The sequence below is a fragment of the Halospina sp. K52047b genome, assembly GCF_008709855.1.
Classification (GTDB): Bacteria; Pseudomonadota; Gammaproteobacteria; order Pseudomonadales; family Oleiphilaceae; genus Halospina; species Halospina utahensis_B.
Genome location: NZ_VYJH01000002.1, coordinates 171,323 through 283,171, shown reverse-complemented (window position 1 = coordinate 283,171; position 111,849 = coordinate 171,323). Strand labels below are relative to the sequence as shown.

The window sequence follows — 111,849 nt, the reverse complement described above, 5'->3', positions numbered from 1 at the left end:
GAGGTCATTCATCGGGGCTGGCCTCCTGCCAGGCGGGGGTATCCTTTTCCAGGAAGGCCCTCAGGCCCTCCTGACCCTCGGCGCTGGTGCGGACCCGGGCGATCATGGCGGCGGTGAACTCATCCACGCCCTCGCCAGCAGCCGGATCATCCAGCCCGCGCAGCAGGAGCTTGCACTCGGACTGGGCCTCAGGCCCGGCCTGCATCAATTGCCCGGCAAGCGCCTCGACCCGGTCATCAAGCTGTGCCGGATCCGCCAGTTCGTGGATCAATCCAAGCGACCGGGCCTGTTCCGCCTCGAGCAGCTCCGCGCTGAGCATGTAGCGCCGTGCCTGGCGCTGACCCAGGGTGCGCACCACGTAGGGGCCAATGGTTGCCGGTACCAGTCCAAGGCGCACCTCGCTCAGGCAGAAACGGGCATCGGTGGCGGCGATGGCAATGTCGGTACAGCAGATCAGCCCCAGCGCACCCCCGAAAGCGGCGCCCTGGACCCGGGCCAGCGTGGGCTTGGGGCATTCGTCCAGAAGGCGCATAAGGCGGGCCAGCGCCTGGGCGTCCTCCCGGTTCTCTTCCGCGCCCATGGCGGCGGTGGAGCGCATCCATTCCAGGTCGGCGCCGGCGGAGAAGTGCTTGCCCTCGGCCGCCAGCAGAACAGCGCGTATTTCATCGTCACGCGCTGCCGCTTCGATGGCGCTGCTCAACTCCGCGATGATACCGGCATTGAAGGCGTTGCGTTTGTCCGGGCGGTTGAGTCGGATGCGGCGCAGTCCTTGCCGGGGTGTGTCGACCAGCACGGCGTTATCGATATTATTCATCTGGGGCTCCTTACATCCGGAAGACGCCGTAGCGGGTGTCGGCCTCGGGGGCATTGAGCGCGGCGGAGAGGGCCAGGGCAATTACCTCACGGGTTCTGGCCGGGTCGATGATGCCGTCGTCCCAGAGCCGGGCGCTGGCGTAGTAGGGGTGCGACTGGCGCTCGAACTGTTCGACCACCGGCTGCTTGAAGGCGGCTTCGTCCTCATCGGACCAGGTCTCCCCCTGGCGTTCGATGGCGCCGCGTTTTACATCCGCCAGCACTCCGGCAGCCTGTTCGCCGCCCATGACAGCGATGCGCGCATTCGGCCACATGAACAGGAAGCGTGGTTCATAGGCGCGACCGCACATGCCGTAGTTGCCGGCGCCGAAGCTGCCGCCAATGATGACCGTCAACTTGGGCACGCTGGCGCAGGCAACGGCATTGACCAGCTTGGCGCCGTGGCGGGCGATGCCGCCCTGTTCCGCCTCGCGTCCAACCATGAAGCCAGTGATGTTCTGCAGGAACACCAGCGGGATGCCGCGCTGGCAGCACAGCTCCACAAAGTGCGCGCCCTTTTGGGAGGACTCCGAGAACAGGATGCCGTTGTTGGCGATGATGCCCACGGGCATGCCGGCCCAGTGCGCGAAACCACAGACCAGGGTAGTGCCGAAGCGGGCCTTGAACTCGTCAAACTCAGAGCCATCCACCAGCCGGGCAATGACCTCGCGGACGTCATAGGGCGTCTTGAGGTCCGTGGGCACCACGCCGTACAGCTCGTCGGCCGAGTAGAGCGGCTCGCGTGGCTCGCGGCGGCGCAACCAGTCCCCTTTGTGCCAGTTGAGGTTGGCGATGCAGGCGCGCGCACGTTCCAGGGCGTCTTCCTCACTGTGCGCCAGGTGATCCGCCAGGCCGGAGGTGCTTGTGTGCATCTCGGCGCCGCCCAGCTCCTCGGCGGAGACGCTCTCACCGGTAGCGGCTTTCACCAGGGGCGGCCCCGCCAGATAGACGGTGCTCTGGCCATCGACCATGATCGCCTCGTCCGCCATGGCGGGCACGTAGGCGCCGCCGGCGGTGCAGGGGCCCATGACCACGGCGATCTGGGGAATGCCGTTAGCGGAAAGGTTGGCCTGGCGGAAGAAGATGTGACCGAAGTGATCGTGGTCCGGGAAAACCTCGTCCTGCTGGGGCAGGTTGGCGCCGCCCGAATCCACCAGGTAGATGCACGGCAGGTGGTTTTCCGCGGCGATGGTCTGGGCGCGCAGGTGTTTCTTCACGGTCAGCGGGAAGTAGGTGCCGCCCTTGACCGTGGCGTCGTTGCCCAGGATGACGCACTCAACCCCGTTGACCCGGCCAATGCCGCCCACCGCACCGGCGGCGGGAACCTCACTGTCGTAGACCTGGTAGGCGGCCATGGGAGCCAGTTCCAGAAAGGGGGACCCCGGGTCCAGAAGCCGGTTGATGCGCTCGCGCACGGGCATCTTACCCTTGGTACGGTGGCGTTCCCGAGCCTTTTCACCACCGCCTTCGCTGATGGTGGCGAGCGTTTCAGTAAGGTCGTCCACCAGCGCCTGCATATGCTCCCGGCGTTCCCGGAAGAGGGCTCCGTCGGTGTCCACGGAGGATTCGAGGATCGCCATGGCTTACTCCGTTTCCTTGAACAGTTCCCGCCCGATCAGCATGCGCCGGATCTCCTGGGTGCCGGCCCCGATCTCGTAGAGCTTGGCATCACGGAGCAGCCGCCCGGCGGGGTATTCGTTGATATAGCCGTTGCCGCCCAGGATCTGGATAGCCTCAAGCGCCATTCTGGTGGCTTTCTCGGAGCAGTAGAGGATCGCCCCCGCAGCGTCCTTGCGGCTGGTTTCGCCCCGGTCGCACGCGGCGGCCACGGTATACAGGTAGGAGCGGCAGACGTTGAGCTCGGTGTACATGTCCGCCACTTTGGCCTGGATCAGCTGGAACTCGCCGATGGCCTGGCCGAACTGTTTGCGGTCGTGCACGTACGGCAGCACCAGGTCCAGGCACGCCTGCATGATCCCTACGGGGCCGCCGGCCAGAACCACGCGCTCGTAATCGAGACCGGACATGAGCACGCGGGCGCCGTTGTTCTCTGCGCCCAGAATGTTCTCTTCCGGGACCCAGGCGTCCTCGAAGATCAGCTCCGAGGTATTGGAACCACGCATGCCCAGCTTGTCCAGCTTGGGGCCCTGGCTGAAGCCGGGAGTGTCGTGTTCCACCAGGAAGGCGGTGATGCCACGGGCTTCTTTCTCGGGATCGGTCTTGGCGTAGATCACATAGACGTCCGCGTCCGGGCCGTTGGTGATCCACATCTTGCTGCCATTGAGGCGGAACCCGTTACCGTCGCGGGTGGCCCGCAGCTTCATGCTGACCACATCCGAGCCGGCATTGGGCTCGCTCATGGCCAGTGCGCCCACGTGCTCGCCGGTCATCAGTTTCGGAAGGTATTTCGACCTCTGTGCCGGATTGCCGTTGCGAGCGATCTGATTCACGCAGAGATTGGAATGGGCCCCGTAACTCAGGCCCACGGAGCCGGAGGCGCGGCTGATTTCCTCCATGGCGATGACGTGAGCCAGGTAGCCCATGCCAGTGCCGTTGTCGTCTTCCGGGACCGTCATGCCCAGCAGGCCCATATCGCCCATCTGGGGCCAGAGATCGCGAGGGAAGGTATTGTCACTGTCGATGGCCGCCGCGCGCGGTGCGATCTCGCCCTGAGCGAACTGGCGAACCTGGTCCTGGAGCATCGCCGTTGTGTCATCGAGGTTGAAATTGAGGCCGGGGTAGGTCATGGAGAGGCTCCGCTTTGTTGTTGTTCAGTGATTCATGGCATCGAGACAGCGCTGTTCCGCTTCATCAAGCTCCACCTGCATGAGCTGGAGCTCACGCATCTGGTCGTTCAACTGTTCACGTCGTTCCCGAATTTTGCTCAGTAACGCATTGAGTTGCCGCTCATTGCCGGAGGAGGGATCGTACATCTCGATGATGTCCCGGGATTCCGCCAGGCTGAAGCCAAGGCGTTTACCCCGCAGGATCAGTTTCAGCTTGACCCTGTCCGCGTCCGTGTAGATCCGTTGTTGACCCTCGCGCCTTGGCTCCAGAAGGCCGGCTTCTTCATAGAAACGGATGGTGCGGGTGGTGATGTCGAAATCCCGCGCCAGGTCGCTGATGGTATGGGTGGTCTGGGTTTCAGCGTTCATGCCGGCCTCCATTACGTCTTACGTTGACGTTAACGTAAAGCACGTGGAAGCCGCAATTGGATGACACGGAAAGGAGGGAATCAATTACCCGTGACGTTGAGCATACGGTTACGGAGATGACGCCACTGTTCGACTTCGTCGGCGCTGCCGACACGACGGTCCGAGCGTTCGTCCCGGCTGAGCCAGAGGTCTGTGCCGTTGAAACTGTAGACGGGCTTGAGGTCCTGGCGCCGCGATGCGGGCTGGATTTGATCCACCAGGTTATCGAGAATCATGGGCTCAGCGCCGGGTTCGGGGTACCAGGCCAACACCATGTGTGCCTGTTCCAGGTGGAGCGCGTCCACATAGGTGATACGGAGGTGTTCTTCGGGCACCCCCATGGCACGCAGGGTCATGTACTTGGCATTGGCGAATTCCTCGCAGTCACCGGCATTGGTGGCCAGGAACTCAACCGGCGTGGCCCAGTAGTCCTGGCGCCCCCAGTGCGACTGGTCGGTAACGAAATCACGCTGGTTGAAGAAGCGGTTCACCACCTGCATCTGGCGCGCTTCGCTGGCACCCTCGTGCTCGGCCACGAGCTGCTCCCAGGCCGTCAGCCGGGCGCGGGCGTCACCGCCGAACTGGCGCTCGACGTACGCAAGCAGGTCCTGTCCAAGGTCAATGCCATGGGCCAGGCCTGCGATCAGCAACACCGTTAATACAGCCAGGCGCATGGGCGGCCTTACCCGGTCAGTTGCTCAGGCGTTCGCGGAGTTCTTCCAGCCGGCTCCGGACATCCGAACTGGAGCGCTCACTGGGCGTCGAGGTGTCCGTGGCTGCATCGTCCGCCGCATCACTGCTGCTGTCGCCGGCCGATGACCGCTGATTGCCGTTAAGCGCCAGCTTTCCCCCCTGGCTCTCTGGGAAGGTCAGGGTTTCCAGGGCACCAGCACGCTCAATGACGATACGGCGCTGACGCACCTCGCGCAGGCTCGCATTGCCGGGCAGGGCGTCCCCGACGCGGTAGACCTCGGTCTTGCCGTCGGGCCCCTCCACCAGGGCGCTGTCGCGTTTTTCCGTGTCGCCGGCCATCACGCCCCGCAGCATAAGCTGTAGGTTGGTTTCGGGAAGGGTTTCCGCACGTTCAACCGACTCAGTGGCCTGTTCGCCCGGCGTTCCGAAAAAGGCCAGATCCGCAAGTTCTGGCGCTTCACCATCACCACTACTGCTGCTGTTGCCGGGGGTGTTCTCCCCGGTCGCGGTCTGCGGCATCTCGGAAACCCGGTCCTCCATGCGCAGTCCCTGCCAGCCGATTACGGCCGCGATTGACACAGCGAGCACTGCTGCTGTGATCAGGGGCATGGCATTGATGCGTTTTTCCATGGACAATCAGCCCTTTCCGGTGACCGGGAATGACGGTTGCCTTCATTATCCCGGGATACTAACGTAACCACAAACCAACAGCGCACGGTTTGCGACATGGGCGAAACCCTGAACGAGACCCGCACCACGGAGGCCAGACTGCCCTTCAGTTTTGCCCGACGCAATGGCGTTGTGCTGACACCGGACGAGCAGGGCGAACTGGAGCTTCTGGTGCGCCCTGGTGCCTCGGCGCGGGCCATTGCCGAGGCTACGCGCCTGAGCCGCGGCCGTGCCCGCATCCGTGAAATGGAAGCCGAGGCGTTTGATGAGGCGTTGACCCGCGCCTACCAGAACGATTCCGAGGAAGCCATGCAGATGGTTGAGGGCATCGGCGAGGACATGGACCTCGCCAGCCTGGCGGAATCGGTTCCCGAAACCGAGGATCTGATGGAGCAGGAGGATGATGCCCCGGTCATCCGCCTGATCAACGCCATTCTGACCGAGGCCATCAAGAGCGGCGCTTCGGACATCCACATCGAAACCTACGAGAAACGCCTGGTTGTCCGCTTCCGGGTGGACGGGGTCCTGAGAGAGGTGGTGCAGCCCAAGCGAGCCCTGGCGCCACTGCTGGTCTCGCGCATCAAGGTCATGGCGCGGCTGGACATCGCGGAGAAGCGGGTCCCCCAGGACGGACGCATCTCGCTGCGCGTGGCCGGGCGCGAAGTGGACATCCGTGTGTCCACCATGCCGTCATCCAACGGCGAGCGCGTAGTGCTGCGGCTTCTGGACAAGGAGGCGGGGCTTCTGGAGCTGGATTCCATTGGCATGGCGGAGCGCGACCTAAGCCTGCTCAAGGATCTGGTCAACCGCCCCTATGGCATTCTGCTGGTGACCGGGCCAACCGGCTCGGGTAAGACCACAACACTCTATGGTGCACTCACCGAGATCAACGACCGGTCGCGCAACATCCTGACCGTTGAGGATCCGATTGAGTACAACCTGCCCGGCATCGGCCAGACCCAGGTGAACCCGAAGATGGAGATGACTTTTGCCCGGGGGCTGCGGGCCATCCTGCGCCAGGACCCGGACGTGGTGATGATCGGGGAGATCCGGGACCTGGAGACTGCGGAGATTGCGGTCCAGGCCAGTCTGACCGGTCACCTGGTGCTCTCCACACTGCACACCAACACCGCCACCGGCGCCATCACACGCCTGATCGACATGGGTGTCGAGCCCTTCCTCATCTCTTCCAGTCTGGCCGGCATTGTCGCCCAGCGCCTGGTGCGGGTGCTGTGCCCGGAGTGCCGGGAACCCTATACGCCGGATGCCACCGAATGCCGCTTTTTGGGCGCCGATCCCGACAATCCGCCCACCATCTATCACCACGGCGGCTGTGACGCCTGCAACCAGCTGGGTTACCGGGGCCGTATGGGCATCTACGAGGTCATTGGCGTCGACGAGGGCCTGCGGACCCTGATCCATGACCGGGCCGCTGAGCAGGCGCTCGAGCAGGCGGCGCGCGAACGTGGCCCGAGCATCCACGCGGATGGTGTCTCCAAGATCCTGGACGGCACCACCACGGTGGAGGAAGTGCTGCGGGTGACGCACCGGGGATGATCCATGGCGGCATTTGAATTCAGGGCTCTCGACACGCGCGGCAAGCAGAAGAAGGGCGTTCTGGAAGCCGACAGTGCGCGCGCTGTTCGCCAGCAGCTGCGGGACCGTGGCTGGGCACCGCTGGAGGTATCACCGACCCGTGAACGCCAGCAGCGCTCTGGATTCACACTGGGCCGGGGGCTGTCCGCGGCGGATCTGGCGCTGGTGACACGCCAGCTCGCAACCCTGATCCAGTCCGGGATTCCGGTGGAGCAGGCCCTGTCAGCCATTGCCAACCAATCCGAAAGACCGCGCATCAAGAGCATGATGCTGGCCATCCGCGCCAAGGTTCTGGAAGGCCATACCCTGGCAGGCAGCCTGAGCGAGTTTCCTTCAGCCTTTCCCCATCTCTACCGCGCTACCGTCGCCGCAGGCGAGCACGCCGGGCACATGGACCTCGTACTGAACCGTCTGGCGGACTACACCGAAGCCCGCCAGGAGGCCCGCCAGAAGATCCAGCTCGCGGCCATCTACCCGGTGATTCTGACGTTCGTGGCCATCGCCATCGTGATCTTTCTGCTGACCTATGTCGTGCCGGACATCATCGAGGTCTTCGTGCGCAGTGGCCAGGAGCTGCCGGCGCTGACCGAAGGGCTGTTGGTCGTGAGCAGCTTCTTTGTGGACTGGGGCTGGCTGCTGTTGCTGTTGCTGGTTGCCGCGGGCATCGGGTTCCGGCTTGCACTGCGTCGCCCCTCCTTCCGGCTCAGAGTCCACCGGCAGCTTCTCCATATTCCCTTCATCTCCCGTCTCATCCGTGGCCTCAACACCGCGCGCTTCGCCAGTACTGTGAGCATCCTCACAGCCAGCGGCGTTCCGTTGGTGGAGGCAATGCGTATCGCCGGTGAAGTGTTGTCCAATGAGTACCTGAAGGAACGGATCCGGGAAGCGACCCAGTCCGTGAGCGAGGGTGGGTCGCTTAAAAATGCCCTGGAGAACACCGGGTATTTCCCCCCGATGATGATCCATATGATTGGCAGTGGCGAGGCCAGTGGCGAACTGGACCAAATGCTGGAACGCACGGCCACACACCAGGAGAATGACCTCCAGGGCAAGATCTCCGCACTGGTGGGGCTGTTCGAGCCGCTGATGCTGCTGGTAATGGGTGGGGTGGTACTGATCATCGTGCTGGCGATCATGCTGCCAATCATGAATATGAGCCAACTGATGGGTTGAGACGTTGATGACAATGAAACATGCAAATCGCAGTGGCGGTTTCACGCTGATTGAGATCATGGTTGTAATGGTGATCCTCGGGCTGCTGGTGGCGCTGGTGGCGCCGAATATCATGGGCCGGGGAGATGAGGCCCGCGTGACGGCCGCCGAGGCACAGCTGCGCAACATCAGCAGTGCCCTGGACCTGTACCGGCTGGACAACAGCCATTATCCCTCCACGGAACAGGGGCTCGAGGCACTGGTTGAGAAGCCCACTGGTTCCCCCGAGCCCTCGAACTGGAACCCGGAGGGCTACATGAACGCCATCCCTAAGGACCCTTGGGGCAATGAATACCAGTATGTCCAGCCGGGCTCCGAAGGGCCCTACGATCTGTATTCCTATGGTGCGGACGGCCGCGAGGGCGGCGAAGGCGTGAATGCGGACATCAGCGTCTGGGACGTGGAAGAGTAACCCCGGAATGGGGCGCTGGCGCTCAGCAGGGTTCACGCTCATCGAGCTGATGGTGGTGCTCGTTGTGGTTGGTCTTCTGATCAGCCTGGTCGGGCTCAGCATTGGCGGCGGCGGCGAACGGCGGGAACTCGAGGAGATGACGCGCAGCCTCTATCTCAGGATGCAGGCGGCTTCAGAGCAGGCTGTCATGACCAACCGGGAGATCGGTGTGCGATTCCGGGACGACGGCTATGGGTTTGTCCAGCTGGATCGCGACCAGGCCCAGTGGACCCCGCTTCCGCGTGGCGGTCTCACCGGAGCCAGCATGCCCGAGTGGGTTGAGCTGGAGCTGATCACCGATGGCGGTGAGGCGGATGCCCTGGAAACCCAGGAGGAAGACCAGCCGGAACCGGACCTGGTGTTTTTCTCCTCCGGCGAGTCCACCGCCTTTGACCTCTACCTCTGGTGGGAAGGCGCCGATGATGGAAGTGCCCAGCTTCTGACCAGTGACGGCGCCACCGGGGTGGAATGGCTCCAGCCTGGCGATCAGGACTACAGGGAGCGCCTGTAATGCCTGTCATGCCGGCCCGCGCGCGTGGCTTCACGCTCATGGAGGTGATGATCGCGCTGATGATCTTCGGCCTGCTGGCAGCCACACTGCAGCAGGTCGCCTCCGGCTACATGTCCAATTACCGGCGCATTGAAAGCCAGACCATGGCCTCCTGGATCGCCCAGAATCGCCTCACGGAGATGCGCCTCCAGGATCAGATACCCGCGACCGGTGAGTCCGATGATGAGGTGGCGTTCGGGGGCCACGAATGGGAAATCGAGACGGTGGTCAGCGCCACCGAGGATCCGGCAATACGGCGGGTTGAGATGACCCTTTACCGGGTCACCCCGAATGGTGATCCCGTGCAGCAGCTGGTTTTCACGGGCTTTCTGGGGCAGCGTAACCGATGAGCGGAACGGATACGGAAAAGGGCTTCACGCTGCTGGAGGTTCTTATTGCTGTGTTCATCACCAGCATGATCTCGCTGGGGGTATGGCAGGTCATGAACACCCTGATGAATTCCCGCGAAGGCATCGAAAGGGTCTCAGGGGCTTTCCGGGACGTACAGCAAACCGTCTCACTTCTGGAGCGGGATCTGCTGCAGGCGGTCAAACGCCCGGTGAAGGATGCCTACGGCGAACGGCTGCCTGCTCTTACCAGCCGAATCAACGACTCCGAACTTGAACTGACACGCCAGGGCTGGCGGAACCCGCTGGGAGACAAACGCAGTGAGCTCCAGCGCGTAGCCTGGGAATACGACGAACTGGAGGAGCGCCTGATCCGCCGCTACTGGCCGGTGCTGGACCGGGCCCAGGGCACGCGCAGCCGCGAGCAGGAGCTGCTCGGAAATGTGGAATCCGTGGAGGTGCAGTTCCGCGACAGTAATGGCCAGTGGCTCAGCCAGTGGCCGGGTGACAGCGGCGACAGCAGCGGATTTGCCGATGCCGAGGGCACAGAGGTACTGAGGATGCCCATGCCACGTGCCGTGGAAGTGGTCATCGAGCATGATCGCTTTGGCACCCTGCGGCGGGTCGTCGCGCTGGGTGAACCCATGGCGATGGGCGCACAGGTTCCGGACCGGCGCAGACAGGCTGACGGAGACAGCGGGAACAGTGGGAACGGAGGGGAGGGCGAATGAGATCCCGCCGTTTCACACGCCAGCAGGGGGTTGCGCTGATCATTGTCCTGATGGCCTTTGCGCTGGGCTCGATCCTCGCCTCCGGCATGCTGACGCGCCAGAGCGTGATGATTCGTGGCGCCACCACCTACCTGGCCCAGAATGATGCCCGCAGCCTGGCACTTGGGGCAGAGGCCTTTGCCCGCCAGTTCCTGGCAAGGGACCTGAAGGGGGGTGGCAATACCCCCGAGGAAAACCAGGAGGGTGACCAGGGCACTGACGGCGAACAGGAGGGAACGGCCACCCGCCGGGAAGTGGATCATCCCGGTGAGGACTGGGCACGGGCCGCACTGGCTCTACCGGTGGAAAAGGGCGTCATCGAGGCCCAGATCAACGACCTGCGGGGCCGGCTCAACCTCAATGCCCTGACGGAGGTGGACGGGACCGTGAATGAACGCCAGCGCAACCGGCTGGAACGGCTGCTGCGCGTTCTGGAGATCCGGAATGTCAGGCCGGCAACCTTTGTGGACTGGGTGGATGCGGACGACCAGCGCAGTGGTGCCGGCGGTGCGGAGGACAGCGATTACATGCTCCTCGATCCCCCCTACCGGGCCGGTGATCAGCCGTTCGTCAGCGTGACCGAAGTGCGGCTCCTGGATGGCATGAGCGAAGCAGCCTACCAGCGCCTGCGGCCGCACATCACGGCGCTGCCGAACCGGGATGGCACGCTCAACGTCAACTTTGCCTCCACGGCCGTGCTACGCTCGCTGCACGACCGCATCAGCCAGGGGCAGGCGGAGAGCATCCGGGAGACGCTGCGGGAATCTCCGGCTGAAAGCGTGGAGGAGTTCCTGGCGCTGCCGGAGTTCGCGGGTCTCGGGCTGGAACCGGATGGGCTCGGGGTGAGCACGGACTTCTTCGAGATCGCCGCAAGGGTCAGTGTCAGTGGTACAGTGTATCGGCTGGTTTCGATGGCCCAGCGCACACGCAATGGCACGATACGGATTCTGTCACGGGATACCGGCAGAACCCAGCTGATCACGAAGGAACAGGTTCAGGCGTCCGAGTAGGCGCCTGCGAACAGGGTCAGAGAAGACGGATAATATGGCCTATCAACTCTACATAAGGGCAGGTGCCGGAGCCGGTGAAGGTTCCGATGCCGATGTTTTTGACTGGGTGCTGCTGGATGCCTCCGGCCATTTCGGCGGCGAGGGGCAGGGCGACTCACGGGAGAACCTGGAAGCCCGGCTCGAAGCGATCGGAGTGGAAGCGGCAGAAGTCATCGGCATCATCCCGACACTGGATGTCACCCCCTGTGCCGCCCGTATTCCCGGCCGCCAGAAACGCATGATCCGCCAGGCACTGCCCTTCGCGGTGGAGGAGCAGCTGGCGCAGGACATTGATTCAGTCCATCTCGCCCTGGGTACCCAGAAGCGCAATGAGTGGCAGGTGGCCGCGATCGACCGTGGGCGGATGGATGCCTATGCGGCCTGGTTTGACACTTTCGGTTACCCGGTGCGCGCCATCCACGCGGACGCGATGCTCCTGCCGGCCGGCCAGCACCAGTGGACCATCCTCGTTGAAGGCAGCCAGGCGCTGATCCAGGAACACGACAGTGGCTGGTACGAGGTGCCTGTCGAGGGCCTGTCCGTATTCCTGGATTCGCTCATTGAGGCCAACGGCACCGAGGCACCACCGAGCGCACGCGTTCTGGTGACACCGCAGGCGGCGGAGCAACACCGGATGGCCCTGGCCTCACTGGAACAGCACCCGGACGCCCTGATCCACGTGGAAACCCTGGAACAGCTTCCATTGCACCTGATGGTGGAAAGCCTGGTAGCCGGACATGCGGAAGCGATCAACCTGTGCCAGGGGGATTACGCTCCCGAGTCCAGCGGGCATTCCCCCCTGAGACGCTGGCGGCCTGTGGCCATTGTGGCGGCAATTGGTATTGTCGCCCAGCTAGGCTTCATGCTCGCGGAGGGCATCTATTACCGGAACCAGGCGCAACGGTTTGATGAGCAGGCGGTCGCAATCTATCGCGAGTATTTTCCCGACGAAAGCGGCACCCATGCCGGCAACCTGAGACGCGTGGCCGAGGGCAAAATCCGCGCGGCCCGTGACGGAGGCTCCGGAGGCGATTTCCTGGCGATGCTGCGAGCCACTGGGCAACAGTACCAGGGCCTGGATGATCCGGAGAGTCTGCGCTTTGACACCATCCAGTTCAGCCGCAGCCGGGGCGAGCTCCGCATTGAGCTTCGAGGCGAGAGCTTTGCCCAGCTCGACGCCATGCGCAATGGACTCAGTGGCTCCGGATTCAGTGCCCGGATCGGCTCCGTGGTGAACAGTGACGACGGCACCGAAGCCCGGCTCACGGTCAGACAGGGAGGTTGAGCCAGATGCTTGAGACAATCCGGAAGATCCCGGCGGTGCGCGCCGCGATTGCCCAGTATGATCAACTGAGCCACCGTGACAGACGCGCCCTGCAGATCATGGTCACCGCGCTGGCTGCGGCCATCCTGTATCTCGGGGTCTGGCAGCCCATTGTTGAGTTCCGCAGCGAGGGCTACGAGCGCATGCAGCAGTCCCGCGAACGGGTCGCCTGGATCAGTTCCCGGGAGCAGGCCCTGGAGCGCATTTCGCAGGTGAATGAAACCGGGCAGGGCGGCTCACTCGGTGATGCGGACCTGCTCAAGACCGTTACGGATTCCGCGGACCGTTCCGGGCTCCCGCTGCAGCGCTTTGAACCCAGCGGTGATGATGCCATGCGGCTCTGGCTTGAGGCCGTACCGTTCACGGACCTGACCCAGTGGTTGGGCCACCTCCAGAGTGAGTATGGCCTGACCGTGGATCAGGCCTCTCTGGACAGAACCGACAAACCCGGTCTGGTGGATGCCCGCCTGACCCTTGAACCCTGACGTGGAGGTAGGAGTGTCGAAAACCCCTGATTACGATCTTGTTGTCATCGGAGCCGGATCCGGTGGTGTCCGGCTCGCGCGCATGGCGTCCCAGGCAGGAGCGCGCGTGGCCATTGTGGAGTCCGCAGACCTGGGAGGCACCTGCGTCAATGTGGGGTGCGTGCCGAAAAAGCTCTTCGTCTACGGCGCCCACGTGCGTGAGGACATCGAGGACGCCAGGGGGTATGGGTTCGATGTGGCGGATGAAGCGATCCGTTTCGACTGGGCCACACTGCGGGACAACAAGACGAATGAAATCCGGCGTCTCAACGATATCTACCGCCGCTTGATCGATAACGCGGGCGTTACCCTGATCGAGGGCACAGCGCATATTGAGGATGCCGGAACAGTCAGGGTCGACGGCACCGCCGTAACAACAGAACGGATCACCATCGCCACCGGCAGCGAGCCGGTTGTGCCGGAGATCCCCGGCAGCGAACACGCTCTGGTCTCCGACCACATGTTCTACCTGGACAGTCTTCCTGAGACCGCAACGGTCTGGGGGGGCGGCTACATTGCCGTGGAGTTTGCGGGCATCCTGGCAGGGCTGGGCGTACGGACCACGCTCATCTATCGCGGGGAACGCTTCCTGCGCGGCTTTGACGGTGACATCCGTGATCATGTCGCCCAGGAGATGGACCGCAAGGGGATCGACCTGCGTTTCAACACCAACATTGAATCCATCACGACGTCCGGCGGGGACTATGAACTGACCCTGACCGACGGCAGTACCCACCGGACAGGCCTGGTCCTGGCCGCAACCGGCCGTGTGCCGCGCACCCAGGGTCTCGGTCTGGCATCCGTTGGCGTGGAAACCGACGAGGGTGGGGCCATCATCACCGATGACCAGTTCCGCACCAGCGTGCCAGGCATCCACGCGCTGGGGGACGTGATCGGAACGCCACAGCTCACGCCTGTGGCCATCGAGCAGGCCATGGTCATGGTGGATCAGCTCTATGGCACCGGGCTCAAGCGCATGGATTACACCAATATTCCAACAGCGGTGTTCTGTCAGCCGCCGATCGGCACGGTGGGCCTGACCGAAGAGGAGGCCCGCGAGGCCGGCCATTCGGTCACGATCTACCGCACGTCCTTCCGCCCCATGAAGCACACCCTGTCCGGGCGCGAGGAAAAGGCGCTGATGAAGCTGGTGGTGGACCCGGATACGGATCGGGTTCTGGGCGCGCACATGGTCGGCCCCGAGGCGGGCGAAATGATGCAGGGCATTGCCGTGGCGCTGAAAGCCGGTGCCACCAAGGCGGTGTTCGATGCCACGGTTGGGATCCATCCAACCTCCGCCGAGGAATTCGTGACCATGCGCGAACCGGTCAGCGACTGACACCGTCCCTAGAGGGGGAGCAGCCCCCTCAGCGTGTCCCGCAGCCCGTGACGCCGAACCGGCTTGGGCAGGTAGGCGTCCATGCCGGCTTCAAGGCAGGACTGCTCGGTATCCTCGAAAACGTCCGCCGTCATGGCGATGATGGGGGTACGCCGGCCCTGGCCCTGGCGTTCACAGGCACGCAGGCGCCGCGTGGCCTCCCAGCCGTCCATCCCCGGCATCTGGCAGTCCATCAGGATGACATCGTACCGGTTGCCGTTGTCACAGATGTCGTCCACGGCGGCCGTTCCGCTGGCGGCACAGCGTACGTGAAAACCAAGGTTCTCAAGCTGTCGGGCCGCGACCCGCTGGTTGACGGGGTTATCCTCCACCACCAGGGCCTCGCGTGTGCGTGTTCCAATAGCCGGCGTGGACTCAGACACACCAGTTGCTTCATCCAGCCCCGGCAGGCGGTCGTGGACTTTCATCGGAATCACAAACCGGAACCGGCTGCCGCATCCCGGCTCGGTGTCCACGGCAACGTGCCCGCCCATCAGCTCAACCAGACGCTGGACCAACGGCAGACCCAGACCGGTCCCGCCGCTACCGCGTGAGGCCGAGATATCCATCTGCTCGAAACTTCCGAACATGTCGCCAAGCCTTTCGGTGGGAATGCCGGAGCCACTGTCGCTTACCTGGCAGATCAATGTTCCCTCGGACTCGTTGTCCAGGCGCCAGGTGGCGCTGACCGTCACCTCACCCTCGGGGGTGAACTTGATGGCGTTGCCGATCAGGTGTGCCAGAACCTGCCGCAGACGGCCCGGATCCCCGAATACTTCCGGTGTTTTCTGCCAATCACCCTCAAATACCAGCCGATAGGTGAGCTGGTTGCCCTCGGCATCGTGGCGGAAGGAGGCGAAACAGTTCTCAATGACGCTGCGGAGATCAAAAGGAGCGTCCTCAAGTTCCAGTCTGCCCCGTTCGATGCGTGAAAAATCCAGAAGATCATTGATGATCACCAGCAGATCCTCGGTGGAGCGGCGGGCAGTGACCACGTAATCCGCCTGGTGGGCGTTCAGTGGTTCCTCCTCAAGGAACTGAAGCATGCCAATAATCCCGTGCAGCGGGGTGCGCAGCTCATGGCTCATCATCGCGAGAAAATCCGATTTGGCGCGGTTGGCCTGTTCCGCCTTGTCCCTGGCCTGGTCCAGTTCCCGGAAGCTGACCTCCCGTTCCGCTTCCGCCGAACGCAGGCGGTAGGCCATTGCCTCAACAGCCTGCTGCAGGGAATGGAGTTCCCGTGCCACACGGGTGTCACGCCGGGATAGATCCGGATCCTCCTCAGGCAGTTTCTGGACAGTGTCCGCCAGGCGTTCGATGGGCCGGCTCAACCGATGGGCGAGGCGGCCCGAGAACAGGAAGGTGGCCGCGAACAGGATCAGGCCGATACCGGCGGACGTCCATAGGATCTCCTCCTGCTCGCCCGCCAGCTCGGCCTCCGAAACCGCAATACGGATTTCGCCCAGGCGCCGGCCGCTGCTTTTCTTCCAGTCTGTGTTCGTTGTCGGGTTGATCGAGCCCTGTGAAGTGGCATCCCCAAGGTTGATGGCGGTCTGGCGCACTGGGCTTGAGAACCGGTGAACCGGCGTATCCGACGGCGTCTGCTCCGAGACCTCTGCCACAATCCGTCCGTCCCGATTGACCACCTCGATGCGGTGAGCGGCGGAACGCTCCAGGGTCTGGGTGATGATGCCCCTGAGTTCCGCCTGGTTACCGGCCATAAGGGGAAACTCCACGGCAGGAGCGAGATTGTCCGCAGTCAGCTGGGTGCTCTGGAAAAGGCCCTCGCGGGCATCCTCCAATCGTGCCTGTGTGAAGAACAGCAGCATCAGCACGAACATGGCGACGGCTGGGAGCATGCCAAGCAACAGGAGCCGATGATAGAGGGTCCAACGAGCGGCTTTCATGGCTTGACCTCCTGACGTTCCAGAATCCGGTGCAATTCCTCTTCGGAAGGCACAAGCAGGTCCATGGAGCGGGCAACCTGGTTATTGACCGCCACACTGAAGGCCTCCGGATAACGGGCGCTGCGCAGCTCACCGTGGTCCAGCCAGTGACGGATCAACTTGCCCGCCTCAAGAATCTGGGTCCGGGCACTGGTGTAGGTTGAGGCGACGGCGCCCGCATCCACAAAGGCCCTGGAAGGACCGATAACGAGCCGGTTACTGCGGTAACTGGTCAGCAGCAACGGCTTGACGGTTTCACGGTTGTAGATGGCGGGGTCCGGCGTCCCCAGAAGGAAGTCTCCATAGCTGAGCGCCCGCGCGAGATTGCGGATGAGCTGATCCTGTGAGGGAATCACAAAGACCCGTGATTCCAGACCGGTCGCTGTGAGCCTGCTTCGGAGTTCGCTATAGTCACCGGCCTGTTCGGGGGAGGCCAGGATGGCCACGGTGCCGGCCCGGGGAATGATCAGCTGGCCCAGTCGGGCCTGACGCGGCAACGGCGGATCCGAATAGATGGCGGAAAAATGCTCCCGGTCCTGGATGATCGAGTCAATGGCCCCGGAGGACGTGAAAAGAGCCAGGACGGGTTGTTGCGGTGCATTGGCCCGGATCTCGGAGAGCGTTGCCTTATCCAGGGTAATAACCAGTTCTCCCGCGTCGCTGCCGGGAGACCAGGCACGCACGGCCGCACCACTGATTTCGTCGCTCAGAAGTCGCCGCACCTGCTGGAATCGAGGGTGATCCACGGGGGCGATATAGACCGTCTGCTGTGAATCGGGCAGGGCAGATACGGGATACAACAGTGCCGCAAGCGCCAGGAGTAGACTCCCTACGCCGATCCCTGCCTGCCTGAATTGATTACCCATAATCTGATCCCTCAGAATCGAAGGCGCGCCTCCGCGAACAGATGGTTCTGGTCCGCCCAGTTATTGTCCTTGCGGTAAAGCGGATCCTCCGTCAGATAATGACGGTATACGCCGGCCAGTTCCACCATGGTTGTATCCAGATGCCAGCGACGGGAAACGCGGGCATCAAGGCGTTCGAAATGGAAGTTCCTGAGCTGGTCTGTGAAATAGTAGGACACTGCTCCCGAAATGCCTCTACCGAAGCGCTGAATCCACGCAACACTGCCACTGTGACGGGCATTCAGGCGCTGTTCCAGGCTGACCAGTTCGCGCTGCCTCTCCGGATCACTTTCCCTTTCGCCCGTATAGCGCCCTTCTGTGTCCAGATAGCCATAGGTAAGCCGCAGTCGGCTTCCCCGCATCTCAAGGTTCGCTTCCAGTTCGAAGCCTTTCTGGGTCTGGTCAACATTGTTTTCCAGATCCCAGCGGGATTCATCATTCTCATTCAGTCCGAGATTGGTCACGCCTGATATTAGGTTGTCGAGCGAATCACGGAACAGTTTGATTTCGCCCTGGAACAGGCCGGTCGTCATGCGTTTCTGATACAGGTAACTGATTTCCCGTGACGTTATCGTTTCTTCTTCAAGCGGTCTGACCTCGGGGCTGGCCGTACTCAGGTTGGGCCCCCGCCTCTGTCCCTCAAGAAAGGGACGGAGCTCCTCAGGCGTGACGTTCTCCCCCCGGTACTGCCAGTCAGGCCGGCTCTCAAAAGGGTCCGGCAGGCGGTGGGCACGGGAGAAGACAAAACGCAGCGTCTGGTTGTCACTGAAATGGATATTCGCCGCGCCGCGGGGTGAGAAGAAAGAGCCACTCAGACTGTCGTCCTCCCACATGCCCCCAAGATTCGTGGTCAACCAGGGTGTCGGCTGATGTTCAAGATTGGCGAAAACCCGGCTCCGGTTGGTTTCTCCGCTACCATTGAAGAACGTATCGGATTCATAACGGTCTTCCCTGTAGCTGGCACCAAACACCAGTTGTGTGGTGGAAGAGAAGACGTTGGTCTGCTGGAACTCGATATGCGTGCGTGTCTCTTCAAGATCCTCATTAACATCGGTTTCAAAGGCGGGGATGGTGACCCCATCCGGCACGGCACCATCATCCAGAACCGCTTCCGGATCCGGGAAGGAAGCACGCCAGCCCTGGCGACGGTCCCGGGTCTGGTGATAGAGCTGCAGCTCGAAGAAACGATCTGCAGAGGGTTCATGGTGCCAGGTGATGGAACCGTGCCAATCCTCCCCGGTGATATCCGGGTTTGTGATGGGGTTGAAGCCATCGTATTCCGATGGATCAACCTTCTCGTTCAGCTCATGGTAACCCGTCTCCACCGCCAGCCTGTCGGTGGCGCCCAGTGCCAGCTCCCCGGAGTAGTTGATGGAGAGGGTGTCATACCCGTCCCGACTGTTCCGGGTGCGGTCTGTACGACTGCCTGATGCGTCCCGCCTGTAGCGGAAATCGAAACCGTCACTACGGCGCTGGTTGACCGAAAGCCGCCAGTCCAGTGGGCCGGTCTTTGAGCCCACTGAGCCGTAATAGTGACCGAAACCATCGTCACCGCGCAGGCCTTGCGTTCCCCGCAGTTCGACACCGTGGGTATCACTGGGGGAGCGGGTTATGATGTTGATCACAGCAAGGAAGGAATTAGCCCCATAGGCGGCGGCGTTCGGTCCACGGGTCACTTCAATGCGGTCGATCGCATCAATGGGCACAGGAAGATTGGTCCAGTCCATGTCCGCCAGGCTGGCGTTATAGTAGGAACGCCCGTCGACCAGCACCTGGAGGCGGCGCTGCTCAACCGCTACGGTCCCGTGATAGGAGACAACCGGATCATTGCTGCCGACATAACCGACCGTCATCCCTGGAACAAGGCGGAAGGCGTCCCAGAGGTTGAGTACACCGAGATCTCGCAGCAGCTCGCCTTCCAGAATGGTGACGGTACCGGGCGTTTGCGCCTTTGACTGCCTGAGACGACTCGTGGTGAGAACCTGGGGAAGGGCGTCTGTATGCGGGGCGTCCTGGACACCGGCGCCGCTCCACTCCTGTGCCGCTACCACACCTGGCACAGCCCCCCATACCAGAAGAAGGGCGAGAAGAGCAGGGGCGCATCCAGGCATGCGCAACAGGGCATGTCGCATGGCAATGTCCTCTGTGGTCAGAACATACGGGCCAGTATCGATTCCGGCAGCCGGCGCAGGAGAAACGCTATGGGGGTCCAGGGCCAGGGCGGCACGCACGCCACGGGTCGGCCCTTCTCGATAGCCGCCACCATGGCCCGGCACCCTGTCTCAAGATCCACCCGGAAAGGCGCGTTTTTCACGTCTTCGTTGATGGCCGTGAGAATATAACCGGGGAGCAGGGTGGTTACACGGATGGGCGAGGCCTTTTTGCGCAGTTCAACCCGGAGCCCTTCAGCTAGAGAGGCCACTCCCGCCTTGGTGGCCCCATAGACCGTCATGGTGCCCGGCATTCCACGGACTGCCGAGATCGAGGAAACGGCCACCAGATGGCCGTGATTCTGGCGGCGCAAAATCGCCATGGCCGCCTCAAACTGGGCCAGAGCGGCCACGAAGTCGGTCTCGGCGGTTTCCCGGTTGGCATCGAAGCGGCCGGTGCCCAGTGGCTGCCCCTTGCCGATACCGGCGTTGACCAGCACCCGGTCAATACGCCCGAACTGCTCGCAGAATGCATCAAATACCTGGAAAACGGCGTCATGGTCATTCACATCCAGAGTGGCAACCCGGACGTCCACACCCGGATGATCCCGCTGGATGTCAGCCTGGAGCTGCTCCAGACGGTCCATCCGGCGAGCACAGAGGGCGAGACTGCAGCCACGGGCGGCAAACTCGCGGGCCATGCCTTCTCCGAGCCCGGAACTGGCTCCGGTAATGAGTACCACAGATGTCATGACGATGCCTCCTCTGCAAGTGGATCCTGGAGCTGGCGGACGTCCAGGCCGGATGACCTGAGAAGCGCATTGGCGTAGACCCCGAGAAACCAGGGGTGCTGTTCCGGCGACATGCCGCGCAGTCGCCCGTCCAGCCATTCATGGGCCTGGCGAAGGGCCTCCCGCTCGGGCATTTCCACGCTGTCGGGCAGGGCGGATACCTGATTGCGGGTGGCCAGCTTTTCCGCAGCGGCGTAATTGACCGGGAAGAACCGGGACAGCCCCAGAATCTGGTCATCCACCGCGGCCGCGACCTTCTGTGCGCTTTCGAGCCCTTCGCCGAGTGGCGAGCCGAAAGCCACATGGACGCGCCCCTTGTGACCGGTAATGCCGCGCACGATGCTTTCCATGTCCTCTCCCGGACGTTTGCTGTAGCTGCCGCTGCGGTAGTGGGATTCAAGCTCCCGTGCCTTGTCACCATCACATGGATCAAACTCATAGGATATGGCAACGGGCACAATATTGAGATCCCGTACCGCTTCCGAGAGACTCACGCCATCACGCTTGTGGCTCATGTGGAGCATCTTGATGATCGCCGGATCCGTAACGTCGATACTGTCCTTGGCGCGGCCCTCGCGTTGGGCCATCCATACGGAGTGCCCATCACCGAGCGATTCCCGGATGTAGCCGGACAGGGTCAGGAAAGCATTGCGCATCTCGCGGGGATTGGAGAGGTTACGCCGGACGATGAAGCTTTTGTTGAGCCGCATCATGTCCGCCACCATGGGGTCATCAACCAGGTTGTCGCCAATGGCGATACGGGTTGTGGCATGGCCGCTCTTATAGAGAACGAAATTGACCAGCGCCGGATCCAGGACAATGTCCCGGTGGCTGGACAGGAACAGACAGGGCTGGTCCGAACGCAGGTTATCCAGACCGGACCAGCTGATGGCATCCGTGGTATTGCGCAGCCCGCGCTCGATCAGCGGCGCCACGCGGTGCTGGAGTTCGTCGACGGAATCAATGCTGCCGAGCAGGCGCTGAAGCTGCCAGCGGACCCAGAATCGAACCACACCGGGCATAAAGCGGTGCAGCCATTCCGCGCGGAAGCGCCCGATCAGGTCCTGGAATTCAGGCTGCCTGATCAGGCGCTCGATAACAGGCTGAACCTCGTCATCCGAAAAGGGCCGGATATCGTCTGAATGGGACATTGCCGCTCCGTTTGGCCAAATTCAGACGGGCAGGATAGCCATCTTTCAGGCCGACGTCATGTCTCCAGCGGCAGGAGCTCCCGGACGTCGCAGCCCAGCGCCTCCGCAAGCCTGTAGACTTTCTCCAGGGTGATGTTCACCTGTCCACGCTCAATCCTCCCCATGTAGCTGCGGTCGATCCCGGCACGCAGCGCCAGCTGATCCTGGGAAATGGCGCGGGCTCTGCGGACCTCGCGGACATTGCTTCCGAACTTCTTTGCGTTGTATTTCATGACTCGCCTCTCATGCGGCTGAGACTATCCCGATTCTGACTTTTTGGCGCTACAGTCTATAATCCTCTGACTGTCCAGCGATTTTTCCGCATTTTATATCTAGTTGTTTTGCGTCCCTAATTGATTGCATAGTTCCATAAATAGTTCCACTGAGAAAGTACCAAGCGTTTCCGGAGGAAATCCCTTGCCTGGCGCCTAACTGCGCCGTCGCTATGCCTCATGTACCTTTATTACGCATAATGTATATTATGTTAAATATAGGCGGGAGGCAAAAATTCAAGTACCTTCCTCTTGGACGTCAACACAAAGTACTAAATTTCTCCACACAAAGTGCTGAATTCCAACACTCGGTGGACAGCCTGGCCGTTCGGCTAGGGGCTCCGCTTCCCTGTCCCCCACGAAACTTGCAGCTCAAGTAATCCGGCCAGCACCACCTGTATCCGAAGAAGAGCTATCGAAGCGCTACGTGACATACTTGGCGCACCCTATAAAAAGCCCCGGCACACGAGGCTGTGTGAAAACAGCCTCCTTGGGCTGGCAAAATAACCGCGACACTGTTCGCGGTTATTTTTTATGAGACACCTCGAAGGCACTCCCCGTCACCAAACCCAGCTTCTACCCCCGAGCGTTGACCCAATCAGCCGGTGACAACCAGCAACTTGCGCCGATCACCGATGCCAGCCGGGAGACGGTTGGCGGCGAGCTTGAAGAAGTCGTCGCCGATGCCGGCTACTCCAATGGGGAGCAACTGCGTCAGGTCCAATCCAGTGGTATCAAGGTAACGGTGCCGTCGAATCGTGCCGCCAACAATCACGGTACCGGGAAGCATTTTCAAAAAAGCGACTTCACCTACCTGCCCGAGCAGGATGCCTATCGCTGTCCTGCCGGCAAGTACCTGCCCCACAAGATCATCAGCCGAAGAGATCGACTGCACCTGTATTCACGCAGCGGCTGCAATCAGTGCCCGATGCAGGCGCGCTGCACCAACGCTGACCGGCGCTCGATCACGCGCCACTTCGATGAGCAGATCCTGGACACCGCCGATCAAGCGGCGACACCGAAGCGAATGGTTCAGCGCATGACATTGGTCGAACCGCCCTTCGCGATCCTCAAACGGATGCTCAACCAGGGTCGGTTCCGTTGTTGGCGGCTGGCATCGGCCAGCAGTGAGTACAGCCTGGGCGTTTTGAGCTACAACCTGATGAAGGCGATCAATGTTCTGGGGGTTCAGGGGATGCTTGCCAGGCTGAGGTGACTGGCCACCCTTTTACTTTGTCTTAACAGCAGCAGGTGTTTGAAAACAAAAATGCCCTGGAGACATCTCCAGGGCATCTGGCTCGCCCTACGAGGGCTGTGTAATTGAGTTCTCACACAGCCTCCACACCGGGGCTTTTACTCAGGTTCCGCGAGCTCAAGCTAGAAGCTGTATTGGGCAAGATACATCAGGCGATTGGCGTCTCCATCATTCCCACCTTGAGTTTCGGTCTCAAGGTTTGCGAACTCGACCCCCATAGTTACGTTTTCAACCGGTGTCCATTTATAGTTCACAAAGACCATCGTGTTGGTATCTGTGTCAGTTGGATCGAGTGCCCCTGCACTAACCGCATCGTCAAGGTCTGATGTCGCCGTGCCGTAGCCAGCGTTCACAGACTGACCGCCACCAAAATCCATGGTTGCACCAAGGGTGCCAGCGTACGCCTCAATGGTCTCAACCTCGCCACCGTCAACGTATGCATCAGGTTGGCCGAAAGCGCCACCCGCGCGGTAGACATACGAGTTTGCGCCGTCTGCGTAATTCATCGTTACGTTGACAGAGAACGCATCCGTGAGAGCCATATTAGCTGCAACAAAAGCCCCATAACCGATTGCAGAATCATCGTCAGTGTTAGCTGGGGTATTACTACTGGCATTGTCGAAGGCTGTTTGCTTGGCCATCACGCCGGTTGCATACGATAGCCCTTCCATTGAATCTGCTAGCTTCGCAGTCAGTACCGGAGAAGCGGTCTTGTCAGTACCGCCCTCAACACCACCTCCGAGGACAATTGGCTCCTCAAGAGAAACCGAGACGGGACCGCTGGTGTAGCGAATCTGCTCTGTGCGAAAAAAAGTCCCTGTCGCTCCGGGCATTGCGTCAAAATCAAGCGTCGGCGAGAACGCCACAAAGCTGTTGTAGTTCGACCAGGTACGACCTACCAAAACCCCTTTGTATTCGCCATAGGCCTTACGCAGGCGTATTTTTGCGCCGTCCCCGTTATCCCCTTCAAAATCCGTTTCCATTACGATTTTCAAATCCTGGGGAGTCGTTACTGAGAGACCAAGACGGCTGGTGGTGGTGTCCATGCCGAAATGCCCGCTGGATGTGTCTGCATTGCCGGTCGTAATACCTGAAAAGTTGGCAGCCCTGCCGCCACCTGGGTTGATGTCTTCGTCCAGATCATACGAGGCAGCTACTCGAGCAAAGCCATAAACTGAGCCCTCGACACTGCCGGCAGTGAAGTCGACGGCATTGGCCTGGCCTGCAGTGCCGAGAATCATTGCAGCAGTCGTGGCACGAACCGCCAGAGTCATGTTTGTTGTTTTCATTGAATTACTCTCCTTACGTTATTGTTTTCAACTCTTACTTGATTTCATGCAGAAACAGACTTGGGTCAGCGCGGACCTGAACAAAGTGCGTCCAGGCTGGCCCAAGAACGCGTTCAGTCCGGATCCGTGGCGCCCGGCGCCTCTGGGTCCGGCGTGAAGCGCAGCAGATGGGTCCGCTCAATCATCCAGTACAACAGCGCCCCGGTCGCCAGGCCCCAACCCGCACCGTAGACTGCCAGTACCACACCCATGGTCCCGGCAATGCCGCGCTCAGTGTTGTTCTCCAGCTGTTCCAACCCCACCATCAGGCAGATGTATCCGGTCAGCAGCAGCGTCAGTGACAACGCAATGGGCAGAACCGGCTGGAAGAAACTGACCAGTGGCAACAGGAATACAGCAATGAAGCCGGTGATCCAGAAGGTGCCGCCACCGCTGAAGATGGAGTCCATCGCCTTGCGGCCGTACTTATAGCGCTCAGCCATGGTCGCGGTGACCGCCGTCCAGATCGGTCCGGCCAGCCCCGGATAAGGTGCGAAGAACGCATGCAAACCATTGCGGATGGCAGTGATCAAGTGGACACGGTTGAGACTGGAGTCGATGTCCTCATCGCGGCGCAGATGATCCACGCGATCCATCAGCGACTTACCGACGATGATGTCACCAAAGGCGATAATGTAGGCAATCACGGCCGTGGGGATCGCGTAGAAAAACAGCTCCCAGTCCGGGAAGCCCACCATGAACGGCAAATAGTTCCACATCTCGGCAAAGGCCGGCTGCGTGAAGCCCCACTCCACATTGGGCACATCGTATTCCCCAACTATAAAACCGACCAGAATGGCGACAATCATGCCGGGCACCATGCCGTAATTGGCAATCTTCCTGGCCAGCTCACTCTTGTCCACAATGCCCTTGAACGAGACCGAAAACATCAGATACAGGCAGATCACACCGCCGGCGATCAGTGATATGGGCGTCTCCGCCAGGCGGCCACCGGCCTCGATCTCACCCATAAGAGCGGCGAAACCGGCCCCGATGATGATTCCACCTTTCATGGAGCGGGGAATCACCTCCACCAGCCTTGCACCCAGTCCCGTTATCCCCAGTATCAGAAATATCAGAAACACCAGAAACTGCAGGGCAAACATGGCCTGGATGGCTTCAGCCCCGGGTTCATAGTCACCCAGAAACAGCAGAACGACCGGTATTGCGGGCGTTATCCAACCGGGTACCATCGGCGTGCCCAGAAGTGCCGGCAACATGAAGCCGATACCGCAGATAACCACGTAGGCCAGCGCCACGTCATAGGGAATACCCAGATACTGCTCAAGCAGCGGAATCATTCCCAGACTGACCACAAACATGATCAGCCCCTGGAACATCTCGGCCGTTTCCCAGCGGTAGTGAATAAAAGGCAGACGGATCTTGAATGGGCCAGCCGGCCAGTACGGCTGCTCCTTCCCATGTTCACGCTCATAAAGTTGCATATAGGCCTCCATTACCCCGGCATGACCGGGGTCTGATTGTTGTTATTCAGTGACAAGGGGAGTCCGATCAGGCGGATTTGGCCTGGTCCCGCAGCATGAACTTCTGGATCTTGCCGGTCGAAGTCTTGGGCAGCTCCTGGAAGACCACCGTCTTGGGCACCTTGAACTTCGCCAGCTCACCGCGGCAGAACTCGATGATGTCTTCCTCCCAGACATCAACTGCGTCCGGTTTGAGCGTGATGAAGGCACAGGGCGTCTCGCCCCACTTCTCATCCGGGCGACCACGGCCGCTTCAAGCACCGCCGGGTGCTTGTAGAGCGCGCTTTCCACCTCAATGGTAGAGATGTTCTCGCCACCGGAAATGATAATGTCCTTCAGACGGTCCTTGATCTCGATATAGCCATCCTCGTGCCAGACGGCCAGATCCCCGGTGTGGTACCAACCGCCCCTGAACGCTTCTTCCGTGGCCTTGGGGTTTTTCAGGTAGCCTTTCATGACGGTGTTACCGCGCATGCAGATCTCGCCTACGCTCTGGCCGTCTTTGGGTACCGGCTCCATGGTGTTGATATCGGCCACCATCATCCCCTGCAGAGTCGGATAGCGCACACCCTGGCGGGCTTTGAGGTCAGCGCGTTGTTCCAGGGGCAACTCATTCCACTCATCCTTCCAGGCACAGATCGTGACCGGCCCATAGACTTCCGTCAGGCCGTAGGTGTGGGTAATGTCAATGCCCATGTCCTCGATGGCGCCGATGACCTGTGCGGGCGGCGCGGCACCGGCGGTCATGGCCTTGACCGTGTGTTCAATACCCTGACGAGGTGACTCCGGCACATTCAGCAGGGCATTGAGCACGATGGGCGCACCGCACATGTGGGTCACGCCATGCTCGCGGATCAGCTGCAGGATCTTCTCCGGATCCACGCGGCGCAGGCAGAGATGGGTGCCCGCCTTCGCAGTCACGGTCCAGGGGAAGCACCAGCCGTTGCAGTGGAACATCGGCAGCGTCCAAAGGTAGACCGGATGCTCGGGCATCGACCAGACCGCCAGGTTACCCAGTGCGTTCTGGAAGGCACCCCGGTGGTGATAGACCACACCCTTTGGGTTACCAGTGGTGCCGGAGGTGTAGTTCAGGGAGATGGCATCCCACTCGTTGTCAGGCAGCTGCCATTCAAAAGCCGGATCGCCTTCAGCCAGAAAGGTCTCGTAGTCCAGGTCGCTGATCGCCTCGCCCTCACCGTATTCCGGGTCGTCCACATCGATCAGCATTGGCGGATTGTCCAGCTTCTGCACCGCCTCGCGGATTACGCTGGTGAACTCGCGATCCACCAGGAGCACCTTTGCTTCACCGTGCTCCAGCATGTAGGCGATAGCATCCGCATCCAGGCGCACATTCAGCGTATTGAGCACCGCCCCGATCATGGGCACGCCGAAATGGCACTCGAGCATGGTGGGAATGTTCGGTAGCATGGCCGCAACCGTGTCGCCTTGACCGATGCCACGCCCGTGCAGCGCCGAGGCAAGACGACGGCACCGCTCATAGGTTTCGCTCCAGCTTTGGCGGATATCGCCATGGATCACGGCCGTGTACTCGGGATAGACACCCGCTGTGCGGGCAATGAAATCAACCGGCGACAGGCTGCTGTAATTGGCCTCTGTCTGCGGCAGTTCCTGATCGAAAATAGACGTCATGGCAGTTCTCCTGATGACCTTGTTGTTGTGACGGAAGAACGGATCCGGGGTTATGTACTAACCTTATAGGGATAGTATAAAAACGGTAAAAGAATAGCAATTAGACCATAGCATTATAGTATCTTTGCTATATAGGCGCTCGAAATTTATGATAGACCTGCTTAAACTGGACCCGCAGCCCAGCGTCCGACTCAACGCCGACGGCTCAGTAGCCGAAGCCAATCCGGCGCTGCTTGAACTGCGCGATGGCGACTACCCTGGAGCCGTGGAGGTGCTGCTGCCCGCTAACGTCAGGGCACTGGTGCGTGCCGCCCTGAAACAGACCCGTGCCATTGAGGGAGTACAGAGCCGCACCCCGACGCGTGTTCTTGAGTGGATCTTCATCCCAGACACCGCCATCAACGAGGTTCTGGCCCGTGCCCGGGACAAGACCCAGGAAACCGCCCTGCTGGATGAAGCCACGCGGGCTAGCCGCCTGTATCGGCTGATCATTGAAAACACAACGGACCTGATCTCACGGCATGCACCTTGCGGGCGCTTCATTGACGCCTCCCCCGCCTGCACGCGGCTGCTGGGCTATCGTCCCGATGAGCTCAGGGATCAGCCCGCCGAACTGCTGATGGACTTTAACTCCGCCAGCATCAGCCGCAGCACGCTCAGCCACCAACTCATGGAAACCGGCTACGCCACCTTCACCATCCGACTGCGATGCAAGGACACAGAGCGATGTGGCGATGCGCAGAAACGCTGGGTCGAGGTCGCCAGCCGCGCCATTCGCGAGACCTACACCGGGGAGATCATCGAGGTGATCGCCGTCACCCGCGACATCACGGAGCGGAAACTGCGCGAAGCCGAGCAGCGCCGCCACGAGGAGGAGTTGGCCCACACCACCCGCCTGGCCGCACTGGGGGAACTGGCCTCCGGGATCGCTCACGAGATGAATCAGCCACTGGCGTCCATCACCAACTACGCCAATGCCAGCCAGCGCTACCTCGAGAGACTACCTGATGACGGCGGCGCCCAGGAACGTGTCGCGCAGGGCCTCGACCATATCCAGACCCAGGCCGAACACGCAGCGCGGGTCATCAAGCGCCTGCGGGCCTTCCTGCGTAAACCCCCCCATACCGGCGATAATGCGGGTCTGACCACGCTGATCGGCAAGGCCGTGCAACTGTGCGAATGGCAGGCCGAACAGGCTGAGGTGACGATTGACCAGCCTGACGGCTCCATGAATCCAACGGTCCGGGGCGACCCGGTGCTGCTGGAACAGGTGCTGGTCAATCTGCTGCGCAACGCCATCGACGCGAACCGTGATTGCAACCCGAGCACCTCATCACGGATCCGGATTACAACCCACGAGGCAGCGGCTAACATGGTGGAGATCGTGATTGAGGATCAGGGGCCCGGGCTGGATGCGGAAGGCATTGAGCACATGTTCACGCCCTTTTTTACACGCAAGGCAGACGGACTGGGTCTGGGGCTTTCCATGAGCCGATCCATTGTCGACGGCTTTGGCGGCTACCTTAATGCAAAGCCGGCCGCGCAAGGCGGGCTTCGACTGGTCTGTAGACTGCCTCATGCACATGCCAAAGCACTCAGATGGAGCCCCTCGAGATGACTGAACGAGCCCCCGTATACATTGTCGACGACGACCCCGGCATGCTCGAATCCACCCGGTTCCTGTTGGAATCAGTGGGTCTGGACGCCCGGGGTTTTCAGGACGGTCGTGATTTTCTGGAAGCCATTGAACCCGCAGCGCAGGGCTGCGTGATCCTCGATGTGCGCATGCCCGGCCTGGGCGGTCTGAACGTTCAGGAGGAGCTGCAGCAGCGTGGCTGCCGGATTCCGGTGATCTTCGTCTCCGGTCACGCGGATGTGCCCATCGTCGTACGGGCCTTCAAATCCGGCGCCTTCGATTTCATCGAGAAACCCTTCAGCGAACAATTGCTGCTCGACAGCGTGCAGCAGGCGCTGCAGCCACCGGAAGCGGATTCCGGCCCAAGCGTCCCGGAATCCGTACAACACAACATCGACGCCCTAACCCCGCGCGAGCGGGATGTGTTCATCCCCCTGGCACAGGGCTACACCAGCCGGGAAATTGCTGAAAAGCTGGAAGTGGGTTCAAAAACAGCGGATCTATACCGGGCCCGCGTCATGAAACGCCTTGGTGTGCAACGCCCCCAGGACGTGACCGGCATCGCCATTGCGGCCGGCCTGGTGGATCCATTGGAGTTGCGCCGTTAAGGTGCCGCCTCGCTCCGCTCCTCTCCCCGACCTGGCAAAGGAGGCCGCATCGGGCGATTCGAGACGTTGAGGTTACTCAGCTATCCGGATTACTGGCAAGCTCCCTCAGTGCCCGCATGGCTTCGTCACTTCGTTCGCTGGGCACAAACATGTGGTCGTGATAGAACCCCGCAATGACATTGGTAGTAATGCCCCGCTCAGCCAGCAGGCTTGTTACCACCGACGTAAGACCCAGCGCTTCGAGACTTGAGTGCCCCTTGAGGGTTATACGACGAAAGACCCTGTGATAGTCCAGGTTTTCCGCCTTGGCCTTCTCGAGCGGAACAACCAGCGTCATCCCTTCCAGTTCAGCGATGCTGACGATCGGTTTCAGCTTTTCCAGCTGGCCATACTGTGCCTGAGCGACCGTGCAATACACATAAGGCGTGGCGTCCAGTACTGGTGACAGGTTCCGGATCAGGTCCTTGAGAAACTGTGTTCGCTTCATCTCTAGTTTTCCTTAAGCAGAATGTCTTGGGTATGCTCAAAATCTACCATTTCCCGTGGTCTTGATGAGCAAAAAATATCCGTACCGCCCTATCAAGTGCCGTGCCTTTCATACTGCGTGGTGTCACCCTGGCAGGTATCCACAGGGTCATGAAGCCCCTGGCCTACCGGGTTGAGGCCTGGCGCAGGCTGGGTGAGCTTCTTGATCCGGAAAAGCTGACCACTATCACTCAATCTATTACGCTGGACGAAGTGGTAGGTGCTTCCAATGACTTGCTGGCAGGAAAAATCAGAGGGCGAGTCGTTGTTGATTTGGCGTGATTCATATTCATTACGATTTCCAGCATTCCCCACCGCGTTCTGCTATAACGGACAGTGCTGCGATGCATGGAACGCTATCCCACGCAGGTCCTTTACCCATTGGTTTCAGCAATCGAGCACCACGAGGTTGATCAGGGATGCGGCGACTCATTCTTACTCTCGCTTCGGCAGCGGCACTGACCGGCGCACCGGTTACCCAGGCGGTACTCGAAGTGCCCGAGCCTTCCGGTGAACCGGCCGTTCCGGTTGTACGCTCAACGGATGACAATGCGTCACTGGAACAACAGCGCGAACGCTTCCTCAAGGCGGAAAAAGCCCTTGCCAAGCTGGATCTGGAAGCTTACGAGTCGCTGAGCAAGGGGCTGGAAGACTATCCGCTCCAACCGTATCTGGAACTGAAACACCTCAGTAAGCGCCTTTTCGTTGCCACGCCGACGGAGATCGACGCCATGATGGCGGAGTACGGCGACATTCCCCTGGCCCACACACTTCGCCGGCAGTGGCTGATCCACCTGGGGCGCAGCGGCCAGTGGTCAACGCTACGGCAGGTCCATGACGGCACCAGTGGCGGCGACCGGCTGCGCTGCCTATCCCTGCGCGCGCACCTCAAGGACGGCCGGCACAGCCTGGTGATGGACCAGGTACCGGAACTCTGGAAAAGCGGTTATTCACTGCCCAGGGCGTGCAATCCGCTGCTGGATTACTGGCGGGAGCACGGTGGGCTTACACAGGAACTTGCCTGGACGCGGTTCCACCTTGCGGTGACCAACGGCGAACCCGGGCTTGCCCGCTACCTGCGCCGTTACCTGGATCAGGACGACCGCCCACTCTCCCGGCTGCTGCTGGACGTGCACAGCAACCCGGAGCGGCTGCGGAAAGCACGCGATTTTAACCGTAACGACAAGCGCGTCGGCCAGATCGTTGCCTATGGCATGCGGCGACTGGTGAACCAGGATCCAGAGCGCGCCGCGGAGATATGGCCCTTCTACCGCGGGCGTTTTCCATATGAGCCGGGTGCAGTGGCGGCCATCGAGAAACGCCTTGCACTGCTGCTGGCAACCCGGTTCCACCCGGAAGCGGCAACCTGGCTCGCGCAGGCACTGTCCCACGGTGAGGATGAGGCCCTGCGCGAGTGGCAGGTGCGGGTCGCGCTCCGGGACCGGAACTGGCCCAAGGTGCTTGAGCGTATCGGTGCCATGGGCCGGGAACTCCGGGAAAAGCCCAGATGGCAGTACTGGCAGGCTCGCGCACTGGACCAGATGGACAGACCAGCAGAAGCCCAGGCCCTCTATGAGACGCTTTCCGATCGCCGCACCTTCTATGGCTTCATGGCAGCGGATGAGCTCGGCAAGCCCTATTCCCTGAACCACCAGGGCGTCACCATGAACAGCGAGGCCATCGAACGGGTCCAGGCCACCCCCGGCGTCCGCCGGGCGCTGGAGCTGTACCGGCTGGACCGGCTTGATGCCGCCCGCGCGGAATGGCGACAGGCCATGGAGAAACTGGAGAAGCGGGACGTACTTGTGGCCTCACGTATCGCTCAGGGCTGGGGCTGGCATGAACAGGGCGTTCACGGGGCTATCGCGACCAGCGCCTGGGACCACCTGGGCATGCGGTTCCCGCTGGCCCATCGACAGAGCTTCCACGGCGCGGCGCGGGATTACAACCTGGACGTCAACTGGGTCTATGCCCTGGCCCGCCAGGAGAGCGCGTTCCAGCCGGATGCCCAATCCCACCGTGGCGCCTTCGGGCTGCTGCAGCTGCTGCCGGCAACCGCCCGTGAGACAGCGCAGCAAGCCGGCCTCAACTTCAAGGGCATTACCACCCTGCTCGACCCGGAGGCCAACATCCGGCTTGGCAGCGCCCACCTGAGCAGCCTTCTGGAGCGTTTCGACAATAACCGGATTCTTGCCACGGCCGCCTACAACGCCGGCGAGTACCGGGTGAGCCAGTGGATTGACGAGGACAGCCGCGACCTGGCGTCCGACATCTGGGTTGAAACCATGCCTTACCATGAGACACGCCAGTATGTGCGCAACGTCATGGCGTACACGGTCATCTACGGCTACCGGCGCGGTGAGCCGCCGGGCCACCTGCTCACCGAGCGTGAGCTGGCTTGCATGTGCCTCAACGACGTGCAGTAGCAGGCGTCAGACCGGGCGGACCTGATAGTTCGCCTCGGCCCGTGCGACGACTTCCCCGCTGGTGTCCTTCAGGTCGAGCTCGATGATGAGTTCGGCTTTACCGTTATCCGCTACATCCTGCTCAATCCGGGCCTTGCGTTCGGCATCCAGTGTCAGTTCCACCTCCAGGTCCGTGCGGGCCGGCTGGTCGTAGAAGATGTGCAGATCCTTAAGAACCGGAATCAACCGTCCCTCGAACTCCACCAGGGCCATGGCCCCGAAAGGGATCTCCGCAAGCAGGAACTGGGCGCCGGCGTAGACCGTGCCCAGGTGGTTGCGGTTGCCCTTGCGGGTTAACCGCGCGCGCAGATAGCCATCACGCAGCTCCACGACGCTGAACCCATTGCGGCGGGTGAACGGCACGCTGGCCGCAATGAGGCGGTTGAGCAGGCCGTAGCCCAGTTTCTTCTCGAACCGGGCCAGCCCGGGGATGGGCCGCCCGGCTTCCTCGAGCTGCCCGAAGTAGCCCCGAACCCGGGGCGCAACCGTATTGAACACCTTCATGACGCGTCCTCTGTCAGACCCTGAAACGCGCTACCTTATCATGAAGTGTGCTTCCGACTTCACTGATTTCACTGCTCAAACGGTCGTTTTCCGAGGCCGCTTCCGCCGCATCCTGACCCTGGTCCGCAATCCGCGTAATGGAGCTGTTGAGCTCATCCACAGCCGAGGTCTGCTCCTCGGAAGCGGTGGCAATCTGGCTGGTGCGGTCGCTGATGTCGGAGATGGCCTGGCTGATCCGCTCCAGGGCCTCCATGGCATCCCGCGCCTTCTCCATGCTCATGTTGCTGACCGCCTGGGACTCCTGCATGACGCTCACCGCCTTGTCAGCGCCCTCCTTCAGGCGGGTGATCATGTTGTTCACCTGCTCGGTGCTGTCCTGGGTGCGCTTGGCAAGCGCCCTGACCTCGTCCGCCACCACGGCGAAGCCGCGGCCCGCCTCACCGGCACGTGCTGCCTCGATCGCCGCGTTCAGGGCCAGCAGGTTGGTCTGCTCGGCAATGCCCTCAATCACCTCCAGGATGCCGGTGATCTCGCCCACATCGTTACCCAGCTTGTCGATGACCTGGGCCGCCTCACCGATTTCACGGCCCAGGCGTTCAACAGCTTCATTGGAGGACTGCACGGTCTGCAGGGACTCCTTGCTGTCGTTATCCGCATTGCCAGCGGAGTCCGCCGTGCTCTGGGCGTTCTGGGCGATCTCATTGACCGCCGCCGACATCTCGTTGATGGCGGTGGCAACCTGATCAATCTCCTGCTGTTGCTGGGTCACGCTGTCCCGGCTGGTGGCGCTGGCATTACGCAGCGACGACACGTGCTGCTGCAGCTCGCCGGCGCTCTCCTGAGCTTCCGCCACCACGCCGCGCACATTCTCGACAAAGCCATTGAAAGCTTCGGCGAGCTGCCCGAATTCGTCCCGGCTTTCGACATCAAGGCGCTTGGTCAGATCCCCCTCACCCGAGGCAATCTCATTCATGGCCCGGAGCAGGCGCCGCGCGGGCCTGAGCAGCACATTCAGGCTGACGTAGATCAGGCCCAGGGCAACCAGAAGCCCCACGACAGTGCTTCCAAGTGCGTTCCAGCGCCCCTCGATAACCGGCGCCCAGGCCTCGCTCTCGTTCACCATCAGCCCCACGTACCAGTCAACGCCTTCGGCCCCTGAAATCGGGTGGAAACTGGCCAGGTGGGACTCACCGTCCACCTGAACCTGTTGCCGGGAGCCATCCATGGAGACGTCCGCGCCCAGAACGTCCGCGAGCGAGGCGTTGATGTGGTCGGATTCCGGGTGATACAGAACCTTGCCATCACCGTTCACGAGCATGGCATAGCCATTACCCGCCATGGTGATGGGGGCGAGCACATCATTGACGGCGTTCATACTGATGTCGGCACCGGCGACCCCCTCATAGTCCCCCGCGTTGACCGGAGCCGTCGCGGTTATGATGAGCCCGCCTCCGGCGGCATCCTCGTAGGGTGCCGTGAATCCGGCGCCTTCACTACGGGCTTTCTCAAACCAGGGCCGCTCCGAGGGATCAAACCCGCTTGGCAGAGCGTTTTCAGCCTCGCGGTTCTCCATCAGCATGGTTCCATCGCCAGTCCCCACGTAGAAGTGCTTGAGGTTGAGGCTGCCGGCTGCAGTTGCCGCCAGGTCACGCATTTCATCATCGCTGGTAACGGACTCAGCCGCTTCGGCAAAGCTCCTGGTGGTCTCCAGCCGCGTATTGAGCCACTGGGCGATCGTGGCGGTACTCTGGTCCACTACCTGCTCGGTCAGTGCATTGAGGTTGCGCTCGGTATGGGCACTCAGGCGACTGTTGTTGAGCACGGCGGTCGCGAGCATGGCAAGGACCAGAAGGGCACCGAATACGATCAGCAGTTTCTGGCTGAAGGACAGCGATTTCATGGGGTGCTCCGATTTTCCGTAGGAATTCCTGATCAGCATAGTCTTTAACGGCAGCCATCGCCTGAGCTTGAACCTGAGTTATGATGGCCTGCGTGCATAAACCGACTCACCGAGTAAGGAGAACCAGCTTGATGGCCCATGATGAACTCCACCTCCAGACGCGCAACCTGAAGCTGCGTGACTACCCGCAGCTGCGTGAGCTCATGGATAGGGTCTACGACGACATCGGCGGCGCCTGGCCAAGGGACACCATCAAGCACATGATCGAGAAATTCCCAGACGGCCAGATCTGCATCGAGGACAACGGCAAGCTGGTGGCGGTCGCGCTCACGGCCCGAGTGGATTATCAGCGCTTTTCAAACCCGCATACCTATGACGACCTGGTCATGAAGAATGACCGGATCCTGTACAACCCCGAGGGCGACACCCTCTATGGCCTGGATGTGTTCATCCACCCGGACTACCGCGGCTATCGCCTTGGCCGGCGGCTCTATGACGCGCGCAAGGAACTCTGCCGCAGCCTCAACATGCGCGCCATTCTCGCGGGTGGACGCATCCCCGGCTACCGCCAGTACGCGGATGAGATGAACCCGGCGGAGTACATCAAACAGGTGCACCGCAAGGAGGTCTACGACCCGATCCTCTCGTTCCAGCTCTCAAACGATTTCCAGGTCAAGCGCCTCCTTCACAAGTACATTCCAGAAGACGAAAAATCAAAGGGGTACGCAACACTCCTCGAGTGGAACAACATCATGTTCGAGCCGCCCTCTTCGGTGCTCGAAAGCCGCAAGAGCCAGGTCCGGCTCGGTGCCGTGCAGTGGCAGATGCGGGAATTCAATTCGGTGGACGAGGTGCTGCGCCAGGTGGAGTACTTCGTGGATGCGCTCTCCGACTACAAGAGCGATTTCGCCGTCTTTCCGGAGTTCTTCAACGCCTCGCTCATGGGGCTGACGGACCAGACGGACCAGACCAAGGCCATCCGTTTCCTGGCCGCCTTTACGGAGAAGTTCCGGGACGAGATGTCGCAGATGGCAGTGAGCTACAACATCAACATTGTGGCCGGCTCCATGCCGCTGTTCGAGGACGACCGCATCTACAACGTCTCCTACCTCTGCCACCGGGACGGGCGTATCGACGAGCAACGCAAGATCCACATCACGCCCCACGAACGCCGGGACTGGGTTATTGAGGGCGGCAACGAGCTGGGTGTGTTCGACACCGACGCCGGGCGCGTGATGATCCAGATCTGCTACGACGTTGAATTCCCGGAACTGACGCGCATCGCCGCCACCCAGGAACAGGGCGTGGACATTGTCTTCGTACCCTTCTGGACAGACACCAAGAACAGCTACCTGCGCGTGCGCAACTGCGCCCAGGCACGCGCCGTGGAGAACGAGTGCTACGTGGTCATTACCGGCAGCGTGGGCAACCTACCCCGCGTGGAGAGCCTGGACGTACAGTACGCCCAGTCCTCGGTGTTCTCGCCCAGTGACTTCGCTTTCCCCCACGATGCGGTGATGTCCGAGTCCACGCCGAATACCGAGATGATCATGTTTTCGGACCTGGATCTCGACAAGCTGAAAGTGATCCGGGCGGAGGGCTCCGTCACCAACCTCAAGGATCGGCGGCCGGACCTCTACGAACTCAAATGGCGGGGGTGACCCACGCTGGTGAAATGTTAGACTGATCGAGCTTTAAGGGCTCTGACTCACAGGCATATTCAGGGAGCAATACCGATGGGTAAGAAAAAGAAACTCGGCATCAGTTCGCTGGTCGAGCGCGTGGAGCAGCTGGTCAATGATGCGCTCAAGCGGATCGACACGCTGCAGAACCAGGTGAACGACCTGCGTGAACAGCTTATGGAGCGGGCGGGCTTCAGTGACAAACCCTCCGATAACGAGAAGTCCGGTGCGTCAGGCGGCACGAAGCCGAATGCCGCAAGCAAGTCCACCTCCAGCACGAAACAGTCTGCAGGCAAAAGTACCTCCGGCAGCAGTGCTTCCAAGGCAGGCTCCGGTTCCGGCAAGGCCGCGAAATCCAGTACGGCAAGCAAGGATGATCTTACTCAGATCAAGGGCATCGGCCCGGCCACTGCGAAGAAGATGCAGGCCAAAGGGATCACGTCCATCAAACAGCTCGCCAATCCCTCCGCGGATGACAGCAAGAAGCTCGAAGAGTTCCGCAAGCTCAAGAGCTTCCCCAGCTGGCAGGCGGAAGCGAAAAAGCTTCTGTAAACAAGCCTCAACGCCTGCGATCGGGGCCATTACCGGCCCCGGTTCCCCCTACCAGAGCAAGTGTTACTATCGGATACATCCATTAACGTGCGTTAACACGTAAAACCTTCGTATATCCCAAGCCAAGTGTGACGTAATTCCCTACGATAGAAAGGATCTTGTCTAGTGTGGAAGCTGAAGCATCCGCACAAGGAATAACAAAGGATGGCGCTGATGGCACTGGGAACCCTTCCAGCCTGGCTTACCCTGACCGCAACGGTAACCGCCGTGGTGGTCACGATGGTCCTGATCGCGGCCACGGCTGTGCTCAGCTTCCGGCTCGCACGTTCGCGCAGGGAGCAGAACGAACGTGAGACCACGCTGACCAAGTTCTCCAGTGCCGTCATGAACAGCGGCGCTATGATCCTCATCACGGATTCGCAGGGCCGTATCGAGTTCGTCAACGACCGGTTCTGCCAGCTGACCGCCTTCTCCAGGGACGATGTCATCGGCCACTCCGTCGCCACCCTCAGTGCCACTGTGAACCTGTCCGGTACCGAAACCGGTGTTCTGACCAACTTCCTCGACTGCCTCCAGCCCCACTGGAAGGGTGAACTGCTGTGCCGCACCAATGGCAGCACACCATTGTGGACGGCCGTCACCACCTCCTCGGTACTCGATGATGACGGCCAGCCCGTCAACTACATCGTCTCCGCGGTGGACATCACCGAGCTCAAGCTGGCCCATGAACGCATGGAGCAGCTGGCACTCTTCGACAGCCTGACCAACCTGGCGAACCGCCGCCTGTTCCAGGACCGCCTGGAGCAGGCACTGCAGAGCGTTGCCCGCCGCCAGACCCAGATCGCCCTGCTCTTTCTCGACCTCGACCAGTTCAAGCAGGTCAACGACAGCCTGGGCCACGACGCCGGGGACATGCTGCTTCTCACCGTGGCGGACCGGCTGAAGTCCTGTGTGCGCACCCAGGATACCGTGGCACGACTGGGCGGCGATGAGTTCACCATACTCCTGCACGATGTCTCGGATACCAAGGATCTGACCATGATCGCCGAGAACATGCTGGCCAGCCTGAAGGCGCCGATTCGGCTTAAGGGGCAGGAAGTACTGATCTCAACCAGCATCGGGATCACCACGGCCCCAGCCGACGGTGAAACCCCCGACACGCTGATGAAGAACGCGGATCTTGCCCTGTATCGCGCCAAGGACAAGGGCCGCGACCAGTACGACTTCTATACCGAGAGCCTGAATAACCGTGCCGAGCAGCTGATGACGCTGGAGCGGGAGCTGCGCCATGGCCTGCGGCGCGAGGAATTCTTCCTGCTTTTCCAGCCCCAGGTTGATCTCAACACCGGCGATATCACCGCCATGGAGGCCCTGATCCGCTGGCAGCACCCGGAGCGGGGCGAGATACTGCCCGATGAATTCATCCCGGTGGCCGAGGATACCGGGCTGATCATGCCCCTGGGCAACTGGGTGCTGCAGCAGGCCTGTATGCAGATCAAGCTGCTGCACCAGCTGCTTGGGCGTGGCGTGCGCGTTGCCGTCAATATTTCCGCCCGCCAGTTCCGGGATCCGGGGCTGGAAAACGTGATCGACTTTGCACTGCGTACGTCCGGCCTGGAACCGCACTTTCTGGAAATCGACATTCACGAGGGCATGCTCTCGGATGAGCCAGAGGTAGCACGGGACCAGCTTGCGCGCATCCGCAGGACCGGCGTCACCATCACCATTGATGACTTCGGAACCGGCTTCAGCAGCCTCCGGCAGCTGCGCTCGCTGCCCATCGACATGCTCAAGATCGGACAGACCTTTGTGAAGGAGATCCCGGAAGACGGCCCCAACACGGACATCGCCACCACCATCATCGGCATTGCCCAGCAGATGGAGAAGCAGGTGGTGGCGGAAGGCGTGGAAACGGAACAGCAGGAGTACTTCCTGCGCATGCACGGGTGCTCACTGGTACAGGGCTACCGCTACGCCTCACCCATGAGTTTCGATGAGCTCTACCGCTACTTCAGCGACGACAGCGAGCGGGAACTCAAGGCCTGAGCCCTGGGCTCCGCGGTTACTGTACTTTCTCCGCCAGCCCCTGATGGCGGTTGAGGATGCCCTCGATACGCTGCAGTGATTCACGCACGCCCTCGGAAGGGTCTTTCTCAAACTCCAGCCCGAAGAAGTAGCCGTGTTCATCCGTCTGGGAGTGACGAACACTGGCTGCCACCTGATCCACCGTGATCTCCCCCACTTCCGTGTTCAGGCGCAGGCTGACCTGTACCTTACTGTCTGGTTTCAGCAGGTCGTCCGCCGCAATGATCCCGATGCCCAGCCGGTTGTAATCCACAACCTCCACATCAACCCATGCGGATCCAATCAACCCCTTGCGGACCTTGATCCTGGCATCCATGGATACCCATGGCAGGCGCTGTTCACGGCGGCGCTCGTTCATCCTGGCAGTCTCCTTTCAGTACCTTTCTGTATTGTGGTCAAGGCTTCTCAGGGGGTAAAGTCCGCACTCCATTCGCTCTGTGAAGTGGCCGCTGTTTTGCCCGTCTCGAATACTGCTAAATCCGACCTGCTCTTTGTCGCAGCCGCGCTCCTGGCTGCCATCAGCTGGATGTTCTCCCGCGAGGCCGTTCTGGCAATGCCACCGCTGCTGTTCCTGTCGCTGCGTTTCCTGCTTGCCGGCGGCGTTCTGGCCGTCTTCGGCTGGCGGCAGCTGGCAGGCCTGAGCCGCGAGCAGCTCCTGCGGGCCGCGCGCGTGGGCGTTGTTTTCGGTGCCGGCATGAGCAGCTGGGTTACCGGGCTTCACCTGAGCAGCCATATTGGCGAAGGCGCCTTCATCATCAGCCTGAACGTGGTATTCGTGCCCATTATCGCAAGGCTGGTGTTTTCCGAGGAGCAGCCGGTAACAACCTGGGTGGCTCTGCCTGTCGCCATGGCGGGGCTGGCATTGCTCTCGCTGAATGGCGGTTTCAACCCGGAAGCCGGCCAGCTCTTCTTCCTGCTCGCCGCCGTGATCCTCGCCTTCTACTTCACGCTCAATTCCAGGGCCGCCAACAGCAACCCGGCAGGCCGACAGTCTCGCCGCGCCGCCCTCCCCGTCTTTCCCCTGACCACAATCGGGTTAACCATGGTGGGACTCGTCACCCTGGTGCTCTCATTCCTGCTGGAACCGTGGGAGCCCACGTTCAGTGACTTCGGCGGCAACCTGGTCCTCTGGATTGTGCTCAGCGCCATTGTGGGGACAGCAGCCCGGTTCTTCGTGCAGACCTGGGCCCAGAGCCTGGCCGCACACAGTCATGGTGTGGTGATCCTCTCCATGGAACCGGTCTGGGTGGCCCTCTTTGCGGCAGGATGGTTTGGCGAGACCATGGTGCTGCAGCAGTTCGCCGGCTGCGCACTTATTCTCACGGCGCTGCTGGTCAACCGCTGGCACACGGTGCGGGCACTGGTGCGGGATCTCCGAGGCGCCTAACCCTCGCCCCAGAGCTCCTCGAGCCGGGAATCCCGCCCGCAGCTTGTGCGGTAATACCAGTAACGGATCGGGTTCTTGTCGTAATAGTTCTGGTGGTAGTCCTCGGCCGGGTAGAACGCCTCCAGTTGCCTCACGGGCGTCACAATCTCCTGATCAAACCGCCCGGACTCAACCAGTTCCTGCTTTGACGCCTGTGCAGCCTCCTGCTGCGCCTCCGACTGCGTGAAAATGGCGGTTGTGTACTGGTAACCCCGGTCACAGAACTGCCCGCCGTCATCCAGGGGGTCGATATTGCGCCAGAACACCTCGAGCAGCTTCCCGTAAGAGACCTCATCCGGGTTATATCGAACCCGAACGACTTCCAGGTGTTCAGTCCGCCCGGAGCTGACCTGCTGGTAGCTGGGGTTCTCAAGCTCACCGCCCGCATAACCACTAGTGGTCTCCGTCACTCCCTCCAGTTTGTCGTAAGGCGGCTCCATGCACCAGAAGCATCCGCCGGCGAAAACCGCGGTCTGGGTATTCCCCTGGGCATGGCCAGTCAATGCGGTCATCAATAGCAGCACCGGAATCAGGACGCGCATGCTTACCCCCTCAACGCCGGAAGTGTTTCATCTTCCGGTACAAATGTCAGCGCCAGGCCGTTGTTGCACCAGCGTTTTCCCGTCGGCTCAGGCCCATCATCGAAGATATGGCCCTGGTGCCCGCCGCAACGGATACAATGATATTCGGTCCGTGGCCAGAAAGCCTTATAATCCGTCTTCGTGCCCATGTGCTTCTCATGAGCTGCCCAGAAACTCGGCCAGCCGGTGCCGGATTCGTACTTGGTCTCAGAGCTGAACAGCGGCAGGTGGCAGGCCGCGCAGACGAAGGTGCCGTTGCGGTTCTCCCCGTTCAGTGGGCTTGAGCCAGCCGGCTCCGTTGCCTCCCTGAAAAGGATCTGCCAGGCGTCGCTCGATACCTTGCCACGCCACCATTCTCCCTTGTGCTCCAGAGGCTGAAGCGCCGCATCCGCAACGGAAACCTCGTGGAAGTACCGGATGTCGCGGGCGAACGCCCATGAACATGGCAGGAGCGACAGCGTTCCACCGGCCAGTAATGACGAGAGCAGGTGCCTGCGTTTCATGATCGCCTCCGCGCGCTGGATACCTCTCCCTATTCTACGCCTGGAGGGCGGTTTGAGATGAACGGATGCGGATATCTTGAAGCAGACAACCAGTGATGGAATAATCCAAAAATCGCCCCACAGGGAATTCAGGGATCTGAAGCTTCGGGGCAGGCAGGACCAAACACAAGGAGAGAGTGCATGCCGGAATTCTATTTCCCCCGCAAAGCCGAGAACGCGACACAGCTGTGTGGCTCCGACCCGGATATCCGCGCCTCGTTCGGTGACTGTAATGGGCTCTACCGTAACGACACCCTCAAGCCCGGCTTCGCCTACGATGTAAGCTTGGATGGTCGCAGCTCAAGCCGCGCCGTTTCCCGCATCCTGAACAGGCCCTCACCTCAACAACGAACCTATCTGGCTGAATGTACGGCCCAGTTCGGACAGGATGCGGTCACACTGGCCCGAGCAGATCGCCGACAGCGTACCCCGCGAGTCCCAGAACGAACGGAAAAAGCCAGAGTGAATGGAGGCCTGTTACCGGGCGTTCACGACGCCAGACCTGCCAGGAAAGGACCAGTGAAACCACCAGGAGAAGAAAACCGTGGGAGTAGGACTCGTCGAGCTTCGTCCAGCGGTCCAGCGTCAGCCACCAGGTGTCAGCGGTACTGCCCAGTACAGCCAGCAGCATCGCCGCTGGGGCCAGTCGATTCAGGCGGCCAGAACGGGTGGAACCTTCCATGTGCATTGTGTCCTAAGGGTGATCATCAACCGGATTCTGCGCCCACTACCCTTTCACGGCAATAGACAGAATCTGTTTCCATGCGCGGGGCCACAGAGGGCGGTACATAAGAGCCTGGAGGGCTGAAGCTAAGCCTTCGCCAGATTCGCCGCCGACCGATAGGGCTTGGGCCCGTCTGCAATAAAAGGCTGCAAGGCAGTGTCGCGCGAAACGGGCAGGCACAGCCCTCCGGAAATTCTCCAACGCATAGGTCATTGCCGCGCTTCGTTCTTCAGAAATTGGATCAATACTGAGCGGTAATGCGCCGTCAATTGAGCGTATCTGAACGGGCGCCATCTCCTCGCTGGCCGGTTCAAATGAAACCTGATGAGCCAGCCATAAAAGAAGCGCGTGGTCGTTGCCCAGGACAAACCGCATGCCCGTCTTTTCCAGGGCGCGGATAGCGCGGCGACGAACCAGGAGCGCTGTAAGCGGGAACTGTGGCGCCGCAAACAATTCACGGACGATGGTCGGGTATTTCAGTGCCCCGGGTAGAGTCCTGACAACAGCCCCTTCCTCATTCAGCACCTGGCTCAATGCGTAGACCGCACCAGTACCCTCCGGGCCCTGTTCCACGCTGTGCAGCATCTCTTCTAGGAAGTCTGTGCCCCATAAAGTGTGCGGGTCCAACCAGGCGACGTAGTCTCCCCTGGCCTTCTGCAGGGCCAGACGACGGCCAATAGCGCGGTCGGTTTCTTCAGCGGACAGAACGCGGACCCGGTTTTCATCCTGTGCCCAGGTTTCAAGACACTCGAGCGTGTTATCCGTGGACGCACAATCCACTGCAATGACTTCCCAATCAGCCATGGTCTGGGCGTGAATACAGCTGATCAGGGCATCAAGCCAGGCCGCACGGTTGGCTGTGACCAGGAGGAGGCTTATGGTCGGAACGCCATCTTTCTCTCTACGATCCATTGCGTGCCCTGCTAAGTACATTCAACCGAGATAAAACGCGAATCGTCGCTTTCACGGGGTGAAGAGAAAGGTACTGAATACGTTAAGTGGCACTCGCCTGATTCCGCTTTAAGCGCCATTGGATTGATTCACTGAAACGATGATAAACCTTCCTGTAGGATTTCGCCCAATGACGCTTGATTCCGGTGGGATATCCGAATTCTTCAAGAAGGGAGCCAGCATATTCCCAGGCAATAGCCTGATCGGCAGCCGATAATTCCTTGTCCCATCTTGTGACGTTACTGATGTCGAGAGGGCCAGAGAGCCCTGTGTGGTGAGTGCCTATCCGGTCGCCGACTTTGGCGGCCGCATTCTGGTTAAACGCAGTCAGCATTTCGGGAACAGCCCAGCCTGTGAGCCCCGGCTTGACCCGGTGGCGTTCACTGTAGAACGGAATACTTTCGGAAAGCTGATCAACAAATACAGGGCGTTCCGGACGCGGCCCAACAAAGGCCATCTCGCCCTTGAGCACATTGAAGATCTGCGGCAGTTCGTCGATACGGACCTTGCGGATGACATGCCCAACCCATGTGATCCGATCATCGTCCTTCTGGGCCCAGACAGCACCGCCCTTCTCCGCGTCAGTGCGCATGGAGCGGAATTTGTGGACCCGGAAGATCCGGCCGTTCAGACCAACACGCTCCTGGCTGTAGAGCACCGGTGCTTTCAGGCCATCTTCAACCTTGATCGCAATCACGGTCAGAAGCATGAGCGGCCAGGTAACGGCCAGCAGAACCAGAGAGGCAGAGAGATCAATCAGCCGTTTACTCAATCGCGAAATGGCGGATAGTGAGAACCCTTCCGAGAACACCAGCCAGCCGGAGGTGATCATCTCCAGCGCCACCTTGCGGGTCTCCCGCTCATAGAAGCTGGCGCCCTCAATGATCCTCACACCGCGCATGCGGCACTCCAGCAGCCCCTCCATCGGGAGCCCGCCGTGACGCCGGTCATCCACCGCAATCACGATCTCATCAATCCGCAGCCGGTCAATCAGGCCAGGCAGATCCTCGTCTTTCTTTTGATGGCACAGGCGCTGCTCATCCACCTGCACTGAGTCCTCATTCGCGGGCAGGAATCCAACCAGCACGAACCCCTTGCGGTTCATGGGGGACTGCAGCTCCTGCTCCATCTGGTAAGCCCGACGCCCCGCCCCCAGCATCAGAACCCGGCGGCGGAAACGGTTCGCACCGATCAGGCGGAAGAACAGACTGCGGACGATACCCAGCATCAGAAAGCCGAAAACAGAGGCGGACGTTACGACGCCTTCGCCTCCCAGATACCAGAAGTAGTCCGGCAGCAGAAACGCCAGGACGTAGGAAAGTGGCAGGCTGAGGATCAGGGTCATGATGGTCCGGAGCATCATGCCGGTGAGGCCCTCCTCGAGCTTTGCCTGGTGAACCGCCAGCGCGACCATGACAACCAGGTTTACAAGCCCGAAGGCAACGGCCGAAGGCAGGACATAGGTCCAGTACTCGGCCAGCATGGCGGGATCGCCGAAATAGCGGAAGAACACCGCCAGATACAGCGCGAGCACCAGGGCCAGAAAATCAAGCAGCCCCAGAATCAGAAATGGGACATGAAGATAATGTCGAAACAGACGGACGTGCGCCACAGCATCTCCTTCCTTGCGCCGTCACAGAGCGGGACAGCTGGCAGCACACCCTGTGCCACCGGGCCTGAAGCCCTGCTCAACTGACTCCAGTCTACACTGGATTAAATCAATTTCAATTTGTAACGCTTCTGGTTTTGAGGTTTTTCTCACTGTCTCGTCAACCCAGTCACCATGAGGCACAATATCCGCTCTTTATCAACGAGGGATAGCAGCAACATGGCAACCGTTCAGGACGTTCGGATCGGAATCATCGGGCTTGGTTACGTAGGGCTGCCTCTGGCAGTGGAATTCGGCAGGCTTTATCACACCACCGGTTTTGACATCGACAGCCAGAGAATTGGCCAGCTCCAGGATGGGTTCGATGACACACGTGAGGTGGAACCCGATGAGCTGGCGGCCTCAGAGCGGCTCCGGTTCTCCTCTGAACTGGAAAGCATCCGTGACTGCAACGTCTACATCGTAACCGTCCCCACACCAATCGACGCCTTCAAAACGCCGGATTTCGGACCTCTTAGGGCTGCTTCCCGATCTGTCGCCCAGGTGCTCAGTAACGGGGACACCGTGGTCTACGAGTCCACGGTCTACCCCGGGGCTACCGAGGAAATCTGCATTCCTATCCTGGAAGCCGAATCCGGCCTGACTTTCAACCAGGATTTCTTTGCCGGCTACAGCCCGGAACGGATCAACCCGGGCGACAAGGAACACAGGGTCACCAGCATTCTCAAGGTGACGTCCGGCTCCACGCCGGAAACAGCGCGCTTTGTCGATGACCTGTACGCCTCTGTTATTACGGCGGGCACCCATCTGGCCAGCTCAATCCGGGTCGCGGAAGCCGCCAAGGTCATTGAGAACACCCAGCGGGACGTGAACATTGCCCTGGTCAACGAACTGTCCCTGATTTTTGAACGCCTGGGGATCGATACCGAGGAGGTGCTGCAGGCCGCCGGGACCAAGTGGAACTTCCTGCCCTTCCGCCCCGGGCTGGTGGGTGGCCACTGCATCGGTGTGGATCCCTATTACCTGACCCACAAGGCCCAGGCGGTGGGCTACCACCCCGAGATGATCCTTTCCGGCCGGCGCCTGAACGATCGTATGGGCGCCGAGGTCGCGGAACGCGTGATCAAGATGATGACCCGGAGCCGCATCCAGGTGGTGGACTCCAACGTCCTGATCATGGGGCTGACGTTTAAGGAGAACTGCCCGGACATCCGCAACACGCGGGCAATCGACCTGGTCCACGAATTCCAGGACTACCATGCCAACGTTGACGTGTGGGACCCCTGGGCGGACGCGGATGAAGTCCGGGAGGAATACGGCATCGAACTGGTTAAGAGCCCTGCCGAGGGGCATTACGACGCGATGATCCTCGCGGTGGGTCATCGGGACTTTGTGGCGCTCGGTGCGGAGAAGCTGCGGGCCCTGGGTAAGCCCGCCGGCTCCATACTGTTTGATGTGAAGTACGCACTGCCCAAGCAGGCTGTCGACGGACGACTGTGAGGCCTCGGTGGTCGCTCTCGCGAGTGTCAGTTTACTTTACAGGCAAAGGACAAGTGGTCCCCCGAGCAACTTATAACTAACTGTATTTTAAGGCTATAAATTTATGGCCTGCTCCTTGCATAAGCTTTCATGCGTTCCACCTTATATGCAAGGAGCATAGTGCGATGAAAACCTACACAAAATTGTTTAGCGTCGGTCTGCTGGCGGTAGGGGTAGCTACAGCGAATGCAGCGCCTGTATTGAAAATCAGCGGTGAGGGCGCAGCCAACGCCAATGCTGCCCAGGCCTCGTTCCTCAGCACGCTGCAACCCGGCTATGCGCCGCCCGAGGATTTTGAAAGCTACGACGTAGCCACCGACTTTAACGATCAGATGACGTCCTTTGCCACCAGTGTCGGGACCTTTGACGTGACTCAGCCGGCTTTTAATTCACCGACTGATAGCTGTAATGATGAAGGTTTCCAGTGTGGTGCTGGCATTGCGGTCCTTAACGCTGATGAGACACCGTTCAACGGCCGGTTTGCCACGTCCCCCAGCCAGTGGCTGGACAGCATGGATGCGCAGAGCGTGAAGTTCACACCGGATGCTGATAACAACGCGGTCGGTTTTTTCATGACTGACCCGAATGACTCGGGCGGCCGCTTCAGCATCGATGGGTTCGATTTCGCGTTCAGCGACGTTTTCGGGAAATCCCTGGGTAGTGGCGGCCTGTTCTACATCTCACTGTATGATGGCGAGGGGCTCGACAACTTCGAGATCCACTCCAACGATCCGAACGATGGTTATGGCATCGACGACGTCACCGTCGGCCGTGTGCCGGAGCCGGGCACCCTTGCGCTGCTTGGCCTGGGTCTGGCGGGTCTTGGCTTCAGCTACCGCCGCCGTGCCTGATTGCCCTGTAGGGCTTAGAACTGGAACGGCACCCTTATGGGTGCCGTTTTTCTTTCTGGATACTTAACAGAAAATAAACGTCAGTTCATTTAACACCCTTCAAACAGGTCCATGAACTCGTTGACCGGGGTATTCTCGAGCGTCTTCTGATCCTTGCACAGGCTGAAGATCTGCTCGGAGCGCTTCTGGGTGAAGCGGGTCGCCAGGTTGTTGCGGAACTTCTGCTCCAGCAGCGGAATACCGTCTTTCCGGCGGCGGCGATGCCCGATCGGGTACTCAACGGCCACATTCTCGGTGCTGGATCCGTCCTTGAAGAACACCTGGATGGCGTTGGCAATGGAACGCTTGTCCTCTTCCAGGTACTCGCGGGTATAGCGCTCGTCCTCCTGAACCTCCATCTTGCCCCGGATCTCGTCGATGATGGGGTTGTTGGCGTGGAAGTCGTCCTCGTAATGCTCAGCCGTCAGGTTGCCGAAGATCAGCGGCACGGCGGTCATGTACTGCAGGCAGTGGTCACGGTCGGCGGCGTTGGCGAGGTTGCCTTCCTTGGAGATGATGCGGATCGCGGATTCGTGGGTGGTGATCACGATCTTATCGATCTCGTCCAGCCGGTCCTTCACCTGGGGATGCAGTGTTACGGCGGCTTCGGCAGCGGTCTGGGCGTGGAATTCGGCCGGGAAGGAGATCTTGAACAGGACGTTCTCCATCACGTAGCTGCCGAAATCCTGGGGCAGCTTGAACTGGCGCTCCCCTTCCGGTTTGACCTGCTGGTCACGGTTGGTCTTGCTGAACAGCACGTCATAGAAGCCCCACTGCGGCGCGCTCAGGGCACCCGGAATGCCCATTTCCCCACGCTTGGCAATGTCAGCCAGGCGCACGGCGCGGGAGGTGGCATCACCCGCCGCCCAGGACTTGCGGGAGCCCGCGTTGGGCGCGTGCCGGTAGGTGCGCAGGGACTGGCCGTCAACCCAGGCGTGGGAGAGCGCGGCCATGATTTCTTCGCGGCCGCAACCCATGAGCTTGGCGGTTACCGCGGTGGAGGCGACCTTCACCAGAACCACGTGGTCCAGGCCAACGCGGTTGAACGAGTTCTCCAGTGCCAGCACGCCCTGGATCTCGTGGGCCATGATCATGCCCTCGATCACGTCGCGCATGGTCAGCGGGTCCTTGCCTTCAGAAACACGCTTCTGTGACAGGTGATCGGCAATGGCGAGGATGCCGCCAAGGTTGTCTGACGGGTGACCCCATTCAGCGGCCAGCCAGGTGTCGTTATAGTCGAGCCAGCGGATGATGCAGCCGATGTCCCAGGCGGCCTTGACCGGATCCAGGCGGAAGGGGGTTCCGGGCACGCGCGCGCCGTTGGGAACCTGGGTGCCTTCAACGATGGGGCCGAGGTGCTTGGTGCACTCGGGGAAACGCAGGGCCAGCAGACCACAGCCGAGGGTGTCCATCAGGCAGTTACGGGCGGTGTCCAGGGCTTCCTTGCTTTTGATGTTGTAGTCGAGGACGTAGTCCGCGATTTTCTGGATGATGTCGTCGTAGTCCGGGCGGACGTTGGATTCTACGTTGGCGCTCATGATGTTTCCTTAATGGATTTTCCTGATAAAACCAGCTTGTTGATTCTCCAGCCTACTCGCTACCGCTGCACTTGTAGGAGCGGGCATGCCCGCGACAAGGGCGGCCTGGCGCTGACATGGCGGCATCGCGCGCATGCGCGCTCCTACAGGGGGCTTCAGCGCTCGTCGATCGGCAGCCAGTCCTGGTGCTCCGGGCCGGTATAGTCGGCGCTCGGGCGGATGATGCGGTTGTTGGCACGCTGCTCCTTCACGTGGGCCGTCCAGCCGGAAACACGCGACATCAGGAAGATGGGCGTGAACAGCTTGGTCGGGATGTTCATGAAGAAGTACGCGGAGGCGTGGAAGAAGTCCGCATTCGGGAACAGTTTCTTCTCGCGCCACATGACCTCCTCGCACCGCTCGGAGATGTCGTAGAGGCTGGTGTCGCCGTAATCCTCGGCCAGTGCGTGGGACCATTTCTTGATGATGGCGTTACGCGGGTCGGCGTCGCGGTACACGGCGTGGCCGAAGCCCATGATCTTGTCCTTGCGCTCCAGCATCCCGAGGAGTTTCTCCTCGGCGTCGTCCGGATCGTTGAAGCCTTCGATCATTTCCATTGCGGCTTCGTTGGCGCCGCCGTGGAGCGGACCGCGCAGGCTGCCGATGGCGCCGGTGACGCAGGAGTGGATGTCCGAAAGCGTGGAGGCGCACACCCTTGCGGTGAAGGTGGAGGCGTTGAACTCGTGCTCGGCGTAAAGGATGAGCGAGACGTTCATGACATCGGCGTGCAGCTGGCTGGGCTTGCGACCATGCAGCATGTGCAGGAAGTGGGAGCCGATGGTGTCGTCGTCCAGATCGGTGTCGATGCGCACGCCGTCGTGGCTGTAGCGGTACCAGTAACAGATGACGGCCGGGAGTGCCGCGAGCATGCGGTCGATGTGGTCATCCTGCTCGTCGAAGCTCTGTTCGGTCTCGAGGTTGCCCAGCATGGAGCAGCCGGTACGCATCACGTCCATGGGGTGGGCGTCCGCTGGAATCCGCTCCAGCACCTCTTTAAGGGCATCCGGCAGGTGGCGTTTGGCTGCCAGGCGTTTTCTGTAGGCTTCAAGTTCCCGCTGGTTGGGCAGGTGGCCGTGGATCAGAAGGTGCGCCACTTCCTCAAACTGGGCATTGTTGGCCAGATCGGTGATGTCGTAGCCGCGGTACGTAAGGCCGGTCCCGGTCTTGCCAACGGTGCAGAGTGCGGTCTCCCCTGCTACCTGGCCACGCAGGCCAGCGCCGCCTTGTGGTTTATCGCTCATGGTTCTTTCCTCTCACCTGTCATGCTTTTTGTTGCTGCTAGTTTTTCTGCGCAAAAAGTTCGTCGAGCTTGGCCTCGAATTCGTGATAGTCGAGGAAGTCATAGAGCTCGTCACGGGTCTGCATCTGGTCCACAACGGCCTTCTGGTCGCCGTCGTTGAGAATGTGCTGGTACACGTTGAGCGCGGCTTGGTTCATGGCCCGGAAGGCACTGAGCGGGTACAGCACCATGCCTACGCCCACATCCGCCAGTTCCTGCCGATTGAACAGCGGCGTCTTGCCGAACTCGGTGATGTTGGCCAGAACAGGCACATCCAGTTCCTCGACAAAGGCCCGATAGTCCTCCAGGTCCGCCACCGCTTCCGCGAAGATGGCGTCCGCTCCGGCGTCCACGCAGGCCTGGGCGCGGTCAATCGCGGCATCGCGACCTTCCTGGGCGAACGCGTCAGTGCGCGCAATGATGAAGAAATCCGGGTCCTGCCGGGCATCGGCCGCGGCCTTTACCCGGTCAACCATCTCGTCCTTTGAGACGATCTCCTTGTTCGGCCGGTGACCGCAGCGCTTCTGGGCCACCTGATCCTCAATGTGCACAGCGGCGACCCCGGCGCGCTCCATCTCGCGGATGGTACGGGCGATGTTGAGGGCCCCGCCCCAGCCCGTGTCGATATCCACAAGCAGGGGGATGTTCGATGCGGCGGTGATCCGGCGTGCATCCTCGACCACATCGTTCATGGTGGTCATGCCCAGATCCGGCAGGCCGAAGGAGGCGTTGGCGACGCCACCGCCGGAAAGATAGATCGCCCTGTGGCCGCTCTTCTCGGCCATGATGGCGGTATAGGCATTGATAGTGCCGACGATCTGGAGCGGCTGGTCTGTCAGCGCATCGCGGAAACGCTTACCGGGGGAACGGGAATCTGTCATGAGAGCACCTGTCGTGTCGGATCTCTATAAATGGGGCTGTCAGCACGGAATACTCGTGACTCAGCGCACAACTGTCAATCACCCTGCGTTGCCGATCAGCCTTGGCTCAATTTCCAGCGCCACACCAAAACGGGCCCGTACATCCTCGCGGATGCGCTCGGCCAGCGCCAGCAGTTCCGCCCCGGACCCATTGCCGTGATGGATCAGGACCAGGGCCTGTTTCGAATGCACCCCGACATGCGCCTCCCGGTGCCCTTTCCAGCCGCACTGCTCAATCAGCCATCCGGCCGCCAGTTTGACCCCGCCGGGATCCGGATGGGCCACCAGTTCCGGAAACCGTTGCCTCAGCGCATCGCCGGTAGTCTGATCCACCACTGGGTTCTTGAAGAAGCTGCCGGCATTGGGCAGTACAGCAGGATCCGGCAGTTTCGCCAGACGGATACGGCTGACCAGGTCGGCGATGGCCTCCGGTGTCAGTTCCTGTTGCGGGTCGTCATAATCCGCAACTTCCCGCGCAAGCTCGCCGTAATCCAATCGGAAAGGCGCCGAACGCGACAGGCGCACCCGTACGCGCACAATGATGAAGCGTTCGGGGTCACGCTTGAACAGGCTGTCCCGGTAGCCGAAGCCGCACGCTTCCGGTCCCAGGGTCCGGAAGCGCCCTTCCTGCCGGTCCCAGGCGTCGAGGCTTTCGAGCACATCGCTCAGTTCCCGGCCATAGGCCCCGATGTTCTGGATGGGTGCCGCTCCCACGGTCCCCGGGATCAGGGCCAGATTCTCCAGCCCACGATACCCGATGGAGGCGGCGTAACGGACCACCGAATCCCAGTTCTCCCCGGCTCCCAGACTCAGGATGGCCCGGTCATCATCAAGAACCTGCCACTGGCGTTCATGGATGGCCATGCCCAGCACCAGGCCATTGATATCCGAGCGCAGCACCACGTTGCTGCCGCCGCCCAGGACCTGAACCGGCAGCTTCTGGTCATCCGCCCATTCCAGCAGCTCTGGAAGCGCCTCCGGGTTCACGATGTGGGCGAACCACTGGGCGTGACCCGGCAACCGCAGGCTATTGCACGGCTGCAGGTCGACCCCCTGTTCAAGAACCCCCTGGTTCATAGGCCATGCCGCGTACGCAACTCGGCAAGCAGACCTTCGCCCGCATCCGTGATCAGGTCCAGAACCCGCGCAAAGCCGGACTCTCCGCCATAGTACGGATCCGGCACCTCCTGCGTATCCGCATGGCGGGCGTAGCTGAGAAACAGTTCCACAGAGGCATCCGCATTGGGCGGCGCCATGGCTCGCAGATCCCCGTGGTTGGCAAGGTCCATCGCCAGGATGTGGTCAAAGGTGTAGAAATCCTCCAGCGAGACCTGGCGCGCCCGCTGGTCCGTCAGGTCAATGCCGCGCTGGCGGGCGGCGTCGGTGGCCCGGGGATCCGGCGATTTACCCACATGCCAGTGCCCTGTGCCCGCGGAATCGATCCGGATACGGTCCTGCAGCCCGGCATCCTGCAGCTGCTTTGCAAACACGCCCTGGGCCGTGGGTGAGCGGCAGATATTGCCGAGGCACACAAACAGAATGGAGACCGGTTGTGTCATAGTGCGTCACTCCTGATGGGGTGATGGGCCGGCAAGGCGTGCACGGACCCGTTCCAGGTCCACTTCCGTATCCACCCCTGCCGGCGGGGTCTGTTCAGCAATGCCCACCTGGATCCGCGCGCCGTGCCAGAGCGCCCGCAGCTGCTCCAGGGATTCCGCGCGTTCCAGCGGCGCCGGCTGCCAGCCCACAAACTGGTGCAGCAGGCTGACCCGGTAGGCATAGAGGCCAATGTGGCGGTACCAGCCGGCTGTCTCCGGCACCCGTTCCAGCCGGCGCCGGTCCTCGAAGGTCTCCCGGTCCCAGGGAATGGGCGCACGGGAGAAATAGAGCGCCCGCCCGGCTTCATCCATGACCACTTTCACGGCATTGGGATTGAAGAGTTCCTCCGGGTCCCTGATGGGCTCACAGAGGGTGGCGATGGCGGCATCCGGCGCGCCCTCGAGCAGCCCGGCCACCTGGTTGATCAGCCCGGCGGGCAGCAGCGGCTCATCCCCCTGGACATTGACGACGATCGCATCGTCCTCCAGCCCCAGTGTGGTGGCCACCTCCTGAAGGCGATCCGTACCCGAGGGATGATCATCCCGGGTCATGACGGCCTCGCCTCCAAAGCCCCGGACTGCCTCACCAATGCGCTCGGAGTCGGTAGCAATGATCACCCTGCCCGCCCCGCTTTCCGCGGCCCGGTCCCAGACGTGCTGGATCATGGGCCGGCCACCGATGTCCGCCAGGGGCTTGCCCGGCAGGCGGCTGGAGGCATAACGGGCGGGGATGACGACAGTGAAGGCCATGGGGAATCCGCTCAGCGTACCGGCGTAAGCCGTTCGTCAGTGGTCAGGGACCGGGCTTCCTCGGGCAGCATCACGGGGATGCCCTCGCGGATGGGGAACGCCATGGCATCATTGCGGCAGATGAGTTCCTGCGCCTCGGCGTCGTAGATGAGCTTGCCGTGGCACACGGGGCAGGCAAGCAGTGCGATCTGGCGTTTATCCATGGGTTCTGTCCTTCCCCGGCAGTTCAAGCTTTTGATCCAGTTCGGTAACCAGTGCGGCGTCCGGCCTGGCGATCACGTCCAGGACCCAGACATCGTCCCTGGCGATTGTGTGGCATTTTACGCCATCCTTGGCGGTCATCACGACCGGTCCATGTGGAAAGTCCAGATCATCCGAACGGAAACGATGGTGGTCGTCGAACGGATGGGGAATGACCCGGGCACCGAGGTCGTTAAGCGTATCAAAGAAACGCGCGGGGTTCCCTATCCCAGCGACCGCGTTCACCACGCGCCCGCTGAGCCATTCCAGGTCCCGGGTCTCACCGCTGCTCAGGTTGCGCAGCACGGTTGGCACCAGGGTCACTGCGTAGCACTGCTTAGCGCCCGGCAACCCGCCCCGGAACGTAGCGTGCTCCGGTTGGCCCGTGGTCAGGCAGAAATCCACCGATCGTACCCGCTCCAGCGGTTCACGCAGCGGGCCCACCGGCATCAGTGCCCCGTTGCCGACACCCCGGGCGCCATCGAAAATGCAGAACTCCAGGGTCCTTGCCAGGGCATAGTGCTGCAGGCCGTCATCACAGACCAGCACATCCCCCAGCTTGTCATGTTCCGCATAGGCCGCGGAGCGGGCGCGTCTGGGATCCACGAGAACCGGCACACCGGTCTGCTGCGCCAGCATCACCGGCTCATCACCACAGGCCGCGGGGTCCGAGTCGGGGGCCACGGCACAGGGATAGTGATCCGGCCTGGCGCCGTAGCCCCGGCTGAGGATGACCGGTCGCCACCCCTGCGCTTTCAGATGGCTTACCAGCCAGGCCGTGAAGGGGGATTTGCCGGTACCGCCAACCGTGATGTTGCCAACAACCAATACCGGCAAGGGGGAATGATGGACGGGGCGCCGCCCATTCCGGTAAGCCCTGCGGCGCCGATTCACCAGCCAGCCGTAAAGCCACGCCAACGGTGCGAGCCATCCCAGGGGGCGTCTATCCGTATACCAGAGGCGTTCCAGCGTATCCCCCATAGTCCGCGGCCCTGTGCTCAGGCGTCGTCTGAGAACTGGAGGCGGTGCAGCGCCGCGTAGGCCCCGTCATGCTCAATCAGCTCACGGTGGCTACCGATCTCCACAAGGCGCCCGCCATCCATGACCGCGATTCGATCAGCGGATTCAATGGTCGAAAGACGGTGGGCAATCACCAGCGTGGTCCGCCCGGCCATGACCTCTTCCAGCGCCTCCTGGATATGACGCTCGGACTCGGTATCCAGCGCGGAGGTGGCCTCGTCCAGGATCAGGATCGGGGCATCCTTGATGAGGGCCCGGGCGATCGCCAGGCGTTGGCGCTGACCACCGGACAGCAGCACACCATTATCCCCGACCATGGTGTCAAAACCCTGGGGCAGATCCTCGATGAACGACAGCGCATGGGCCTTGCGTGCCGCCTCCCGCACGACCTCCCGGCTGGCGCCGCTCATTTCGCCATAGGCGATGTTATTGGCCACGGTGTCGTTAAACAGGACCACGCTCTGGGTCACCAGCGCGATCTGGCGCCGCAGTGCTTCGAGCTTGAAGTCCCTTACGGAGACATCGTCGATCCGGATATCCCCATCCGTCAGTTCGTAGAACCTCGGGATCAGGCTCACCAGGGTGGACTTGCCGCTGCCGGAGCGCCCCACCAGCGCCAGGGTCTCCCCGGACGCCACGTTCAGGTTGATGCCCTTGAGCACGTATTCGTACTGCTCCTGGTAATGGAACCACAGATCCTGGAAATCGATGCGGCCATCCACGCGGCCCGGATCCCGGGTCCCGGTATCTTCTTCCTCGGGATAGTCGATGCTTTCGAAAATACTCTGGGACGCCGCGATCCCCTTCTGGATCTTGGCGTGGACCGAAGTCAGCTGGCGCACGGGCTTGGCCATGGTGGAGGCGGCGGTGATGAAGGCAACGAACTGGCCTGTGGTCATGGCGTCCCGGAATTCCGGAGACAGGGCCACCCAGATCAGGAAGCCGATGGCCAGCGAGACCAGGACCTGGACCACAGGGGTACTGATGGCCTGAGTCTTGGCCATTTTCAGGCTCTGGCGCAGGTTGTCCCAGCTGACCTTGCGGAAACGCCCGGATTCACGCTCTGCGCCCCCGAAGGTGCGCACCACCCGGTAGCCGGTGATGGCCTCCGATGAGACATGGGTCACATCCCCCATGGAGTACTGGATACGGCGGCTGATACGACGGAAACGACGGCTCACATAGCTGATGATCCAGCCGATGATCGGCCCCACCGCCAGGAACAGTAAGGTCAGCTTCCAGTTGGTGTAGAACATGAACCCGAGCAGGCCGACCACGGTCAGCCCCTCTCGCAGGATGATGGTCACGGCCTCGGTGGCGGCGTCCGTCACCTGCTCGATGTTGAAGGTGATCTTGGAGACCAGGTGCCCTGAGGATGTCTGGTCGTAGAACCTTGAGGGCACCCGCATGAGATGGTCGAACACCTGCACGCGCATCACATTGACGATGTTACGCCCGACATAGTTCATGTAGTACTTGCTCAGGAAGAAACCGACGCCGCGGATCGTGAACACACCGATGATCAGCATCGGCAGGAAGCGCCGGTTTTCGGGCGTGGGGTTCTGCAGCGCCTCGATCACGAACTCCATGGACCAGGCCATGGCCGTGGAGGCACCGGCATACACCGCATTGCCCAGGGTCGCGACGGCAAACGCCACCCAGAACGGGATCGCGTACCGCAGGAGTCGTTTATAGACCTGCCAGTTGGTCAGGTCTGAGATATCGGAATCATTCGCCATTGGCGTCGGGGCTGTTCTGGGTGCTGATGCTCAGGCCGGTAAAGCCGAGGCTGCCAGCCACGTCCATTGCACGTACCACCAGCTCGTGGCGGGCATCGGCGTCGGCGGTAATGATGAACGGAAGCTCGGTATTGCCTTCGGCCACGCTCTGGATGCGTTCATTCAGAGCCTGGCGTTCAACGCCCTCAAGGCGTTCGCCGTTGATGGAATAGACACCATCGGCACTGATCTCCACTTCAATGCGCTTGTTTTCCTGCTCCGCCTCGGTTCCCTCGGCCTCGGGCAGGTCGATCTGGAGTTCAGTCTCACGCGTGAAGGTGGTCGAGACCATGAAGAAGATCAGCAGCAGGAACACCACGTCGATCAGTGGCGTGAGGTTAACCGAAACCTCCTGTTGCGACTGACGCCGGAACTTCACTGCTCACCGCCCTCGTCGACAATGATGTCACGGTCACCGTGGACCACTTCCACCAGCTTGATGGCTTCCTGTTCCATATTCACGACCATCTCGTCCACACGACGGATGAAGAAGCGGTGGAAGACAAGAGCCGGGATGGCCACGGTCAGGCCCGACGCAGTCGTGATCAGGGCCTCGGAAATGCCGCCCGCCAGAACGCCGGGGTCACCCACGCCAGCCAGCTGGATCTGGGAGAACACCTTGATCATACCGATGACCGTACCCAGGAGACCCAGCAGCGGCGTGATGACCGCGATCGTTCCCAGCGGGTTGAGGAAGCGCTCAAGCTCATGCACCACCTGGGAGGCTTCGTGTTCGATGCTCTCCTTCATGATGTCACGGCCATGCTTGGCGTTACTGAGCCCGGCCGCCATGATCCGGCCAATGGGCGAGGATTCCTGGATCGCCTTGAGGCGGCGTGAGTTCAGCTCCTTTTTCTTGATCAGCCGCCAGAGCTCATTGGTGGTCGCCGCCGGCGCCACACGACTGATCCGAAGCGCATAGAACCGCTCAATGATGATGGCCAGCGCCAGGATGGAACAGATCAGCAGCGGAATCATGATGAATCCGCCGGGCCTCAGAAGCTCGAGCACACGCCTTCTCCATGCTGTTGAACAAGCGCCGACACTTTAGCACAGGCGCACCTTCTGGCCACAATCCCGCGCGGGGTCCACGCGCCACCCGCCCTCTTCCGGCAGCAATCGTAGTTCCCCGGTGCGCGGAGTGAACAGCACCCGCGTCGCCGCGTTCTCATATCGCTCAAGGGCCGGCGCCCCGGCCTCTCCCTGATACCAATCGGGCGGTGCCAGCACCGAAACCGACGGCGACAACGCCTCAATGAAGCCGAGTTGCGAGGACCGCCCCTGACCACCCCGTGGCGCCATAAGCAGATCGACCTCCCGGCCCTTGCCGAGTTCCCTGAGAATACGCCTCTCCCCACGACGGTCCACGGGCCCGGCAAGCAACGCCGTGCGTTCTCCGCTGCGCAGCAGCAGACTGCACTGTCCGCCCGCAGCCATCCCACTCAGGGTAATACGCCCCCTGCCGGTGTGTTGCTCCAGCGTACATGCGGGCGCTTGAATAACACGGCGGACATCCGGAAGCCTGGGGGACACCCAGTATTGCTGCGGGTCCATATCCGGATCCCCCAGCACCAGTTGATCGATCACGCTGATCCCCAGCGTATCCAGCCAGGCACCTATTCGGTCACGGGTAATCGCCCGGGTCCGCGAACCGGGCTCACGCCCATCAAACAGCACCGTCCACGCCCCATCCCGGATCACAACCACCGGCCCACCCACGCCATCCGCCACCCTCACCTCATGGGCACTCCCAACGGGTGCCACCGGCTGATGCCCAGCCAGGGGAACCAGGCCCAGCACAGCGCCGGCAAGCAGGCGGTAGGGCCAGCCAACCGGCAACATCGCACACAGGACAAGAGCAGCACCCACCAATGCGGTGCCGGGGGCGGGCACGGGCAGTTCAAAAGCCCACTGCTGGGCCCAGCCCAGGAATGACCAGAGCACGGTGACCGCCATATCCACCCCAGGAAGGACCCAACTGGCGGACGCTGGATGGAGCAGCAATAAGGGTGCGGCAACCAGAATCACCGGCATCACCACAACGGAAAGCCAGGGAATGGCAACCAGATTCACAGCAAAGGCAACGCCGGACGGGGCCATTCCATGCCACAGCAACAGCGGTGCTAGACCGGCCACCACGGCAAACTGGGCCAGCACCAGACCACTCACGGCACCGGGGGAACGGAGGCGGGCGCCCAGCCCCAGTATGAGGCAGGCCACGGCGCCGAAGGACAGCCAGAAACCCGGCCCCCACAGGGCCCGTGGCTCCAGCACCACCACCATCATCAGGGCCATCAGCCAGCCGTCCCAGAGCCGCCATTGGCGTCCGGAGGCGAGCATCCAGCCCGCCACGGCCACCATCACCAGCGCGCGCTGGGTCGGCACGGTCAATCCAGCAAGCAGCGCGTATCCCGTCGCCACCAGCCCGACCAGGACAAAAGCGATCATCCGACCCATGGCAGGTCGCCTGTGGGCCGCGCGGGTAATGGGCGCCCCCAGGACCGCGCCGGCAATGGCGGCCACCAGTCCCACGTGCAGGCCGGAAATGGCCACCAGATGCTGGGTCCCCGTGGCATCAAGCCGACCCCAGTGCTCTTGCTTGAGGCCCGCGCGGCTGCCAAAGAGCAGCGCCTCCACCAGCTCAGGATTGCGAAGGCGCTGTCCGTGACGATTGAGGCGGTGGATCAGCCCAATGCGGGCTGCATGGTAGTGGCAGGCGAGGCCACAGAATTCCGGGGCGGGCTCCATGCTGCGGACCCTGGCAATGGCGCCGATGCGCTCGCGCCAGAGCCACTGCTCAAATCCGCCACCGCCGGCGTTGAGCGGGGCACGCGGCGGATTCAGGCGAGCTTCAAGCACCACGCCGCCACTGATCCGGTGGCGGGAAGCCTCGCCGTCCAGCGTGGCCCTGATCCGGGCAGGCAGGTGTCCATCCCCTCCGCTGGTACAGACCACAAAAGCCAGGTGACCGCCGCTGGTGGGCCGGGCGGGGTCACAGACATAGCCCTTAACAGTAACCGGCTCCGTCCATGCCTTTGGCTCTGTGGGTGGCTGTACCCCCGGCCATTCCAGTAGGATAAGCACAACTGTCAGCGCCAGCATCCCTGCGCGCATAGCACCCTTCCCTGTCATACCGTGTTTTCGTTCGGATGAGGTGAGCTTCACTCATGGACAGACGTTTCTTCAGGCGCCTCATCCCTCACCCGGATCAGCTCCGCCGGTTCCGTGCCCTGAAGCTGCTCGGCGACGTCCTGCATGAACCCAACCTGTGGCACATCAACCGCCACTCGGTGTCCAGGGCCATCCTGCTCGGCGTGTTCTGGTGCATGGTGCCCATGCCGTTCCAGAGCCTGCCGGCCGCCATGACGGCCATCTGGTTCAATGCCAACCTGCCGCTGACACTGATCACCCTCTGGATCAGCAACCCACTGACAATGGGACCACTGCTCTACGCCGGTTACGCCGTCGGTGTCCTGGTGCTCGGGCGCCCCGGGGAGGCCGAGCAGTTCCAGCTCAGCTGGGAGTGGATCAGCAGCCGCCTGATCGAGGTGGGTGTGCCGCTGTACATCGGGTCCCTGATCCTGGGCGTGGTCTTTTCCCTGAGCGCCTATCTCGCCATCCAGCAGTTATGGCGCCGGCGTGTGCGCCAGCGCTGGCATCAGCGCCAGTACGAACGCCGCCTCAGGAATCGGTCTCACTGAGCCCACCGTGGTCCAGGCGCAGCACGCGTCCCATCCCCTGAGCCAGCTCCAGGTCATGGGTGACCACCACGAAGGCGGAATCCAGCTGCTCGTTCAGTTCGCGCATCAACCCCTGGATCCGCTCGCCGGTATCGTCATCCAGATTGCCCGTGGGCTCGTCCATCAGCACACAGCGCGGGTCGTTGACCAGTGCCCGCGCAATCGCCACCCGCTGGCGCTCACCGCCGGACAGCTCCGATGGCTTGTGCCTGAGGCGCTCACCCAGGCCAACACGCTCCAGCAGATCCCGGGCCTTCGCCCTCGCCTGGCGGGGACTGTAACGCCCCAGCGCCGCCGGAAGCGCCACGTTGTCGAGCGCACTGAACTCCGCCAGCAGGTGGTGGAACTGGTAGACGAACCCCAGGGTGCGGTTGCGGAAGCGGCAGCGCTCACGCTCGCGCATGCCATGGATGGCCTCGCCGTCGATCCAGACATCCCCCTCGCTGGGCCGGTCCAGCCCACCCAGCATGTTGAGCAGTGTGGTCTTGCCGGAGCCGGAACTGCCCACAATGGCCAGGGTTTCCCCGGGCGCAACGCTCAGGTTCACGTCCGAGAACACGCGCAGGGTTTCGCGCCCTTCGCGGTACGTCTTGGCCAGGTTACGGCACTGGATGATCGGTGTCTCACTCATAGCGCAGGGCCTCCGCCGGCTGCACCCGGGAGGCGCGCCACGCCGGGTAGATGGTTGCAAGCAGGCTCATGGCAAGGCCGGCGCCACCGACAATGAGCACGTCGTTGAGCTGCAGTTCCGACGGCAGGTAACTGATGAAATACACATCCGCACTCAGGAACTGCATGCTGAGCACGCTCTCGATCCACTCGATCACGCTGCTGATGTTGAGCGCCAGCAGTACGCCCAGGCCGGTGCCGATGAGGGTGCCGCCCACGCCGATCACGCCCCCCTGGATGATGAACACGGCCATGATGCCGGCCGGGGTCATCCCCATGGTCCGGAGAATGGCGATATCCGCCTTCTTGTCCGTCACCACCATGACCAGTGCCGAGACAATGTTGAATGCGGCCACGGCCACGATGAACATCAGCAGAAGACCGATCATGGTCTTTTCCATCTGGATCGCCTGAAAGAGGTTGCCGTGGGTCTGGGTCCAGTTCATGGTCCGATAGGCGCCCGGCAGCGACTGCGCGATCTGATTGGCCACCCGCGGAGCCTGGAAAAGCTCCTCCACCTGGATCCGCACGCCCTGAGCCTTATCCCCGAGACGGAGCAGTTTGCCGGCATCCTTGTAGTGGATCAGGGTGTAGCTGCTGTCGAGTTCCGCCCCGACACTGAAGGTGCCCACCAGCGTGAACCGTTTCATTCGGGGCAGCACACCCGCCGGGGAAACGGACGCTTCCGGCAGCACCACGGTCACCCTGTCCCCCATGCGGATCCCCAGGCGCCGTGCCAGTGCTTCACCCAGGATGATGCCGAACTCGTTCGCCTTGAGGTTCGACAGACTGCCATGGGTCATATGCTTCTGGATGATCGAGACATCGGGTTCGTATTCCGGATCCACGCCGTTGATCAGCGCACCCTGAACCTGGCCCCTGCCCGTGAGCATGCCCTGGGCCCGTGAGAATGGCGCCACGCCCGTCACCCTGGGGTTGGATTCGGCGACCCGGGCCACATCGCGCCAGTCCTCCATGCCGTCCGGGCTCTCGACCACTGCGTGCGGCACCATGCCGAGAATGCGTTCACGCAGTTCCCGGTCAAAGCCGTTCATCACTGACAGCACGGTGATCAGCACCATGACCCCGAGGATCAGGCCCAGCATTGAGACCAGGGAGATGAAGGAAATGAAGTGGTTGCGTCGTTTGGCGGCGGTGTAGCGCAGGCCGATGAATACGGAAAGGGGTCTGAACATAGATGGTTACCGGAATCCTTGGGCAGGTCGGCCGCGCCTGCACTGTCATGAATCACTGTTACACTCAGGAGGATCGGGTCCAGGAGAACGTCATGCCATCAGAACACGATCCCGAGCGTCGCCAGTTCTACCGGATCGAGGACCGCGTGGGCCTCGAATGCCGTCAACTCCAGGGGGAGCCAACCGGTCCCCCGGAAACCCTCTTCGAGGGCGGTGAAACGCTTCCGCTGGCGGAGGAGCTGCGCCGGCATGATGCAGAGATCCGGCATCAGCTCGGGCTGCTTTCGGAAAGCGACCGGGTCCTCTCCCAGCTGGCCCGTGCTCTCAACGAGAAGCTCGACACGGTGGCGCGGATTATGACCTTTCAGCAGAATCCCTTGCAAGACAGTGAGTGGGTTCATGTCACCCTCAGCGAGGGAGGCCTTTCCTTCATCACCACGGACCCGGTGCCTGAGCTCGATTCACTGATGGCCGTGCGCCTGACCCTGATGCCCGAACTCAGCCAGGTTGCCGCCTATACCCGCGTGGTGTCCGTGGATGCCACGGACGACGGCACCCGCCTGCACCTGCAGTTCCACAACATGGAGGATGCCGAGCGCCAGCAGATCGCCCGGCATGTGCTCCGGCTGCAGGCCCGGGAACGCCAGCAGGCGCGACAGCGCCGTGAGCAGCACGGCGACACCCCCTGACTCGACGCAGCCGGCTCGTGCGCTATAGTTAGGGAAACACTCATGGATCACCGAGTCTGACCGGAACAACAATCATGCGAACACTGACTCCCCGGACACTTTGTTGCCGGATCGCCACGCTCACACTGCTGCCGCTGGCGGCCTCCATGGCTTCTGCCCAGCAGATGGCCAACCCCGAATCCGACGCGGCCAGCGCCCGCGCCCAGCAGCAACAGCAGGCCGAACGCACGACCCGTCCCCTCAGCCTTAAGATCCAGCAGGAAGGCAATATACGCACTCCGCGCCGGGGTGAGAGCATGGGCTCCGTCCAGGACCGCTTCGGCGATCCGGAGGCGCGTCAGGGCCCCGTGGGGGAGCCGCCCATCACGCGCTGGCAGTACCCGCGCTTTGTCGTGGTCTTCGAGGATGAATGGGTCATCGACACCGTTGTGGAGCCTGACAGCGCGGACTGAACCCGGTATTGTTGCGCGCCCAGAATCGACACCGGAGGTTCCCGGAACCGTGAGCCGTTTCCGTCTTGCCGCTGAATGGGCGAAGCAGGGCTCTGTCCTGATGGCATGGCCCCAGCCCGATTCCGACTGGGCCGCGCTGGCCGATCGCGCCGAGCCCACGTTCACCGCCATAGCCCGGGCGATACTGGCCGAGCAGGATCTCACCCTGTGCGTCAGCAGTGAGCGCCAGGCCCTTGATCTTGAACAACGCCTTGTTTCCGGAACCGACCTGGGCCGACTGCATACCGTGGTCGTGGCCAGCAACGACACCTGGGCCCGCGACTTCGGTCCCCTGGCACTCAGCAATGGCGCCGAGTGGCGACTTCTTGACGCCACCTTCAATGGCTGGGGCAACAAGTTCCCCGCTGATCGGGACAACGCGGTCAACCGCGCCCTGCACGCCCAGGGCGCACTCGGCAGTCTGCCCCTGGAGAGCGATCCACTGGTGGTGGAAGGCGGCGCACTCGAGACCGACGGGGTGGGCACGCTGCTGATCAACCGCCCCTGCGTTCTCAATCCCAACCGCGGCAACCCGGAACCGGCCGCCGAGCGGATGACGCAATGGTTCCATGAACGGCTGGGCGCGGAGCGCATCCTGTGGCTCGATCACGGCCACCTTGAAGGCGACGATACCGATGGCCACATTGACACACTGGCCCGCTTCGCCGGGCCGGGGCACATTGTCTACCAGGGCTGCGATACCCCCGGGGACAGCCACTACACGGAACTCCAGGCAATGGCCCGGGAACTGGCGGCGCACACCGATGGCAACGGCCAGCCTTACCGCCTGACGGCCCTGCCCTGGCCGGATCCGGTCCACGACGAAGAGGGCAACCGGCTGCCGGCCACCTACGCGAACTTCCTGATTACCAACCATTCCGTGCTCGTGCCATGCTACGGCGTCGCCCAGGATGACGAGGCCTGCCGGGTGATTGCAGGCTGTTTCCCGCAGCGCCGGGTCCAGGGCATCCAGTGCCGACCTCTCATCCACCAGGGCGGAAGCCTTCACTGCCTGACCATGCAGCTGCCACCAGGAGCCGTGCCCGATGGCTGATCAACACGCCTTCACCGCCGCCGCCATACAGCAGAGCTGCGGCGCGGACCGCGAAGCCAACCTGGCCCATTCCGCAGGCCTGATCGAAAGCGCCGCCGACCAGGGCGCCCAGCTGGTGGTGCTGCAGGAACTCCACACCGGCCCCTACTTCTGCCAGGAAGAGGCCACGGACGTCTTCGACCGGGCCGAAACCATTCCCGGCCCCACCACCCGTTTCCTGGGCGAGCTGGCCGCGGAGCTGGGTGTGGTCATCGTGGGTTCCGTCTTCGAGAAGCGCATGGCGGGGGTTCACCACAATACGGCGGTAGTGCTGGACAGCGACGGCAGCCTGGCCGGCCGTTACCGCAAAATGCACATCCCTGACGATCCCGGATTCTACGAGAAATTCTATTTCACGCCGGGCGACGCTTCCGCGGATGCCTTCCGGCCCATCCAGACCTCACTGGGGCGGCTCGGCGTTCTCGTGTGCTGGGATCAGTGGTACCCGGAGGCCGCCCGGCTCATGGCCCTGGCCGGCGCCGAAGTGCTCATCTACCCCACTGCCATTGGATGGGACCCGGCAGACGACGCCGACGAACAGGCTCGCCAGCTGGATGCCTGGATCACCGTCCAGCGCGGTCACGCCATTGCCAACAACCTGCCCATCATCGCGCCCAACCGGCACGGTTTCGAGGAGGCGCCGGACGGCTCCGGCAACGGCATCCAGTTCTGGGGCAACAGCTTCATCTGCGGTGGCCAGGGCGAACTCCTGGCCCGCAGCAGTGCCGAGGGTGATGACATCCTTCTGGCCACCATCGACCCTGATCGGACCGATACCCTGCGGCGTATCTGGCCCTACCTGCGGGATCGCCGCGTGGACGCTTACGATCACCTGACCCGACGCGTGAGGGACTGATGAAGAATGCCGACCTGCTCCAGCAGACCACCGACCAGCTCAACCGGGTCCTGTTGGGCAAGCGTGACCAGGTGCGCCTGGCGCTGTGCTGTGTGCTCGCCGGGGGGCACCTGCTGATCGAGGACATTCCGGGCATGGGCAAGACCACCCTGTCCCACGCGCTCTCCGGCACCCTGGGGCTCAGCTACAACCGCATCCAGTTCACGAGCGACCTGATGCCGGCGGACCTGCTGGGATTCTCCATGTACGACAAGGAAGCCGGCGACCTGGTGTTCCACCCCGGCCCGATCTTCGCCCAGGTGATTCTGGCGGACGAGATCAACCGTGCCTCGCCCCGCACCCAGAGCGCCCTGCTGGAGGCCATGGAGGAACGCCAGGTCTCCATTGAAGGGGAAACCCGTTCCCTGGAGGAGCCCTTCTTCGTCATCGCCACCCAGAACCCTCTGGATCAGCGCGGCACCTTTCCCCTGCCGGAAAGCCAGCTGGACCGTTTCCTGATGCGCCTGACCCTGGGCTACCCGGACGAACGCGCCGAGCGTGAGCTTCTCATGGGTCGGGATCGGCGCCACATGACCGCGGAGCTGACACCACTGCTGTCACCGGAATCCCTCCAGCGGATGCAGGCGCTACTGCCCGAGATCAGCGTCTCCGACGCCCTTCTGGATTACATCCAGCGCATCCTCGCCTACAGCCGGGACATCCCCGGCGTTCTTTACGGGCTTTCCCCCAGGGCGGGTCTGGGCCTGCTGCGGGCCGCCCGCGCCTGGGCGCTTCTGGAGGGCCGTGGTCATGTGCTGCCCGACGACGTCCAGGCGGTCCTGGCCAGTGTGGTTGAACACCGCCTGGTGGATGACCACCACAACCGTCAGGAGATGCTCTCCCAGCGCATCCTGCGTGACGTGCCCGTGATCGTGTAGCGCCCGCCCCTGCGCCGGCGTTACCATGAGCACCATTGATTGACACCGTTTTCCCGATAGAGGAACAGCATGAGCGACAGCAACCACCATCGCCTGATCATTCTCGGCTCCGGCCCCGCGGGCTACACCGCCGCCGTCTACGCCTCGCGCGCCAACCTCAATCCCACGCTGATCACCGGTATCGAAGTGGGTGGGCAGCTCACCACCACTACAGATGTCGAGAACTGGCCCGGGGATATCGAGGGGCTCCAGGGCCCCGACCTGATGGAGCGCATGAAGGACCACGCCCAGCGCTTCAACACCGAGCTGGTGTACGACCACATCAACGGTGCTGACCTCAGCCAGCGGCCCTTCACCCTCACCGGCGATTCCGGCACCTACACCTGTGACGCGCTGATCATTGCTACCGGCGCCAGTGCCATGTACCTGGGCCTGGAGTCCGAGGAGACGTTCATGGGCCAGGGCGTGAGCGCCTGCGCCACCTGCGATGGTTTCTTCTACCGCAACCAGGACGTGGCCGTAATCGGCGGCGGCAACACCGCCGTGGAAGAGGCGCTCTACCTCTCCAACATCGCCAACAACGTCACCCTGGTCCACCGCCGGGACCAGCTGCGCGCGGAGAAGATCCTGCAGGACAAGCTGTTCGCGAAGGACAACGTCAGCATCATCTGGGATCACACCCTGGATGAGGTACTGGGCGATGCCACCGGCGTCACCGGCGCCCGCCTGAAGAACAAGCATTCCGGCGAGACCCGGGATCTGAATGTTGCCGGCGTTTTCATCGCCATCGGCCACAAGCCCAACACCGACCTTTTCCAGGGCCAGTTGGACATGAGCGGCGGCTATATCCGGATCCGCAGCGGCCTTGAAGGCATGGCGACGGAAACCAGCGTGCCCGGCGTCTTCGCGGCGGGTGACGTGGCTGACCACGTCTACCGCCAGGCGGTGACCTCGGCCGGCTTCGGGTGCATGGCGGCGCTGGACGCCGAAAAGTACCTCGACGGCCTCGCCTGATCCCTGCTCATGTCCGCGCTCCCCTGGCTGGACACACGCTCCCACTGGTTCCCGGATCCGGAAAGCGCTCTGGATGAACCGGACGGGCTTCTGGCCATCGGGGGCGATCTGCACCCCGATCGCCTTCTGAACGCCTACAGCCAGGGGATCTTCCCCTGGTTCTCCGACGACCAGCCCATTCTCTGGTGGTCTCCCAACCCGCGCTGTGTCCTCTTTCCGCCACACGTACACATCGCCCGCAGCCTGCGCCGCCGGCTCAACCGGGATGAACTGCGCATCACGGTGGACTGCGCCTTCGAGGACGTCATCCGTGACTGCGGCCGACTGCGCGAGGAAGGCACCTGGATCACCGGCGACATGGAAGCGGCCTACTGCCACCTCCATGAACTCGGCCATGCCCATTCCTTTGAAGCCTGGAACGCCGACGGCCAGCTTGTGGGCGGCCTCTACGGTGTTGCCGTCGGCCGCTGCTTCTTCGGGGAATCCATGTTCAGCCGGCAGCGTGATGCCTCCAAGATCGTGTTCGTGCACGTGGCCCGTCAGCTTGAACGCTGGGGCTATGCTCTGCTGGACTGTCAGGTGGAAAACAGCCACCTGTTGAGTCTGGGCGCCGAACGGATTTCACGCCGGCGCTTTTTGACTATACTCAGAGAGAATGTGGATCATCCCGCCGGACACGACTGGCGGATGGACTGGTTCTGGGGCCGGGAGTCCGATACATGAGCAGTCTCAAGACGCTGATCTTCTTCGCTACCCCCGAGCATCCGTGCAGCTACCTGACCGACCGTCAGGCAACGACCATGTTCGTCGATCCCCGGGCCCAGGTGGACCGCAACCTCTATACCCAGCTCACGGAACTGGGCTTCCGCCGCAGCGGCTCGCATTATTACCGCCCGCACTGCCGTGGCTGTAACGCCTGCATTCCGGTGCGGATTCCGGTCGAACGCTTCCAGCCGGATCGCTCCCAGCGCCGTGTGCGGCGCGACAACCGCGACCTGACCCTGATCCAGACGCCGGTGCGCTTCGACGAGGAAATCTACGACCTCTACGAGCGCTACGTTATTGAGCGCCACCACGACGGCGACATGTACCCACCCAGCCGGGAACAGTTCACCTCCTTCCTCATCGAAGGCAGCATCGACGGCTTCTTCCTGGAGATGCGGCGCGAGGGGCGGCTGATCGCGGTCGCCGTGGTGGACGTGCTCGATACCGGCCTGTCGGCCATCTACACCTTCTTCGAGCCCGGCGAGGAAAAGCGCAGCCTGGGCACCTTCGCCATTCTGTGGCAGGTCCAGGAGGCCCACAGGCGCGGCCTGCCGCACCTGTATCTGGGGTACTGGATCCGCCAGTGCCGCAAGATGAACTATAAGACCCGCTTCCGCCCGCTGGAGCAGCTGATGAATGGACGCTGGACCGAGCTGGTCACCAGCGACGGTATGCTGCACAATTCGCCCGCCTGATTTGGCAATGAACGCAAATTAAGGCAGAATTGCGCCACTCTGCCCCGGCATACGCCGTGTTCTGTTCAATCCCTGCCGGGCGCATACCAGCGTTTCATCAAAGTACGGAGTAGCAACTGAATGGCAAAGTCCGATGCCGTTGAAATGGAAGGCGTGATCGTCGATACCCTTCCCAACACCATGTTCCGTGTGGAGCTGGAGAACGGGCACACCGTTACCGCTCACATCTCGGGCAAGATGCGCAAGAACTACATCCGCATCCTGACTGGCGACAAGGTCAAGGTGGAGCTCACGCCCTATGACCTGAGCAAGGGCCGGATCACCTACCGCTACCGTTAACGGCTCCTTCCATTAAAAAACCCCGGGATCCGAATGGATGCCGGGGTTTTTCTGTTACGGGTCAACTCTATTCGACGGGTTCGGCTGGCTCTTCCGTTTCGAACTCGAACGCCAGGTCGTCGTCCTTCACATGGATGGAGACGTCGCCGCCGTTCTTCGACAGCCGCCCGAACAGGATCTCTTCCGCCAGGCCCTTCTTGATCTTCTCCTGGATCAGGCGGCCCATGGGACGTGCGCCCATGTTCTCGTCGTAGCCGTGCTGGGCCAGCCAGAGCTTGGCCTCGTCGTCCACGTGCAGCACCACCTGTTTCTCGTCCAGCTGGGCCTGGAGCTCCGTAAGGAACTTGTCGACCACGTGCGAGATGATTTCCGGACTGAGCGAACGGAACTGAATGATCCCATCCAGGCGGTTCCGGAACTCCGGCGTGAAGGTCTTGTTGATGATCTCCATGCCGTCGGTGCTGTGGTCCTGGTTAGCGAAGCCGATGGAACGCTTGGTCAGCACCTCCGCGCCCGCGTTGGTGGTCATCACCAGGATCACGTGGCGGAAGTCCGCCTTGCGCCCGTTGTTGTCCGTGAGCGTGCCGTGGTCCATGACCTGCAGCAGCAGGTTGAACACTTCCGGGTGCGCCTTCTCGATCTCATCAAGCAGCAGCACACAGTGCGGATGCTTGTTCACGTTCTCGGTCAGCAGCCCGCCCTGGTCGTAGCCCACGTAGCCCGGCGGTGCCCCGATCAGGCGTGATACCGTGTGGCGCTCCATGTACTCGGACATATCGAAGCGCACCAGCTCGATCCCCAGCAGGTTCGCCAGCTGGCGAGTAACCTCGGTCTTGCCCACGCCGGTGGGGCCGGCAAACATGAAGGCCCCCTCGGGTTTCTCCGGCGCTTTGAGCCCGGCCCGTGCCAGCTTGATGGCGGTGGAAAGGGACTCGATGGCCTCGTCCTGGCCGAAGACGGTCATCTTCAGGTCACGCTCGATGTTGCGCAGCACGTCCTTGTCCGAGGAGGACACATTCTTCGGGGGGATCCGTGCGATCGCCGCCACGATGTCCTCAATGGCCCCTTCGTTGATCACCTTGCGGCGCTTGGACACGGGCAGCAGTTGTTGCCGCGCCCCGGCCTCGTCAATCACGTCGATGGCCTTGTCCGGCAGGTGACGGTCGGTAATGTACCGGCCCGCCAGCTCTGCGGCGCTGCGCAGCGCCTTATCGGTGTACTTGAGCTCATGATGCTTCTCGAAGTGGCTCTTGAGCCCCTTGAGGATCCGGTAGGTGTCCTCAACGCTCGGCTCGTTCACATCAATCTTCTGGAAGCGCCGCGCCAGGGCACTGTCCTTCTCGAAGATCCCGCGGAACTCGGAGAAGGTGGTTGAGCCGATGCAGCGTATCTCGCCGGAGCCCAGCATGGGCTTGAGCAGGTTCGAAGCGTCCATGACACCACCCGAAGCCGAGCCGGCACCGATGATGGTGTGGATCTCGTCAATGAACAGGATGGCGTGCTCGCGCTTCTTCAGTTCCGCCAGCAGCGCCTTGAGCCGCTTCTCGAAATCACCCCGGTACTTGGTGCCGGCCAGCAGCGCGCCCAGATCCAGCGAGAACACTTCCGCATTCTTGATGACATCCGGCACATCACCATCCACGATCTTCTTGGCAAGCCCCTCGGCAATGGCGGTCTTGCCCACGCCGGCCTCGCCCACCAGCAGCGGGTTGTTCTTGCGCCGGCGGACCAGGATCTGGATGGTGCGCTCCACCTCATGCTCGCGCCCGATCAGCGGGTCGATGTGACCCTGGGTGGCACGCTCATTGAGGTTCTGGGCATAGGCTTCCAACGGATTGGAGCTCGTGCCTTCCTCCGCGCTCTCTTCCTGCTGCATCGATTCCGACTCCGAGCCGCCTTCTTTCTCATCCGGGCCTGACACCTTGGAGATGCCGTGGGAGATGAAGTTCACAACGTCGATGCGCGCGATGTTCTGTTTCTTGAGCACGAACACCGCCTGGCTCTCCTGTTCGCTGAAGATGGCCACCAGCACGTTGGCGCCGGTCACCTCCTTCTTGCCGGAGGACTGCACATGGAAAACGGCGCGCTGCAGCACACGCTGGAACCCGAGCGTCGGCTGGGTCTCGCGCTCACTGTCATTGGAGGGAATCAGCGGCGTCGTGGAATCCACGAAATCGTTGAGCTCCTCGCGCAGTCGCGGCAGGTCGGCCCCGCAGGCTTTAAGCACGCGTACGGCGGATTCGTTGTCGAGCAGTGCCAGCAGCAGATGCTCCACCGTCATGAACTCATGACGCTTGTCCCGCGCGTTACGGAATGCCTCGTTGAGGGTCAGTTCGAGGTCTTTACTGAGCATGGGCCACCCCGGTTTCAGTCAGCTCGTTCAATCTCACACAGCAGCGGATGATCGTGCTCGGAAGCATATTGATTCACCTGGGCCGCTTTCGTTTCCGCTATATCCCGAGTATAGACGCCACAGACCGCTTTGCCCTGAGTGTGTACCGCCAGCATGATCTGTGTCGCCTTTTCCTCCGGCATGGCGAAGAAGGTCATCAGAACCTCCACGACGAAATCCATCGGCGTGTAGTCGTCGTTCATCAGCACCACCCGGTACAGCGAGGGGTGCTTGACCTCGGGTTTCTCCGTTTCAACGGCGGTGCCGTCGTCCTGGCCCGGGTCCTCTTCTCCACCATCCTGATTCCATACTAGTAGAGCCTGATCCATCTTTACGAACCTGTCTTCAGTCATAATGTGTCGCCATGTACGGATTCCAGGCCATGCTCACCATCGCCCGGCTTGATTTTATCACGTTCATCCCGCGCGACACCCGCCCCGGTCACCCGCGACCAGTCCTCAAATCGGTTATACGCCACTTGACTCTGGTGGATTTTTAGTCAACAGTTTCCATAATGATTTTACAAAGCGTTACATTCATTCACCCGCTGTGACCAGGAGCTGTTTCCGGGGGAACCGGCTCCGGACGCCAACCAGGCAGTCGGCAGGCAGGGATTCTCTGAGAGCAAGGAGGAAGTGATGCATCAGGGCAAGGTCAAGTGGTTCAACAACGCCAAGGGGTACGGCTTCATCATCGAGGAGGGAGAAAGCGAGGATCTGTTCGTCCATTTTTCGTCCATCCAGATGGAAGGCTACAAGACGCTCAAGGCGGGCCAGCGTGTTGAATTCGAGAAACAGCCCAGCGCCAAGGGCATACACGCGGTCAACATCATCCCCCATGAAGCGCCGTCGCGGCGCAGGGAAAGCAGTGAGTCCGCCTCCCAGGAGGAAAGCAACGCTGGTACCGGCAGCGAGTCGCGTGCCCGACAGCCGGAGTCCCAGCAACAGACAGCCTGAACTCCCCACCCCGGCACCGGGGCATCCATGGTGCCCCGGCGGGCGCACTGCGTCCGCTCTTCCCTTCCGCCGCCGAGCGTTCTAGAGTCTGCACCCATTATGTCAGACCGGAGTTTGCCCGATGCAGTGGAAGCCCAATGCCACCGTGGCCGTTGTTGTCCCCGATGCGGATCGGTTCCTGATGGTTGAGGAGCACAGCGAGGGCGCCGTGGTCCTCAACCAGCCTGCGGGCCACATCGAGGAAGGCGAATCCATACTGGAAGCCGCACGGCGTGAGGCCCTGGAGGAAACCGGCTATCCGGTAACGCTCACAGCCTTTCTCGGCATCTATGTGTTCCGTTCGCCCCATAACGGACTCACCTATCACCGCTATGCCTTTATCGGAGAAGCGGGCCCGCGGGAAACCGACGCGCTTGATGATGGCATTATCGCAGCACACTGGCTTACCCCCGGTGAGCTGGATGCCCGCAGTGATCAGCTGCGCAGCCCTCTGGTCGCCAACTGCATCAGCGACTACCGCAGCGGACGGCGTTTCCCGCTGGACCTGATCCGGGAGGCCACCCCGCAGTGACGCACCCGCGCCAATCCCCTACAATAGGCGCCCTATGACCGAAGTCCAGAATCCCGGCAACGCAAACGCCCCCCACGTCATCGTCGGTATGTCCGGCGGTGTTGACTCCTCCGTGGCCGCCCTGCTGCTCAAACAGCAGGGCTACCGCGTGGAGGGTCTGTTCATGAAGAACTGGGACGAGGCGGACGGCACCGAGCACTGCACCATCATGGAGGATCTGGCGGATGCCCAGGCTGTGGCAGGGCGCATCGGGATTCCGCTGTATACCGCCAGCTTCTCCGGTGAATACTGGGACCGCGTTTTTGAGCACTTCCTGGCCGAATACAGCGCTGGCCGCACCCCCAACCCGGACATCCTGTGCAACAAGGAGATCAAGTTCCGGGCCTTTCTCGATCATGCGGTTACGCTCGGCGCTGATTACATTGCGACCGGCCATTACGCCCGCCGGCGCGTGATCGGCGACGGCAGCCAGGCCCAGCTTCTACGGGGGCTGGACGGCAATAAGGACCAGAGCTACTTCCTGCACGCGGTGGCCGGTGAACGGCTGGCCCGCACCCTCTTCCCGCTGGGGGACATGGACAAGACCGAGGTCCGCCGGATCGCGGAGGACGCTGGCCTGGTCACCCACGACAAGAAGGACAGCACAGGGATCTGCTTTATTGGTGAACGCCGCTTCAGCGATTTCCTCAAGACCTATCTGCCGGCCCAGCCCGGGAACATCGAAACCCCGGACGGTGATGTGATCGGGCGCCACCAGGGCCTGATGTACCACACCATCGGTCAGCGCCAGGGTCTTGGAATCGGGGGGCTTTCCGGTTACAGCACCGAGCCCTGGTACGTGGCGGACAAGGACCTGGACCGCAACGTCCTGGTCGCCGTCCAGGGGGGCCAGCATCCCCTGCTGTACCGGCAGGGTCTGTACACCTGGCACATCGACTGGGTTACCGGGGCGCCGGAACTGCCCCTGCGCTGCGTTGCCAAGAACCGTTATCGCCAGCCGGATCAGAGCTGCACCCTGGAGGCCGCCGGTGACGGCTATCGCGTCCTTTTCGATGAACCCCAGCGCGCGGTTACACCCGGCCAGTCGGTAGTCTTCTATCAGGGCGAGGTCTGCCTGGGTGGCGGCGTCATCGAACGCACCTTCATGGACGAGGCGGGCTCGCCCGGCGAATCCATTCCCATGCAGGGGCAGTCCGCGTGAGCGCCAGTCTGCGCGACCAGACCCTGGCGCTGGCCGGCATCTTCCAGGCTGCCAGCCTGGTACACCAGACGGCCACCAAGGGCCAGTGTCTGCAGGACCCACTGGAAACCACCATCCGCTCCCTGTTCGAAACGGATCCGGGCAACACCCTGGATGTCTACGGCGACCTTTATGGCCTGCGTGAAGGCCTGAAAACACTGAGCCGGGCCATGGGCCAGCAGCCCGCCAGCCAGGACGCGCAGATCCTGCGCTACAGCCTGAGCCTGGTCCAGCTGGAGGCGCGTCTGCACAAACAGCCGGACATGATGGACACCATTGGTGAGCGCATCGAACAGGCACGGCGGACCGTTGAGCATTTCGGCCCGACCCACCCGAACGTGCAGCGCAACCTGGCCAGCATCTACCAGGACACGCTCAGCACGTTCCGGATCAAGATCAACGTCAACGGTCACCGCCAGTACCTTGAAATTGAAGAGAACGCGGCCCGCATCCGTGCCTGCCTTCTGGCCGGCATCCGCTCGGCCGTGCTCTGGCGCCAGCTGGGTGGCCGGCGCTGGCAGCTGCTCTTCCGCCGCAAGCGCCACGTCGCCATCGCCGACGGCATTCTCCACGACCTCGACTGAGCGCCTGCCTGCAGCCCGTCCGCTCGTGTATAATAGGCCCTTTACCCATTGCACGAGAGGCTTGTCTCCATGGATCTGAACGCCCTCACGGCGATCTCGCCCGTCGACGGTCGTTATGGCAGCAAAGTGGCGCCGCTGCGTGAAATCGTCAGTGAATACGGGCTCATCCGCGCCCGGGTGACCGTCGAAGTACGCTGGCTCCAGCACCTGGCCGCGCAGCAGGACATCCCCGAAGTCCCTGCATTCTCCGAGGCTGCCAACCGCTTTCTGGACGACATGGTGACCGGTTTCAGTCTAGACGATGCCGAGACCATCAAGGCCACCGAGCGTACCACCAACCATGACGTGAAGGCGGTGGAATACTTCATCAAGGAGCGCATCGCCTCGGTCAGTGAGTCACTGCCAGAGCTCACCGAGGTCTCCGAGTTCGTGCACTTCGCCTGCACCTCAGAGGACATCAACAACCTCTCCCACGCACTCATGCTGCGCGAGGCCATGGACACCCAGATCCTGCCAACCATGGATGAGCTCCTGGAGCGCCTTCAGGGCATGGCGGAAGAGCTTGCCGAGCAGCCGATGCTGGCCCGCACCCATGGCCAGACCGCCTCGCCCACCACGGTCGGCAAGGAACTGGCCAACAGCGCCTACCGCCTGTCCCGCCAGCGCGAGCAACTGGGCGGCACAGCGCTCATGGGCAAGATGAACGGCGCCGTGGGTAACTACAACGCGCACCTCTGCGCCTACCCGGAAGTGGACTGGGAAACGCTCAGCCGCGACTTCGTGGAGGGGCTGGGCCTGAGCTGGAACCCCTACACCACCCAGATCGAACCCCATGACTGCGTGGCTGAGCTCTTCAACGCCCTGAGCCGTTTCAATACAGCGCTGACCGATCTGGATCGGGACCTGTGGGGCTACATCTCGCTCGGCTACTTCAAGCAGCGCACCGTTGCCGGCGAGGTGGGATCCTCCACCATGCCCCACAAGGTCAATCCCATCGACTTCGAGAACTCCGAGGGCAACCTGGGGCTGGCCAACGCCATACTCGACCATCTCGCATCCAAACTGCCCATATCCCGCTGGCAGCGCGATCTGACCGATTCCACGGTTCTACGCAACCTGGGCGTGGGCCTGGCGCACAGCCTGATCGCCTGGCAGGCCACCCTGAAAGGACTCTCCAAGCTGGAGATCAACCCCCAGCGCCTGGACGAGGATCTGCAGCAGGCGTGGGAGATCCTGGCCGAGCCCATCCAGACCCTGATGCGCCGCTACCGGGTGGAAAAGCCCTATGAGAAGCTCAAGGAGCTCACCCGCGGCAGGGATATGACCCCGGAGGCCATCCACACGTTCATCGACGGTCTGGATATCCCCGAAGCGGCGCGTGAGCAGCTGCGCAGCCTGACACCGGCCCGCTATACCGGTAATGCCGCGGAACAGGCGCGTTCAATCCGCGCCCGTTCCCCGAAGTGACCCCTGAGACCGAAGGCCCGAAACCCCATGTCCGTACTCGGCGAAACCAGCATCGAGCGCTTCCTCAGCGACTACTGGCAGAAGAAGCCACTGATCATCCGCAACGCCTTTCCGGGTATTGAATCACCGGTCTCGGTGGACGAGCTCGCCGGACTCGCCTGTGAGGAGGCGGTGGAATCCCGTCTTGTGTTTGAAACGGAGAACGACAAGCCCTGGCAGCTCCACAACGGGCCCTTCGAGGAGACCTACCTGCAGTCGCTTCCGGACCGGGACTGGACCCTGCTGGTCCAGGGCCTGGATCACTGGGTGCCGGAGGCGGCGGAGCTGCTGGAACACTTCCGGTTCGCGCCCAACTGGCGCCTGGACGACATCATGGCCAGCTTCGCGCCTGTCGGCGGCAGCGTCGGTCCCCACTTCGACCGCTACGATGTGTTCCTGCTCCAGACCATCGGCCAGCGGCGCTGGAAGATCGGGGGCGTTCACGACAACACCTCACCCCGGGTCGAGGGTACGCCACTGCACATTCTCGCGGATTTTGAGACTCAGGAAGAAGCCGTACTCAATCCCGGTGACATGCTCTATCTGCCCCCCGGCGTGGCCCACTGGGGTATTGCCGAGGACGACTGCATGACCCTGTCCATCGGATTCCGCACGCCCAGCCATGCGGATGTGGTAACCGGTGTCGCGGACTCTGTGGCCGACAGCCCCGCGCTGGATCGCCAGCTGGAGGATCCGGCGCCCGCGCTTCAGGATAACCCGGGGCGCATCAGTGACAGCCAGATCAAGGAACTGCAATCGATCCTTGAGAAAGCACTTCAGAATCCGGACGCCATCGCCAGCTGGTTCGGCCAGGCCATGACCGAACCGAGTCACGAAGGCATTGTCGAGCCACCGGAAGACCCGATGGATGCCACAACCCTCCAGGAACTGGTCGCCGAAGGCAATCCCCTTGTCTGGAACGAGGGCAGCCGCTTCAGCTTTTACGACCTCCCTGACGACGGCGGCCGCCTGCTGTTCGTGGACGGCCAGCGCTTCCGCCTGACCGGCAACGCCACCGGCATTGCCGCCGTCCTCTGCGCCGGCCGGCATCCGGACATGGGCGCCCTCACCGACTATATGCGGGAATCCGCGCTCGCGGATCTGGTGGTCTCGCTGGTCAACCAGGGCAGCCTCTACCCCGAGGATGATGAGGGGGAGGAGGACGACGAGGCATGAGAATCGAGGCGCACCCCGCCGGCCAGCTGCCGGAAGCCGCCATAGCCCTGCGCCGCCAGGTGTTCACGGCTGAACAGCAGGTGCCCGAGGAACTGGAGTGGGATGATACCGACGCCAGCGCGGTGCATTACCTTGTCCATGACGACACCGGCGAGCCCATTGCGACGGCGCGTCTTTACGAGGCACAGACCGGATGGGGCGCCATAGGCCGTATGGCGGTCGCCGCCAGCGCACGCGGCCAGGACGTGGGAACACGCCTTCTGACCCGGATGCTCCAGGATGGGCTTGCGACCTGGAACCGCTTCACACTTGGCGCCCAGGAGACAGCCGTCGATTTCTACCGGCGGCTGGGGTTCTATGTGGTCTCGGACAGGTACATGGATGCCGGCATCCCCCACAGGCGCATGAACTGCACCGCGCCCTCGCTGGTCACCCAGCAGGAGGCCGAAACCCGGTGCCCCTTCCTGCTGGCCTCGGACACCACCAGCTGGCAGCTCGGCGCCAACGGCGATCAGCTGGAAGCGCTCCTCGCCATGGCGGAACAGGCAACCCGGCGGCTCTGGATTCATGACAGCACCCTCAGCCATGCCCTCTATGACGACAGCGAGCTGGAACAGGCGGTGTCACAGCTGGCCCGGCGCAGCCGCCACAGCGACATCCGGTTTCTCATCCATGACGACAGCCCACTGGTGAAGCGCCGGCACAGCCTGGTGGAGCTGATGCGCCGACTGCCCAGCCGCATGGGCCTCAGACTGGTGAATACAAGCTACCCCCACCCCAGTCGCCCCGTGATTCTTGTGGACGACAGCGGCGTCATCAGTCGGCATGATTTCAATGCGGCCGAAGGCTTTGCCAACGCCTCGGCGCCGCGCCGGGTGCGCCCCTTTGCCGAGGAGTTCGAGCGTGCCTGGGAATACGGCCGCAGCTCCGTGGAACTGCGCGACCTGCCCCTCTGAGGCTCAGCGTTCCGAGGGATGGGCCGGTTCCGGACCGGCCGGGATGAAATCCGCCGCAAAGGGCTCGAAGGCCTGATTCAGCTCCTCCGCCCCCTCCACGATCCGCTGGCGCAGCCACTGATGATCCGGATTATGCTGCAGCAGGGGGCTCCAGGCCATCTTGAGGTCAATCGGCGGAATCGGGAACGGCGGCGCCTTGACCACCAACCCCGGATTGTCCTTCTGCAGCCAGGCCGCACGGCATGGCAGTGTCGCCATCACATCGTGCTGCTCCGCCAGCAGGGTCGCCACCTGATAATGGCGGGTGAACACCGAGATCCGGCGCTTGCGGCCCAGCTTGCCCAGCGCCTCATCCACCCACCCCAGGCGCTGCACATCGCGCGGGTTCACGCCCACGCCGACACCGAAACCGGTCTTGCTGACCCAGATGTGATTCGCCTGAAGGTAGGTGTCCAGAGTGAACGGCTCGCGCAGCACCGGGTTCTCATTGCTCATCAGGCAGGCGAACCAGTCGGTCCAGAGGGTGCGCTGATGGAACGACTGCGGGATGGTGTCAAAGCGGTTGATGGCCATATCCACCCGCCCCTGCTCCACATCCAGAAAGCTCACGTCCGAGGGGGTCAGCACATCCAGGGTCACGTGCGGCGCCAGCCTGCGGATCAGGCGCAGAACCCGGGGCATGAGCGTGGATTCCGCGTAGTCGCTGGCCATGATGCGGAAAACCCGCTCACTGGCCCCGGCATCGAATGACCCGGTCTTCTGGACTGTCTGCTCCACCTGGGCCAGGATCTCGCGCACCCGGGGCTGGAGCCCCAGGGCCCGCTCCGTTGGGCTCATGCCCTCGCTTGTGCGCACCAGCAGCGGATCATCAAACAGTTCCCGCAGCCGGCGCAGCCCATTGCTCATGGCGGGCTGTGTCAGGCCGAGGTAGCTGGCCGCTCGCGTGACGCTCTTCTCGCGCAGCAGCACATCCAGATACACCAGCAGGTTGAGGTCGATCCGGGACAGATCCATGCCATCTCCAGGGTCAGAAGAGCGGCCATTATGCCGTTACAGCGGCGTGCCAGACCAGTCTGGACCGCTTTGCTCGTCCATTCATGCAGTTATCAGGCATCTCGTCTATACTGGAACCATTCCGGATACCACAGCGTGTACTGACTATGACCACTATCGCCATCATCGGTGTTCTGGCGCTATTGCTGATCATCGGCCTTGTCCTGATCGTTGTCAGCCAGATGCGTGAAAAGGCGCGCGTGGAACGCATGCGCCGCGTCAAGGCCCTGGAGGATGGCCACAGCCTCCTGCGCCGGTTCGTTGACGAACTGCCCAACTCCTTTCTGGACAAGGCTCTGCGCCGCCTCATACTGCAGCGGGCACTGGAACTGGCGGGCCAGCTGCGGGAACTCAATGCGCCGGGTAACCCGAAGGCGCTGGAGGAAGCCGACCAGGCCGCACTGTCGGCGCTGGAATCCGGCCAGGTCGAGGGCCCCGGCGAGTTCCCGATGAACGACCCGCAACGGGTCAAGGAAATCCGCAGCCTGCTGCAGATGCTTTTCCGGTTCGTGGAACGCCAGAAGAAGGCGGGACGGGTGTCCGCCGAAGCCTCGCGCCAGCACCTCGTCAACATTCTTTTCCTGGTACACCGTGTCTATGCCGAACTGATGGTTTTCCAGGCACAGGACCATGAACAGGCCAAACGCTACCGCAAGGCCATCCACTGCTATCACCTGGCGGCAAGTGAGCTGGAGAAATCCAAGGATCACCCGGATGCGGCTGAGCTGGTAACGCGTTACCGTGAGCGCATCAAGGAACTCAACCGGCTGGCCGAGGGACAGGATCCCAATGCTGAGCGCACTGAAGCGGTCATGCCCAGCAGCGTGAACCGTGAATGGGAAGAGTTCATCCACGAGGAAGAGGCCTGGAAGAAGAAAGCGGATTACGACAGCTGAGGCCTCCTGAGGAGGTTCTGGAACGATCGCCGGAGGCAAGGCCTCCACTGAAAAGGGACAGACCGGCGTGGATTCAAGGCTTTCACAGCGTTTATCGTTCCGCCTGACCCGCAATGTGGTACTGGCAGCACTGACCCTCGGGGTCCTGCTGAACCTGGGCGTGGTCACGCTGGACTACTTCAACGCCCGCTCCAACATGAACAGCGAGATCCGGGCCCTGATGGAGATCAGCCACAGCCCGGCCTCCCAGATCGCCTACAACATCGATACCCGGCTTGCCGAAGAACTGCTGGACGGCCTGCTGCGCCACCCCGCCATCGTGAGCGCGCGCATTGAGGATCCCCAGGGGCGCATTCTCGCCCAGCGCCAACGCCCCACCTCCGATAGTCCCTACCGCTGGTTGAGCGACTCCCTTTTCCAGCCACGCCGTGACTACAGTGAGCAGCTGCACGTCTCCCAGCTGCAGGAGATGGAACTGGGTCATCTCCATGTGACCATCGACACCTACCCGTTCGGCAGCACCTTTCTCCAGCGTGCCGGCTACACCCTGCTCAGCGGCTTCATCATGAGCCTGGCCCTGGCGGGTCTGCTGCTGGTGATCTTCTACCTGATGATCACCAAACCACTGCTCCGGGTGGTCAGCGGGCTCCAGGACGTGGACTCGGACAACGCAGAGAAAGCGCGCCTGCCGACCCCGAGGCGCCATGAGCATGATGAGATCGGGCTTCTGGTGCACATCACCAATGAGCACCTTGATACCATCGACAACAGCCTCCAGAAGCTGCGCGAGGCGGAAGGCCGGCTCAAGGAGTACAACGAGAAGCTGGCCCAGATCGTTGAGGCCCGGACCTCCGAGATCCGGGACAAGAATGAAGCCCTCCAGCGTTCCAACCGGGCACTGATCGACGCCCGCGAGGAAGCCCTGGAAACGGCGCGCGCACGGGCGGATTTCCTCGCCAGCATGAGCCATGAGATCCGGACGCCGCTGAACGGGCTCCTTGGCATGCTGCGCCTGGCACTCGAGAACCGGCTCAGCGCCCCCCAGAGGGAGCGTATGGAGCTGGCACTGAGCGCCGGCGAGAACCTGGTGGCCCTGGTCAATGACATCCTGGACATTTCCAAGGTCGAGGCCGGCAAGCTCACCCTTGAACACATCGGCCTGGACCCCGGGGCACTCGCCGAGGAGTGCGCAACCCTGTTTGCCCAGCAGAGTGTGCGCACCGCGGATGTCGCCATCGTTACGCGCATTGCGCCGGACATTGAGCCGGTCTACCTGGGGGATCCCACCCGTCTGCGCCAGATCATCAACAACCTCATGGGCAATGCCATCAAGTTCACCTCCCGTGGGCAGATCACCCTCAGCCTTGACCCCCACCACGACGGCCTCGAGCTGGTCGTGACCGATACCGGTATCGGCATGTCCAGGGAGGCCCAGAAGATGGTTTTCTCGCCGTTCTCACAGGGACAGGCGGACACCGCACGACGCTTCGGCGGGACCGGGCTCGGCCTTACCCTGTGCCGGCAGCTGGTGGACCGGATGGGGGGCACCATCGAAGTCTCGTCACAGGAGCAGGAAGGTACCCGCGTCAGGGTCCACCTGCCGCTCGAGGTCGACCCGGAAGCAACGCCGCGCAGCGGTGAGAGCGACTTCGGAGGCATGCACACACTGCTGCTGACAGGGCACGACAACCCCCATGCCCCGCCCCTTCAGGATCATCTGCGCTACTGGGGCGCACACGTGCGCCACCAGACCACGTTACCGGAGACAGGTGCCGGACTGGATGTGGAGAACCAGGATCTGATCATCATCGACAGTCAGGACACTGGATGGCGCGCACTGCTGGACCGGGCCCAGCGCTGCCCACCGGTTGTCCATCTCGGCACGGATGGCGACGGTGCCGACCGTTCCGAGACCATCCAGTTGCCCCTGGTGCGCCGTCAGCTGGTCAACACCCTGCGCATCGCCATTGGGCTCACTGCCGTGGGCTCGCCCTCACACGAGGGGGCACCACGTTCATCCGTCGCACTGGATGTGCTTCTGGTGGAGGACAACCAGGTCAACCAGATGGTGGCCAGCGGCATGCTGCGTAAACTCGGTCACCGGGTCGTGGTCCGGGAAAACGGCCAGCTGGCTCTTGAATACCTGCAGAGCAACCACTGTGACCTGGTTCTGATGGACTGCCAGATGCCGGTCATGGACGGTTTTGAGGCCACGCGGACAATACGCGCCACCGAAGGGCTCGCGCATTTGCCGGTGATCGCGGTCACCGCCAACGCCATGGAAGGCGACCGCGAACAGTGCCTCAGCGCCGGTATGAACGATTACCTCACCAAGCCCTACAGTATCGAGGCCATGCGCGAGGTTCTGGAACGCTGGGGCGCGGGGGCGGAGGCTCAGTCGTCCCGGGGGTGAAGCTCCAGCGCCGCCGAATTGATGCAGTATCGCAGCCCCGTGGGCTCAGGCCCGTCCGGGAACACATGCCCGAGATGGGCGTCACAATGGGCACAGAGCGCCTCGGTACGCACCATCCCGTGGCCGCGATCGACCCGCTCGGTAACGGCCCCGTTGCTGGCCGGCTGCCAGTAACTCGGCCACCCGGATCCCGAATCGAACTTGTGCCGGGCATCAAAAAGCGGCTCACCACAGCAGACGCAGCAATAGACCCCGTCCTGCTTGCAGTCATTGTATTCACCGCTGAACGGCCTCTCCGTGCCACCCTCGCGGGTGACCCGGTAACTTTCCGGGGACAGCCGCTCAAGCCATTCCTGATCGGACTGGTTTACTTTTGTCATCTCGTGAGCCTCCGCTACAATACCGAGTGCGCCAACTCAGGGGTTTACAACAGAATGCAGCAATTTGAGAAATCCGCCAAGCTTGAGAACGTCTGCTACGACATTCGCGGTCCCGTCCAGCAGGAAGCCCACCGGCTCGAGGAGGAAGGTCACCGGATCCTCAAGCTCAACATCGGCAACCCCGGCGCATTCGGCCTGGATATCCCGGAGGAGATCCAGCAGGACGTGGTGCACAACCTGCCCACGGCCCAGGGCTACTGTGACTCCAAGGGGCTGTTCTCCGCGCGCAAGGCGGTGATGCAGTACAGCCAGCAGCTCGGTATCCCGGACGTGGACATTGACGATGTCTTCATCGGCAACGGCGTCAGCGAGCTGATCGTCATGGCCACCCAGGCGCTGCTGAACACCGGCGATGAAGTCCTCATTCCCGCACCGGACTATCCGTTGTGGACGGCCGCGACCACCCTCTCCAGCGGCCGGCCCGTGCACTACCGTTGCGACGAGAAGCAGGACTGGTACCCGGACATTGACGATATCCGCGCCAAGATCACCACGCGCACCCGGGCCATTGTTCTGATCAACCCCAACAATCCCACGGGCGCGGTCTACTCTGCCGATCTGCTGGAACAGGTGATCCGGCTGGCGCGCGAGCACGATCTGGTGGTACTGGCTGACGAGATCTACGACAAGATCCTGTACGACGGCAACAAACACATACCGGCCGCCTCCCTGGCGGATGACATCCTGTTCATGACGTTCGGCGGCCTCTCCAAGAACTACCGAGCTGCCGGCTACCGCGCCGGATGGATGATCATCAGCGGCGCCAAGCACCGTGCCGAGGGCCTGATCGAGGGCATCAACATGCTGGCCTCGATGCGCCTGTGCGCCAATGTGCCGGCCCAGACCGCCATCCAGACCTCCCTGGGGGGCTACCAGTCCATCAATGACCTGGTGGTTTCCGGTGGCCGCCTCTGCGAACAGCGGGACCTGGCCTGGAAGATGCTGAACGACATCCCCGGCGTCAGCTGCGTGAAACCCTCGGGTGCACTGTATCTCTTTCCGCACCTGGATCCGGAGGTCTACCCCATCCGCAGCGATGAACAGATGGTCTACGACCTGCTGCGACAGGAACAGATGCTGCTGGTACACGGCTCGGCCTTCAATCTGCCGGACACCCAGCACTTCCGGGTGGTCTTCCTGCCCAGGGTGGACATGCTGGAGGACGCCATTGGCCGTCTCGGCCGTTTCCTGGAGCATTACCGGCAGGACTGAGGGAGAGCGCCCATGGCCGATCTCCACATTGAGGATTTCTACCGGGACACGGCTGCGATCCTGATCCACCTCTACAACCGCTTCCCGCGCAAGGGCGCGGTTTTTGTGGAGGACATCGCCGGCGACGACGAGCCCGACGAATTCGGTCTGCACAGCAACCGCCACATGGCCTGCTTCGGCACCATGCTCTGGCTGGCCGACGAAGGGCTGCTGCGGTACGAGTCCGTGATCGGCCAGGATGCCGTGGACCAGGCCGTGCTCACCGCGGAGTGTTTCAACAGGCTCTCCACCCAGTACCCCGAGGGCGAAGCGGCCGGCGGCAGCGGGCTGATCCGGGAAGCCGCCCTCGCCGTGAACCGCATCCGTCAGTGCATGGCGAACGGGACCTCGACGGAACTCTCGGAAACGGTCCACCGGTTTCTCTTCGATCCGCCCACACGTCTCTGAACCTTCTGTAATACACGTATTCCGCGCTTGAATCCCGCCCTGGAACCCCCAATATAAAGCGCTGGATAACAGGTCCTGATCCGGGAGAGGACGACCCATGAGAATACTGCTTCTGCTCGCCACCAACCTGGCGGTGATCATTCTGGCCAGCGTCACGCTGCGCCTTCTGGGCTTTGACAGCTATTTCGAACAGCAGGGGCTGAACTTCACCGCCCTGCTGATCTTTGCCGCGGTAATCGGCTTCGGTGGCTCTTTCGTCTCGCTTCTGATGTCCAAGTGGATTGCCAAGAAGTCCACGCGGGCCCGGGTTATCGAGAATCCCTCAAACCCGGCGGAGCAGTGGCTGGTTGAAACCGTGCAGCAGATCGCCCGGGAAGCGGGTGTGAAGACGCCCGAAGTCGCCATCTTCCCGGCCCAGCAGTCCAATGCATTCGCCACGGGCTGGAACCGGAACGAGGCGCTCGTGGCGGTCAGCGAAGGCATGCTGCAGCGCTTCAACAAGGATGAGATCCGGGCTGTTCTGGCCCATGAGATGGGGCATGTTGCCAGCGGCGATATGGTGACGCTGGCTCTGATTCAGGGCGTTGTGAACACCTTCGTGATCTTTCTCGCGCGAGTGGTGGGCTCATTCGTTGACCGCGCCGTGTTCAAGAATGAGGGCGGCCACGGTATCGGCTTCATCATGGTGACGATCGTTGCCGAGATCGTGCTGGGCATCCTGGCGAGCACCATCGTGTTCTGGTTCTCACGGCGCAGGGAGTTCCGGGCGGATGCCGCCGGCGCCCGCTGGGGCAGCAACGAAGGCATGATCTCGGCGCTGCAGAGACTCAAGCGGGAGGCGGGAATGCCGGATGAAATGCCGGACAGCATGCAGGCCTTCGGCATCACCAGTGGTGTGCGTTCCGGGCTGCAGAAGCTCTTCGCCAGCCACCCGCCGCTGGACGAGCGCATCGAGGCGCTGCGCAACCGCACCCATCAGTAGATGAGCGTGAAGCCGGCGGCCTCCAGCTGCCGGTTCAGGACCGGGTCACTGCCCGCTGACAGATGGTGGAAACCCAACTCCCGGCGGACCGGATAGTCCCTGCGCAGACGGTCAAACGCACTGGCCCTGCTGGACCGGGAACGGTCGAGGGTCGCACGGAGCTGGTGGGCGTCACGGCGCGGATCATAGGTGGCCAGCAACACCTCCTCCAGGGCGGCGGGAAGCGCATCCAGTGTGGCCGGCTCGGGCACCAGTGCTTCCAGGGCTGGCTCCGACTCCACAGCCAGCCAGCGATTCAGGGCCTGGGCCAGCATCACGGTTCCCCGAAGCTTGCCTTCCAGGCTGTAGCCGGCGATGTGGGGCGTGGCGATGCGGACCATGCGCGCAAGCTGCGGATCAACCAGCGGCTCTCCTTCCCAGACATCCAGTGCCGTCCAAGGGCCACCGTCAGCAGCCTCCAGGCGTTCACGCAGGGCGGCGTTGTCCACAACCGCGCCACGTCCCGCGCTGATCAGCACCTGATCCGGCCTCAGGGCCTGAATGCGCCCGGCATCCAGCAGGTGTTCCGTGGGCCAGCATCCGCCCCGGACCAGTGGCGCATGCAGCGCGATCCGGTTACAGGCCAGAACCTCATCCAGTCCGACCAGACCCGTAACACCGCTCCGGGCCAACGGTGGATCGGTTACCCGGGTTTCAATGCCGAGCGCCTGCAGTCGCCTGTGAACACGGCTGCCGACATTGCCGAAACCCACAATCCCGACGGCACCATCCGTCAGGGTTTTCCCCTGTTCAACGGCGGCCAGTGCCAGCACGGCCAGCACGTAATCGGCAACCGCTTCGGCATTGCAGCCCGGTGCTGAGGCCCAGGCAATACCCTGCTGCTCAAGCCAGTGGGTATCCAGATGATCCGTGCCGATGGTGGCCGTGCCCACCCAGCGCACGGGCGTTCCCTCCAGAAGGACCGCGTCGACACGGGTAACGGAGCGCACCAGGAGAACGTCCACATCCTGCAGATCAGCCTGGCGGATGGAGCGCCCCGGCAGCGTCCGGATCTCACCGGAACCACCGAAGCAGGCCGGCAGCGCGGGAATATTCTCGTCCGCCAGGATGCGCAGGCCGCTCATCCGGAGGCGTCTTCTTCTCGGCGCTGGCTGCGATTGCGATTACGCTGGCGCCCGGGCTTGCCGTCTCCGCCCTCCGAATGCTCAGGCTTTTTTGCCGGTTCCGGCAGCGGCACCATCAGCGGGTCCGGTGGGCGTACAAAACTCAGTGACTGGTTCAGGTAGTTCTCCAGATCCGGGAGCACAAAGCTATCATCCTCACCGGCCAGGGTGACCGAGGTTCCGGAGGCGCCAGCCCTGCCGGTGCGCCCGATCCGGTGCACGTAATCCTCGGGATTGTCGGGCAGGTTGAAGTTGAACACGTGGGAGACGTCTTCCACATGGATGCCGCGGGCCGCCACATCCGTGGCCACCAGCACCCGGATATCCCCCTCCTTGAAGCGGTTGAGGGTGCTGATGCGCTTGTTCTGGGGGATCTCGCCAGACAGCAGCGCCGAATGCACCCCGTGAGCGCGCAGCTTCGCCTCCAGATCCCGGGTCTGGTCCCGCCGGTTGGCGAAAACAATGGCGCGGCTGACCTCGTCCCGCTGGAGGAAATTGATCAGCACCATCTCCTTGTCGGAATCGCTGACCGTGAAGAAGATCTGTTCAACCCGTTCAGCCGCCTTGTTTTCCGGCTCGATCTCGATGAATTCCGCGTTCTCACTCCACATGGCAGCCAGGTTGAGAACATCCTGGTTGAAGGTGGCACTGAAAAGCACGGTCTGGCGTCCGGACTTCGGGGTGCAGTGCCGGATGATCTTCTTCACGTCCGGGATGAAGCCCATGTCGAGCATCCGGTCCGCCTCGTCCAGTATCAAAAGATCAAGCTGATCCAGGAAGACGTCCTTGCTGCCAAGGAAATCCAGCAGCCTCCCCGGCGTCGCCACCAGGATATCGATGGCTTCATTGCGGATCTGCTTGCGCTGGCGGTCGTAGTTCATACCGCCCACAGTGGTCACCACGTTATGGCCACTGTGACGGGTCAGCGCTTCCGCATCCCGGGCGATCTGCATCGCCAGCTCACGGGTCGGCGCCAGTGCCAGAACCCGGGGTTCACTGGCATAGCGCTGCTCAAAGGGAATGGGGTTCTCCAGCAGACGCTGGATGGCACTGATCAGGAAAGCGGCTGTCTTGCCGGTGCCGGTCTGGGCCTGGCCGATGAGATCCAGCCCCTTCAGGGTCTTCGGCAGCGCCTCGCCCTGGATGCCGGTGCAATGCTCAAAGCCAAGCTCATCAATAGCGCGCTGCAACCGCTCATCCAGATTGAAATCCCGGAATCGGGGCTGCGGCACCGCCTCCTGATTGTCCTGACTCTGGTTCTGCTCCTGGCCCTGCTCCACCTTCTCTGGCTCTGTTTCCGCAGGGGTTTCGGCCTGGTTGTTCATTGAACCTCCTCTGATCCAATCAGTTGGGCCCGGGTGAAGGGGTAGCCCTGGAAATAATGCCGGGTGCCGTAAAAGGCCTGCAATGCGTCCAGAAACCGGGCGGCCCTGGGGGGCATGGCCTCATCCAGGCAGCACCGCACCTCGGCATGCACCCTTTCGGCAAAGCGCTCCCTCTGCCCGGGCACCTCACCGGCCAGGTTGTCCATGCTCAGATGGAAACGGCGACCCGCGGCCACCGTGAACAGCCACTCAAGGGCCTGGGGCCTGGCCTCGACCTGCTCAAACATGGCCTGGCTATCCCCATCACGACCATCGGGTTCATACCAGTAGCCGTAGTCGTAGAGCTGACGGCGACGATGGCCGGCTATGCACCAGTGGCTGACCTCATGCAGGGCACTGGCGTAGAAACCATGGGCAAATACTATCCGATTCCACCGGCACTCGCCATCGGCCGGCAGGTACTCGGGTTCATCCCCACCGGGCACCAGAATGGTGGCGTGGCTGGGCTGGAAAAGGCCGTTGAACAGCCGTACTAGATCCGCGTAGGAATCCGGGAGAGGTTCAGCTGACATCATGGCGCCAGTCTAGGGATTGTGCCGCAACCTTCAAGCATTCGTTATAATAGGCGCGCTCAGCCCACTTCCGAGCCATAGGAGTCCCCATCATCCTGACACGTCTGCTGATCCTGCTGTTCGCTCTTGTCGGCCCGGCTGCCGCCCAGTCACCGTTCTCCGACGGCAGCGGCGGTAACTTTCCACCGGTCGAGGAAGCTTTTCCGTTCACTGCCTGGGCGGAAGACGGTGAGCTCGTCCTGAACTGGGACGTGACGCCAGAGTACTACCTCTACGAGAACCGCATCAGCATCGAGACCGAACCGGCGGATGCCCTTGCCCTGCCCCCGCGGTTCAGCATTGACAGTAACATCAAGGATGATCCCTATTTCGGCCAAACCCCCGTCTTCTACGAGCCAGTCAGTGCCAGCCTGAGCCCCGCCGAGGGTCATGGTAGCAGCCCCATCCGTGTCACCGTGGAATGGCAGGGGTGTGCCGAGGCCGGCCTGTGCTACACGCCCCAGACGGAGACACTGCGCTACAACCCCGCCGACGGCAGCGTGATGTATCCGGCACCGGAGAAGGACACCGCCTCCAGTGCCTCAGCGGGCAGCGACAGTTCTCCTCCCTCCGGCGGCGATGACGGCCGCTGGCGTGGCGGCAGCCTGGAGACACTGCTGAGCAGCGACTCCCTGCTCTGGGCCATGCTGGTGTTCTACGGCCTGGGGCTGGGGCTGACCTTCACACCCTGCGTGCTGCCCATGATCCCGATCGTCTCGGCGGTTGTCGCCGGCCAGCGCCAGCTCAACACTCTGCAGGCCTTCTACCTCTCCCTGGCCTATGTCCTGGGTATGGCGCTGACCTATGCCGCGGCGGGCGTGCTGGTGGGCCTGCTCGGTGCCTCCTTCAACATCCAGGCCCATCTCCAGGCCCCCTGGGTTCTGGCCCTCTTTGCCGGGCTGTTCACGCTGCTGGCACTGGCCATGTTCGGCGTTTTCGAGATCCGCCTTCCGGAGCGCGTCATGAACCGCCTCACGCGCCAGAGTGAGCGCCTCAGCGGTGGTAATGTCGCCGGCGTGGCGGGCATAGGCGCTCTCTCCGCCCTGATTGTCTCCCCCTGCGTCACGGCACCGCTGGCCGCCGCCCTGGTCTATCTGAGTGCCACCCAGAATGCGGCCATGGGCGGACTTGCGCTCTTTGCCCTGGCGCTGGGCATGGGTACGCCACTGATCCTGGTGGGTACCGGGGGACGGCGCTTCATGCCGCAGCCCGGCCCCTGGATGAACCGCATCAAGGCGGCTTTCGGCATCCTCATGCTGGCCGTCGCCATCTGGCTGCTGGAACGGGTGATCCCCGGCCCGGCCACACTGGTGCTCTGGGCCCTCCTGCTGGCGGTCACCGGGGTCCAGCTGGGCGCTTTTGAACCCCTGGGCGAAGGCTGGCCACGCACCCGCAAGGGCATCGGCGTGGTGCTGGTGCTGCTGGCCGCCATGCTTCTGGCCGGGGCCATGGCCGGGGCCGGTGACCCTCTGCGGCCCCTTGAGCCCTTCCGTGCCGGGTCCGGAAATGGCGCCTCCGGGCTACCGGAAGAACCCTTTGAGCGGATCGTCGACGCTGATCGTATCGAAGCCCGTCTGGAACGGGCAGCCGAGGCCGGCAAGCCGGTGATCCTGGACTTTTACGCGGACTGGTGCATCAGCTGCAAGGTGATGGAACGTCAGGTATTCGACACCGAGCCGGTCCTGAAAGCCATGAGGGGGTTCGAGCGCCTCCAGGTGGATGTAACGGACAACACGGCCGCCGACCAGGCCCTGCTCGACCGTTTCAACCTTTTCGGGCCGCCCACCCTGCTGTTCTTCAACGCCCAGGGAGAGGAGCTCAAGCAGGCGCGCATCCTTGGCGAAATGGACCAGGACGAGTTCCTCGAGCACCTTGAGCGTGTCCGCGAGCGGACAGGCGTCTGAGCGTGGCCGGTTTCAGCCTGCGATCGCCCCTGCACCAGGGCGCCGCCTGTGTTCTTGCCGGCGAACTCCTGCTCGCCCTGATGGGAGCACAGGTCAAGGCACTGGCCCCGGAACTCGACAACACCATGCTGGTGTTTGCGCGCAACGCCCTGGGGCTCAGCATCATTCTGCCCATCATGCTGTGGCGCCAGGGGCCGGACTGCCTGCGCACAACCAACCTGCGCTTTCATGTGGTCCGGGGTGTGGTGGGCGTCTCCGCCATGTACTGCTACTTCTTCAGCCTGGGGGGACTGGCGCTGACCGAGGCGGTTCTGCTCAAGCTCACATCGCCCTTCTTCATCCCGCTGATCGCCTTCCTATGGCTGGGAGAACGCACCTCACTCTGGGCCCTGATGACCATTGTGCTGGGATTCTGCGGGGTGGTGGTCCTGCTGCAGCCCGGTCATGCCGGCATGCAGGACGTACTCTTCGTGACGGCGGGGGTCTCGGGGGCGGTTCTGGGTGGCACGGCCAAGGTCGCGATCCGCCGCATGGGCACGCGCGAGCCCAGTGCGCGCATCGTGGTCTACTTCGGCATCGTGGCAACCACGGTCTCGGCGCCGGCTGCCCTGCTGAACTGGACCTGGCCCACCCTGTGGCAGTGGCTCGGGCTGGTTTCCATCGCTGCCTGCGCCACGGCCGCGCAGATGCTGATCACGACCGCCTACCGCATTGCGCCGGCTGGCCGTATCGGCCAGTTCACCTATTCGTCGGTGGTTTTTGCGGCGCTTCTGGGCTGGCTGATCTGGTCGGAACCGTTCACCCTCAACCAGGCCATCGGCTGCGTGTTCATCGTCGGGGCTGGGCTCCTGAACATGCGACGCTGACGCCGTTCAGACGGTGCGCTCGATCCAGTAGGTGTACTGCTCGTCGCCAGCTTCCTCCTCGACCAGACGATGGCCGAGAAACTGGCAGAAACGCGGAATGTCACGCTGCGTGGACGGATCCGTGGCGATCACCCGCAGCACCCCGTTAACCGGCACATCCGCAATGCGGTTATGCAGCATCATGACCGGCTCCGGGCAGACCAGACCGGTGGCATCAAGGGTTGCATCGTACTCCCGGGTCAATGGCGGAACCTCCGTACACGCGTTTTCCGAATTTTCTGCCAGAATTAGGGTAAGGATACCATATTCAAAGGTAACCGCATGAGTAACAGGGAGCTTTCGGGGAGAGAACAACCATGATCCGTGTCATCATCGAGCGCTATATCGCTGAAGCCATGGAGAGCACCTATGATGCCCAGGCCCGCCAGGCCCTGCGCAACGCTGTTGAGATTCCCGGGTTCATTTCCGGCGAATCCCTCAAGGATGAGTACAATTCCCGTCACCGGGTGATCCTCTCAACCTGGCGCTCAACCGCGGACTGGTACCGCTGGTACGATTCCACGGAGCGCCGGGAGAAGATCAATCGTATCCGGCCGCTGCTGGAGTCCGATGAGCGCATCACGGTGCTGGAATACGCAGTCCCTACCGGGAACGTGTGAGCGGCGCCACACAGCAGGTGATCTCCTCCCGGTCGTGATACAGGTGAGCGGCTCTGACCGTCAGGTCCGCGCCGCTGGCGGCGATGCTTTCCTCCAGGCGCGCCCTGTACTCCTGCCAGCACGCCCAGCGCTGCTTCATGGGCAGCTTCAGGTTGAACACCGCCAGCCGGCACAGCCGGTTCTCAAGCCACTCCGCCATCAGCTCCACGACCCGGGCAGGCCGATCCACAATATCGCAGACCAGCCAGTCCACCGGGTGCGACGGCCGCCAGCTGAAGGCATCCTCCGTCCTGTGGGTCACCAGCCCGGAGGCCATCAACGCCTCGTCCATGGGCCCGTTGTCCACCGCGGTCACGGCCAGCCCACGCTGCACCAGCTGCCACGTCCACCCACCCGGAGCGGCGCCCAGATCCACCGCCGTCATGCCATGCCGCAGCAGACGCTCGCGCTCATCCGTGGTGAAAAACCGGTGAAGGGCCTCCTCCAGTTTCAGCGTTGAGCGGCTGGGGGCCGTCCCCGGCATCCGAAGGCGCGGGACGCCTTCATGAAAGGCCGATGACAGGGCTGGATCCCGGCGGGCGAGCAGGGCCCGACTGAAATCCGGGAGCAGGATTTCCAGACCCGGTGCACCCGCATCCCCATCGGGGTTCCCCTGCAGGATGCCCGCGCCGCGCAGCGCTTTCGCCAGTGGGCTGGTCCACTTGCGGGCAAAGCGCGGTAACGCCTCTTCAGTCTCCCCCAGGGGCACATGCACATCCACACGCCCGAAGGGCCCGCTCTCTCCGGCATCACGCAGCCCCTCGAGAACGGCACCAACACGGTCCTCGCCAGGCAGCGGATCCACTACACCGATGCCGGAATACCAGTCCCGCACGAAGACCAGGTTGCGCAACGACACCGCCCGCATGACCGGTTCCGCGGCCTGACCGGGCAGCTCAAAGCGTATCCAGCCGGCGGCTTCCGGGACAAAGAAACCATAACCGCCAACCTCTGCGGCGCGGCTGACCAGTTCCTGCCCCGCATCCGCCTCAAAGCCGGGCCGGCACAGCGCCCGGATCACACCTGTTTCAGTCATTACCTGTCCGTCTCCGTTGCCTTCACGAAAGCCCGCGCACTCTCCGCGGCTGTCGCCAGAACCCGCTCCGGATCCAGGCCGCTGCGGCGTGTGGGCATAAGCTCATGGTCTCCATCGGCCACCCACTCCAGATGGACCGGTCCGGGAAATGGCATGCGTGGCTCCAGCTCGCTTCGCTTCCCGAAGGGATCGCGCTCCCCATGCGCGATCCAAAGGGGCCGCTCAAGTTCCGCGAAGTGATCCGTCCGCCACTGTTCGGGCCTGCGTGGCGGATGGAAGGGGTAGCCGAACACCAGGGCTCCGGACACGGGTTCCGGACGCTGCTCCGGCGTCAGCAGCATGGAGGCCGTACGGCCCCCCAGCGATCGCCCACCGATCCAGAGGTGGTCCGCATCCGGCTCGCGGCGCCCAACCTCTTCGATGACTTCTCTCCAGACCTGGAGCAGAACGGGAGGACGATCCGGTGGACGTCGCTTGCCGGTGGTACGACGCTGCGCCATGAACGGAAACTCGAATCGTCGGACACGGAAGCCTGCCGCCGCCAGCGCGGTGGCAAGCCGCTCCATGGGCACGGAATCAGCAGGTGCGCCGGATCCGTGGGCGAGAACCAGAACCGGCCCCTGTTCGCCATTAAAGAGTATATCCAAAGGCACTACCGCATTAAGGTTTTGACATATATCATTGAGCACCAGCGCTGCGTTGCCTACGCTGCGCATACCCTCCAAACAGTCCCGGAAGAGCCGAACATGGAAACACAGACGTCCGCGGAAACCTATAACTACCGGGTGGTCAGGCAGTTTGCCATAGCCGCCGTGGTATGGGGTATCGTCGGAATGGGTCTGGGCGTGTTCATCGCTGCCCAGATGTTCCTTCCCCAACTGAACTTTGACCTGCCCTGGACAAGCTTTGGGCGCCTGCGCCCACTGCACACCAATGCGGTCATCTTTGCCTTTGCCGGCAGTGCCCTCTTTGCCACCTCCTACTATGTGGTGCAGCGCACTTCCCAGGCACGGGTGATCTCCGATCAGGCCGCCGCTTTCACCTTCTGGGGCTGGCAAGTGGTGATCGTTCTGGTCGCTATCACGCTGCCACTGGGCTACACCACCACCAAGGAATATGCTGAGCCCGAGTGGCCCATCAATATCCTGATCGCGGTGGTCTGGCTGACTTACGCCTACGTGTTCTTCGGCACTATCGCACGGCGCCGGGTCAAGCACATCTATGTGGCCAACTGGTTCTACGGCGCCTTCATCATCACCATCGCTATCCTGCACGTGGTCAACAATCTGGCCATCCCGGTCGGCTGGTTCGAATCCTATTCGATCTACCCCGGAACCATTGATGCCATGGTGCAGTGGTGGTACGGCCATAACGCGGTGGGTTTCTACCTGACGGCGGGTTTCCTGGGCCTGATGTACTACTTTGTGCCCAAGCAGGCCAACCGGCCCATCTATTCCTACCGGCTCTCGATCGTGCACTTCTGGGCACTGATCGCGACCTACGTCTGGGCCGGTGGCCACCACCTGCATTACAGCCCGCTTCCGGAGTGGGCCCAGACCGCTTCCATGGTCATGTCCCTGATCCTGCTGGCTCCAAGCTGGGGTGGCATGATCAACGGCATCATGACCCTGTCCGGCGCCTGGTACAAGCTGCGCACTGACCCCATCCTGCGCTTCCTGATCGTGGCGGTTTCCTTCTACGGCATGGCCACCTTCGAGGGCCCGCTGATGTCGATCCGTACGGTCAACGCCCTGTCCCACAGCACGGACTGGACCGTGGGTCATGTGCACTCCGGAGCTCTGGGCTGGGTTGCCATGATCAGCTTTGGTGCGCTCTATCACCTGTTCCCGCGCCTGTACGGGCTCAAGAGCATGTTCAGCATCCCGCTGATCAACCTGCACTTCTGGCTCGCAACAATCGGCGTGGTGCTCTACACCGTCTCCATGTGGATCAACGGCCTGCTGCAGGGCTTGATGTGGCGTGCCGTGAACGATGATGGCACCCTCACCTACAGCTTCGTAGAAGCGGTTGAGGCCAGCTATCCCGGTTATGTTGTGCGCTTCATCGGCGGCGCCTTCTTCCTGGCCGGCATGCTGGTAATGGCCTACAACGTCTGGCGGACTGTTGGCCAGAGTGAAACCGGCGCCCTTGATGATTCCACTGACGCAGTGCAGGGAGCGAACGCATGAGCCACGAGAAAGTTGAGAAAAACCTTGGCCTGATGGTCGGGCTGATCATTGTGGTGGTCAGCCTCGGCGGGTTGGCGGAGATCGTTCCCCTGTTCTTCGACTCTCAGGTCAACGAACCCGTTGAGGGGCTTGAGCCCCTGAGCGCTGTTGAGCTTGAAGGCCGTGACATCTACATCCGTGAGGGCTGCCACGTCTGCCATACCCAGAAGGTACGGCCTTTCCGCGCGGAGACGGAGCGTTACGGCCACTACTCAGTGGCTGGTGAGCACGTCTACGACCATCCCTTCCTGTGGGGCTCCAAGCGCACAGGGCCGGATCTGGCCCGCGTGGGCGGTCGCTATTCGGATGCCTGGCACCGCCTCCACTTCTATGACCCGCGGATGGTGGTTCCGGAATCCAACATGCCGGCCTATCCCTGGCTTTTCGAACAGAAGGTGGACCCAACCCAGACCGCAACCAAGATGCGGGCCCTGCGCACACTGGGCGTTCCCTACACCGATGAGCAGATCGCAAACGCTGAGGAGAACGTCCGCGGGACTTTTGAGATCCAGGCGCTGATCGCGTATCTGCAGCAATTGGGCACCGCTATACCGGAGCAGAGGTAACAACATGCCGTGGGAAACGTTGCTCAGTCAGTTCAAGGGCATTCATACGCTGCTGATGATTGCCCTCTTTGTGGGGATCTGCATCTGGGCCTTCAGCCCTTCCCGGCAACGGGAAAACGAACAGGCCGCGCACCTGGTTTTCGAGGACGAGGACATGGAAGCGCGCACCATCGAACAGCAACGGAGAGACAACCACGATGAGTAGTTTCTGGAGCATTTGGATCAGCGCGCTGATCCTGATTGTGGTCCTTGGGTGCTGGTGGCTGGTCTGGATCGTACGCCGGAACCAGCCTTCCGACCGCGTGGAGAACCGCAGCGTGGGCCATGAAGTCGATGGGATCGAAGAGCTGGACAACCCGCTGCCGAAATGGTGGTACTGGATGTTCATCGGGCTGATCCTGTTCTCCCTGCTCTATCTGGCACTGTATCCAGGACTGGGCAACTACCAGGGTCTCCTTGGCTGGAGCCAGACCGAAGCATGGGAGCGTGAGATGGAAGCGGCACGCGAGAAATACGGACCGCTTTTCGCCCAGTACGCCGACACTCCCGCACCGGAGCTGGCGCACAATGGTGAGGCCATGCAGGCAGCCCAGCGTCTGTTCTCCAACAACTGCGCCACCTGTCACGGCTCCGCCGGGCGCGGCGGCTATGGTTTCCCCAACCTCACCGACGATAACTGGATCTGGGGCGGCAGTGTGGATGCCATCAAGCACACCCTGACCAATGGCCGTCAGGCGAACATGCCAGCACGCGGCATCAACCCGAACCTGAGCAATGATCAGCTCGGCGACATTACCGAATATGTGCTTTCGCTCAATGACCGCAGTGACGTGAATGAAGCAGCCGCGGAACGGGGCAAACCACTTTTCGCCCAGGCCTGCTCCACGTGCCACGGTCAGAATGCGAAGGGCAACCAGAACATGGGCGCCCCCAACCTGACCAACGACACCTGGCTCTATGGCGGCGATCGTGGCACCATCATGGAGACCCTCCAGTATGGTCGTAACGGTCATATGCCGGCCCAGAAGCAGCTGTCCGAGGACCAGATCCACCTCATGGCCGCCTATGTTTACCGGCTCTCCGGCCAGCATCGCGAGAAAGGAGCGGAATGAGCGACATACCCGTACGCCAGGTTGACGCCGGGCCCAACCCGGACCGGATCTACGTCCGCAGCACCACCGGTTTCTACCAGAAGCTGCGGACCGTCACTCTCTGGACGCTCATGGGTCTGTACTTCGCTGCTTGCTGGATCCAGATCAACGGGCGGCCATTGGTCCACTTTGATCTGCCGGAACGCCAGTTCCATCTCCTGGGGACCACCTTCTGGCCCCAGGACTTCTTCATCCTGACGCTGCTCCTTATTATCGCCGCGTTCGGGCTGTTCTTCGTCACCACGCTTTTTGGCCGTATATGGTGCGGGTTCACCTGCCCCCAGACCGCCTGGACCTTTATCTTCATGTGGGTCGAAGAGAAGGTGGAAGGCAGCCGAAACCAGCGCATGAAGCTTGACCGAAAGGGGTCACTGAGCCAGTGGCTACCATGTAAGGTCCTAAAGCACGCCCTCTGGCTGGGGATAGGGTTCTGGACCGGTGTTACTTTCGTCGGCTACTTCTACCCCATCCGCGAACTGGTGCCGGATCTGTTCACCTTCAGCGTCACCACTGGCTGGGCCGTTTTCTGGATTGGCTTCTTTTCGGTGGCCACCTACCTCAACGCAGGCTGGATGCGTGAGAAAGTCTGCCTCTACGTCTGCCCTTACGCCCGTTTCCAGAGCGTCATGTTCTCTCCGGACACGCGGACAGTCACCTATGATGCCAACCGGGGCGAGCCCCGAGGTCCCAGGCGCAAAGATACAGACCGCGCTGAGGCGGGTCTTGGTGACTGCATCGACTGCAGCATCTGCGTGCAGGTATGCCCCACCGGTATTGATATCCGCAATGGCATGCAGTACGAATGCCTCGACTGTGGCCTCTGCGTTGATGCCTGCAACCAGGTTATGGACCGTATGGGCTATGACCGTGGCCTGATCCGGTACGCGACGGAGCGAGAAGTTGAAGACCAGCCCCGCCGCCGTTTCCAGCCCCGGACTCTTGGGTACGGAGTGGCCATGGCACTTCTGCTTGGAACCATGGCCGTCCTTCTGATGCAGCGTGACGCGCTGGACATCGAGGTCACCCGCGACCGGGGAGGGCTCTACCAAACCGGCCCCAACGCCACCATTGAGAACTCCTACAGCCTCAAGTTGAGCAACCGCACCAACCAGACACGCGAACTCAGCGTGCGGGTTGCCGGTCCCGAGGGCACCCATCTGCTCGAGCCCATCGCCATGGAGCTCGGGCCACTGGACACGCGCTCTCTTCCGGCAGTGGTGAGAATCCCGCAGCGTGAGCTTGAAGGAATGAGTACGCCCGTCACCTTTGAAGTCATCGCCGAGGGCTCCGAGGCGCGCAACAGCGCTGAGACCCCCTTCATCGGCCCCAGACCCTGACAATACCGGAACCACCATGAAAGACGACGACACCAATCGCCCCTGGTACCGCGAGCCCTGGCCCTGGGTGCTGATCGCAATTCCCGGTGTAACCATTCTCTGGAGCGTGTTCCTGATCTTCTTTTCAATGGAACAGCATGTCTCCATGGTTGAGGACGATTACTATGACGAAGGAATGGGCATCAACCGGGAACTGTCCCGCGATATCGAGGCAGCCAACCTGAACCTGACGGGCGAAGTCAGCTTCACGGACGGTGAGCGCCTTAACATAGTGCTTGAATCCCCGGAGCGCCGGAACTGGGAATGGCTCGAGGTGGAACTGACCCATGCCACCCTGGGCGACCGCGATCAGACCACCATCGCCCAGCGTGTCGGGGAAGGCCGCTACCGTGCCCGTGTGCAGCCCCTCAGCGACGGGCGCTGGTACATTGATATCCGCAACACCGGTAATGACTGGCGCCTCAGGGGGCCGCTCGTAACGCCTCTGGAACAGCCACTTACCCTCAAACCCATCCGGGAGGCGCGTCAGCAATGACGGCGGCTGCCGGCGCCTGCTTCCACTGCCAGGACCCTCTGCCGGAAACACCCCCCGTCACCGGCGACATCGCCGGCCGGACCGAAGCGTTCTGCTGTGAGGGCTGTCTCGCGGTCTCGCGCATCATCCGCAACGAGGGGCTTGACCGCTTCTACCAGCAGATTGACGGCCCCATCGCCACGCCGGACCCGGTGGACGACCGGGTCCGTGCTGAGTGCCTGCATTACAACGACCGTCAGCTCCTCGACGAGGTTGTCCATGCCCGGGATGATGGGCTCCACGAGACCTGGCTGATGATCGACGGTCTCAGCTGTGCCGCCTGCATCTGGCTGATCGAGCATCACCTGGCCGGTTTTGAGGGGCTTGAGTCCATCCGCATCAACCACAGCACCCAACGCGCCCATCTGGTCTGGCACCCACAGGCCACAGGCCTGGGCAACCTGCTCCTGGGCATCCGCGAACTGGGCTTCCAGGCGTCTCCATTCCGCCCCGACGAATGGGAAGAGCGGATACGCAACCAGCAGAAACAGGCCATGATCCGGATCGGCATCGCGGGCATTGCGGCGCTTCAGACCATGATGCTGGCCTACCCGCTCCAGTTCGGGCTCAGTACCGAATCCGACCCGGCCATGGTCCAGCTTTTCCGCTGGGCCAGTTTCGTCATCGCCACACCGGTGGTGCTCTACAGCGCCGTTCCCTTTTTCCAGGCAGCCGTCCGGGATCTGCGGCACCGTCATCCGGGCATGGATGTGCCCGTGTCCATCGCGATCCTTGCCGGCTACCTGGCGAGCGTCCATGTGACCCTCTTTGGCGGCGAACATGTCTATTTCGAATCCATCTCGATGTTCACCTTCTTCCTCGGCCTGGGGCGATTTCTCGAGGGCCGCGCCCGCTACCGGGCGGGCCTGGAAAACCTGTCGCTGATCAATGCCATGCCCGGCACGGCACTGCGTATCGATGGCGACACCGAGATCGTGGTGCGCGCCCGTGACCTGAACCCCGGTGACCGTATCCGCATACGCCCAGGGGATACCCTGGCCGCGGATGGCCATGTGGCCTGTGGCCAATCCGCACTGGATGAATCCATGCTGACCGGTGAATCGCTGCCGGTCTCCCGGGGACCGGGCGAGCCGGTCTCGGCGGGCACGGTGAACACCGAGCACCCCCTGGAGGTGATCGTGGACCAGGCCGGGGACAACACCCGGCTTTCCGCCATCACCCGGCTTCTGGACCGGGCCCAGGCCGAGAAACCCCGGACCCAACAGCTCGCGGACCGCGTTGCCGGTATTTTTGTCACCGCGGTGCTGGCTGCTGCCACTGCCACTTTCCTGGTCTGGTGGTTTGTGGACCCCGCGCGCGCCTTTCCGATCACCCTGGCGGTTCTCGTCGCCACCTGCCCGTGCGCCCTGTCACTGGCCACGCCAACGGCTCTGACCGTGGCAACCAACCGGCTGCGCCGGGCCGGCTTCGTTCCCACGAGAGGTTCGACCCTGGAGACGCTCAATACCGTGGACACCCTGGTGTTCGACAAGACCGGCACCCTTACCCGGGGCCAGCTCAGAATTGCCTCTGTCACCCCGTCGTCCGGCATTTCCGAGGCGCACTGCCGGGCGTTGGCAGCCGGGCTGGAACGCGGCTCCGAGCATCCCATCGCCCGAGCCTTCCGGGAGGAACCGGCAGCAGTCATCAGCGAGCGGGAAAACCATCCTGGCGGCGGCGTCACCGGCTTCAACGAGGGGCGCAGGCTGGCCCTGGGCCGGGCGGATTTCGTCGCCGCTGAACTCAACCTGCCCTCTGCGCCGGAAACCGATGACGATGCCGCCCTGGCGGTTCACCTGGCGAGCGAGACTGGCTGGCTGGGGCGGATCACCCTGGATGATACGCTGCGCGAGGACGCGCAGCCGGTGCTGGCGACCCTGCGTGCCCGGGGCTGGCACTGTGTGCTCCTCAGTGGCGATCATTCCGGCCAGGTGGCAAGGGTCGCCGGAGCACTCGGCATCGACCGGTATGAAGGGCGTCTGTCACCGGAGGCCAAACTGGAGCGCATCCGTGCCCTGGAGGCGGAGGGCAACCGGGTCATGATGGTGGGTGACGGACTCAACGACCTGCCCGGTCTGGCGGGAGCCCGCCTGTCCGTGGCCATGGCCGGCAGCAGTGATATCGCCCGCCTGCAGGCGGATGCCGTGGTTCTGGGTGAGCGGCTGTGGCCGCTGATGGAAGCGCTCAAGGTCGCTCCCATGGCACGCCGGGTCATCCGCCAGAACCTGACTCTGTCGCTGTTGTACAATGCGGCGATCCTGCCTCTGGCAATGGTGGGTCTGGTGATCCCATGGATCGCGGCCGCGGGCATGTCCGCCAGCTCGGTGGCTGTGGTGATGAATGCGCTGCGTCTGGGAGGAATGAAGCCCGATGGCAATACTCTACATACTGATTCCGCTGTCACTGATCCTGCTGGCGATCGCCGTCCGGGTACTCATCTGGGCAGTGCGCAACGACCAGTTCGATGATCTGGAAGGACCGGCTCACCAGATCCTTTTCGATGACGACGAGGACCGGATTCCCCCGGAAGCCCGGCAGCATACCGAACAGACCAGTCGCCAGCGTGAAGGGAGCGATCCGGAATGACTGATGCCCTCATCACCACCCTGGGTTCAGCGTTCCTCATCGGGTTCCTGGGCAGCACCCACTGCCTGGGCATGTGCGGCGGCATCGCCAGCTCACTCAGCCTGGCCCTGCCTGTTGGCCCGGGTTACCGGCGCCGTCAGCTGTCACTGCTGGCGGGATACAATCTCGGGCGGATCCTGAGTTACAGCCTGATCGGGCTGATCGCGGGCCTCCCGGGCGCGCTCCTGACCGAAGGCGTCCCCGGCGCCGGCATGGTCCTGCGCACCCTTGCCGGTGTTGTGCTGATCCTGCTGGGCCTGGCCGTGGGTCAGTGGTGGCAGGGTATCATGAGCCTGGAACGCATCGGCGCGCCACTGTGGCAGCGGCTCTCTCCCCTGACCCAGCGTTTCATGCCCGTTGACCGCCTGAGCCGTGCCCTGCCGCTCGGGCTGCTCTGGGGCTGGCTGCCCTGTGGCCTGGTCTACAGCACCCTTGCTTGGGCCCTGACCCAGGGGGATGCGGTTCTCTCCGGTCTGCTGATGTTCAGCTTCGGGCTCGGCACGGTGCCGGCAATGGTGGCCACCGGCCTGCTGGCCAGCCGCATTACCCGGCTGCGCCAGTCCACGGCCTTCCGCCGGGTTACGGGCCTGGCCCTGATCGTTTTCGGTCTCTGGACCATCCCCTGGATCCAGCATCTGATTCTTTCCCATTAAGGCGGGGTTTGACCGATATCAACAGGTCCAGCCGCCGGCTGCGTTAGGCTGTGTGCAGCACAGAACCTGCCGTCGGAGGACACCATGGCTTCGGAACGCATCAACCTCCTCTGGGACCCGGATCTGATCGCACGCTACGATCTGTCAGGCCCCCGTTACACGTCCTACCCGACGGCGCTGGCCTTCAGCGAAGACTTCAACGGCGAGGCCTACGAGCGGACCCTTGAACGAAGCCGTGCCTCGGGCGCGCCGCTCTCACTCTATCTGCACATCCCGTTCTGCGCGCACCTGTGCTACTACTGCGCCTGCAACAAGATCGTGACCCGCAAACGGGACCGGGCTGCTCCCTATCTGGAACGGCTGCATCAGGAGATCGCCATGCGCTCCCGGCAGTTCGGCGGGCAGGAACGACCGGCGACCCAGCTCCACTGGGGCGGCGGCACGCCCACTTTCATCAGCCACGATGAAATGCGCGAACTGATGAGCGTGCTGCGCCAGCACTTCCAGCTGGCGGACGACGACAGCGGCGACCACTCGATTGAGATTGACCCCCGCGAGTGCGGCCCTGAAACCCTGGAAGTCCTGCGCTCCATCGGTTTCAACCGCATCAGCCTGGGTGTTCAGGACTTCAACCCGACCGTCCAGAAAGCGGTGAACCGGATCCAGCCCCGGGAGATGGTGGCCAACCGCATTGTCACAGCCCGGGATCTCGGTTTCCGGTCCATCAACATGGATCTCATCTACGGGCTGCCCCACCAGACCCGGGAGACATTCCATGAAACCCTGGACCAGGTGCTGGAGCTGTCGCCGGATCGGCTGTCGGTGTTCAACTACGCCCACCTGCCCGACCGGTTCATGCCCCAGCAGCGCATCCGCGAGGAGGATCTGCCCTCCCCGGAGGAAAAACTCCGCATCCTTGAGGACACCATCAACCGGCTGCTTGAGGCCGGCTACGTCTACATCGGCATGGACCATTTCGCCAAACCGGATGACACACTGGCCATCGCCCAGCGCAACGGGGAACTGCACCGGAATTTCCAGGGCTATACCACCCACGGGGAATGCGACCTGATCGGCATGGGGGTCTCCGCCATCAGCCAGGCCGCCGACAGCTACTTCCAGAACCATCATGACGAAGGCGCCTGGAACCTGCAGCTGGATTTCAACCGCACACCCCTGAAAAAGGGCTATGAGCTCAGTGACGACGACCGCATGCGCCGCGCCGTGATCATGGAGCTGATCTGTCACTTCTCGCTGGACAAACAGGCCTTCGCCGCCGCGTGGGGGGAGGCCTTTGATCAGGTGTTTGCCGATACCCTGCCGGCACGCCAGACCATGGTGGAAGACGGCCTGATTGAAGAGGATGCGCAGCGGTTGACGGTGCGCACACCCGGCCGCCTTCTGATCCGGGCCATCTGCCAGCTGTTCGATGCCGGCGCCCAGCAGGCGCAGACCGGGCGCTACTCACGGATCATCTGAGCTGGCGCTCAGATATTGAGCACCTGGACCTGGCCGTATTCGGTTCCGGGCTCCGCGCGCTGGGGCTCAGCAACCTGTTCCTGCGCCTCGCCCCTGCCGGAGAAGTCAAACAGCTGCGGATCCGCAAGATGGGAAGGCGCCACGTTCTGCAGGGCCCGGAACATGTTCTCGATCCGCCCCGGGAAACGATGGTCCCAGTCGTTGAGCATGTCCTTGACCATCTCCCGCTGCAGATTCTCCTGGGAACCACAGAGGTTGCAGGGGATGATGGGGTACTCCCTCAGTTCGGCGAAGCGGGCAATGTCCTTCTCACGGCAATAGGCCAGCGGCCGGATCACGGTATTGCGCCCATCATCGCTGAACAGCTTGGGCGGCATCGCCTTGAGCGTGCCCCCGTGGAACATGTTGAGCATCATGGTCTCAAGGATGTCATCCCGGTGATGGCCCAGTGCGATCTTGGTGCAGCCCTGCTCTTCCGCGAAATTGTAGAGAATCCCCCGGCGCAGGCGTGAGCACAGACCGCAGGCCGTTTTCCCCTCGGGAATCTTCTCCTTCACGATGCTGTAGGTGTCCTTCTCCAGAACCTGGAACGGCACTTCAAGCTGCGCCATGTAATCCGGCAGCACATGCTCGGGAAAACCCGGCTGCTTCTGATCCAGGTTCACCGCCATAAGCTCGAAGTTCACCGGCGCCCGATGACGCAGGACCATCAGCATGTCCAGCATGGTGTAGGAATCCTTGCCACCACTGAGACAGACCAGGATGCGGTCGCCTTCCTCAATCATGTCGAAATCCGCGATGGCACGCCCGGTCTCGCGCTGCAGCTTCTTCTGCAGGCGTTTGCTTTCGTCGCGCGGATCGGTGGAGGTCTTGTCCAGCATTGATTGGCCCCGGTCAGACTGTGTGGCTGCGGATTATACCGGAGAGTCACGGGCTGCCACCAACCGGGATTTGCATTGCCCGCTCTGGCAACGCATAGTCTGGACATGATGGATTCCACCGCCTCACTGAACCGGACCGGCGAAACCAGCGACAGCGCCCTGGAAGCGCTGGTCGGGCGCATCATGGACGCCTGCGAGGCATTGCTGCGCACCCACCCGGAAGGCATGAGCGAACTGGTGATGCTGCGCACCCTCCAGGGAGAGCCCTGGTATCTTTTCGGGACCATCGACTTCAGCAGCCCGGCGGCCCTCTACCCGGTGCACTTTCTCCTGTTTCACAGCCTCTACCGGCAGCGCGAACGACTGGCTGCCGAGAGCGGGGAAACCATCGACATCAACGCGCTGAATATCCGCATTCGCCAGACGTACAACGCCGGGCAGCAGGAGGCGGGGCAGCACGATGCGCTGCACGCCTTCTACCGGGACCTGTCCAACCATGACCTGGGCGAGAGCACCATCAACCGCATGCTGGATGACTTCTGGCAGGGCATCACGCGCCCGGCGGATGATGAGCTCACCCAGGCCTGCCAAACCCTGGCGATCGACACGCCACCTCCGGATCTGGCGACCGCACGGCAGGCGTTCCGGCGCCTTGCCATGCAGCATCACCCGGATCGGGGGGGCTCCAACGAGCAGCTCCAGGCCCTTAACCGGGCCATGGCCACCCTACGACATCACTTCAGAGGACACCCATGAGTCGAGTGACCCCCCTGACCCGTATTGCCGTCACTACAGCCCTGGGCCTGAGCATGGCCTCCGGTGCCCATGCCGGCGTTGCCACTCTGGCCTATCACCATGTCTCCACGGAGACACCTCCCTCCACCACGACCTCTCCATCACTGTTCCGGGACCAGCTGGCACTGATCGAGGAGCTCGGCGTGGAGCCGCTGTCACTCACCCCTGAGCGCATCCAGAAGACCCTGGACGGCGCGGATGCGGAGAACCAGCATGTCGCCCTGACCTTTGATGATGCCTACGAGAGCGTCTACACCGAAGCATGGCCGCTTCTCAGGGAAAAAGGTATTCCGCTGACGGTCTTCGTACTCAGCGGCTCTGTCGGCAACAACGGCTACATGAGCTGGGACCAGATTAAGGATATGGCCGAGCACGAGCTGGTGACCATCGGCAACCACAGCGTGGATCACGGCACCATGCTCCAGCGCCCGGATGAGAGCGCGGAAGAACACGCCAAACGCATTGCTCGGGAACTGGACCGGGGTGCTGATCGCATCGAGGAGAAAATCGGCGTGGAAACCGAGCTCTATGCCCACCCCTACGGTGAGTTCTCCCAGCCGGTCCTGCAGGCACTGGAGGAGCGCGGCTGGTATGGATTCGCGCAGCATTCCGGGGTTATCGGCGAGCACTCCCATCCCGGTGCCATGCCGCGCTTTGCCGTGGCGGATGCCTACGGCGGCATCGATGCCCTCAGGAACAAGTTGAAGGCGCGCAACTTCCCGGTTACCAGAGCCAATCTTCCGGCCCCGGTGATCGGCGACCAGAACCCGCCCCTGCTGGACATGACGGTCCCCGAGGGCTGGGACAGCGGCCGATTGAACTGCTTTGCCTCTGGCGAGGGCAAGATGGAACTCGACGCGGAGACCCTTGCCAACGGCGTGCGCATCCAGACCCGAGCCCAGAACCCCATTGAAGTCCGTCGTTCACGCTACAACTGCACCTACCCGGCGGGTGATGGCCGTTTCTACTGGCTCTCCCAGCCCTGGTTCAATCCGGAGGCACCGGAGGGCTGAGGTCAGTCGACAAGCCGCAGTGACAGGCTGCCCACGGGCTCGTGGGTCAGCCTGCGGCGCTTGCCTTGCTCGCCGACCCTGGTGCCGGACTCAAGGTCTTCCGGGCGGGTAAAGACAACCAGCCAGCGCTCACCGGAATCCAGCTTCAGCGCCAGCCTTGCCTCCATATGCCCATAGCGTCGCCAGGTTTCGGGACTGTATTCCATCACGATGTCGGTCACCATCCGGACAGGACGGAAGCCACCGTCAAGAAAAACGGCATTCGGCAGAAAGAAGCCGCCGTCGCGGATGAAACTGCGGACGCGCAAGAGTGATTGTTCAGGATCCTGTGGCAGGCGCACCAGAGCGAAACGGCTGTCGCCCGTGGCAAAACGGTACACATCGGCCTCTTCGCCGAGATCGACGGGCAGGGTCCGCTCGGGCTCCAGCTTCTGGTAGTCCAGGCGCGGCAGCGCCCCGCAGCACTGCTGCGCAAACGCATCCAGCCGGGTCTCCGACCCCTCGCCCACCCCCAGAATGGCGGCAGCTTCGGAATCCCGACGGAACCCTGGGGCGGCTGCCGCGCCCGAGGTGGTCACCCGGGCCTCGGAAGCCCGAACCGGCTCCGGCTCGCGCATCACCTGCCCCAGGGCCTCTTCCCCGTAAAGGTAGGGCGTATTGTGAATGCGTCCCTGGGCATCCCGCCAGCTGTAGAAAAGCTCCTCGGATTCCCTGCTGCTGTTTTTATCCCCGGCATCCGGATACTGTTCCAGATTGAATTCCGGATGGGAGGATTCCGCAGTCCGCGTCACCCCCGTTTCACCGGAGCCCTTCTTACCGGTGGTCTCGCCAGAGGTCTCAGAGGCGTTGCCGGCGGCCGGTGTGTATCGGACCTGCCCCCGCTCATCCACCCATGCGCGCATGCCCCCTGCAGCCCCATCCCCAGCACCACTGGCACAGCCGGCGGTCACCAGCACCACCAGAACCAGCAGCGCCGGCGTCAGCCGGTCAGAAACGGCTGCGGATGGTGAGGTTGGCAAAGGTGATGGTGGTTTCGGTTTTGACATCCAGGCCTGCGTAGGGGTTGTACACAATGTTGGTGATGTTCGTGCAATTGATATTGCAGCTCGAGTCCGCCGGGATGTTCTGGGTACTTTTCATCTGGCTCAGACTCATATCGATCTGGGTATGCTTCGACCACCTGTACCCAAGCCCGACGCCATACATTGTGCCATCCCCGATGGGCGAGAAAAGACTTTCCGCCCCTTTGGGGATGACGGTGCTCCGGTTCTGGGCCCCCGCCCTCAGATCAAGACGGTCGTTCACGTGCAGTGTCGCACCATAGCCAAGGTTCCACACATCCGTGAACTCACGGCCAATCTTCAGACTGGTGGGTGTTGCCTTTTCCGGTGACAGGATGCGGGCCGCATTCAGGAACTCCAGCTCACGGTCAAACTTGAGCTCCAGATACTTCTGGGAAGACAGATCCACATAGTCCATATCCGCATTCAGGGTGAGGAACGGCAGCACCCGCATGCTGACGCCGGTGGAGAAATGCTGCGGGTAGCTCTCCTTGATGGAGACATGGCCCTCCTCCTTCGGAACGCCGGAAGGCAGGCTCAGGATCGCGGCGCCTATGGCGCCGAGCACAGAACTGTTCACACTCTGCCAGAACGCGGCCCAGTCCTCAGTGTAGTCGATCTGGAAATCGCCCTTGAGGTTCATATCATCGCCGGAACTGTACTGGGCGCCCCAGGTGAACCAGTCAGTGGGCTCCCAGAGCACCCCCACCTTGTAGCTGGTGGAGAGGCTCTCCTCGGCCCGGAAGTTGACATTGCCGATGTCCTGGAAGGGGCCGATCTTGCCGCCACACAGGGCCAACCAGGGCGCCAGGGGTTCCTGGGCCTCCTCGTCACAGCCGAAGGCATCCTGAAGCGTGGCCCCCACGCCCACCAGCATGTTCGGGGCCCGGGTCAGCTGGTTCACCTCGATCCCCTGGTGCGAGAAATGGATACCGGCGCCCACGGTCCACTCATCATTGATCTCATAGGAAACCGTTGGTGAAAGGTAGGTGATCCGCTGAATGGCGGCCTGGGTCGGCTGATACCGGCCCGGATCATCCTCCTCACGGGAGAAGCCACCGGAGTTCTCGATGAACGCGGCATTGCCGAACGTCAGCTTCGAGCCCGGGGGCTGGACACTGAACCCGGCATTGAACGGCGCAGCGGGTGCAGCGCTTTCCATCAGCCCGATGCCCGGTATGTAGTTGGCGCCGACGTCGGTACTGCTCTTGCTGTTGGCTACCGGATCATTCTCCGCGCATTCGATGCCGAAGACATCACAGCCCTCTTCCGGCACCGTGAACGTCGCATCGAACTGCGTCATCGGCATGGCACCGCCAAGTTCCCACTGGCGCCCCTCAAGACGACTCAGTCCGGCTGGATTACGGCGGATGGCCATGATCCCGGGCGGATCCGCGGTAACCGCGTTGCCGAGCGCGGCGGCCTTCGGATGCACCAGCAGCTGATGGCTGAACTGGGCCTGCGCCCCCAGGGACACGGCCGCCAGTGCCAGTGCGCCGAATACACGTGTGCCGACGCCATTCGCTCGCATTACTTCCTGCTCCTTATCGCCCTTGATCCACGCATCAGGATGATTCAGACAGCCCGGAAATATTGATGGGCATGGAGAAGCCGATGGTGAAATCCGGTGCTCCCCTCGTCATACCAAAACCAACACTGGTATTGACGATGGTCTGATCACTGATCCGCGTGCCCAGTGACATATTGATGATGCCCGCCATCTGGGAACTGGCCGTTGCCTCGGTGCCATCGCTGAAGCTCAGGACGGTCTCATCGTTGTAGGTAAGCTGGACCGACAGACTCAGCGATATGTCGTAGGACAGCGAATAGGAGAAGCCACCGGAGCCGGAAAGCGTGAAGCCGGGCTCAAGCTCCTGCAGAAGCCGGGCACCGCGCACCTGTTTGAGATCCTTCACTTTGTGGTTGTAACGGAGACTGCCGGAGCCGAACAGAACCACCGGATCCAGCACCTTGGAAACACTGGCGCCCCCGCCGATCGAGTAATAGCCACTGCCGGTGGACAGCTGACGATTGACGTCGATCTCGTAGGGACTCACGCCGGTCTTGGAGCTCAGCGTCCCGAAAAGCGTGGTGGACATGGTGCCCGGGATATGGGAGTTGGGTTGCCAGCGCGCGGTAAAGGAGATATCCCCCACGTCGTTGACGTTCAGATCCTCCTGGGTATCAAACTTGGTGGTCAGGGGAATCCGGGTGCCCAGCGTCAGGTTGTCGTAGAACCCGTAGTCGTAGGAGAAGGCGTTGGTGAAGTTGTGGGTGGCTTCCGGCGTCACATCCAGATTCCGGACCTGGCTGTTGATGACCTCCAGGTCCAGGTTCTGTGTTCCGGAATAGGAATAGTTAAAGGAGTAGTTCAGTGACTGACGCCCAGCCTGCAGCAGCGAGTAGTTCTTTTCCGCCGCCTGGAAGACTTCTTCCAGCTGTTCGGTGGAATCCTCATCCCCTTCCTGCTGGGCGAGCGCCTCCCGGGCCTCATCCACAGTGGCACCATCGTCTTCCTGCTGCTGGGCCGCGGCGGGCACCGCCAGTGCGCAGAGCAGCACGAGAACGGCCAGAAGCCAAAGCACAGAGCGCGTCATAGCGGGTTCCCTGTATCCAGTTCGATGCATAAAACCACCAATCACCTGTCGTCCGTGAACTTCATCGATCACGGAAATAGAGCTGTTTGCGCGTGTTCTCAACGCTGCCGTCCGGGTTGTTCTTGAGCCGCTCGAGTTCATTCTGGATGTCCCACATGAGCGCTTCGTGGAATACCGGGAACTCCTGGCGTGCCTGCAGCGTCAATGTCTGGTCATCCACAAAGCGCATATCCTCTTCCTTAAGGGCCAGATTGTTCAGGGGCGGTTCCTCGCCCGGGAAAACGATGAAAAGAACGTTCTCCGCCCATTTCTCCTGGAATTCATGCAGCGTGAATGACAGATTCCCGGCGGCCGGATCCGCGACAAAAACACGCCCTTCGCGGATGTCACGCACCACCACGAAATGCTCGAAACCGGCATGGTTGATGGGGACGATGGCCGGATGGTCGAGCTCGGCCAGGTCCGAAATCTCAGCCCGGAAACCGCCGGAGGGGAAGCCAAGCTCAGTGACCAGACGCTTCATGTCCAGAAGCGAAAAGGCACGACGCTCAACAATGCGCTCACTCTCCCCGTACTGGAGCAGCCCTTCCATGACCTGACGCTCATTGAGGTTCTGGCCCACGTAATGGCGCAGAATCGTTGTGAGCGAGGCCGCGCCGCAGCTGTAGTCATACTGCTGGCGCACCACGTTGCGGAATTTCTGGGCCCTGAGCGGTTCCACCTGATAGCGGTGTAGAAGGGAATCCGGACTCTCGTTGTAATGCTGCTCATAGATGAAGGTCCCCCTTGGATGGGGCTCCACCTCGACGACTTCCTGCGTCATGGAGAAAGTCAGCAGTGATCCGGCCAGAACGAAGAGCATGAACGCCTGTCCCTTATAAACCCGACGGAAGACGGTGTCGGAAGGGACCATAGCGAATTTAGGGGAGGCTGAAAGATAACTGGTCCTCAATTCTCGGTCTCTTAAACCGTTGGAATTCGGACCATTCCCGGGCGGGAATCAATTTTGTGACACAGGTGGAAAGGCGATGGAACCG

General features: G+C 62.2%; 111 protein-coding genes and 1 pseudogene (1 of these 112 running past the window's edge). 58 read left to right on the top strand and 54 right to left on the bottom strand.

Features of this window, described 5'->3' with window-relative positions; all coding sequences use genetic code 11:
• From F3089_RS03785 to F3089_RS03755, 7 genes are all read right to left on the bottom strand, one after another.
• Window positions 1–12 carry the 5' portion of an acetyl/propionyl/methylcrotonyl-CoA carboxylase subunit alpha gene (locus F3089_RS03785; RefSeq protein ID WP_151439512.1) on the bottom strand. 1,998 nt of this gene lie to the left of the window's left edge, so only the first 12 of its 2,010 coding nucleotides appear in the window; the start codon lies at window positions 10–12; the stop codon falls past the left edge of the window.
• On the bottom strand, window positions 5–814 hold the full coding sequence (locus F3089_RS03780) for an enoyl-CoA hydratase-related protein (RefSeq protein WP_502707324.1): 810 nt from the start codon (window positions 812–814) through the stop codon (window positions 5–7). Before F3089_RS03780 ends, F3089_RS03785 begins: the two co-directional genes overlap by 8 nt.
• A gap of 10 nt (window positions 815–824) precedes the next feature.
• Complete coding sequence (locus tag F3089_RS03775) at window positions 825–2,432, bottom strand: carboxyl transferase domain-containing protein (protein WP_151439511.1); 1,608 nt, start codon at window positions 2,430–2,432, stop codon at window positions 825–827.
• Window positions 2,433–2,435: 3 nt separating this feature from the next.
• Window positions 2,436–3,599: an isovaleryl-CoA dehydrogenase gene (locus F3089_RS03770; RefSeq protein WP_151439510.1), complete on the bottom strand. Its 1,164-nt coding sequence runs from the start codon at window positions 3,597–3,599 to the stop codon at window positions 2,436–2,438.
• A 24-nt stretch (window positions 3,600–3,623) separates the two neighbouring features.
• The gene (locus F3089_RS03765; RefSeq protein WP_095616897.1) at window positions 3,624–4,007 is read right to left on the bottom strand and encodes a MerR family transcriptional regulator; all 384 of its coding nucleotides are present in this window, start codon (window positions 4,005–4,007) and stop codon (window positions 3,624–3,626) included.
• 80 nt (window positions 4,008–4,087) lie between these two features.
• Entirely contained in the window at window positions 4,088–4,720 is a 633-nt protein-coding gene (locus F3089_RS03760) for a transglutaminase-like cysteine peptidase (protein ID WP_151439509.1), read from the bottom strand.
• A gap of 16 nt (window positions 4,721–4,736) precedes the next feature.
• Complete coding sequence (locus tag F3089_RS03755; protein ID WP_225741673.1) at window positions 4,737–5,369, bottom strand: type II secretion system protein N; 633 nt, start codon at window positions 5,367–5,369, stop codon at window positions 4,737–4,739.
• Window positions 5,370–5,465: 96 nt separating this feature from the next.
• Between F3089_RS03755 and gspE the strand changes: the two genes are divergently transcribed.
• The 10 genes from gspE to gorA are packed head-to-tail and all read left to right on the top strand — an operon-like array spanning window position 5,466 to window position 14,570.
• Window positions 5,466–6,965, top strand: coding sequence for a type II secretion system ATPase GspE (gspE, locus tag F3089_RS03750; protein WP_151439507.1), 1,500 nt, complete (start codon window positions 5,466–5,468; stop codon window positions 6,963–6,965).
• A gap of 3 nt (window positions 6,966–6,968) precedes the next feature.
• The gene (gene gspF / locus F3089_RS03745) at window positions 6,969–8,177 is read left to right on the top strand and encodes a type II secretion system inner membrane protein GspF (protein ID WP_151439506.1); all 1,209 of its coding nucleotides are present in this window, start codon (window positions 6,969–6,971) and stop codon (window positions 8,175–8,177) included.
• Between the two features lie 13 nt (window positions 8,178–8,190).
• Window positions 8,191–8,628, top strand: coding sequence for a type II secretion system major pseudopilin GspG (gspG, locus tag F3089_RS03740; protein ID WP_192497275.1), 438 nt, complete (start codon window positions 8,191–8,193; stop codon window positions 8,626–8,628).
• A 7-nt stretch (window positions 8,629–8,635) separates the two neighbouring features.
• Window positions 8,636–9,178, top strand: coding sequence for a type II secretion system minor pseudopilin GspH (gspH, locus tag F3089_RS03735; RefSeq protein ID WP_192497266.1), 543 nt, complete (start codon window positions 8,636–8,638; stop codon window positions 9,176–9,178).
• Window positions 9,178–9,567, top strand: coding sequence for a type II secretion system minor pseudopilin GspI (gspI, locus tag F3089_RS03730; protein WP_192497265.1), 390 nt, complete (start codon window positions 9,178–9,180; stop codon window positions 9,565–9,567). Before gspH ends, gspI begins: the two co-directional genes overlap by 1 nt.
• A complete protein-coding gene (gspJ, locus tag F3089_RS03725) occupies window positions 9,564–10,295 on the top strand; it encodes a type II secretion system minor pseudopilin GspJ (RefSeq protein ID WP_151439502.1) in 732 nt (243 codons plus the stop codon). The genes gspI and gspJ overlap by 4 nt, the downstream gene beginning before the upstream one ends.
• Window positions 10,292–11,344: a type II secretion system minor pseudopilin GspK gene (gspK, locus tag F3089_RS03720; RefSeq protein WP_151439501.1), complete on the top strand. Its 1,053-nt coding sequence runs from the start codon at window positions 10,292–10,294 to the stop codon at window positions 11,342–11,344. Before gspJ ends, gspK begins: the two co-directional genes overlap by 4 nt.
• Window positions 11,345–11,378: 34 nt before the next feature.
• On the top strand, window positions 11,379–12,668 hold the full coding sequence (gspL, locus tag F3089_RS03715; RefSeq protein ID WP_151439500.1) for a type II secretion system protein GspL: 1,290 nt from the start codon (window positions 11,379–11,381) through the stop codon (window positions 12,666–12,668).
• 5 nt (window positions 12,669–12,673) lie between these two features.
• Window positions 12,674–13,192, top strand: coding sequence for a type II secretion system protein M (locus tag F3089_RS03710; RefSeq protein ID WP_151439499.1), 519 nt, complete (start codon window positions 12,674–12,676; stop codon window positions 13,190–13,192).
• A 13-nt stretch (window positions 13,193–13,205) separates the two neighbouring features.
• Window positions 13,206–14,570 carry a glutathione-disulfide reductase gene (gene gorA / locus F3089_RS03705; RefSeq protein ID WP_151439498.1) on the top strand — a complete coding sequence of 455 codons (1,365 nt, stop codon included), beginning with the start codon at window positions 13,206–13,208 and terminating at the stop codon, window positions 14,568–14,570.
• 8 nt (window positions 14,571–14,578) lie between these two features.
• On the opposite strand, the gene F3089_RS03700 is transcribed toward gorA, so the two are convergent.
• From F3089_RS03700 to F3089_RS03675, 6 genes are read right to left on the bottom strand one after another with little or no spacing between them, the layout of a single operon-like run.
• On the bottom strand, window positions 14,579–16,516 hold the full coding sequence (locus F3089_RS03700) for a HAMP domain-containing hybrid sensor histidine kinase/response regulator (protein WP_151439497.1): 1,938 nt from the start codon (window positions 16,514–16,516) through the stop codon (window positions 14,579–14,581).
• Window positions 16,513–17,421 carry a hypothetical protein gene (locus F3089_RS03695; protein ID WP_151439496.1) on the bottom strand — a complete coding sequence of 303 codons (909 nt, stop codon included), beginning with the start codon at window positions 17,419–17,421 and terminating at the stop codon, window positions 16,513–16,515. Before F3089_RS03695 ends, F3089_RS03700 begins: the two co-directional genes overlap by 4 nt.
• Window positions 17,422–17,432: 11 nt before the next feature.
• Entirely contained in the window at window positions 17,433–19,592 is a 2,160-nt protein-coding gene (locus tag F3089_RS03690) for a TonB-dependent receptor plug domain-containing protein (RefSeq protein WP_151439495.1), read from the bottom strand.
• A gap of 17 nt (window positions 19,593–19,609) precedes the next feature.
• Entirely contained in the window at window positions 19,610–20,362 is a 753-nt protein-coding gene (locus tag F3089_RS03685) for an SDR family oxidoreductase (RefSeq protein WP_151439494.1), read from the bottom strand.
• Window positions 20,359–21,552 carry a 1-acyl-sn-glycerol-3-phosphate acyltransferase gene (locus F3089_RS03680; protein ID WP_151439493.1) on the bottom strand — a complete coding sequence of 398 codons (1,194 nt, stop codon included), beginning with the start codon at window positions 21,550–21,552 and terminating at the stop codon, window positions 20,359–20,361. The genes F3089_RS03685 and F3089_RS03680 overlap by 4 nt, the downstream gene beginning before the upstream one ends.
• 56 nt (window positions 21,553–21,608) lie before the next feature.
• Window positions 21,609–21,824 (bottom strand): helix-turn-helix domain-containing protein, encoded by a 216-nt coding sequence (locus tag F3089_RS03675; protein ID WP_095616915.1) that lies wholly within the window; start codon window positions 21,822–21,824, stop codon window positions 21,609–21,611.
• A 628-nt stretch (window positions 21,825–22,452) separates the two neighbouring features.
• Between F3089_RS03675 and F3089_RS03670 the strand changes: the two genes are divergently transcribed.
• Complete coding sequence (locus F3089_RS03670) at window positions 22,453–23,079, top strand: transposase (RefSeq protein WP_151439492.1); 627 nt, start codon at window positions 22,453–22,455, stop codon at window positions 23,077–23,079.
• Window positions 23,080–23,240: 161 nt separating this feature from the next.
• Here the strand turns inward: F3089_RS03670 and F3089_RS03665 are convergent, their stop codons facing one another.
• The 3 genes and pseudogenes from F3089_RS03665 to F3089_RS03655 form a co-directional block, all read right to left on the bottom strand.
• Entirely contained in the window at window positions 23,241–24,407 is a 1,167-nt protein-coding gene (locus F3089_RS03665) for a DcaP family trimeric outer membrane transporter (RefSeq protein WP_151439491.1), read from the bottom strand.
• Window positions 24,408–24,520: 113 nt separating this feature from the next.
• Complete coding sequence (locus F3089_RS03660) at window positions 24,521–25,891, bottom strand: solute carrier family 23 protein (protein ID WP_151439490.1); 1,371 nt, start codon at window positions 25,889–25,891, stop codon at window positions 24,521–24,523.
• 67 nt (window positions 25,892–25,958) lie between these two features.
• Window positions 25,959–27,580 (bottom strand): annotated as a pseudogene (locus F3089_RS03655) (acyl-CoA synthetase).
• 148 nt (window positions 27,581–27,728) lie between these two features.
• Here F3089_RS03655 and F3089_RS03650 point away from each other — a divergent pair.
• A complete protein-coding gene (locus F3089_RS03650; protein ID WP_151439489.1) occupies window positions 27,729–29,198 on the top strand; it encodes a sensor histidine kinase in 1,470 nt (489 codons plus the stop codon).
• Complete coding sequence (locus tag F3089_RS03645; protein ID WP_151439488.1) at window positions 29,195–29,824, top strand: response regulator transcription factor; 630 nt, start codon at window positions 29,195–29,197, stop codon at window positions 29,822–29,824. Before F3089_RS03650 ends, F3089_RS03645 begins: the two co-directional genes overlap by 4 nt.
• A 76-nt stretch (window positions 29,825–29,900) precedes the next feature.
• Here F3089_RS03645 and F3089_RS03640 read toward each other — a convergent pair whose 3' ends face one another.
• On the bottom strand, window positions 29,901–30,311 hold the full coding sequence (locus tag F3089_RS03640) for an ACT domain-containing protein (protein ID WP_151439487.1): 411 nt from the start codon (window positions 30,309–30,311) through the stop codon (window positions 29,901–29,903).
• A gap of 149 nt (window positions 30,312–30,460) precedes the next feature.
• On the opposite strand from F3089_RS03640, the gene F3089_RS15820 reads away from it, so the two are divergent.
• Window positions 30,461–30,631 (top strand): hypothetical protein, encoded by a 171-nt coding sequence (locus tag F3089_RS15820; RefSeq protein ID WP_192497264.1) that lies wholly within the window; start codon window positions 30,461–30,463, stop codon window positions 30,629–30,631.
• A gap of 137 nt (window positions 30,632–30,768) precedes the next feature.
• Window positions 30,769–32,775: a transglycosylase SLT domain-containing protein gene (locus F3089_RS03635; protein WP_151439486.1), complete on the top strand. Its 2,007-nt coding sequence runs from the start codon at window positions 30,769–30,771 to the stop codon at window positions 32,773–32,775.
• 6 nt (window positions 32,776–32,781) lie between these two features.
• Here the strand turns inward: F3089_RS03635 and F3089_RS03630 are convergent, their stop codons facing one another.
• Both F3089_RS03630 and F3089_RS03625 read right to left on the bottom strand, forming a co-directional pair.
• Complete coding sequence (locus tag F3089_RS03630) at window positions 32,782–33,318, bottom strand: YiiD C-terminal domain-containing protein (RefSeq protein ID WP_151439485.1); 537 nt, start codon at window positions 33,316–33,318, stop codon at window positions 32,782–32,784.
• A gap of 13 nt (window positions 33,319–33,331) precedes the next feature.
• Entirely contained in the window at window positions 33,332–35,218 is a 1,887-nt protein-coding gene (locus F3089_RS03625; RefSeq protein ID WP_151439484.1) for a methyl-accepting chemotaxis protein, read from the bottom strand.
• A gap of 131 nt (window positions 35,219–35,349) precedes the next feature.
• Between F3089_RS03625 and F3089_RS03620 the strand changes: the two genes are divergently transcribed.
• The 3 genes from F3089_RS03620 (at window position 35,350) to F3089_RS03610 (ending at window position 39,498) form a co-directional block, all read left to right on the top strand.
• Window positions 35,350–36,879 carry a bifunctional GNAT family N-acetyltransferase/carbon-nitrogen hydrolase family protein gene (locus F3089_RS03620; RefSeq protein WP_151439483.1) on the top strand — a complete coding sequence of 510 codons (1,530 nt, stop codon included), beginning with the start codon at window positions 35,350–35,352 and terminating at the stop codon, window positions 36,877–36,879.
• Between the two features lie 75 nt (window positions 36,880–36,954).
• Window positions 36,955–37,452, top strand: coding sequence for a helix-hairpin-helix domain-containing protein (locus F3089_RS03615; RefSeq protein ID WP_202405633.1), 498 nt, complete (start codon window positions 36,955–36,957; stop codon window positions 37,450–37,452).
• Window positions 37,453–37,665: 213 nt separating this feature from the next.
• On the top strand, window positions 37,666–39,498 hold the full coding sequence (locus tag F3089_RS03610; RefSeq protein WP_192497263.1) for a putative bifunctional diguanylate cyclase/phosphodiesterase: 1,833 nt from the start codon (window positions 37,666–37,668) through the stop codon (window positions 39,496–39,498).
• Between the two features lie 16 nt (window positions 39,499–39,514).
• On the opposite strand, the gene F3089_RS03605 is transcribed toward F3089_RS03610, so the two are convergent.
• Window positions 39,515–39,895, bottom strand: a complete 381-nt coding sequence (locus F3089_RS03605) for a PilZ domain-containing protein (protein ID WP_151439480.1) — start codon at window positions 39,893–39,895, stop codon at window positions 39,515–39,517.
• 96 nt (window positions 39,896–39,991) lie between these two features.
• Here F3089_RS03605 and F3089_RS03600 point away from each other — a divergent pair, with 96 nt between their 5' ends.
• Entirely contained in the window at window positions 39,992–40,924 is a 933-nt protein-coding gene (locus F3089_RS03600) for a DMT family transporter (protein WP_151439479.1), read from the top strand.
• On the opposite strand, the gene msrA is transcribed toward F3089_RS03600, so the two are convergent.
• From msrA to F3089_RS03575, 5 genes are all read right to left on the bottom strand, one after another.
• Window positions 40,921–41,505 carry a peptide-methionine (S)-S-oxide reductase MsrA gene (gene msrA, locus F3089_RS03595; protein ID WP_151439478.1) on the bottom strand — a complete coding sequence of 195 codons (585 nt, stop codon included), beginning with the start codon at window positions 41,503–41,505 and terminating at the stop codon, window positions 40,921–40,923. The genes F3089_RS03600 and msrA overlap by 4 nt on opposite strands.
• Window positions 41,506–41,507: 2 nt before the next feature.
• A complete protein-coding gene (msrB, locus tag F3089_RS03590; RefSeq protein WP_151439477.1) occupies window positions 41,508–42,047 on the bottom strand; it encodes a peptide-methionine (R)-S-oxide reductase MsrB in 540 nt (179 codons plus the stop codon).
• Window positions 42,048–42,480: 433 nt separating this feature from the next.
• Window positions 42,481–42,768 carry an archaeosortase/exosortase family protein gene (locus F3089_RS03585; RefSeq protein ID WP_192497262.1) on the bottom strand — a complete coding sequence of 96 codons (288 nt, stop codon included), beginning with the start codon at window positions 42,766–42,768 and terminating at the stop codon, window positions 42,481–42,483.
• Between the two features lie 45 nt (window positions 42,769–42,813).
• The gene (locus tag F3089_RS03580) at window positions 42,814–43,722 is read right to left on the bottom strand and encodes a glycosyltransferase family 2 protein (RefSeq protein WP_192497261.1); all 909 of its coding nucleotides are present in this window, start codon (window positions 43,720–43,722) and stop codon (window positions 42,814–42,816) included.
• 82 nt (window positions 43,723–43,804) lie between these two features.
• Entirely contained in the window at window positions 43,805–45,373 is a 1,569-nt protein-coding gene (locus tag F3089_RS03575; RefSeq protein ID WP_151439474.1) for a TIGR03013 family XrtA/PEP-CTERM system glycosyltransferase, read from the bottom strand.
• 216 nt (window positions 45,374–45,589) lie between these two features.
• On the opposite strand from F3089_RS03575, the gene tviB reads away from it, so the two are divergent.
• Together tviB and F3089_RS16025 are read left to right on the top strand one after the other, a co-directional pair.
• Entirely contained in the window at window positions 45,590–46,870 is a 1,281-nt protein-coding gene (gene tviB / locus F3089_RS03570; protein WP_151439473.1) for a Vi polysaccharide biosynthesis UDP-N-acetylglucosamine C-6 dehydrogenase TviB, read from the top strand.
• Window positions 46,871–47,034: 164 nt separating this feature from the next.
• Window positions 47,035–47,760 carry a PEP-CTERM sorting domain-containing protein gene (locus F3089_RS16025; protein ID WP_225741661.1) on the top strand — a complete coding sequence of 242 codons (726 nt, stop codon included), beginning with the start codon at window positions 47,035–47,037 and terminating at the stop codon, window positions 47,758–47,760.
• Between the two features lie 89 nt (window positions 47,761–47,849).
• On the opposite strand, the gene prpD is transcribed toward F3089_RS16025, so the two are convergent.
• From prpD to F3089_RS03505, 12 genes are all read right to left on the bottom strand, one after another.
• Window positions 47,850–49,337, bottom strand: coding sequence for a 2-methylcitrate dehydratase (prpD, locus tag F3089_RS03560; RefSeq protein WP_151439472.1), 1,488 nt, complete (start codon window positions 49,335–49,337; stop codon window positions 47,850–47,852).
• A 155-nt stretch (window positions 49,338–49,492) separates the two neighbouring features.
• Window positions 49,493–50,617 (bottom strand): bifunctional 2-methylcitrate synthase/citrate synthase, encoded by a 1,125-nt coding sequence (gene prpC, locus F3089_RS03555; protein WP_151439471.1) that lies wholly within the window; start codon window positions 50,615–50,617, stop codon window positions 49,493–49,495.
• 37 nt (window positions 50,618–50,654) lie between these two features.
• Window positions 50,655–51,536, bottom strand: a complete 882-nt coding sequence (gene prpB, locus F3089_RS03550) for a methylisocitrate lyase (protein ID WP_151439470.1) — start codon at window positions 51,534–51,536, stop codon at window positions 50,655–50,657.
• Window positions 51,537–51,614: 78 nt separating this feature from the next.
• Window positions 51,615–52,652: a UDP-N-acetylmuramate dehydrogenase gene (gene murB, locus F3089_RS03545; protein WP_151439469.1), complete on the bottom strand. Its 1,038-nt coding sequence runs from the start codon at window positions 52,650–52,652 to the stop codon at window positions 51,615–51,617.
• Window positions 52,649–53,134 carry a low molecular weight protein-tyrosine-phosphatase gene (locus tag F3089_RS03540; RefSeq protein WP_151439468.1) on the bottom strand — a complete coding sequence of 162 codons (486 nt, stop codon included), beginning with the start codon at window positions 53,132–53,134 and terminating at the stop codon, window positions 52,649–52,651. The genes murB and F3089_RS03540 overlap by 4 nt, the downstream gene beginning before the upstream one ends.
• A 6-nt stretch (window positions 53,135–53,140) precedes the next feature.
• Window positions 53,141–53,923: a 3-deoxy-manno-octulosonate cytidylyltransferase gene (gene kdsB, locus F3089_RS03535; protein WP_151439467.1), complete on the bottom strand. Its 783-nt coding sequence runs from the start codon at window positions 53,921–53,923 to the stop codon at window positions 53,141–53,143.
• 11 nt (window positions 53,924–53,934) lie between these two features.
• A complete protein-coding gene (locus F3089_RS03530) occupies window positions 53,935–54,126 on the bottom strand; it encodes a Trm112 family protein (RefSeq protein ID WP_151439466.1) in 192 nt (63 codons plus the stop codon).
• On the bottom strand, window positions 54,119–55,081 hold the full coding sequence (gene lpxK, locus F3089_RS03525; protein WP_286202758.1) for a tetraacyldisaccharide 4'-kinase: 963 nt from the start codon (window positions 55,079–55,081) through the stop codon (window positions 54,119–54,121). The genes F3089_RS03530 and lpxK overlap by 8 nt, the downstream gene beginning before the upstream one ends.
• An 80-nt stretch (window positions 55,082–55,161) precedes the next feature.
• Entirely contained in the window at window positions 55,162–56,922 is a 1,761-nt protein-coding gene (msbA, locus tag F3089_RS03520) for a lipid A export permease/ATP-binding protein MsbA (RefSeq protein WP_151439464.1), read from the bottom strand.
• Entirely contained in the window at window positions 56,912–57,340 is a 429-nt protein-coding gene (locus F3089_RS03515) for an ExbD/TolR family protein (protein ID WP_151439463.1), read from the bottom strand. The genes msbA and F3089_RS03515 overlap by 11 nt, the downstream gene beginning before the upstream one ends.
• On the bottom strand, window positions 57,337–57,972 hold the full coding sequence (locus F3089_RS03510; protein ID WP_151439462.1) for a MotA/TolQ/ExbB proton channel family protein: 636 nt from the start codon (window positions 57,970–57,972) through the stop codon (window positions 57,337–57,339). Before F3089_RS03510 ends, F3089_RS03515 begins: the two co-directional genes overlap by 4 nt.
• A gap of 36 nt (window positions 57,973–58,008) precedes the next feature.
• Complete coding sequence (locus F3089_RS03505; RefSeq protein ID WP_192497260.1) at window positions 58,009–60,075, bottom strand: ComEC/Rec2 family competence protein; 2,067 nt, start codon at window positions 60,073–60,075, stop codon at window positions 58,009–58,011.
• 53 nt (window positions 60,076–60,128) lie between these two features.
• On the opposite strand from F3089_RS03505, the gene F3089_RS03500 reads away from it, so the two are divergent.
• Window positions 60,129–60,662: a DUF2062 domain-containing protein gene (locus F3089_RS03500; RefSeq protein WP_151439460.1), complete on the top strand. Its 534-nt coding sequence runs from the start codon at window positions 60,129–60,131 to the stop codon at window positions 60,660–60,662.
• Here the strand turns inward: F3089_RS03500 and F3089_RS03495 are convergent.
• Window positions 60,643–61,332 (bottom strand): ABC transporter ATP-binding protein, encoded by a 690-nt coding sequence (locus F3089_RS03495; protein WP_151439459.1) that lies wholly within the window; start codon window positions 61,330–61,332, stop codon window positions 60,643–60,645. The two genes, F3089_RS03500 and F3089_RS03495, sit on opposite strands and share 20 nt — an antisense overlap.
• Complete coding sequence (locus F3089_RS03490; RefSeq protein WP_151439458.1) at window positions 61,325–62,566, bottom strand: lipoprotein-releasing ABC transporter permease subunit; 1,242 nt, start codon at window positions 62,564–62,566, stop codon at window positions 61,325–61,327. Before F3089_RS03490 ends, F3089_RS03495 begins: the two co-directional genes overlap by 8 nt.
• A 92-nt stretch (window positions 62,567–62,658) precedes the next feature.
• On the opposite strand from F3089_RS03490, the gene F3089_RS03485 reads away from it, so the two are divergent.
• The 9 genes from F3089_RS03485 to infA all read left to right on the top strand — a co-directional run bounded on the left by F3089_RS03485 (window position 62,659) and on the right by infA (window position 69,425).
• Window positions 62,659–63,255, top strand: coding sequence for a PilZ domain-containing protein (locus F3089_RS03485; protein ID WP_151439457.1), 597 nt, complete (start codon window positions 62,659–62,661; stop codon window positions 63,253–63,255).
• Between the two features lie 74 nt (window positions 63,256–63,329).
• Entirely contained in the window at window positions 63,330–63,707 is a 378-nt protein-coding gene (locus F3089_RS03480; RefSeq protein ID WP_151439456.1) for a hypothetical protein, read from the top strand.
• A 49-nt stretch (window positions 63,708–63,756) separates the two neighbouring features.
• The gene (locus F3089_RS03475; protein WP_225741660.1) at window positions 63,757–64,800 is read left to right on the top strand and encodes an agmatine deiminase family protein; all 1,044 of its coding nucleotides are present in this window, start codon (window positions 63,757–63,759) and stop codon (window positions 64,798–64,800) included.
• Entirely contained in the window at window positions 64,793–65,695 is a 903-nt protein-coding gene (locus F3089_RS03470; RefSeq protein ID WP_151439454.1) for a carbon-nitrogen hydrolase, read from the top strand. Before F3089_RS03475 ends, F3089_RS03470 begins: the two co-directional genes overlap by 8 nt.
• Window positions 65,695–66,612 carry an AAA family ATPase gene (locus tag F3089_RS03465; protein WP_151439453.1) on the top strand — a complete coding sequence of 306 codons (918 nt, stop codon included), beginning with the start codon at window positions 65,695–65,697 and terminating at the stop codon, window positions 66,610–66,612. Before F3089_RS03470 ends, F3089_RS03465 begins: the two co-directional genes overlap by 1 nt.
• Window positions 66,613–66,681: 69 nt before the next feature.
• Entirely contained in the window at window positions 66,682–67,626 is a 945-nt protein-coding gene (trxB, locus tag F3089_RS03460) for a thioredoxin-disulfide reductase (protein ID WP_095616971.1), read from the top strand.
• A 9-nt stretch (window positions 67,627–67,635) separates the two neighbouring features.
• The gene (gene aat / locus F3089_RS03455; RefSeq protein ID WP_151439452.1) at window positions 67,636–68,349 is read left to right on the top strand and encodes a leucyl/phenylalanyl-tRNA--protein transferase; all 714 of its coding nucleotides are present in this window, start codon (window positions 67,636–67,638) and stop codon (window positions 68,347–68,349) included.
• Window positions 68,346–69,086, top strand: coding sequence for an arginyltransferase (locus F3089_RS03450; RefSeq protein WP_151439451.1), 741 nt, complete (start codon window positions 68,346–68,348; stop codon window positions 69,084–69,086). Before aat ends, F3089_RS03450 begins: the two co-directional genes overlap by 4 nt.
• A 120-nt stretch (window positions 69,087–69,206) precedes the next feature.
• Window positions 69,207–69,425 carry a translation initiation factor IF-1 gene (gene infA / locus F3089_RS03445; RefSeq protein WP_077531475.1) on the top strand — a complete coding sequence of 73 codons (219 nt, stop codon included), beginning with the start codon at window positions 69,207–69,209 and terminating at the stop codon, window positions 69,423–69,425.
• Window positions 69,426–69,492: 67 nt separating this feature from the next.
• Here infA and clpA read toward each other — a convergent pair whose 3' ends face one another.
• Window positions 69,493–71,778, bottom strand: coding sequence for an ATP-dependent Clp protease ATP-binding subunit ClpA (gene clpA / locus F3089_RS03440; RefSeq protein ID WP_151439450.1), 2,286 nt, complete (start codon window positions 71,776–71,778; stop codon window positions 69,493–69,495).
• 14 nt (window positions 71,779–71,792) lie between these two features.
• On the bottom strand, window positions 71,793–72,170 hold the full coding sequence (clpS, locus tag F3089_RS03435) for an ATP-dependent Clp protease adapter ClpS (protein ID WP_225741659.1): 378 nt from the start codon (window positions 72,168–72,170) through the stop codon (window positions 71,793–71,795).
• 285 nt (window positions 72,171–72,455) lie between these two features.
• On the opposite strand from clpS, the gene F3089_RS16155 reads away from it, so the two are divergent.
• From F3089_RS16155 to F3089_RS03400, 7 genes are all read left to right on the top strand, one after another.
• Entirely contained in the window at window positions 72,456–72,773 is a 318-nt protein-coding gene (locus F3089_RS16155) for a cold shock domain-containing protein (RefSeq protein WP_151439449.1), read from the top strand.
• Between the two features lie 121 nt (window positions 72,774–72,894).
• On the top strand, window positions 72,895–73,344 hold the full coding sequence (locus F3089_RS03425; protein WP_151439448.1) for an NUDIX hydrolase: 450 nt from the start codon (window positions 72,895–72,897) through the stop codon (window positions 73,342–73,344).
• Between the two features lie 34 nt (window positions 73,345–73,378).
• Window positions 73,379–74,545, top strand: a complete 1,167-nt coding sequence (gene mnmA / locus F3089_RS03420) for a tRNA 2-thiouridine(34) synthase MnmA (RefSeq protein WP_151439447.1) — start codon at window positions 73,379–73,381, stop codon at window positions 74,543–74,545.
• Window positions 74,542–75,168 carry a high frequency lysogenization protein HflD gene (gene hflD, locus F3089_RS03415; protein ID WP_151439446.1) on the top strand — a complete coding sequence of 209 codons (627 nt, stop codon included), beginning with the start codon at window positions 74,542–74,544 and terminating at the stop codon, window positions 75,166–75,168. Before mnmA ends, hflD begins: the two co-directional genes overlap by 4 nt.
• A gap of 69 nt (window positions 75,169–75,237) precedes the next feature.
• On the top strand, window positions 75,238–76,635 hold the full coding sequence (gene purB / locus F3089_RS03410) for an adenylosuccinate lyase (RefSeq protein WP_151439445.1): 1,398 nt from the start codon (window positions 75,238–75,240) through the stop codon (window positions 76,633–76,635).
• A gap of 27 nt (window positions 76,636–76,662) precedes the next feature.
• Complete coding sequence (locus F3089_RS03405; RefSeq protein ID WP_151439444.1) at window positions 76,663–77,850, top strand: cupin domain-containing protein; 1,188 nt, start codon at window positions 76,663–76,665, stop codon at window positions 77,848–77,850.
• Window positions 77,847–78,806, top strand: a complete 960-nt coding sequence (locus tag F3089_RS03400; protein WP_151439443.1) for a GNAT family N-acetyltransferase — start codon at window positions 77,847–77,849, stop codon at window positions 78,804–78,806. The genes F3089_RS03405 and F3089_RS03400 overlap by 4 nt, the downstream gene beginning before the upstream one ends.
• Before the next feature lie 3 nt (window positions 78,807–78,809).
• Here the strand turns inward: F3089_RS03400 and F3089_RS03395 are convergent, their stop codons facing one another.
• The gene (locus F3089_RS03395) at window positions 78,810–79,820 is read right to left on the bottom strand and encodes a LysR family transcriptional regulator (protein WP_151439442.1); all 1,011 of its coding nucleotides are present in this window, start codon (window positions 79,818–79,820) and stop codon (window positions 78,810–78,812) included.
• 146 nt (window positions 79,821–79,966) lie between these two features.
• On the opposite strand from F3089_RS03395, the gene F3089_RS03390 reads away from it, so the two are divergent.
• Both F3089_RS03390 and F3089_RS03385 read left to right on the top strand, forming a co-directional pair.
• Window positions 79,967–80,755: a hypothetical protein gene (locus F3089_RS03390; RefSeq protein ID WP_151439441.1), complete on the top strand. Its 789-nt coding sequence runs from the start codon at window positions 79,967–79,969 to the stop codon at window positions 80,753–80,755.
• A gap of 67 nt (window positions 80,756–80,822) precedes the next feature.
• On the top strand, window positions 80,823–83,168 hold the full coding sequence (locus tag F3089_RS03385) for an ATP-binding protein (protein WP_151439440.1): 2,346 nt from the start codon (window positions 80,823–80,825) through the stop codon (window positions 83,166–83,168).
• On the opposite strand, the gene msrB (F3089_RS03380) is transcribed toward F3089_RS03385, so the two are convergent.
• Entirely contained in the window at window positions 83,150–83,548 is a 399-nt protein-coding gene (gene msrB / locus F3089_RS03380) for a peptide-methionine (R)-S-oxide reductase MsrB (protein ID WP_151439439.1), read from the bottom strand. The genes F3089_RS03385 and msrB (F3089_RS03380) overlap by 19 nt on opposite strands.
• Window positions 83,549–83,602: 54 nt before the next feature.
• Between msrB (F3089_RS03380) and F3089_RS03375 the strand changes: the two genes are divergently transcribed.
• The 3 genes from F3089_RS03375 (at window position 83,603) to htpX (ending at window position 86,249) form a co-directional block, all read left to right on the top strand.
• Window positions 83,603–84,820 (top strand): pyridoxal phosphate-dependent aminotransferase, encoded by a 1,218-nt coding sequence (locus tag F3089_RS03375; protein ID WP_151439438.1) that lies wholly within the window; start codon window positions 83,603–83,605, stop codon window positions 84,818–84,820.
• A gap of 12 nt (window positions 84,821–84,832) precedes the next feature.
• Window positions 84,833–85,267, top strand: a complete 435-nt coding sequence (locus F3089_RS03370) for a hypothetical protein (protein ID WP_151439437.1) — start codon at window positions 84,833–84,835, stop codon at window positions 85,265–85,267.
• Between the two features lie 97 nt (window positions 85,268–85,364).
• Window positions 85,365–86,249 carry a protease HtpX gene (gene htpX, locus F3089_RS03365; protein ID WP_151439436.1) on the top strand — a complete coding sequence of 295 codons (885 nt, stop codon included), beginning with the start codon at window positions 85,365–85,367 and terminating at the stop codon, window positions 86,247–86,249.
• Here htpX and F3089_RS03360 read toward each other — a convergent pair.
• From F3089_RS03360 to F3089_RS03350, 3 genes are read right to left on the bottom strand one after another with little or no spacing between them, the layout of a single operon-like run.
• Entirely contained in the window at window positions 86,243–87,364 is a 1,122-nt protein-coding gene (locus F3089_RS03360) for a 4-phosphoerythronate dehydrogenase (protein ID WP_151439657.1), read from the bottom strand. The genes htpX and F3089_RS03360 overlap by 7 nt on opposite strands.
• A 5-nt stretch (window positions 87,365–87,369) precedes the next feature.
• Window positions 87,370–88,737 carry a DEAD/DEAH box helicase gene (locus F3089_RS03355; RefSeq protein ID WP_151439435.1) on the bottom strand — a complete coding sequence of 456 codons (1,368 nt, stop codon included), beginning with the start codon at window positions 88,735–88,737 and terminating at the stop codon, window positions 87,370–87,372.
• A complete protein-coding gene (locus tag F3089_RS03350; RefSeq protein ID WP_151439656.1) occupies window positions 88,734–89,309 on the bottom strand; it encodes an elongation factor P hydroxylase in 576 nt (191 codons plus the stop codon). Before F3089_RS03350 ends, F3089_RS03355 begins: the two co-directional genes overlap by 4 nt.
• Window positions 89,310–89,386: 77 nt before the next feature.
• Here F3089_RS03350 and dsbD point away from each other — a divergent pair, with 77 nt between their 5' ends.
• Complete coding sequence (gene dsbD / locus F3089_RS03345; protein ID WP_151439434.1) at window positions 89,387–91,252, top strand: protein-disulfide reductase DsbD; 1,866 nt, start codon at window positions 89,387–89,389, stop codon at window positions 91,250–91,252.
• A 2-nt stretch (window positions 91,253–91,254) separates the two neighbouring features.
• A complete protein-coding gene (locus F3089_RS03340; protein ID WP_202405638.1) occupies window positions 91,255–92,118 on the top strand; it encodes a DMT family transporter in 864 nt (287 codons plus the stop codon).
• A 6-nt stretch (window positions 92,119–92,124) separates the two neighbouring features.
• Here F3089_RS03340 and tusA read toward each other — a convergent pair whose 3' ends face one another.
• Window positions 92,125–92,361, bottom strand: coding sequence for a sulfurtransferase TusA (gene tusA, locus F3089_RS03335; RefSeq protein WP_151439433.1), 237 nt, complete (start codon window positions 92,359–92,361; stop codon window positions 92,125–92,127).
• Window positions 92,362–92,474: 113 nt separating this feature from the next.
• On the opposite strand from tusA, the gene F3089_RS03330 reads away from it, so the two are divergent.
• Complete coding sequence (locus F3089_RS03330; protein WP_095616990.1) at window positions 92,475–92,777, top strand: antibiotic biosynthesis monooxygenase family protein; 303 nt, start codon at window positions 92,475–92,477, stop codon at window positions 92,775–92,777.
• On the opposite strand, the gene rlmM is transcribed toward F3089_RS03330, so the two are convergent.
• Window positions 92,761–93,852: a 23S rRNA (cytidine(2498)-2'-O)-methyltransferase RlmM gene (gene rlmM / locus F3089_RS03325; protein WP_151439432.1), complete on the bottom strand. Its 1,092-nt coding sequence runs from the start codon at window positions 93,850–93,852 to the stop codon at window positions 92,761–92,763. The two genes, F3089_RS03330 and rlmM, sit on opposite strands and share 17 nt — an antisense overlap.
• A complete protein-coding gene (locus F3089_RS03320; RefSeq protein WP_151439431.1) occupies window positions 93,852–94,499 on the bottom strand; it encodes an alpha/beta family hydrolase in 648 nt (215 codons plus the stop codon). Before F3089_RS03320 ends, rlmM begins: the two co-directional genes overlap by 1 nt.
• Window positions 94,500–94,598: 99 nt before the next feature.
• Here F3089_RS03320 and ccoN point away from each other — a divergent pair, with 99 nt between their 5' ends.
• From ccoN to hemN, 10 genes are all read left to right on the top strand, one after another.
• The gene (gene ccoN / locus F3089_RS03315) at window positions 94,599–96,041 is read left to right on the top strand and encodes a cytochrome-c oxidase, cbb3-type subunit I (protein WP_151439430.1); all 1,443 of its coding nucleotides are present in this window, start codon (window positions 94,599–94,601) and stop codon (window positions 96,039–96,041) included.
• The gene (ccoO, locus tag F3089_RS03310) at window positions 96,038–96,646 is read left to right on the top strand and encodes a cytochrome-c oxidase, cbb3-type subunit II (RefSeq protein ID WP_151439429.1); all 609 of its coding nucleotides are present in this window, start codon (window positions 96,038–96,040) and stop codon (window positions 96,644–96,646) included. The genes ccoN and ccoO overlap by 4 nt, the downstream gene beginning before the upstream one ends.
• Before the next feature lie 4 nt (window positions 96,647–96,650).
• Window positions 96,651–96,851 (top strand): cbb3-type cytochrome oxidase subunit 3, encoded by a 201-nt coding sequence (locus F3089_RS03305; RefSeq protein ID WP_151439428.1) that lies wholly within the window; start codon window positions 96,651–96,653, stop codon window positions 96,849–96,851.
• Window positions 96,844–97,758 carry a cytochrome-c oxidase, cbb3-type subunit III gene (gene ccoP, locus F3089_RS03300; protein WP_151439427.1) on the top strand — a complete coding sequence of 305 codons (915 nt, stop codon included), beginning with the start codon at window positions 96,844–96,846 and terminating at the stop codon, window positions 97,756–97,758. Before F3089_RS03305 ends, ccoP begins: the two co-directional genes overlap by 8 nt.
• A complete protein-coding gene (gene ccoG / locus F3089_RS03295; protein ID WP_151439426.1) occupies window positions 97,755–99,134 on the top strand; it encodes a cytochrome c oxidase accessory protein CcoG in 1,380 nt (459 codons plus the stop codon). Before ccoP ends, ccoG begins: the two co-directional genes overlap by 4 nt.
• Before the next feature lie 16 nt (window positions 99,135–99,150).
• Window positions 99,151–99,669 carry a FixH family protein gene (locus F3089_RS03290; protein WP_151439425.1) on the top strand — a complete coding sequence of 173 codons (519 nt, stop codon included), beginning with the start codon at window positions 99,151–99,153 and terminating at the stop codon, window positions 99,667–99,669.
• The gene (locus F3089_RS03285; RefSeq protein ID WP_151439424.1) at window positions 99,666–102,176 is read left to right on the top strand and encodes a heavy metal translocating P-type ATPase; all 2,511 of its coding nucleotides are present in this window, start codon (window positions 99,666–99,668) and stop codon (window positions 102,174–102,176) included. Before F3089_RS03290 ends, F3089_RS03285 begins: the two co-directional genes overlap by 4 nt.
• The gene (gene ccoS, locus F3089_RS03280) at window positions 102,079–102,294 is read left to right on the top strand and encodes a cbb3-type cytochrome oxidase assembly protein CcoS (protein ID WP_151439423.1); all 216 of its coding nucleotides are present in this window, start codon (window positions 102,079–102,081) and stop codon (window positions 102,292–102,294) included. Before F3089_RS03285 ends, ccoS begins: the two co-directional genes overlap by 98 nt.
• Entirely contained in the window at window positions 102,291–102,986 is a 696-nt protein-coding gene (locus F3089_RS03275) for a sulfite exporter TauE/SafE family protein (RefSeq protein WP_095616999.1), read from the top strand. The genes ccoS and F3089_RS03275 overlap by 4 nt, the downstream gene beginning before the upstream one ends.
• Window positions 102,987–103,070: 84 nt before the next feature.
• Complete coding sequence (gene hemN, locus F3089_RS03270; RefSeq protein ID WP_151439422.1) at window positions 103,071–104,465, top strand: oxygen-independent coproporphyrinogen III oxidase; 1,395 nt, start codon at window positions 103,071–103,073, stop codon at window positions 104,463–104,465.
• 8 nt (window positions 104,466–104,473) lie between these two features.
• On the opposite strand, the gene ttcA is transcribed toward hemN, so the two are convergent.
• Window positions 104,474–105,346 (bottom strand): tRNA 2-thiocytidine(32) synthetase TtcA, encoded by an 873-nt coding sequence (gene ttcA / locus F3089_RS03265; protein ID WP_151439421.1) that lies wholly within the window; start codon window positions 105,344–105,346, stop codon window positions 104,474–104,476.
• 105 nt (window positions 105,347–105,451) lie between these two features.
• On the opposite strand from ttcA, the gene F3089_RS03260 reads away from it, so the two are divergent.
• Together F3089_RS03260 and F3089_RS03255 are read left to right on the top strand one after the other, a co-directional pair.
• The gene (locus tag F3089_RS03260; protein WP_151439420.1) at window positions 105,452–106,102 is read left to right on the top strand and encodes a DNA-J related domain-containing protein; all 651 of its coding nucleotides are present in this window, start codon (window positions 105,452–105,454) and stop codon (window positions 106,100–106,102) included.
• A complete protein-coding gene (locus tag F3089_RS03255; protein ID WP_151439419.1) occupies window positions 106,099–107,154 on the top strand; it encodes a polysaccharide deacetylase family protein in 1,056 nt (351 codons plus the stop codon). The genes F3089_RS03260 and F3089_RS03255 overlap by 4 nt, the downstream gene beginning before the upstream one ends.
• Before the next feature lie 2 nt (window positions 107,155–107,156).
• On the opposite strand, the gene F3089_RS03250 is transcribed toward F3089_RS03255, so the two are convergent.
• The 4 genes from F3089_RS03250 to F3089_RS03235 all read right to left on the bottom strand — a co-directional run bounded on the left by F3089_RS03250 (window position 107,157) and on the right by F3089_RS03235 (window position 111,674).
• Window positions 107,157–108,200 carry a MalM family protein gene (locus F3089_RS03250; RefSeq protein ID WP_151439418.1) on the bottom strand — a complete coding sequence of 348 codons (1,044 nt, stop codon included), beginning with the start codon at window positions 108,198–108,200 and terminating at the stop codon, window positions 107,157–107,159.
• Entirely contained in the window at window positions 108,142–109,746 is a 1,605-nt protein-coding gene (locus F3089_RS03245; RefSeq protein ID WP_151439417.1) for an OmpP1/FadL family transporter, read from the bottom strand. Before F3089_RS03245 ends, F3089_RS03250 begins: the two co-directional genes overlap by 59 nt.
• Before the next feature lie 34 nt (window positions 109,747–109,780).
• Window positions 109,781–110,812: a transporter gene (locus tag F3089_RS03240; protein ID WP_225741657.1), complete on the bottom strand. Its 1,032-nt coding sequence runs from the start codon at window positions 110,810–110,812 to the stop codon at window positions 109,781–109,783.
• A 61-nt stretch (window positions 110,813–110,873) separates the two neighbouring features.
• On the bottom strand, window positions 110,874–111,674 hold the full coding sequence (locus F3089_RS03235) for a C39 family peptidase (RefSeq protein ID WP_151439416.1): 801 nt from the start codon (window positions 111,672–111,674) through the stop codon (window positions 110,874–110,876).
• Window positions 111,675–111,849: the final 175 nt, after the last annotated feature.

What these genes read in the sequence shown, in the direction of transcription:
- F3089_RS03285 (WP_151439424.1), top strand. Translation starts at nt 99,666, where the DNA reads ATGACGGCGGCTGCCGGCGCCTGCTTCCACTGCCAGGACCCTCTGCCG.
- clpS (WP_225741659.1), bottom strand. Translation starts at nt 72,170, where the DNA reads ATGACTGAAGACAGGTTCGTAAAGATGGATCAGGCTCTACTAGTATGG.
- F3089_RS03610 (WP_192497263.1), top strand. Translation starts at nt 37,666, where the DNA reads ATGGCACTGGGAACCCTTCCAGCCTGGCTTACCCTGACCGCAACGGTA.
- F3089_RS03765 (WP_095616897.1), bottom strand. Translation starts at nt 4,007, where the DNA reads ATGAACGCTGAAACCCAGACCACCCATACCATCAGCGACCTGGCGCGG.
- ccoN (WP_151439430.1), top strand. Translation starts at nt 94,599, where the DNA reads ATGGAAACACAGACGTCCGCGGAAACCTATAACTACCGGGTGGTCAGG.
- F3089_RS03405 (WP_151439444.1), top strand. Translation starts at nt 76,663, where the DNA reads ATGTCCGTACTCGGCGAAACCAGCATCGAGCGCTTCCTCAGCGACTAC.
- prpB (WP_151439470.1), bottom strand. Translation starts at nt 51,536, where the DNA reads ATGACAGATTCCCGTTCCCCCGGTAAGCGTTTCCGCGATGCGCTGACA.
- F3089_RS03615 (WP_202405633.1), top strand. Translation starts at nt 36,955, where the DNA reads ATGGGTAAGAAAAAGAAACTCGGCATCAGTTCGCTGGTCGAGCGCGTG.
- F3089_RS03450 (WP_151439451.1), top strand. Translation starts at nt 68,346, where the DNA reads ATGAGCAGTCTCAAGACGCTGATCTTCTTCGCTACCCCCGAGCATCCG.
- F3089_RS03425 (WP_151439448.1), top strand. Translation starts at nt 72,895, where the DNA reads ATGCAGTGGAAGCCCAATGCCACCGTGGCCGTTGTTGTCCCCGATGCG.
- ccoS (WP_151439423.1), top strand. Translation starts at nt 102,079, where the DNA reads ATGGCAATACTCTACATACTGATTCCGCTGTCACTGATCCTGCTGGCG.
- gspG (WP_192497275.1), top strand. Translation starts at nt 8,191, where the DNA reads ATGAAACATGCAAATCGCAGTGGCGGTTTCACGCTGATTGAGATCATG.
- gspH (WP_192497266.1), top strand. Translation starts at nt 8,636, where the DNA reads ATGGGGCGCTGGCGCTCAGCAGGGTTCACGCTCATCGAGCTGATGGTG.
- hemN (WP_151439422.1), top strand. Translation starts at nt 103,071, where the DNA reads ATGGCTTCGGAACGCATCAACCTCCTCTGGGACCCGGATCTGATCGCA.
- F3089_RS03275 (WP_095616999.1), top strand. Translation starts at nt 102,291, where the DNA reads ATGACTGATGCCCTCATCACCACCCTGGGTTCAGCGTTCCTCATCGGG.
- gspJ (WP_151439502.1), top strand. Translation starts at nt 9,564, where the DNA reads ATGAGCGGAACGGATACGGAAAAGGGCTTCACGCTGCTGGAGGTTCTT.
- F3089_RS03755 (WP_225741673.1), bottom strand. Translation starts at nt 5,369, where the DNA reads ATGGAAAAACGCATCAATGCCATGCCCCTGATCACAGCAGCAGTGCTC.
- F3089_RS03490 (WP_151439458.1), bottom strand. Translation starts at nt 62,566, where the DNA reads ATGTTCAGACCCCTTTCCGTATTCATCGGCCTGCGCTACACCGCCGCC.
- F3089_RS03400 (WP_151439443.1), top strand. Translation starts at nt 77,847, where the DNA reads ATGAGAATCGAGGCGCACCCCGCCGGCCAGCTGCCGGAAGCCGCCATA.
- F3089_RS03585 (WP_192497262.1), bottom strand. Translation starts at nt 42,768, where the DNA reads ATGGAAGGTTCCACCCGTTCTGGCCGCCTGAATCGACTGGCCCCAGCG.
- F3089_RS03290 (WP_151439425.1), top strand. Translation starts at nt 99,151, where the DNA reads ATGAAAGACGACGACACCAATCGCCCCTGGTACCGCGAGCCCTGGCCC.
- prpD (WP_151439472.1), bottom strand. Translation starts at nt 49,337, where the DNA reads ATGAGCGCCAACGTAGAATCCAACGTCCGCCCGGACTACGACGACATC.
- F3089_RS03635 (WP_151439486.1), top strand. Translation starts at nt 30,769, where the DNA reads ATGCGGCGACTCATTCTTACTCTCGCTTCGGCAGCGGCACTGACCGGC.
- F3089_RS03770 (WP_151439510.1), bottom strand. Translation starts at nt 3,599, where the DNA reads ATGACCTACCCCGGCCTCAATTTCAACCTCGATGACACAACGGCGATG.
- F3089_RS03350 (WP_151439656.1), bottom strand. Translation starts at nt 89,309, where the DNA reads ATGTCAGCTGAACCTCTCCCGGATTCCTACGCGGATCTAGTACGGCTG.
- F3089_RS03485 (WP_151439457.1), top strand. Translation starts at nt 62,659, where the DNA reads ATGCCATCAGAACACGATCCCGAGCGTCGCCAGTTCTACCGGATCGAG.
- F3089_RS03465 (WP_151439453.1), top strand. Translation starts at nt 65,695, where the DNA reads ATGAAGAATGCCGACCTGCTCCAGCAGACCACCGACCAGCTCAACCGG.
- F3089_RS03245 (WP_151439417.1), bottom strand. Translation starts at nt 109,746, where the DNA reads ATGCGAGCGAATGGCGTCGGCACACGTGTATTCGGCGCACTGGCACTG.
- F3089_RS03780 (WP_502707324.1), bottom strand. Translation starts at nt 814, where the DNA reads ATGAATAATATCGATAACGCCGTGCTGGTCGACACACCCCGGCAAGGA.
- F3089_RS03680 (WP_151439493.1), bottom strand. Translation starts at nt 21,552, where the DNA reads ATGTCCCATTCAGACGATATCCGGCCCTTTTCGGATGACGAGGTTCAG.
- purB (WP_151439445.1), top strand. Translation starts at nt 75,238, where the DNA reads ATGGATCTGAACGCCCTCACGGCGATCTCGCCCGTCGACGGTCGTTAT.
- F3089_RS03355 (WP_151439435.1), bottom strand. Translation starts at nt 88,737, where the DNA reads ATGAACAACCAGGCCGAAACCCCTGCGGAAACAGAGCCAGAGAAGGTG.
- F3089_RS03665 (WP_151439491.1), bottom strand. Translation starts at nt 24,407, where the DNA reads ATGAAAACAACAAACATGACTCTGGCGGTTCGTGCCACGACTGCTGCA.
- F3089_RS03675 (WP_095616915.1), bottom strand. Translation starts at nt 21,824, where the DNA reads ATGAAATACAACGCAAAGAAGTTCGGAAGCAATGTCCGCGAGGTCCGC.
- F3089_RS03650 (WP_151439489.1), top strand. Translation starts at nt 27,729, where the DNA reads ATGATAGACCTGCTTAAACTGGACCCGCAGCCCAGCGTCCGACTCAAC.
- F3089_RS03500 (WP_151439460.1), top strand. Translation starts at nt 60,129, where the DNA reads ATGGACAGACGTTTCTTCAGGCGCCTCATCCCTCACCCGGATCAGCTC.
- F3089_RS03580 (WP_192497261.1), bottom strand. Translation starts at nt 43,722, where the DNA reads ATGGATCGTAGAGAGAAAGATGGCGTTCCGACCATAAGCCTCCTCCTG.
- ttcA (WP_151439421.1), bottom strand. Translation starts at nt 105,346, where the DNA reads ATGCTGGACAAGACCTCCACCGATCCGCGCGACGAAAGCAAACGCCTG.
- F3089_RS03375 (WP_151439438.1), top strand. Translation starts at nt 83,603, where the DNA reads ATGCAGCAATTTGAGAAATCCGCCAAGCTTGAGAACGTCTGCTACGAC.
- F3089_RS03620 (WP_151439483.1), top strand. Translation starts at nt 35,350, where the DNA reads ATGGCCCATGATGAACTCCACCTCCAGACGCGCAACCTGAAGCTGCGT.
- F3089_RS03370 (WP_151439437.1), top strand. Translation starts at nt 84,833, where the DNA reads ATGGCCGATCTCCACATTGAGGATTTCTACCGGGACACGGCTGCGATC.
- F3089_RS03505 (WP_192497260.1), bottom strand. Translation starts at nt 60,075, where the DNA reads ATGCGCGCAGGGATGCTGGCGCTGACAGTTGTGCTTATCCTACTGGAA.
- F3089_RS03630 (WP_151439485.1), bottom strand. Translation starts at nt 33,318, where the DNA reads ATGAAGGTGTTCAATACGGTTGCGCCCCGGGTTCGGGGCTACTTCGGG.
- F3089_RS03235 (WP_151439416.1), bottom strand. Translation starts at nt 111,674, where the DNA reads ATGCTCTTCGTTCTGGCCGGATCACTGCTGACTTTCTCCATGACGCAG.
- gspL (WP_151439500.1), top strand. Translation starts at nt 11,379, where the DNA reads ATGGCCTATCAACTCTACATAAGGGCAGGTGCCGGAGCCGGTGAAGGT.
- F3089_RS03710 (WP_151439499.1), top strand. Translation starts at nt 12,674, where the DNA reads ATGCTTGAGACAATCCGGAAGATCCCGGCGGTGCGCGCCGCGATTGCC.
- trxB (WP_095616971.1), top strand. Translation starts at nt 66,682, where the DNA reads ATGAGCGACAGCAACCACCATCGCCTGATCATTCTCGGCTCCGGCCCC.
- F3089_RS03330 (WP_095616990.1), top strand. Translation starts at nt 92,475, where the DNA reads ATGATCCGTGTCATCATCGAGCGCTATATCGCTGAAGCCATGGAGAGC.
- msrB (WP_151439477.1), bottom strand. Translation starts at nt 42,047, where the DNA reads ATGAAACGCAGGCACCTGCTCTCGTCATTACTGGCCGGTGGAACGCTG.
- tviB (WP_151439473.1), top strand. Translation starts at nt 45,590, where the DNA reads ATGGCAACCGTTCAGGACGTTCGGATCGGAATCATCGGGCTTGGTTAC.
- F3089_RS03775 (WP_151439511.1), bottom strand. Translation starts at nt 2,432, where the DNA reads ATGGCGATCCTCGAATCCTCCGTGGACACCGACGGAGCCCTCTTCCGG.
- gspE (WP_151439507.1), top strand. Translation starts at nt 5,466, where the DNA reads ATGGGCGAAACCCTGAACGAGACCCGCACCACGGAGGCCAGACTGCCC.
- F3089_RS03395 (WP_151439442.1), bottom strand. Translation starts at nt 79,820, where the DNA reads ATGGATCTGTCCCGGATCGACCTCAACCTGCTGGTGTATCTGGATGTG.
- gspF (WP_151439506.1), top strand. Translation starts at nt 6,969, where the DNA reads ATGGCGGCATTTGAATTCAGGGCTCTCGACACGCGCGGCAAGCAGAAG.
- F3089_RS03480 (WP_151439456.1), top strand. Translation starts at nt 63,330, where the DNA reads ATGCGAACACTGACTCCCCGGACACTTTGTTGCCGGATCGCCACGCTC.
- F3089_RS03690 (WP_151439495.1), bottom strand. Translation starts at nt 19,592, where the DNA reads ATGCGACATGCCCTGTTGCGCATGCCTGGATGCGCCCCTGCTCTTCTC.
- F3089_RS03305 (WP_151439428.1), top strand. Translation starts at nt 96,651, where the DNA reads ATGCCGTGGGAAACGTTGCTCAGTCAGTTCAAGGGCATTCATACGCTG.
- F3089_RS03625 (WP_151439484.1), bottom strand. Translation starts at nt 35,218, where the DNA reads ATGAAATCGCTGTCCTTCAGCCAGAAACTGCTGATCGTATTCGGTGCC.
- F3089_RS03495 (WP_151439459.1), bottom strand. Translation starts at nt 61,332, where the DNA reads ATGAGTGAGACACCGATCATCCAGTGCCGTAACCTGGCCAAGACGTAC.
- F3089_RS03700 (WP_151439497.1), bottom strand. Translation starts at nt 16,516, where the DNA reads ATGAAAGCCGCTCGTTGGACCCTCTATCATCGGCTCCTGTTGCTTGGC.
- F3089_RS03255 (WP_151439419.1), top strand. Translation starts at nt 106,099, where the DNA reads ATGAGTCGAGTGACCCCCCTGACCCGTATTGCCGTCACTACAGCCCTG.
- F3089_RS03470 (WP_151439454.1), top strand. Translation starts at nt 64,793, where the DNA reads ATGGCTGATCAACACGCCTTCACCGCCGCCGCCATACAGCAGAGCTGC.
- htpX (WP_151439436.1), top strand. Translation starts at nt 85,365, where the DNA reads ATGAGAATACTGCTTCTGCTCGCCACCAACCTGGCGGTGATCATTCTG.
- F3089_RS03260 (WP_151439420.1), top strand. Translation starts at nt 105,452, where the DNA reads ATGATGGATTCCACCGCCTCACTGAACCGGACCGGCGAAACCAGCGAC.
- F3089_RS16025 (WP_225741661.1), top strand. Translation starts at nt 47,035, where the DNA reads ATGAAAACCTACACAAAATTGTTTAGCGTCGGTCTGCTGGCGGTAGGG.
- F3089_RS03760 (WP_151439509.1), bottom strand. Translation starts at nt 4,720, where the DNA reads ATGCGCCTGGCTGTATTAACGGTGTTGCTGATCGCAGGCCTGGCCCAT.
- msrA (WP_151439478.1), bottom strand. Translation starts at nt 41,505, where the DNA reads ATGCGCGTCCTGATTCCGGTGCTGCTATTGATGACCGCATTGACTGGC.
- mnmA (WP_151439447.1), top strand. Translation starts at nt 73,379, where the DNA reads ATGACCGAAGTCCAGAATCCCGGCAACGCAAACGCCCCCCACGTCATC.
- F3089_RS03250 (WP_151439418.1), bottom strand. Translation starts at nt 108,200, where the DNA reads ATGTCAAAACCGAAACCACCATCACCTTTGCCAACCTCACCATCCGCA.
- ccoG (WP_151439426.1), top strand. Translation starts at nt 97,755, where the DNA reads ATGAGCGACATACCCGTACGCCAGGTTGACGCCGGGCCCAACCCGGAC.
- F3089_RS15820 (WP_192497264.1), top strand. Translation starts at nt 30,461, where the DNA reads ATGAAGCCCCTGGCCTACCGGGTTGAGGCCTGGCGCAGGCTGGGTGAG.
- msbA (WP_151439464.1), bottom strand. Translation starts at nt 56,922, where the DNA reads ATGGCGAATGATTCCGATATCTCAGACCTGACCAACTGGCAGGTCTAT.
- ccoO (WP_151439429.1), top strand. Translation starts at nt 96,038, where the DNA reads ATGAGCCACGAGAAAGTTGAGAAAAACCTTGGCCTGATGGTCGGGCTG.
- F3089_RS03685 (WP_151439494.1), bottom strand. Translation starts at nt 20,362, where the DNA reads ATGACATCTGTGGTACTCATTACCGGAGCCAGTTCCGGGCTCGGAGAA.
- msrB (WP_151439439.1), bottom strand. Translation starts at nt 83,548, where the DNA reads ATGACAAAAGTAAACCAGTCCGATCAGGAATGGCTTGAGCGGCTGTCC.
- murB (WP_151439469.1), bottom strand. Translation starts at nt 52,652, where the DNA reads ATGAACCAGGGGGTTCTTGAACAGGGGGTCGACCTGCAGCCGTGCAAT.
- F3089_RS03605 (WP_151439480.1), bottom strand. Translation starts at nt 39,895, where the DNA reads ATGAACGAGCGCCGCCGTGAACAGCGCCTGCCATGGGTATCCATGGAT.
- infA (WP_077531475.1), top strand. Translation starts at nt 69,207, where the DNA reads ATGGCAAAGTCCGATGCCGTTGAAATGGAAGGCGTGATCGTCGATACC.
- F3089_RS03540 (WP_151439468.1), bottom strand. Translation starts at nt 53,134, where the DNA reads ATGACACAACCGGTCTCCATTCTGTTTGTGTGCCTCGGCAATATCTGC.
- F3089_RS03530 (WP_151439466.1), bottom strand. Translation starts at nt 54,126, where the DNA reads ATGGATAAACGCCAGATCGCACTGCTTGCCTGCCCCGTGTGCCACGGC.
- F3089_RS03240 (WP_225741657.1), bottom strand. Translation starts at nt 110,812, where the DNA reads ATGACGCGCTCTGTGCTTTGGCTTCTGGCCGTTCTCGTGCTGCTCTGC.
- F3089_RS03640 (WP_151439487.1), bottom strand. Translation starts at nt 30,311, where the DNA reads ATGAAGCGAACACAGTTTCTCAAGGACCTGATCCGGAACCTGTCACCA.
- F3089_RS16155 (WP_151439449.1), top strand. Translation starts at nt 72,456, where the DNA reads ATGCATCAGGGCAAGGTCAAGTGGTTCAACAACGCCAAGGGGTACGGC.
- gspI (WP_192497265.1), top strand. Translation starts at nt 9,178, where the DNA reads ATGCCTGTCATGCCGGCCCGCGCGCGTGGCTTCACGCTCATGGAGGTG.
- F3089_RS03390 (WP_151439441.1), top strand. Translation starts at nt 79,967, where the DNA reads ATGACCACTATCGCCATCATCGGTGTTCTGGCGCTATTGCTGATCATC.
- aat (WP_151439452.1), top strand. Translation starts at nt 67,636, where the DNA reads ATGTCCGCGCTCCCCTGGCTGGACACACGCTCCCACTGGTTCCCGGAT.
- rlmM (WP_151439432.1), bottom strand. Translation starts at nt 93,852, where the DNA reads ATGACTGAAACAGGTGTGATCCGGGCGCTGTGCCGGCCCGGCTTTGAG.
- F3089_RS03660 (WP_151439490.1), bottom strand. Translation starts at nt 25,891, where the DNA reads ATGCAACTTTATGAGCGTGAACATGGGAAGGAGCAGCCGTACTGGCCG.
- clpA (WP_151439450.1), bottom strand. Translation starts at nt 71,778, where the DNA reads ATGCTCAGTAAAGACCTCGAACTGACCCTCAACGAGGCATTCCGTAAC.
- gspK (WP_151439501.1), top strand. Translation starts at nt 10,292, where the DNA reads ATGAGATCCCGCCGTTTCACACGCCAGCAGGGGGTTGCGCTGATCATT.
- kdsB (WP_151439467.1), bottom strand. Translation starts at nt 53,923, where the DNA reads ATGGCCTTCACTGTCGTCATCCCCGCCCGTTATGCCTCCAGCCGCCTG.
- prpC (WP_151439471.1), bottom strand. Translation starts at nt 50,617, where the DNA reads ATGAGCGATAAACCACAAGGCGGCGCTGGCCTGCGTGGCCAGGTAGCA.
- F3089_RS03695 (WP_151439496.1), bottom strand. Translation starts at nt 17,421, where the DNA reads ATGGGTAATCAATTCAGGCAGGCAGGGATCGGCGTAGGGAGTCTACTC.
- F3089_RS03645 (WP_151439488.1), top strand. Translation starts at nt 29,195, where the DNA reads ATGACTGAACGAGCCCCCGTATACATTGTCGACGACGACCCCGGCATG.
- ccoP (WP_151439427.1), top strand. Translation starts at nt 96,844, where the DNA reads ATGAGTAGTTTCTGGAGCATTTGGATCAGCGCGCTGATCCTGATTGTG.